Source organism: Kinneretia sp. DJ1R-11 (genome assembly GCF_025717595.1).
Classification (GTDB): domain Bacteria; phylum Pseudomonadota; class Gammaproteobacteria; order Burkholderiales; family Burkholderiaceae_C; genus Paucibacter_A.
This window is the reverse complement of record NZ_JAJIRR010000007.1, coordinates 55,897-171,239: the sequence shown is the minus strand read 5'-3', so window position 1 is coordinate 171,239 and position 115,343 is coordinate 55,897. Positions and strand designations below refer to the sequence as shown.

Here is a 115,343-nt window from a genome sequence, read left to right as displayed (position 1 = left end):
ATGCTGCTGAAGGCGGAATTCCTGGCCATCACCTTGGTGCTGGTCTACATCGGCGCTGTGATGGTGCTGTTCCTGTTCGTGGTGATGATGCTGGACATCAACTCAGACCACGTGCGCGAGGGTTTCTGGAAGCACATGCCCATGGCCGGCCTGGTCGGCGCGCTGATCGCGCTGGAGATGGCGGCCATCTTGATGGGTGGCTTCCGCTTGACCGATGCGCCTGAGTTGTCGCCGGCCGCCATGCAGCTGGGCAATACCAAGCTGCTGGGCATTGCGATCTACACACAGTACCTCTATCCCTTGCAGATTGCGGCTGTCTTGCTGCTGGTGGCCATCATTGCCGCCATCGCGCTGACCCTGCGCCGCCGCAAGGATTCCCGCAGCCAGGATGCTTCCGAGCAGGTCAAGGTCAAGAAGGCCGACCGTCTGCGCATCGTCAAGATGGCGCCCACGGTGGAACTGCCCGCCGCTGCGCCTGCAGACGCCGCCGCTGCCGACACAGGAGCCAAAGCATGATGAGCTTGACCTTGGGCCATTTCCTGACCTTGGGGGCGATCTTGTTCGCCATCTCGGTGGTGGGCATCTTCCTGAATCGCAAAAACCTGATCGTGCTGCTGATGGCGATCGAGCTGATGCTGCTGGCGGTGAATCTGAACTTCGTGGCCTTTTCGCACTATCTGGGCGATATGGCTGGCCAGGTGTTCGTGTTCTTCATCCTGACCGTGGCGGCCGCCGAGTCGGCCATTGGCTTGGCCATTCTGGTCGTGCTGTTCCGCAACCGGGCGTCCATCAATGTCGAAGAGCTCGACGCGCTGAAGGGCTGAAGAACAATGTCTGCACAACTCTCTCAGAACCTCTTGCTGGCGGTGCCGCTGGCACCGCTGGTCGGCGCTGTCGTGGCCGGCCTGTTCGGCAAGCAAGTGGGCCGCAAGGGCGCCCACACGGTCACCATCCTCGGGGTGCTGATCGCTTTCATCCTGTCGGCGATGACGCTGGAGTCCGTCATCAATGACGGTGCGCGTTTCAACCAGACCATTTATGAATGGATGGTGGTCGGCGGCCTGAAGATGGAAGTCGGCTTCCTGGTCGATGGCCTGACCGCCATGATGATGTGCGTGGTGACCTTTGTGTCGCTGATGGTGCACATCTACACCATTGGCTATATGGAAGAAGACCCGGGCTACCAGCGCTTCTTCAGCTACATCTCGCTGTTCACCTTCTCGATGTTGATGCTCGTCATGAGCAACAACATGCTGCAGCTGTTCTTCGGTTGGGAAGCGGTGGGGCTCGTGTCTTACCTGCTAATCGGTTTCTGGTACACCAAGCCGACTGCGATCTTCGCAAACATGAAGGCCTTCCTGGTCAACCGCGTCGGTGACTTCGGTTTCATCCTGGGCATCGGCCTGCTGGTGGCTTACGGTGGTTCCCTGAACTACGCCGAGACCTTCGCCAAGGCCGATCAGTTGGCTCAGATCAAGTTCAATGCGCCGCTCTGGGGCTCTGACTGGATGATGCTCAGCGTGGCTTGCATCTGCTTGTTCATCGGTGCCATGGGCAAGTCGGCCCAGTTCCCGCTGCACGTGTGGCTGCCGGACTCGATGGAAGGCCCGACCCCAATCTCCGCGCTGATCCACGCCGCCACCATGGTGACGGCCGGCATCTTCATGGTCGCCCGCATGAGCCCGCTGTTCGAGCTCTCGGACACCGCGCTGAACTTCATCCTGGTGATCGGTGCCATCACGGCGCTGTTCATGGGCTTCCTGGGCATCATTCAGAACGACATCAAGCGCGTGGTCGCCTACTCGACCCTGTCGCAACTCGGTTACATGACCGTGGCCCTCGGCGCCTCGGCCTACTCGGTGGCGGTGTTCCACCTGATGACCCACGCCTTCTTCAAGGCCTTACTGTTCCTCGGCGCCGGCTCGGTCATCATCGGCATGCACCACGACCAGGACATCCGCAATATGGGCGGCCTGCGCAAGTACATGAAGGTCACCTGGATTACTTCCTTGCTGGGTTCGCTGGCCCTGATCGGTACACCGTTCTTCTCGGGCTTCTACTCCAAGGATTCCATCATCGAAGCGGTGCACGCCAGCCATCTGCCGGCGGCGCAGTGGGCCTACTACGCCGTGATCATCGGTGTGTTTGTCACGGCCTTCTATTCCTTCCGCATGTATTTCCTGGTCTTCCATGGCAAGGAGAACTTCCGTCACAAGCCCTTCCCGGGCGAGCATGATCACCATGACGACCACGGTCACCATGAGCCTCATGTGCCGCATGAGTCGCCCTGGGTCGTGACCCTGCCATTGGCTCTGTTGGCGGTGCCCTCGGTGCTGATCGGTTACTTCACCATCAAGCCGATGTTGCATGGCGATTTCTTCAAAGACGCCATCTTCATCAACCACCAAGCTCACCATGCGATGACGGAACTGGGTCATGAGTTCCACGACGCCGCCGCCATGGCTGTGCATGGCCTGCAGACGCTGCCTTTCTGGCTGGCTCTTGGCGGTGTGGTGACTGCCTATCTGTTCTATATGGTCTGGCCGGCCGTGCCGGCGACCTTGGGCCGCGTGCTGCGCCCGCTGATCGTGGTCATGGAGAACAAGTACTTCATGGACTGGATCAACGAGAACATCCTGGCCAAGGCTGCGCGCGGCCTGGGTCTGGTGTTCTGGAAGGCCGGTGACGGCGCCTTGATTGACGGTGTGCTGATCAACGGTTCGGCGCATGCGGTCGGCGGTATCGCTGGTCTGGTGCGTCGCGTCCAAACCGGTCACTTGTACTGGTATGCGCTGGTGATGATCCTGGGCGTGATCGGTCTGATGACCTGGCAGCTGTGGCCCTATATGTGGCCCCAACTCAAGACCTTGACCGGTCTGTGATTGAGGGCGGAGAACAACAATGTTGCTAAGTCTTGCCATTTTTCTGCCCATCGCCTGCGGCGCCGTGCTGCTTGCCCTGGGCCGTGACGACCAGGCGAAAACCGTGCGCTGGCTGGCCTTGCTGGCCGCGCTGGCCTGCTTTGCCGTGACGCTGCCGCTGATCAGCGGTTTCGACAACAGCACGGCTGCCATGCAGTTCGTCGAGAACCAGCCCTGGATCGAGCGTTTCAACATCCGCTATCACCTGGGACTGGACGGCATCTCCATGTGGTTCGTGCCGCTGACGGCCTTCATCACCGTCATCGTGGTGCTGGCGGCGTGGGAAGTGATCGAAACGCGCGTCAACCAGTACATGGGCGCCTTCCTGATCCTGTCGGGCCTGATGATTGGCGTGTTTTCGTCCCTCGACGGCATGCTGTTCTACGTGTTCTTCGAGGCCACGCTGATCCCGATGTACATCATCATAGGCGTCTGGGGCGGCCCGCGTCGCGTGTACGCGGCCTTCAAGTTCTTCCTCTACACCCTGGCCGGTTCGCTCTTGATGCTGATCGCGCTGCTCTATCTGTACTTCCAGTCCGGTGGCAGCTTCGACATCCTGACCTGGCACAAACTGCCCCTGGCCGGTGGCACGCAAACCTTGCTGTTCTTTGCCTTCCTGGCGGCCTTCTCGGTCAAGGTGCCGATGTGGCCGGTGCACACCTGGCTGCCCGATGCCCACGTGGAAGCGCCTACCGGCGGTTCGGTGGTGCTGGCTGCCATCATGCTGAAGCTGGGTTGCTACGGCTTCCTGCGCTTCTCCTTGCCCATCGTGCCGGATGCCGCCCATCAGTGGTCCTGGTTGATCATCGCCATGTCTCTGATTGGCGTGGTTTACATCGGCTTGGTGGCCCTGGTTCAGCAGGACATGAAGAAGCTGGTGGCCTACTCGTCCATCGCCCACATGGGTTTCGTGACCCTTGGTTTCTTCATCTTCAACGACCTGGGCGTGCAGGGCGGTCTGGTGCAGATGATCTCGCACGGTTTTGTGTCGGGTGCGATGTTCCTGTCCATCGGCGTGCTTTACGACCGTGTCCATTCGCGTGAGATCGCCAGCTACGGCGGCGTGGTCAACACCATGCCCAAGTTCGCGGCTTTCGCCCTGTTCTTCGCCATGGCCAATTGCGGTCTGCCTGCCACTGCAGGTTTCGTGGGTGAGTGGATGGTGATCCTGGGCACCGTGCGCTACGACTTCTGGCTCGGCGCCATTGCCGCCACGGCCCTGATCTTTGGCGCGGCTTACACCTTGTGGATGTACAAGCGCGTCTACTTCGGTGCCGTCACCAACGACGATGTGCGCAATCTCAAGGACATCAACGCCCGTGAGTTCCTGATGCTGGCGGTGCTGGCCATCGCCGTGCTGTGGATGGGCGTGTACCCCAAGCCCTTCACCGATGTGATGCAGGTGTCGGTGGCTGAGTTGCTCAAGCATGTGGCAACGTCCAAGCTGATCCCCGGTTGATTCTTAGGGCCAACAAGACATGAACAATATGAACTGGCTCGCGGTTTATCCCGAAATCATTTTGCTGGCCATGGCCTGCGTGGTGGCTCTGGCGGACCTGTACGTCAAGGACCCGGCGCGTCGCCCGACCTACTGGCTGACACAACTGACCCTGGTCGCTGTGGCCTGCGCGCACTTCAGCGCCTTCAGCGAAGGCCAGACCCTGTACGCCATGCAGGGCATGGTGGTCTCCGACCCCATGGGTCACTTGCTGGGCTTCTTTGCCAGCATCGCCACCATCGTCGTGCTGGTCTATGCACGCCCCTACGCGGCTTCGCGCGAAATGCTCAAGGGTGAGCTCTTCACCCTGAGCCTGTTCTCGCTGCTGGGCGTGTTCGTCATGCTCTCGGCCAACAACTTCCTGGTCATCTACCTGGGCCTCGAGCTGATGAGCTTGTCGCTCTACGCCCTGGTAGCCCTGCGCCGTGATCATGCAGTGTCGACCGAAGCGGCGATGAAGTACTTTGTGCTCGGCGCCTTGGCCAGCGGCTTCCTGCTCTATGGCCTGTCCATGATGTATGGCGCCACCGGCTCGCTGAGCATTCCCCGTGTCTTCGAAGTCATCTCGACCGGCGTGCCCAACAAATCGGTGCTGGTGTTCGGCGTGGTGTTTGTGGTGGCCGGCTTGGCGTTCAAGCTCGGTGCCGCACCCTTCCATATGTGGGTTCCCGATGTTTACCAAGGTTCGCCGACCGCCGTCACCTTGCTGATCGGTGCTGCGCCCAAGCTGGCCGCTTTTGCCATCACCGTGCGTTTGCTGGTGGAAGGCATGATTGGCCTGGCGGTTGACTGGCAGCAGATGCTGATCGTTCTGTCCGTGATGTCCCTGCTGGTGGGCAATCTGGCGGCTATCGCACAGAGCAATCTGAAGCGCATGCTGGCCTACTCGACCATCGCGCAGATGGGCTTCATGCTGCTGGGCCTGGCTTCGGGTGTGGTCAACAACAACACCTTGTCCGCCGCCAATGCCTACAGCTCGGCCATGTTCTATGCCGTGACTTACGTGCTGACCACCTTGGGCAGCTTCGGCATGATCTTGCTGCTGTCGCGTGCCGGGCATGAAGCCGAAGAGATCAAGGATTTGGCTGGCTTGGCCAAGCGCAGCCCCTGGTTCGCGGCCGTGATGGCGATCTTCATGTTCTCGCTGGCAGGCGTGCCGCCCACGGCGGGCTTCTATGCCAAGCTGTCGGTGCTGCAGGCCCTGGTGTCGACCAATGTTCCGTTCTATCTCGGCTTGGCCATTGCTGCGGTCGTGGTGTCCCTGATCGGTGCGTTCTACTACCTGCGTGTGGTCAAGGTCATGTTCTTCGACGAGCCCAGCGACCGCGCCCCCTTGGCTGCACCGGCAGATGTGCGCCTGGTGTTGTCCTTGAACGGCGCCGCTGTGCTGATCTTCGGTCTGCTGCCGGGCGGCTTGATGGCCTGGTGCGCGACGGCCATCGTCAAGACCTTGGCGACCTGATCCGGCGAGCGGTTCGATTCCATGGATCAGAGTGCAGCCGTCTGGCTGGTCTTGCTGGCGGCTGTGCTGGCCGCCAATCTGCCTTACATCAGCAAGCGTATCTTGCTGGTCGGTCCGCGTCGCAACCCCAAGCCGGTGGCCTGGCGCCTGCTGGAATTGGTGCTGATGGCGCTGCTGACTCTCGGGCTCGGCTTTCTGCTCGAATCCCGGCTGGGGCAGCGCCAGCCCCAGGGCTGGGAGTTCTATGCGGCCGGCTTCTGTCTGTTTGTCACCCTAGGCTTCCCCGGCTTTGTCTGGTGCTATCTGCGCCGCCATCGCCATGAGTCCTGAGGCCGGCATCGCGGGCGGCGACGCCCATTTGCGCGAAGACAGCCTGTCTTCCGAGCTCGTCTTCGCCGGCATTTTCCTGCAGATCCAGCGCGACATCGTGCGCCTGCCCGATGGTGGGCAGGCCAGCCGCGAGTACATCCGCCATCCCGGTGCGGTGATGATCGTGCCCCTGCTGGACGATGGGCGCTTGCTGCTCGAGCGCCAATTCCGTTTCCCGATGGGTCGGGTCATGCTCGAGTTCCCGGCCGGCAAGCTCGACGCTGGCGAGGCGCCTTTGCGCTGCGCGCAGCGTGAGTTGCTCGAAGAAACGGGCTATCACGCCAGCGAATGGGCCCATGCCGGGGTCCTGCACAATGCCATCGCCTACTCGGACGAAGGCATCGAGATCTTCTTTGCCCGTGGCCTGCGTGCTGGCACACGCCAGCTCGACGAAGGCGAGTTCATCGAGCTGCTGTCCTTGCCTCTGGACGAGCTCGATGCCATGTGCGGCGACGGTCGAATCACCGATGCCAAGACCTTGATCGGCCTGCTCTGGTTGCAGCGCTGGCGTGCCGGCGATTGGGCCTTGCCATGGCAGGCTGCGGCCGCTTGAAACCGGACCCCGGCGATGGGCGTTGCCCAGCGCGTACCATCGGCCATGCTTGTTCTGAATCTCTCTTGTGCTTGTGACCATGGCTTCGAAGCCTGGTTCGGTTCCGCGTCCGACTTCGAAAGCCAGCAGGCGGGGGGATTGATCGCCTGCCCGGTGTGCGGGAATGCTCAGATTCGGCGTCTGCCCAGTGCACCCCGTCTCAATCTCTCCCATCTGCGCCGCGACAGTGCCACCGGTGCAAGCGCTGCCTCTGCGCCGAACGAGCAAGCGCTGCGCGAGCAGCCCCTGGCCGATCAAGCAGGCCGGGATGTGAGGCACAGCGATGTGGTGGCAAGACCTGACCCCAGCTCCGCTCATCAGGCACTGCAGGCCCAGATGTTCCAAGCGCTGCGCCAGATGGCATCCAAGAGCGAGAACGTCGGCGACCGCTTTGCCGAAGAAGCGCGCCGCATCCACTACGGCGAGACCGAGGCGCGCAGCATTCGCGGCCAGGCCAGCCGCGCGGAGAGCGAGGCTTTGCTGGAGGAGGGCATCTCCGTGCTGCCACTGCCCGACATCCCTGGCTTGAACGACCCGCTCCACTGAGGGCTGGCGACCATTTGTGGCGCACCTTAAGGGTAAGTCCGAAGCATCAAATGGCTCCATGACCTCTGGCCCCAGAGACGCCCCTCACTTAAGCTGCGTGGCCTTTGCCCGCCCGCTTGTCATGCTGTGCCTGGCCCATTTTTCCGCCCCTCCCAACCGGAGCTGATCCGATGACGCGTTCGTCCCGCCTTGCCCCTTCCGTTTCTCTGAGTTTGCTGCTGAGTGCCGCCATGGTCCTCACCGCCTGCGGCAAGCGCGAGGGCGCCGCAGGTGCCGCTGCGCCGGACAAGGCCGCCAGCGCGGCGGTCGCCGCCTTGCTGGTCGCGCCGGAAGACTTGCGCACCATGAGCCTGGCCTCCTATGCTTTCGGCCCCGTCATCACCGGCTCCATCCAACCTGAGAAGCGTGCCGATTTGCGTGCCGAGGTCTCGGCCGTGGTCTTGCAAGTGCTCAAGGAGAACGGCGAGAGCGTGCGCCGTGGTGACCTGTTGGTGCGTCTGGATGACACCTCGATCCGCGACTCCCTGGCCTCGGCGGAAGAGGCGGCGCGCGTGTCGGCGCAGTCCTTTGAACAGGCCGAACGCCAGATGCAACGGCTCAAGACCTTGCAGGCCCAGGGCATGAGCTCGCTGCAGGCGCTGGAGGACTCGGAACTGCGCCGCAACAATGCCCAGAACGACCTGGTCGCGGCCAAGGCCCGCCTGGTTCAGGCCCGCCAGCAGTTGCATCGCACCGAGGTGCGGGCGCCCTTCGACGGCGTCGTCAGCGAGCGCAAGGTCTCGGCCGGTGACACCGCGCAAGTCGGCAAGGAGCTGGTCAAGGTGATGGACCCGCGCAGCATGCGTTTTGAGGGCCTGGTGTCGGCCGACCGTATGCAAGAGCTCAAGCCCGGCCAGACGGTCAACTTCCGTGTCAATGGATTTGCCAACGGCGAGTTCAGCGGCAAGGTGCGTCGCGTCGATGCGGCCGCCAATGCCACCACCCGCCAGCTTGAAGTGCTGGTCGACTTTGCGCCCGGCAAGGCGCCGCAGGTGGCTGGGCTCTATGCCGAGGGCCGGGTTGAGTCCGGCAGCGTCAGCACCCTGATGCTGCCCGAGGCCTCGCTGCAACGCTCGGGTGACGTGGTCCATGCCTGGCGGGTCAAGGGCGGCGTGCTCAAGAAGGTGGCCATCGAGTTGGGCGATCGCGACGCGCGACGCGGCGAGTTCGTGGTCCGCAGCGGCCTCGCCGTTGGCGAGCAGGTCTTGCGCAGCCCCGGCTCCAATCTGGTGGACGGACAGAAGGTGGAGATCGCCGTGGCCGCCGCGCCAGCGGCCTCGGGCATTGCCCAAGCCAGCGCAGGGAAGTAAGTCATGTTTCTTTCCGATTTCAGCATCAAGAAGCCGATCGCCACGATCGTCATCATCATTGCGCTGATGTGCATGGGCCTGCTGGCCCTGAAGAAGCTGCGCGTCAACCAGATCCCCGATGTGCAAGAGCCGGTGCTGGTGGTGTCCATCGCCTACCCGGGCGCCTCGCCGGAGACGGTGGAGCGCGAGGTGGTGAACCGCATCGAGAAGTCGCTGCAAAGCATCTCGGGCGTGCAGCGTGTGCGCGCCACGGCGGCCGAGGGCTTTGCCCAGATCGTGCTGATCTTCAACTTCAACAAAAACATGATCGAGGCCTCGGATGAGGTCCGCAACGCCATCGGCACGGTGCGCTACAAGCTGCCGACCGAGATCCGCGAGCCGGTGCTGGAGCGGGAAGACCCCGCCGCCGAGCCCATCATGCAGCTGGCCCTGTCCAGCAGCAAACACAGCCATGCCGAGATCTCGCGCATTGCCGAGGACCAGCTGGCCGACAAGTTCCGTGCCGTGCCCGGCGTGGCCGTGGTTTTCGTCAACGGCGCGCTCAAGCGCGAGCTCAGCGTGCTGCTCCATGCCGAGAAGCTGCGCGAGAACAATGTCTCCGTGACCGAGGTGGTGGCGGCGCTGCGCAACCAGAACGGCACGGCTCCCGTGGGCAAGGTGCGCGGCACTCTGGAAGACCAGAGCATCCGTCTGCTCGGCCGTCTGGAGTCTCCGGCCGAGTTCCAGCAGATCGTGGTCAAGCGCCGTGGCACTGAGCTCGTGCGTCTGTCCCAAGTCGCCAGCATCGAAGACGGTTATGGCGAACTGACCCGCCAGAGCCTGCGCAATGGCAACCCCAATGTGGGTCTGGCCGTCACGCGCTCGCGCGACGCCTCCACCGTCACCACGGCCAACAAGATCCGCAGCCTGGTCGATGAGATCAACAAAACCTTGCCCGAAGGCGCCAAGCTGGAAGTGACCCAGGACGGCGGCAAGGACGCGCAGAACAGCCTGAACAACGTCATCGAGTCCCTGGTGCTGGGTGCCGGCCTGACCATTTTCGTGGTCTATGTCTTCCTGAACTCCTGGCGCTCGACCCTGATCACGGCGCTGTCCTTGCCGACCTCGGTGATCGCGGCCTTCATCGCCGTCTGGCTGTGCGGCTTCACGCTCAACTTCATGAGCTTGCTGGGCCTGTCGCTGGCCATCGGCGTGCTGATTGACGACGCCATCGTGGTGCGCGAAAACATCGTGCGCCACCTCGAGCGCGGCTCCGACCGGCGCACCGCGGCTCTGCAGGGCACGGCCGAAATCGGTCTTGCCGTGGCCGCCACCACCTTCGCCATCGTCGCGGTCTTCGTGCCCGTGGCCTTCATGCCGGGCGTGTCGGGTGAGTGGTTCCGGCCCTTCGCGCTGACCGTGGTGGCCTCAGTGATGGTGAGCTTGTTCATCTCCTTCACCCTCGATCCGATGTTGTCGGCCTACTGGGGCGACCCACCGAACCATCACCAATTGCCCAAGAACGCGCTCGGCCGCGCCCTGGTGCGATTCAATGAATGGTTTGACCATCAGACCGAACGTTATGGCCATGTGATCGCCTGGGCCTTGCACCACCGCAAATGGATGGCGGCGTTCGCGCTGGCCAGCCTGATCGGTGCCCTGGTCTTGCAAAGCAAGTTCGGCGGTTCCAGCTTCTTGCCCGTCACCGACAACGGCATGGTGGCCGTGGAAGTGCGCACCCCCGCCAGCAGCAGCCTGGAGTATTCCAAGCTCAAGCTGGAAGCGGCGGCCAAGCTGGCGCGCGAGATGCCCGAGACGGTCGCCACCAACAGCAATGTCAACGTCAATGGTGGCCGCATCTATGTGGACATCGGCAAGGCCAAGAACCGCAAGCGCTCGGCCTACGAAGTGGCCAACGATCTGCGCGAGAAACTCAAGCGCTTGGTGGGCGCCGAATATGCGGTGTCGGACAACCTCAATGGTGGTGGCCGCAAGCCGGTGCAGATCCGCTTCACCGGCGTCGATTCCCGCAAGCTGCTGGACATCACCAACGAGTTCATGGCCAAGCTGCGCAATGTCAAGGGCGCGGTCGATGTGGGTCTGTCCGAGCAGGACCCGCAGGACGAGCTGCAGATCGAGCTGAACCGCGGCCTCGCCAACTCCCTGGGCATCTCGGTCAACGACGCGGCGCAGGCCTTGCGCGTGGCCTTTGCCGGTGTGGAAGTCGGCGACTGGGTCGACCCCTCGGGCGAGACGCGTGATGTGGCCGTGCGCCTGCATCCCGATGACCGTGTCGATGCCGGCAATATCGAGCGTCTGCCGATCGCCGTCAGCGGCAGCAACACCATGGTGCCGCTGGAGCAGATCGCCACCGTGACCATGGGCAAGGGCCCGTCCAAGATCAACCATGCCGACGGCAAGCGCACCATCGCCGTGGCCGCCAATGTGCAGGGGCGCTCGCCCGGCGAAGTCACAGCCGACGCACTCAAGCTGGCCAAGTCCATCAATTTCCCGCCCGGCTACAGCCTGGAGCTGGAAGGTGACTCGCGCGAGCAGAACGAGGTCTTCAGCGAGATGGGCATCGCGCTGCTCTCCGGCATCGGCCTGATGTACCTGGTGCTGGTCATGCAGTTCGGTTCCTTCACCGCGCCGCTGCCGGTGATGATGTCGCTGCCCCTGTCCCTGATCGGTGTGGTGCTGGCCCTCTTGATGAGCAAGAGCACGCTCAACCTGATGAGCTTCATCGGCGTCATCATGCTGATGGGCCTGGTGGCCAAGAACGCCATCCTCTTGCTTGATGCGGCGCGCCAGCTGGAGCGTGAAGGCATGGAGCGTGAAGAGGCCTTGATGATGGCCGGCCGCAAGCGACTGCGCCCGATCCTGATGACCACCTTGGCTCTGATCGCCGGCATGCTGCCGGTGGCCATCGGCCTGGGCGAGGGCAGCGAGTTCTACCGCCCCATGGCTGTGGCCATCATCGGCGGCACCATCACCTCGACTTTGCTGACGCTGCTGGTGATCCCGACCTTCTATGACAGCATCGAAATCGCCCGCGACCGCATGATTGCCAAGTTCCGTCGCCGCATGGAGCGCTGGAACGGCCTGTTTGCGTTCGTGATGACCTTTGTCGAGGCCTTGCTGACGCTGACCCTGCTGCGCTTTGTGTTCCGCATGGTGCTCAAGCTCGTCCAACTGGCGACGGGGCGTCGTGGCACGGCCCTACCGCAAGGTGCCGATTGAGTTTGTCCAGCTGACCCCGGTTCAAGCGATGAAAAAAGGCCTCCCTGGTGGAGGCCTTTTCTTTGGGAGGTGGGAAAGCGAAGCCGTGAAGACGGGCTCAGAGCACGCGCCCCGGATTCAACACCCCCTGCGGGTCCAGCGCCTGTTTGATGGCGCGCATCAAGCCGATCGCGACTGGGCTCTTGCGGGCGACCAGTTCCTCGCGCTTGAGCTGCCCAATGCCGTGCTCGGCCGAGATGGAGCCACTGTGGGCCATGACCGCGTCGTAGACGATGGCGTTGATGGCCTTCTCGTGCGCGCGCAGAAACTCGGCGGCGGGCTGGCCCTCGGGCGCTTGCACGTTGTAGTGCAGATTGCCGTCGCCGAGGTGGCCGAAGTCCACCATGCGGATGCCGGGGTAGGCCTGGGCCAGGGCGGCATCGGTGCCCCTGACAAAAGATGGAATGGCCGAGACGGGCAGGGCGATGTCGTGCTTGATGTTCAGTCCTTCCTCGGCTTGGGCCAAGGGGATAGATTCACGCAAGTGCCAGAGTGCCCGTGATTGCGGCAGGCTCTCGGCCACGGCCGCGTCGCTGATCAACCCGCCTTCCAGGGCGGCCTCCAGCAAGCCTTCGAACAGCCCGCGCGCATGGGCCTCGCTCTCACTGTCCGAAATTTCCAGCAGCACCGTCCAGGGGCATGGCGCCAGGGGCTGCTGCAGCTGCGGGAAATGCTGGCGCACCAGGCCCAGCGAGAACTGGTTCATCACTTCAAAGCCGGTCAGGCCCGAGCCCGCGCGGGCCCGCGCCAGGCTCAGCAGTTGCACCGCCTGCGCCAGGCTGTCGCAGGCAGCCAGGGCGGTCATCTGCGCCACCGGCTTGGGGAAGAGCTTGAGCGTGGCCGCCGTGATGATGCCCAGCGTGCCTTCGCTGCCAATGAAGAGATCGCGCAAGTCGTAGCCGGTGTTGTCCTTGCGCAGGCCCGAGAGGCCGTCCCAGATCTCGCCCTGGGCCGTCACCACTTCCAGGCCCAGGCAGAGTTCGCGGGCATTGCCATAACGCAGGACCTGCGTGCCACCGGCATTGCTGGCGAGGTTGCCGCCGATGCTGCAGCTGCCCTCGGCCGCAAGGCTCAAGGGGAAGAGCAGCTCCTCAGCCGCTGCGGCCGCTTGCACGGACTGCAGGACGGCGCCAGCTTCCACGGTCAGGGTGAGGTTGGCAGCGTCGAAGCTGCGCACGCGGTTCATGCGGCTCAGGCTCAGCACAATCTGTTTGCCGCTGGCGTCGGGCGTGGAACCACCGACCAGGCCGGTGTTGCCGCCTTGAGGCACCAGGCTCACGCCATGTGCCGCGCACAGCTTGACCACGCCAGCGACCTGCTCGGTGCTGCTCGGCCGCGCCACGGCCAGGGCGCGGCCGGCATAGCGGCGGCGCCAGTCTTGTTCATAGGCCGACAGATCACCGCCGCGCAAGAGGCCGGCATCACCCAGCAGCAGCTGCAAGGCGATCAACAGCTCGTCGTGAGGCAAGGGCTTGCTCATGGCTAAGCTGACGCTGGTTCAGCTGCGTTCCGCCTTGGCGGCCGCCAGGCGCTGGCGCACTTGCAGGGCGCAGGCCACAAAGATCAGCACGCTGAGCAGCACCTCGGCCGTGGCCAGCCACATGGCCGGGCCGCTCTCGCTGGTGGCGCGCACGGCGCCTTCGGCGAAATACAGCCAGACCAAGAGGCTGAGCCAGCGGAAGGTGTAGAGGCGGTAGCGCCACAAGCCCACCATGGGCAGCAGCAAGGGCAGGGCCTTGATGGCCAGCGTGCCGCGGCCGGTCGGGGCCAGCCACAACTCCCAGCTCAGGCACAGCAGGAAGAGGGCGATCAGGCCGCCCAGGGCGAGATTGCGCGACAGCGCTTCATCCCGGGAGGCTTGGGTGCGGGCGGTAGGCGGCGGTGGCGGGGCTTCGCGAGCCGCAGCTCGGGCGGCTGCCTTGGCGGCTCGTGCGGCCGCTTTCGCGGCTCTTTCGGCACGGCGCTGTTCGGCCGGGCTCAGGGGGGCGGGGTGCGAGGCAAGGGGCGTTGGCGCAGGGTTGGCGCTTGCCTGAGAGGAGGGGGGCAGGGACATGCTGGCATCATAGCCAGCATGCGAAATCCCAGCTCCGACCCCCTGGTCCAGAGGCCGACCCTCGACCAATTCCTGATCTCCCTGCAAAACTGGCCTTGGCGCCTGACCGTGCGCAGCCTGCGCGAGCGTTTTCGCGAGGGCCGCCTCGGCCTGACCGCCGGCAGTCTGACCTTCACCACCCTGATTTCCCTGGTGCCGCTGCTGACGGTGATGCTGGCCCTGTTCACCGCCTTCCCCATGTTCGCTTCCTTCCAGGTGGCGCTGGAAAAGTACTTTCTGAAGAGCTTGATTCCGGACAGCATCGCCCGCCCGGTGCTGGCCGCTCTGACCCAGTTTGCCTCCAAGGCCAGCCGGCTCGGCACTGTCGGCCTGATCGCCTTGGGCCTCTCGGCCCTGGCCCTGATGCTGACCATCGATCGCACCCTGAACCAGATCTGGCGCGTCCAGCGACCGCGGCCGATTGCCCAGCGCGTGCTGGTCTATTGGGCCGCCGTGACCCTGGGCCCGCTGCTGCTCGGCGGCAGCCTGGCCCTGACCAGCTATGCCATCACCACCGGACATGAGCTGGTCAACACCTTGCCGGTGTCCCTGTCCCTGCTCTTCAGCATGGTGCAGTTTCTGTTCCTGTCCTTTGGCGTGGCGGCACTTTTTCATTACGTGCCCAACACCGATGTGCGCTGGCGCCATGCCTTGCTCGGCGGCGTCTTCGTCACCGTCGGCTTCAGTCTGGCCAAGGCCGGCCTGGCCTGGTATCTCAAGCAGGTGCCGACGTTTTCCACCCTCTACGGCGCATTCGCGACGGTGCCGATCTTTCTGGTCTGGCTGTATCTGGGCTGGGTGATCGTGCTGCTGGGGGCCTTGCTGGCTGCCAATGCGCCGAGCCTGGGCAGCGGCATGCTGCGCCGGCCGGAAGCGCCGGGCCTGACGCTGGAGCTGTGCCTGTGTGTGCTCCGTGAGTTGCGCGACAGCCAGGCGCGCGGTGAGGGCGGCCTGACCAGCTTGAGCCTGGCGCGCCGCCTGCGCGTGGACCCGCTGCAGCTGGAGCCTGTGCTCGATCAGTTGCTCGATCTGAACTGGTTGGGGCGCCTCGACGAAGCCGGCGCCCAGCGCCTGGTGCTGCTGTGCCTGCCTGAACAGACGCCGGCGAAGGCCTTGCTGCAAGCCACCCTGGCCGTGCGCAGCGCCGTGCTGGCGCCGCTCTGGTCGGGCAGCGGCTGGGAGCGGGTCAGCCTGGCCGAGCTGCTCGACACCGAGCCACGCTGAGGCGTATCAGGGGTGCAGCACGACGAGCAAGGCCACGGCCGGCTCGGCCTGGGCATCCCCAGCGGCCGCGAGGTGGCGAATGGCATGCGGGCCGTCTACCGCATAACGTGCAGTTTCACCTGCATTCAAAGTCCGGCTGCTGCCGCCGGCCTCCACCCGCAAGCTGCCGCTGAGCAAGCTCAAATGCTCGCGTGAGCCGGGTTCGTGGGCGGCGGATTCCAGCGCTCCTCCGGGCTGCACCGTCAGTTCGTACCACTCGAACTGTCCGGCCAGGTCGATGGGGCCCAGGATGCGCAGCTGGCACAGGCCGTCGGGGCTGCTCATGCTGGGTGTGGCATGGGCGGCCACGGTTTCAATGGCCGGCGCCGCGGCGCGTTCGCCGCCGAGCAGCTCGGACAACTCCACCCGCAGCGCATTGGCCAGGCGCCAGACGACCGCGACCGTGGGGTTGGCCTGGTTGCGCTCGATCTGGGACAGCATGGATTTGCTCACCCCGGCGCGGCGCGACAGTTCATCCAGCGACAAGCCCTGGCTTTGCCTCAAGGCTTGCAGGGTGGCGCCGACCTTGGGCGGCTCCAGATGATCCAAACTCGGCACGGACATGACGCTTGACCCCAAAAAGGAAATCCCAGATACTGCACATAAGTTCGATATATCGAACTGCGTTCAATTTAGCGGATTGTGCACCAAGCCCAGCTCGGCGAGCATCCGCCCGCACCTTCAAGCCACACCCAGGAGACCCTCATGGCCAGCAGCGAAGACTTTTACGCCCACATTCGCAATGAACTTGCGGGCATCCGCGAGGCCGGCCTCTACAAGAACGAGCGTGTCATCACCGGACCGCAGGGCTCACTGGTGCACACCAACGACGGCCGCGAAGTCATCAACCTCTGCGCCAACAACTACCTGGGTCTGTCCTCGCACCCGGCTGTGATCGAAGCCGCGCATGAAGCCCTGCGCAGCCACGGCTACGGCCTGTCTTCTGTGCGCTTCATCTGCGGCACACAAGACCTGCACAAGACCCTGGAACAGCGCCTGGCCAAATTCCTGGGCACCGAGGACACCATCCTCTACGCAGCGGCCTTTGATGCCAACGGCGGCTTGTTCGAGCCCCTGCTGGGCGAGCAGGACGCCATCATCAGCGACGAGCTGAACCACGCCTCCATCATCGACGGCATCCGCCTGTGCAAGGCCAAGCGCTTCCGCTACAAGCACAACGATCTGGTCGATCTGCAAGCTCAGCTGGAAGCGGCCAAGGCCGCCGGCGCCCGCCACACCCTGGTCTTCACCGACGGCGTGTTCTCCATGGACGGCACCATCGCCCAGCTGGACAAGATCCGTGCCCTGTGTGACCAGTACGGCGCGCTGCTGGGCATCGACGAATGCCATGCCAGCGGCTTCCTGGGCCAGACCGGCCGCGGCACGCATGAGTACCGCGGTGTGTTTGGCAAGATCGACATCATCACCGGCACCCTGGGCAAGGCCCTGGGCGGCGCCTCGGGCGGCTTCACCTCGGGCCGCAAGGAAGTGATCGAGCTGCTGCGCCAGCGCTCGCGCCCCTATCTCTTCTCCAACACCGTGGCGCCCAGCATCGTCGGCGCGTCCATCGCCGTGCTGGATCTGCTGGAAGCCTCCACCGCCCTGCGCGACAAGCTGGAGGCCAACACCGCCTACTTCCGCGAGGCCATCCAGGCCGCCGGTTTCGAGATCAAGCCCGGCACCCACCCCATCGTGCCCATCATGGTCTACGACGCGGTCATGGCACAAAAGCTCAGCGCCCGCATCCTCGAGCTGGGTGTCTACGCCGTCGGTTTCTTCTTCCCCGTGGTGCCCAAGGGCCAGGCGCGCATCCGCGTGCAGGTCTCGGCCGGCCATGAGCGTGAGCAACTGGAGCGCGCCGTCGCCGCCTTTGCCCAGGCCGGCCGCGAGCTGGGCCTTATCAAGGCCTGATTTTTCCCTAGGGCCTGTTCACACTACGGATGCCTGATGCGTTGCCTCACAAATCGTCGTGCACTAGGCGTAAGACGAAGCCGGGGTCACGCCCCGGCGAGGCTTTGCAACAACGTGCACGGTGATTTGTGTGGCAACCCTCCGGGAGAGGGGCAGAAAAGGCCCCATTCGTCGTTGAACTCCTCGCCCAGGCGGCCAGCCTGGGCTTCGTCGTCCGCCTAGCCTGGGGCCCTTTCTGCCCCTCTCGCACAGGCATACGTAGTGTGAACAGGCCCTAGCCCCACCGAACTGCATCCAGACCCATGAGCACCACCAAGATCCTCATCATCGGCGCCAACGGCCAGATCGGCACCGAGTTGGCCCAGGCCCTGGCCCTGCGCCACGGCAATGACAACGTCATCACCAGCGACCTGGCACCTGAGGGCCGCGTGCCGGCCCTGACGCACGAGATGCTGGACGCCACCGACGCCGCCGCCATCGCCGCCGTCGTCAAGCGCCACAGCATCACCCAGATCTATCTACTGGCCGCCGCGCTGTCCGCCACCGGCGAGAAGCACCCGATGTGGGCCTGGGACCTGAATATGAAGGGCCTGCTCAATGTGCTGGAGTTGGCTCGCACCCAGAAGCTGGACCGCATTTTTTGGCCCAGCTCGATCGCCGCCTTCGGCCCCAGCACCCCGGCGCTGGACACGCCCCAGACCACGGTCATGGACCCGACCACGGTCTACGGCATCTCCAAGCTGGCCGGCGAGCGCTGGTGCCAGTGGTACTTTGAGAAGCACGGTGTCGACGTGCGCAGCCTGCGCTACCCCGGCCTGATCAGCTACAAGACGCCCCCGGGCGGCGGCACCACCGACTACGCTGTGGACATCTTCCACTCGGCGCTCAAGACCGGCCGCTACACCTGCTTCCTGGAAGAGGGTCAGGCCTTGCCCATGATGTACATGCCCGACGCCTTGCGCGCCACCATCGAGCTGATGGAAGCGCCGGCCGAAGCCATCAAGCAGCGCGGCAGCTACAACCTGGCCGGTGTCAGCTTCACCCCGGCCGAGATCGCCGCCGAGATCGCCCGCCAGGTGCCGGGCTTCCAGATCGACTACGCGCCGGACTTCCGCCAGGCCATCGCTGCCAGCTGGCCGCAGCGCATCGACGACAGTGCCGCCGTGGCGGACTGGGGCTGGAAGCTCGAGTACGACTTGCAGGCCATGGCCACCGACATGCTGACCCAGCTGCGGCCTATCCTGGGCCTCTGATTCCAGCGAATAGGCATGGCTTGATCTGCATCAGCTGAGCCGCAGCGCACGGACAAATGCCGCGCAGCGCTGCTAAGCTGCGCTGATGCTGCTGAACTCCATCCTTCAGGTTTCTGTACATACATCATGTCTTGGCCCGCGGCCTGCGCGGCCCGTCTTGGCCTGGGCCAAGCAGCTGCTGCTGGTCGCCGCAGGCCTGCCGGGTTTCAGCCTTGCCCAAACCCCGTTGGAAGCTGCGGTTTCAAGCGATGTGCGCTACTTGATCGGTGCCGCTTACCGCTACAGCCCCGAGTATTTCGGTGCGCGCCAATACGCCGGTGACATCAAGCCGCTGTGGGCGGTGCGTTGGGGCCGCTGGCGCATTGCCACTTCGGGCTCTTCCGGCCTGATGGGTTTCGGCCGCGAAACTGTCGATGGCGGCGCCGGTGCCAGCCGCGAGCTGTTTCGCAACGAGAACTTCAACCTGGGCTTCGGCTTGCGCGTGGACAGCGGTCGCAACAGCCGCGACAGCGAAAGCACCCAGGGCCTGCCTGATGTCAAGCGGACGCTGCGTGGTCGGCTGTTCGTCGGCTATACCTTGGCCCCGAGTTGGCAGCTGGGTGGCAGCCTGAGCCAGGATCTGGCCGGCCGGGATGGCGGCCTGGTCTGGAACGCCGATCTGCGCAAGCAGCTCTTCCGTTCGGCCGGAGGTGAGTTGAACCTTGGCCTGGGCGTCGCCGGCGGCAATGGCCGCTACATGCAGAGTTATTTCGGCGTGCCCGAAGGTCCGGCGGCAGAGCGCCTGGGGCGCAGCTACGCGCCGGGTTCTGGCCTTCGCGATGCGGGCTTGGGCTTGAGCTACACCCGCTCGGTCAGCAAGCACTGGGTTTGCTTCAGCAGTCTTGGCGTGGGTCGCTTGCTGGGCTCGGCAGCCGACAGCCCACTCAACCAGAAGCCGAGCTCTTACAGCTGGAGCCTGGGCTTGGCATACCGCAATTGAGCGTGAGCTGAGGCACGGCATGGACACACCTCTTGCCACCACCCCGGCCGCTTCGCGCCGCCGAGGCTTGCTTCGCTGGATCGCATGGGGCTTCGGCGGCCTTTTGATCGCTGCTTCCTGGGCCTTGTGGCAAAGCCAGCGCGGCCAGGCCATGAGTGCCGAGCAGTTGCAGCGGCGCGATTTTGTGCAGACCGTGGTGGCCAGTGCCCGAGTGGAAGCGCCGCATCGGGTGGACCTGGCAGCGCAGATCACTGGCACGGTCAGCGAGGTGCCGGTGGCACAAGGGCAGACGGTGGCGCAGGGCCAGTTGCTGGTGGCGCTGGAGGCCAGTGAACTGAGTGCCGCGCAGCGCCAAGCCGAGGCGGCCTTGCAGCAGGCGCAACTGAACTTGCGCCGTCTGGGCGAGGTGCAGCTGCCGGTCAGCGAGCAGCAGCTGCGCCAGGCGCAAGCCACGCTCGATCTGGCGCGTGCCCAGTTGCAGCGCAGTGAACAGCTGCATCAGCAAGGATTCATTGGTGCGGCGGCCCTCGATGAGGCCCGCAAAAGCCTGAGCCTGGCCGAAGCGCAGGCGCGCGCCAACCAGGCCCAGACCCGCAGTCTGCAGCCGGCTGGCAGCGAGCTGGCCCTGGCCCGCGCAGCCCTCAGCCAGGCCGAGGCTGCCGCCGATCTGGCTCGGGCGCGGGCCCGCTACACCCGCATTCAGGCGCCGGTGGCCGGCACTCTGATTGCCCGCAATGTCGAGGTCGGTGATGTGGTGCAGGCCGGGCGTTTGCTGATGACGCTCTCCCCCCAGGGCCGGACCGAGCTGGTGTTGTCCATCGACGAGAAGAACCTGCGTCTGCTGCAGCTGGGCCAGCCAGCACTGGCCTCGGCCGATGCCTACCCCGAGCAGCGCTTCGCTGCGCGCGTGGCCTATATCAACCCGGGCATCAATGCCCAGACCGGCGCGGTCGAGGTGCGCCTGGCAGTCGATGCGCCGCCGGCCTATCTGCGCCAGGACATGACGGTCTCGGCCGACATTGAGGTGGGCCGGCGTCAGCGGGCCTTGCTGCTGGGCTTGGCGCAGCTGCATGAGGCGTCGGGCCAGAAACCCTGGGTCTGGCGCGTCGATGCCCAGCAGGGGCTGCAGCGGCGCGAGATTGAGTTGGGCCTGCGCAGCGGTGGCTGGGTCGAGGTGCTGGGTGGATTGGCTGAAGGCGATGTGGTGCTGCAGGCTGCGGCTGCCGATGCCGCGGGTCTGAAAGCAGGCGACCCTGTGCGGCCAGTTTTCGCCAAGCCGACAGCAGCAGCTCCAGCGTCCTCGCCCGCCAGCCGCTGAAACAGGCGCGGGCCCCTGACCATGCTCAAGTTCTGGCAGCCCTTTGAGTGGATCGTTGCCCTGCGCTTTCTGCGCGAAGGGCGGCTGCAGACCCTGTTCATCATGACCGGCGTGGCAATCGGTGTGGGCGTGATCGTCTTCATGTCGGCCTTGCTGGCCGGTTTGCAGGGCAACTTCATCCGCCGCGTGCTCTCGGCCCAGGCCCACATCCAGCTGCTGCCGCCGCAGCAGCACACGCGCGAGCTGCGCGGCGATCAAGAGCTGGGGCCTGAGGGCCAGCTCGGCGCCGTGGTCGGCGCCATCGTCCAGCCGCCGCTGCAGCGCCTCAAGTCCATCGACCAGTGGCAGGCCGTGGCCCGACAGGTGCAGGCCATGCCGGGCGTGCGGGTGGTCAGCCCCCAGGTCAGCGGCTCGGCCCTGGTGCTGCGCGGCAGTGCCAGCCGTGCGGTGTCCATCACCGGCATCGAGCCGGCGCTGTACTACCGCATCGTCGATCTCAGCGACAAGATCCTGCGCGGCGCGGCCCAGCTGGGCAGCGGTGACATCCTGATCGGCAGCGAGCTGGCCGCCGACCTGGGCCTCGACGTCGGCGACAAGCTGCGCCTGAGCACCAGCAATGCCGCCAATCCTGGCGCCGCACCCAGCCTCAGCACCTTCAAGATCGCCGGCATCTTCGACCTGGGCAACAAGGGCGCCAACCAGCGCAGCATCTTCGTGCCGCTGCGCACGGCGCAAAGCCTGCTGGGCCTGCCCGGCGGTGTCAGCAGCCTGGAGGTGACGGTCGAGGATGTCTATGCTGCCGAACGCATGGCTCAGCGCATCGCCGCGGAAACCGGTGTGCAGGCCGACAGCTGGATCAAGGCCAGCGCCCAGTTCTTTTCGGCCGTCAGCGCCCAGACCACGGCCAACACGGCGATTCGATTTTTTGTCGGCCTCTCGGTGGCCTTCGGCATCGCCAGCGTGCTGGTCGTCGTGGTGGTGCAGAAGTCGCGCGAGATCGGCATCCTGCGTGCCATGGGCATTTCGCGGGGGCAGATTCTGCGCGTCTTCTTGCTGCAAGGCGGGCTGCTGGGTCTGGGCGGCGCGCTGATCGGCTGTGCCATCGGCGCGGCGGCCTTGCTGGCCTGGCAGCGCTTTGCCCGCAATGCCGACGGCACGCCGCTGTTCGCGCTCAGCCTGGACCCGCATCTGTTTGCCCTGGCCTTGCTCTTGGCCAGCATCACCGGCTTGCTTTCTGCGTTTGCGCCGGCCCTGCGTGCGGCACGGCTTGACCCCGTGGTGGCCATCCGTGGCTGAGGGCGCTGATCGCAGCGCGGTGGTCACCATGCGCGGCGTGCGCAAGGTCTTCAATCCCGGCACGCCCTTCGCCAGCGAGGTCTTGCACGGCATTGACCTGGACTTGAGCCGCGGCGAGTTCTGTGCCGTCATGGGCCCGAGCGGCTCGGGCAAGAGCACCTTGCTCAATATCGTCGGCCTGCTGGACCGGCCCAGCAGCGGCGAGCTGAGCATCTGCGGCGAGAACACCGTGGGCTTGGACGACCATGCGCTGACCCGGCTGCGTGGCCACAACATCGGCTTTGTGTTCCAGTACCACCACCTGATCAGCGCCTTCACCGCGCTGGAGAACGTGATGCTGCCCCTGCTCGGTGCCAAGGGTCGGCCCGATGCGGCCATGGCGGCGCGGGCGGCCGAGCTGATCGATCAGGTGGGGCTCACGCCCTGGCGCGACAACCTGGCCAACAAGCTCAGCGGTGGCCAGCAGCAGCGCGTGGCCGTGGCCCGGGCCCTGGCCATGAAGCCGGCCTTGCTGCTGGCCGACGAGCCCACGGGCAACCTTGACACCAAGAGCGCCGATGCGGTGTTCGAGCTGTTACGCCGGGTCAACCGCGAGCAGGGAACGGCCGTGCTTTTTGTGACCCACAACCCCGAGCTCGCTCAACGCTGTGACCGCACCATCCAGGTGGTGGATGGGTTGATCCAGCGCGGCTGAGCAGCGGCTTCAGCGCAGCGCCTGGCGCAGCGCCGCCAGCGTGGCGTCCGGCGCCTCGGCCATCATCGAATGGCCGGCGGACAGTGTGTGCACGGCGGTGGGCACCTGGGCTTTCAGCGCTTCGATCAGGGCTTGCGCCTGCTTGGGCGCCGTCATCTGGTCCTGCTCGCCGAGGATGAAATGCGCCGGGCAGCGCACCCGGGCCGCAGCCTCCAAGCCGCCGGCATAGCTGTCGCAGACCCGGAAGTCGTGCTCGAACAAATTTAGCGCCATCTGCCCGTTCTGGATGCGGGTCTTGAGTGCCAGCTCGGCCCCTTGCAGCCAGCTGCCCGGGCCCGGGTAGCCGGGCTTGCTGGCCCAGCTGGCGAAGGAGAAGGTGTTGACCATGGCAATGGCCTGCTCGGGCGCGGTGCGGGCGGTTTCCAGCAGGGCGGGCGAGACCTTCATCGGGTAGGCCGTGCCCACCAGCACCAGGCGGCTGACCTGCTCGGGCGCGCGCGCAGCGGCCTCCAGCGCGATCAGCGAGCCCATGCTGTGGCCGACCAATGCGGCGGGCTGGCTCAAGCCCGCAGCCTGCATCAAGGCCAGCAACCAATCGGCCATGGCCGGCACATCGGCCAGCGGCGCTTGCGCGCGGTTGCGGCCATGGCCGGGCAGGTCGACGGCCAGCACCGCATGGCCATGGTGGGCGCACCAGCGCGCCAGCAGGGTCCAGACGCTGTGGTCGTTGAGGGCACCGTGGATGAAGACCACGCAGGGCAGGGTGGGGTCAAAGGGCTTGCCGCCGGTGTAGGCGTAGCTGGGCTGTTCGTGGACGTTGAAAAGCATGGTGTGAGTCTCGGTGGCTTCGCTTCAGCGGGCGGCGATCTTGAGCGCGCGCTTCAAGTCGGCGATCAGGTCCTCGGCGTCTTCCAGGCCGATGGACAGGCGGATGGTGCCGGGCGTGATGCCGGCCTGTGCCAGGGCCGCATCGTCCATGCGGAAATGGGTGGTGCTGGCCGGGTGGATCACCAGCGAGCGGCAGTCGCCGACATTGGCCAGGTGGGAGAAGATCTTGAGCGCCTCGATGAAGCGCCGGCCTTGCTCGCGGCTGCCTTGCAGATCGAAGCTGAAGACCGAGCCGCAACCGCGCGGCAGCAGCTGCTGGGCCAGGCCATGGTCGGCGTGGCTGGCCAGGCCGGGGTAGCCGACGCGGCTGACCTGGGGCTGGGTGGCCAGGAACTCGGCCACGCGGCCGGCGTTCTTCACATGGCGCTCCATGCGCAGGGACAGGGTCTCGATGCCTTGCAGGATCAGCCAGGCGGTGTGCGGGCTCATGCAGGCACCGAAGTCGCGCAGGCCCTCGCGGCGCGCGCGCAGCAGGAAGGCGCCGGTGCTGCTCTCCTCGCTGAATACCATGCCGTGGAAGCCGGCATAGGGTTCGCAGAGCTCCGCAAAGCGACTGCCGCCGCTGCGATCAAACGCGGCCTGCCAGTTGAAGCGACCGCTGTCGACCAGCACGCCGCCGACCACGGTGCCATGACCCGACAAAAACTTGGTGGCTGAATGCATGACCAGATCGGCGCCCTGAGCGATGGGCCGCTGCAGATAGGGCGTGCTCAAGGTGGCGTCCACCAGCAGGGGCAGGCCGGCCTCGTGGGCGATGGCCGCGACGGCCGGGATGTCCAGCACGTCCATGCCCGGGTTGCCCAGGGTTTCGCCGAACAGCAGCTTGGTCTCGGGCCGGATGGCCGCGCGCCAGCCGTCCAGATCGCCCGGCTTCACAAAGGTGGTGCTGATGCCGAAGCGAGCCAGGGTGTAGTGCAGCAGATTGTGCGAGCCGCCGTAAAGCGCGCTGGAGGCAACGATGTGCGAGCCGGCCGCCGCGAGGGTGGCGATGGCCAGATGCAGCGCCGCTTGCCCGCTGGCCGTGGCGATGGCACCGACCCCACCTTCCAGCGCGGCCATGCGCTCTTCGAACACGGCCGTGGTCGGGTTGGAGATGCGGCTGTAGACGTGGCCGGCGCGCTCCATATTGAAGAGCGAAGCGGCGTGCTCGCTGTTCTCGAACACAAAGGAGGTACTCAGATGCAAGGGCGTGACGCGCGCGCCGGTGGCGGGATCGGGGGCCGCGCCGGCATGCAAAGCCAGGGTGTCAAAGCCAGGGTCGCTGTAACCGGACATATGGACTTTCGTGATGTTGAATGCGCGGATTGTGTGCTATGTTCCCAAGCATCCTGCGGCGCAAGGTGCCGGGTCTTGCCGGCAGCGCGGCAGTTCGTGCGAAGCAGTGGCAGGCAGTGACAACGAGGAGAAAGCTGATCATGAAAGTCGTCGACATTTTGCGCGTCAAGGGCGGCACGCTGTTCACCGTCACGCCCGACGAATTGTTGGCCGTGGCCGTGACTGCCATGGCCGAACGCGACATCGGCTCCCTGGTGGTGATGGAGCATGGCGACCTGGTCGGCATGCTGACCTTCCGCGAGGTGATCGCCGCCATCGTGCGCAATGGCGGCACGGTCGGCACCTCCCTGGTTCGCAGCGTCATGGACGACCATCCGCTGACCTGCACGCCCGAGACAGAAATCGACGAAGTCCGCCGCATGATGCTGGGCCGCCACGCCCGCTACATGCCGGTGCTCAACGGCCGCACGCTGATGGGCGTGATCTCCTTCTACGACGTGGCCAAGGCCGTGGTCGATGGCCAGGATTTCGAGAACCGCATGCTCAAGGCCTATATCCGTGACTGGCCGCTGGAAGACAACCCGGCCGAGGCAGGGCAGTCGAAGTTCTGATCCGGCCAGAAGCGGCGTCGGCCCGGCCTGCAGATCGGGCTTGAATCGGCGGTGCTGCTTTTCGGCGGGCACGGCGGACGACATGGAGAAGCTGGCGATGAGGCCGGCTTCTCTTTTTTTGAGGCTCGCGAGCCTGATGCTTCGCATACCGCGCACACCACAAATCCAACGCAGGCTCGAGGGTCTGTGTTTGGGCTCTGCCTGGCCGGCCGAACTTATGGCCCACACAACGCAGCCCTCTGGACCTGAGCCTGAGTCAAACAGGACGCTTCCCAAGGCCGAGCCTTGACGATGCAGTTCCGCTGTCGCCGCCAGCTTTGTAGGACCTTCACCAACATCAAGCCGAGTTGCAGCCACGCCTCCTGTGGTCGGCATCTGGAATCAAGTTTCCTCCACCCCTCAAGGACCCAAAATCATGTCGGGCATCCAGTCCCTATTTGCATACAAATCCTGGGCCAATCAGGAACTGTTCAGCGCCTTGGCTGAATTGAACGCTGATGCGCATGGCGAGTTGCTTCATACGGCGATTCGCACCCTCAACCACATCCATGTAGCGGATCGCATTTTTCAAGCCCATCTGCTGGGTACAGCGCATGGTTTCACCGGCACGAACACTGCGACGACGCCGACCTTGGCCGAACTGCATTTCTCAAGTGCAGAAGTTGACGCTTGGTTTGAGGATTATGTTGGGGTTCTTGCTCCAGCTCAGCTCGCCGAGCGGGTCGCGTTTCGTTTCACCGACGGTGATGCGGGACTGATGAGCCGCGAGGAGATCCTGCTTCATGTCATCACCCATGGCGCCTACCATCGGGGCAACGTCGGGCAACTGCTCAAGTCGATTTCTGTGGCTCCGCCACGCGATCTGCTGACCCGGTTCCTCCACATCAGTCAGCCCGAGCGCCGTGGCGGCTGAGTACGCGCTCGCCGGATGAAGCGCAGGCCTTGTTGGCGGAACTTGAAGTCGCGAAGTCTTGGTGTGTAGATCGAAAGCTGCGACCGCGCGAACCTTTCTTTTCAGCGGAGTTAAGGGTCCCTGCTTGCTCAGGAACTGGGTCTATCTGTCAGATGTTCATATGGTCAGGCGCGGGAGGGCTGCGGACACTGCGCTGCCCGGTCGCGCTGACCCCACCCATCTGGAGACTTTCCATGCACGCCAAGACGATCCTGCCCCTGGCCACCTTGCTGGCCTTGAGTGCCCTCAGCAGTTCCTCCCTTGCACAAGACAGCACGGCAAACGTGTTGAACCTCGGCACTGGTGAGCAATTGATCGACGCCCTGCGCCAGCAGCACCGAGGCGCGAGCGGCCCCTTCTTCCGCACCCTGGGTAGCGAATCGCTGGCCGTGCAGATCCAGGACTTTTTCGACAAGAATGGCCTGGTGTCCATCTCCGGCCATGCGCTGGGCAACAGCAATTCGGTGTTCTTCCTCAAGGGCAGCGCCAAGAGCCTGGGCGGTTATCTGGCCCTGCACGACAAGCGCATGGCCTTTGAGTTCAGCACGGGCGCGGTCGATGGCGCCAAAGGTCAGGTGACCGTGCGCGAGGTCCCCTACACCAAAGTCTTCCCGGACTTTGAACAGCAGTTCCAGCGCGACTACGACCGTGCCCAAGGCATCACCGCGCTGGCCGTGGCCGCGCCGGTCTACAGCCCCATGGCCTTGCGCCAGGCGCCGCACATCGGCCCATATGCCAACCAGGACGTCACCAAGTTGGAGAGCAAGCCCGGCAGTCCCTGGGTTTTCTATCTCAACACCACGGCGGTAATGAGTGGCAGCACGCCGCTCAACGGCGTGAGCAAGGAGCAGATGTACCGGGCCTGGCAGTCGGTGGCCGACCAGTACAGCATGCTGAACATGAACGTCACGACCAACCGTGCGGTCTATGACGCGGCGCGCACGGCCAACACCTTGCGCACCGGCATCATCAATTTCGTCAATCAAGACGGCCGCTCCTTCGCGCCCCTGCGCTCCTTCGGCACCACCTCAGCCGGCACGCTCTACCGCAATCCTTCGGCCGGTTTCGACTACGGCTATGGCATCGGCATGACCGGGGCGCATGAGGTGGGCCATCAGATGGGCATGTCGCATGACGGCGGCGGCAGCGGCGGTGAATATTTCGAGGGCATCGCCGCCTACCAGTGGGGGCCCATCATGGGCAACTATTGGATGGGCGGATCCTGGGCCAACCAACTCTTCACTTGGAGCCGCGGCGAGTACAGCACGGCCAACAACCAGGAAGATGATTTCCGCATCATGACGGTCAATGAGTCGGTGCCTTATGTGGCCGACGACAACGCCAGTGGCAAGCCGCTGCAACTGCGCGCCGGTGGCGAGATCAACCCGCTGGACAACTGGGGGCAAATCGAGCGCAACACCGACAGCGACGTCTTCAGCTTCAATGTCGCCACCGCCGGCACTTTGAACTTGCGTGTCGATCCCATCGAGTACCTGCGCATGCTGGATGTCGATGCAGTCATCCTCAACGGCAGCGGCCAGCAGGTGGCGCGCAGCAATCTGTCGGTCAATCGCTCGGCCGAGTTCAAAAACCTGGCTTTGGCGGCGGGCAGCTACCAGATCAAGATTCAAGGCGGCGCTGAGGGCACGCCGCAGAACGGTTTTTCGAACTATTCCTCGGTCGGCTATTACGCGCTCAAGGGCAGCCTGACCGGCGGCGTGCCCGACACCCCGCCCACCCCGCTGAGCAGCGGCGTGCCTTTGGCCAATCAGAGCGCGGCCACAGGCAGCTGGACGTATTACGCCATCACCCTGCCCAGCGCTGCGTCCAAGCTGACCGTCACCCTGCAAGGCGGCAACGGCGATGCCGACCTCTTTGTGCAAAAGACGGCCAAGCCCAGCACCAGCAGCTATGCCTGTAAGAGCGATGGCTCGACCAGCAACGAGAGCTGCGCTATCACTGCGCCTGCGGCGGCCACCTACATCGTCGGTGTGCAGGCCTATGCGGCCTACAGCGGCGTGACGATCACCGCCACGGTCACGCCTTGATGAGCTGGTAGCGCGGCGGCGGCGGGCAGGCCGGGCTTCACTCGGCCTGCCCGTAGAATCCTGCGCTTCAGGCAGCACAGGATTCCCATGTCAGGCAGCACTTTCGGCGAATTGTTCCGGGTCACGAATTTCGGCGAGAGCCATGGCCCGGCCATTGGTTGCGTGATCGACGGCTGCCCCCCCGGCTTGGCCCTGAGCGAGGCCGACATCCAGCCCGAGCTGGACCGTCGCCGCCCCGGCACCAGCCGCCATGTGACTCAGCGAAACGAGCCCGATGCCGTCGAGATCCTCTCCGGCGTCTACGAGGGCTTGACCACCGGCACGCCCATCTGCCTGCTGATCAAGAACACCGACCAGCGCAGCAAGGACTACGGCAACATCCTGGACAGCTTCCGTCCCGGCCATGCCGACTACAGCTACTACCGCAAATACGGCCTGCGCGACCCGCGCGGCGGCGGCCGCTCCTCGGCTCGTTTGACCGCACCCATGGTCGGCGCCGGGGCCGTGGCGCGCAAATGGCTGAAAGAAAAGTTCGGATGCGAGTTCCGCGGCTGCATGACCCAGCTGGGCGAGATCGAGATCCCTTTCGAGGGCTGGCAGCATGTGGGCGACAACCCTTTTTTCGCCGCCAATGTCAGCAAGATCGCCGAGTTGGAGTCGTACATGGATGCGCTGCGCAAATCCGGCGATTCGGTCGGCGCGCGCATTCGCGTCGAGGCCACCGCCGTGCCGGTGGGTCTGGGCGAGCCCCTGTTCGACAAGCTCGACGCCGACATTGCCTACGCTCTGATGGGCATCAACGCGGTCAAGGGTGTGGAGATTGGCGCCGGCTTCGGTGTCGTCGCCCAGCGCGGCAGCGAGCATGGCGATGAGCTGACCCCGCTCGGCTTTGCCAGCAACAACGCCGGAGGCATGTTGGGCGGCATTTCGACCGGTCAGGACATCGTCGCCTCCATCGCCATCAAGCCGACCAGCTCGATTCGCAGCCCCAAGGCTTCGATCAACCGCGCCGGCGAGCCGTCCGTGGTCGAAACCTTTGGCCGCCACGACCCTTGCGTGGGCATCCGCGCCACGCCGATCGCCGAGGCCATGTTGGCCCTGGTGTTGATGGACCATGTGCTGCGCCACCGCGCGCAATGCGGCGATGTGGCGCTGCCGCTGGCACCGATCCCCGGGGCGCGCCCTGAAGCCGCTGCGGGCTCGGACGGATTGCCTGAATGACCGAGCCGCTGAGCGGCTCCGGCAGCTTCGGTCTGCCGCGCGGCGGCGCTTCGGCCCGCACCTTGGCCGCCAGCGCGGCCCTGTCTTGCGCCTACTTCGCCGCCATCGGCGGCTTCAATCCTTACGCCCCGCTCTGGTACAAGGAGCTGGGCCTGCCGGTCTTCGCCATCGGCTTGCTGGTGTCCCTGTCCAGTTGGACGCGCTTGTTCGCGCCCTACGCCTGGGGCGCCCTGGCCGACCGCACCGGCCAGCGCGTGCAGATCATCCGCTGGACGGCCTTGGCCAGCTGCATCGCCGGCGCGGGCTTCTTGCTGCCGCCGAGTTTGGCGACCTTGGTGATCGCCACTTTCCTGATGTTCAGCTTCAATGCGGCCATCGTGCCCTTGACCGAGACCGTGGTGGCCAGCCATCTGAGCACGGCCGACGGCGGCATGGACACGCGTCGTTATGGACGCGTGCGCATGTGGGGCTCGATCGGTTTCTTGGCCACCGTGGTGCTGGCGGGCTGGTGGTATGAGCATTTCGGCATGCGCTGGTTTGCGCTGACCACCTTTGCCTTGCTGGCCGTGGTGGTGCTGATGGCCTGGCGCATGCCGCTGCAGGCTCGGCCCAGCGCTGCGGCGCGCAGCACAGCGTCGGCAGGCGAGGGGACCGACTCGGTGCTTGCCGTGTTTGCCCGTGCCGAGGTGCGCTGGTTCTTTCTGGGGGTCTTCCTGACCGTGTTGGCGCATTCGGCGCTGTACGCTTTTTTCAGCCTTTATCTCGATGCCCTGGGCTATAGCAAGCCGGTGATCGGTGGCCTCTGGGCGATCTCGGTGGTGGTGGAGATCTTCTGGTTCGCCTTCTCGGGCCGCCTCTTGGAGCGGGCCACCTTGCACCACTGGCTGCTGGCGGCGGCTCTGCTGGCGGCGCTGCGCTTCGCAATGACGGCGGCCTTCGGGGCCAGCCTGGGCTTGCTGCTGCTGGCCCAATGTGCTCACGCCGTCACTTTCGCAGCCCAGCACACGGCCTGCATCGCCCTGATCACGCGCTACTTCCCGGGCCGCCTGCGCGGCCGTGGCCAGGCACTGTATTCAGTCCTGGGCTATGGGCTGTCGGGCGTGTTGGGCAGCCTGGGTGGCGCTTGGTTGGTGGCTCGGCACGGCTTCCCGGCCGTGTTCTGGGCGGCGGCGCTGTGCGCGCTGGCCGGTGCCGCTTGCGCCTGGCGCAGCCTGGTCTGCGAGCGCCAAGCCCCGGCGCCCTGAAGCCGGCAGCGGTCCGGTGATCGCAAGCCCGCGCAGATCGTTCCCGGCTTTCCGCGTTTCGTCGCAAGTGGCCAGCCCCAGGCCCCTCGTCTTCCTACACTGCGGCCACTTTGTGGTTTTGACAGATGAATGGGGGACTCCATGCGCAAACAATGGCTGATCGGTGGCATCGCTGCAGTGCTTTTGGCCGGTGGCGCGGGCGTGACGGTGTGGGCGAGCAAAGGCGCTGACGCTGCCAAGAAGCCGGGCGAGGAGGGCCCCGCCAAGCTGACCCTGGAGTTTGTGCCCCGCGAGGTGGTCAAGCCCACCATGACCAGCATGCCGGCTCAGATCGAGTTCTCCGGCCCCCTGGTCGCGCCCAACACGGCCGTGGTTCGGGCCAAGTCCAGCGGCACCTTGCTGAGCCTGGCCGTGGCCGAGGGCAGCCGGGTGCGCGCCGGGCAGGCCCTGGGCCAGGTGGACCTGGAAGAACTGCGTTATCGGATCGCCGAGCGCAGCGCCAGTGTGGAGTCCGCCCGGGCGCAGCTGGACCAGGCCGAGCGCCAGTTCAAGGCCAACCAGGGCCTGGCCGATCAGAAGTTCATTGCCAGCACGGCCCTGGACAGCTCGCGTGCCAGCCTGGAAGCCGCCCGTGGCCAGCTCCATGCGGCCAAGGCGCAGCTCGACACGGCCCAGGTAACCCTTCGCCAGGCGGCCCTGGTGGCGCCGATCAGCGGCGTGGTGTCCAAGCGCCATGCGGTGGCCGGCGAAAAGCTGGCGCCGGAGCAGCAAGTGCTCAGCATCGTGGACCTGAGCCGTTTGGAGCTGGCCGGCCTGGTCGGCACGCATGAGGTCAGCCGGCTCAAGCCGGGCATGGCGGTGCGCGTCAAGGTTGAGGGTCATGACGAGCCGGTGCAGGCCCGGATCAGCCGCATCGCTCCGGCCGCCGAGCCCGGCACACGCTCGATCGGTGTGACCCTGGAGCTTGCCAATCCCAAGGAAGAATTCCGGGCCGGCCAGTACGCGGGTGCCCGCGTCGAGCTGGCCGATGAAGCCCAGCGTTTGACCGTGCCGGAGACGGCGGTGAGCAGCAATGCAGGTCAGGAGCAGGTCTGGCTGATCGAGAACGGTGCGCTGGTGCGCCGCATCGTCACCACCGGCCGACGCGACGCGCGGGAAGGGCGGGTCGAGGTGCTGCAAGGCCTGACGCCGGCCGCCCAGGTGCTGTCGGCCCGCTTCGATAACTTGCGCGAGGGCGCCAAGGCGACCGTGGTGCCGGCCAAAACCAAGGTGGCCTCGGCCGCCGCGAACTGAGGAGCGGCACCATGTGGATGACGCGCGTCTCGATTCAAAACCCGGTCTTCGCCACCATGGTGATGGTGGCCTTGTGTGTGCTGGGCCTGTTCTCCTACGCCAAGCTGGGTGTGGAGAACATGCCCGATATTTCCATCCCGGTCGCCTCGGTCGATGTGCGCTACCCGGGCGCATCGCCGGAGGCCGTGGAACGGGAAATTGCCAAGCCCCTGGAAGAGGCACTGAACACGATTGCTGGCGTCGAGAAAGTGCTCTCGCGCAGCTTCGAAGGCCGTGTTCAAGCCCAGGTCGAGTTCGGTCTGAACACCGATATGGGCCGGGCCATGCAGGAGGTGCGGGACCGCGTCTCCCTGGCTCAGGCCGCCTTCCCCAAGGATGCGAAGACGCCGACCGTGGCGCGCGCCCAGATGGAAGACAACCAGCCCGTGGTGCTGGCCGCGCTGATGAGCAAGACCCGGCCGGCGCGCGAACTGTCGATGATGAGCGAGCTCATCATCGCCAAGCGACTGGGCCGTGTCGACGGCGTGGCCCGTGTGGACGTGGGCGGCATGGTGGCGCGCGAGGTGCGCATCGATCTGGACCCGCTGCGCCTGCGTGCCTACAACGTGACTCCGGCCGAAATCGCCACCGCTCTGCGCGAGGCCAATGTCGACCAGCCGGTGGGCCTGATCTCGGACAAGAGCGCCGATGCCATCCTCCGAGTGGAAGGCCGGGTCAAGGACCCCAAGGCTTTTGCCAAGGTGGTGGTGGCGCGGCGTGGCAATCTGGTGCTGACCCTGGGTGATCTGGGCCAGCTGGTCGAGCGCGAGCGTGAGCCCGACAGCCTGGCCCGCATCAACGGTGCCCAGGCCATCACCTTCAATGTCTTCAAGCAGCAGGACGCCAACATCGTCAACACCGGCGAGGGTGTCAAGGAAGCGATGGCCGAGCTGCGCAAGACCTTGCCCAAGGATGTGGAGCTGAACCTGATCTTTGCCTCCAGCGACAACGTCAAGGACTCGCTCAACGGTCTCAAGCACACCCTGGTCGAAGGCGCGCTGCTGACCGTGGCCATCGTCTTCCTGTTCCTGCACAGCTGGCGCTCGACCATCATCACCGGCCTGACCCTGCCGATCGCGGTGATCTCCAGCTTCATCGCCGTCCATGCCTTCGGCTTCACGCTGAACTTCATGACCATGATGGCGCTCTCCTTGTGCATCGGCCTGCTGATCGACGATGCCATCGTCGTGCGCGAGAACATCGTGCGCCATGTCGGCATGGGCAAGAGCCACCGGCAAGCCGCCTTTGATGGCACCAATGAGATCGGTCTGGCAGTGATGGCCACCACCTTTGCCATCTGCGCGGTGTTCGTGCCGGTGGCTTTCATGGGCGGCATCATCGGCAAGTTCTTCTACCCCTTCGGTATCACGGTGGCGGTGGCGGTGCTGGTGAGTTTGTTCGTCAGCTTCACGCTCGACCCCATGCTGAGCTCGATCTGGAAGGATCCGCCGAGCCACTACGTCAAGAAGATTCCGGTGATCGGCCATTTGATCCGCGCCACCGACCATGGCATGGATGTGCTGCACCGGGTCTACGAGCGTCTGATTCGCTGGGCGTTTTCGAGCCGCCGCTACCGCCTGTTTGCTCTGCCGTTTCCCGTCTGGGGCCGACCTTTCGATGCCAAGGGGCAGCGCGATCGCAGTGCGCCGCGCCGCCTGCGCCTGGCCACCATCACACCGCGCGGACTGGTCATGATGGCCGGCGGCGGCAGCTTCGTGCTGGCCTTGGTGCTCAGTGGCTTTGTCGGCAGCGAGTTCGCGCCCAAGACGGACGACAGCTTCACGCAAATCAATCTGCGCCTGCCCGTAGCCTCCAGCCTGGAACGCAGCAATGCCAAGGTCTTGCAGGTGGAAGAGTTGCTGAGCCGCTACCCGGAGATCAAGACGGTGTCCACCGTGGTCGGCGGTACCGGCGAGGGCATGGCCACCGGCCGCAACCAGGCCTCGCTGAACATCTCGCTGGTGGACCGCAAGGATCGCAAGCGCAGCCAGAAGCAGATCGAAGACGCGATCCGCGCCGAGATTGCCAAGATCCCCGGCGTCGACGCCAGCGTCGGCGGCGACCGCTCGATCTGGATCACCTTGCTGGGCAATGACCCAGAAGCGCTGACCCAGGTGGCCAACGACTTGGTGGCCAAGATCAAGGCGGTCAAGGGCGCGGTCGATGTCGAGACCACGGTCAAGCCGGGCCTTCCGGCCTTTGCGGTCAAGCTCAAGGACTCGGCCGTGCGCGAGCTGGGCCTGACCGCGCCTCAGGTGGCCGCGTCGCTGCGTGCCTACGTCAACGGAGAGGTGGCGACCTACTGGACCACGCCGGACGGCAACCAGGTCGAGGTCTTGCTGCGTCTGCCGGTTGAGCAGCGTCAGCGCGTCGAGCAGATGCTCAAGCTGCCAGTGGCCTTTGCCAAGGACGGCTCGCCGATCTCGCTGGACCAGGTGGCCACCATCGAATCGGTGTTCAACCCTGAGGTGATCCGCCGTCAGAACCTGCAGCGCCGCGAGGCCGTGTTTGCCGGCACCGAAGGCCGCCCCTCGGGCGATGTCAACGCCGATGTCCAGAAGATCATCAAGTCCATGGAGCTGCCACCCGGTGTGCAGTTCAATGTCGATGGTGCCGGTAAGCAGCAGAACGAGGCCTTCAAGGGCTTGCTGGCTGCGATGGGCCTGGCGGTGATCTTCATCTACATCGTGCTGGCCAGCCAGTTCGGCAGCTTTGTGCAACCGATTGCCATCATGGCCTCCCTGCCTCTGTCCTTGATCGGTGTGATGCTGGCCTTGCTGATCACCGGTTCGACGCTCAATGTTTTCTCCATGATCGGTCTGGTCATGCTGATGGGCCTGGTGACCAAGAACGCCATCCTGCTGATCGATTTCGCCAACCATGCCCGCAAGGGCGGAGCCAGCATTCCCGAGGCGCTGTTGGAGGCCGGCCTGGTGCGCATGCGCCCCATCATCATGACCACGGCCGCCATGGTCTTCGGCATGCTGCCCATGGCGATGGCCTTCAACCAGGGCGGTGAGGTGCAAGCGCCCATGGGCCGGGCCATCATCGGCGGCGTCATCACCTCAACCCTGCTGACCTTGGTGGTGGTGCCGGTGCTCTACTCCTACCTGGTGCGTGAGCGCAAGCCCAAGACTCAGCCTGCTGAGGACCATGCGTCCGTGGCCGACTTGGCACTGCAGCCCGGTGGTGACTGAGCTCAGGGCGCAGCTCCCAGGCCTTGAGGTGGCGGCGACCGCCACTTGCAAGGCCAGTGCTTCGGAGGCTTGACGGGACGGTCGGCATTGCGTGAAATGCCGGCCGTTGCTTGCTTGCTTGCACGCTGCGCCTGCTAACCGGCCATCCGACCGGAGGCTGACCAGCCCGCCCGGGGAGGGCCCATGGACCAGAACAGCCAGTGGAACATCAGTCGCCTGAGGCTCTGTCGACGCTTGAGTGTGCTGTTCTGTGCGGCGGCGCTGTCGGCCTGTTCTGGCTCGGGCGGTACAGGCCCGAATCCCGTGCCCGAACCGTTGCCCGTGCCCGTTCCTCCGGTCGAGCCCATCCTCAATGCGACGGGCCCCGGTGAATGGCGTCAGACCAGCCTCTTGCGCAGCATCCCCGTTGGTGAGATTGCCGCGGTGCTCCAGGCGGCCGGGGCGCGTGCCCCGCAGCTGACACCGCGCTACGAGGTCCGAGCCTATCGCCTGGAGTACCTCAGCCGTGACGGCCAAGGCCGCGAGGTGCTGGCCTCCGGCCTGGTGGCGGTACCGAGCAAGCCGGCCGGTGCGCCCAGCCCGGTGCTCAGCTACCAGCACGCCACCTTGATGCATGAGAACGAGGCACCCAGCCACCAGGCGGTGGCCAGCGAAGCCGTTGTGATGATGGCCTCGGCCGGCTATATCGTGGTCGCGGCCGACTACATCGGTTACGGCTTATCCAAGCAGCTGCCTCACCCTTATTTGCAAGCCGCTCCATCGGCGTCGGCCGTCAACGACCTGCTGACGGCGGCGCGCTACTGGCGCTACAGCGCCGGCATTGCGGACAACCGCCAGCTCTTCATGGGCGGCTATTCGCAAGGTGGCTATGTCACCATGGCGGCTCACCGGGCCTTGCAGAACAGCCAGAGCCCCCTTCGTCTGCAGCTGCTGGCCAGTGCGCCGGGAGCCGGGGCCTACAGTGTGTCGGCCACCCTGGACGAGTTGCTGCGCCAGGTCAAGGAGAAGAATCCGCTGCTCGGCACCTTGCTGAACCCTGGCCTGCTTCGGTACCTGAGCGACAGCGTGCGGCAGCGCGTCCGCGATGAGTTGCTCAAGCTGGTGGTGGACGCGGACAGCGACATCCGCTTCGCCCCCCGTTTCATCGACCTCTATCTGGCCGACGACATCGCGAGCCTGAAGGCCGAAAGCGATGTCCATGACTGGGCGCCGCAGAAACCGGTCTACTTGTTTCATGGTCGCGAGGACCGGACCGTGCCCTATCTGAACGCCAGCCTGGCCCTGGACAGCATGGCGCGGCAAGGCGCCGGCCGGCAAGTCAGTCTGAACGCGTGCCCCAGCCAGCCTTCGGGTCATATTGACTGTGTCTTGCCCTACTGGAATTTCATGCTGCAACAGTTTGCGGGTCTGGCTCGCGATCTGTAGACACCGCACGCGTGCTGAACGGGCAAAGCTCGCAGCGGCCAAGCCCATGTGAAAAGACCGGTATTCGGCGCGGCCGAGCGTGAGCCAGCGTGAGCGGCTGCTATTCTTTTCACCGATGGATCGACGTTTTTTCACACGCGCCCTGTTCCCCGCGCTGCTCGCCCTGTGTCTGGCCGGGCCCAGCATGGCGCAGAAGCGCCTGCTCAGCGAAGAGTTTCCGCCCATCAATTTCAGCGAAGGCGGTGAAGCCCGAGGGCTTGCGGTCGATGTGGTGCAAGAGATTCAGCGCCGCTTGCAGCTGGACCTGCCGATCGAGTTCATGCCCTGGGCGCGGGCCTACCGGGAGGTCCAGCTGGGCGGGGAGACCGCCTTGTTCAGCATGGCACGCACGACGGGGCGGGAACGCCTGTTCAAATGGGTGGGTCCGGTGGTGACCTTCTACAGTTCCATCTACGGGCCGGCGCGTGGCGGTGTGCGCCTGCGCAGCATGGAAGACGCCAAGCGTGCCAAGGCCGTGCTGGTGGTGCGTGATTGGTACACCTCGGAAGAGCTCAAGCAGCTAGGCTTCCGGAATCTGGTCAGTGTGGCCGATCCTCCGTCGGCCATTCGCATGCTCCTGGCCGGGCGTGCCGACTACTTTGCCACCGAGCGTTTGTCCATGCCCAAGATCATGGCGCAAGCCGGCGTGCCTGAGGAGTCGCTCGAAATCGTCTACAGCTATGCCAGCTCCGAGGGCTATATCGCCTTTTCGCCGGACACGCCTGATGCGCGGGTCAAGGCCTGGCAGACCCAGCTCGATGCCATGAAACGCGACGGCAGCTTTGCTGCCATCTACAAGCGCTGGTTGCCGCAGGACAGTCCGCCGCTCAAGCGCTGATTTGGTCGCGAGTTTGGCCCTGACCCATGACACTGGTCATGGTGAATATGTGTGCAGTTGTTACAACTATGTCGGGTTTTTTGACAGGGTTACGTTCTGTTGCGTGCAAATTACCGCGATTCAATGACTTGTAAATCTGGCATGAACCCTGCGTCACAAAGCAAGTTCGCCGCTCGGCGAACTTTTGTTTTGGACTCTTGTAGGGACATGAATTGAAGATCAAGACCTTGTTTTCCGCCGCACTGTTGGTTTCCGGCTTGGTAGCCGCCAGTTCTTCGGCACTGGCTGGCGCGGTTCGCAATGCGGACCTGTTCACGGGCAACACCCTGACACGTAACGACGACGGTTCCACCGGCCTCGTCAACATGGGTTTCAATGTCAATTTCTTTGGCAGCCAGTTCTCCCAGCTCTACGTCAACAACAACGGCAATGTGACTTTCGATCAGCCGCTGCCGACCTTCACCCCTTTCGGGCTGCAGGGCGCTAACCGTCAGATCCTCGCGGCCTTCTTCGCCGATGTGGACACACGGAATCTCAACAGCCGCGAAACTCAGTACGGCACCGGCCTGCTGAATGGCCACAAGGTCTTCGGCGTGAACTGGATCGACGTGGGCTACTTCAACCAACAGTCGAACAAGCTGAACAGCTTCCAGCTGATCGTCACCGACCGCTCCGACATCGGCGCCGGCGACTTCGACTTCGAATTCAACTATGACAAGGTGCAATGGGAAACCGGTGACCACCCGACCAGCGGCGGCAGCAATGGCCAAGGCGGCAATTCGGCTCGCGTCGGTTGGTCCAATGGCAACAGCAATTCCTTCGAACTGCCCGGCTCGGCCGTGAACGGCGCGCTGCTGGATGGCGGCAGTCAGTCTTTGGTCGCCGGTTCGCTGAACTCCAATGTCGCCGGTCGCTACAGCTTCAGCGTGCGCAATGGCTCGGTGCAGCCGCCCTCGACCGTGCCTGAACCCAGCTCCATGCTCCTGGTTGGACTGGCTTTGGCGGGCCTGGGCGCGGTCTCACGCCGCCGCCGCAGCGCTTGATGTCTCGTCCGCGCTGAGCAAAAAGGCGACCCTCGGGTCGCCTTTTTTTGTCTTGGAGACTTGAGCCCGGTTCAGCACTCGACGATATTGACCGCCAGCCCGCCCCGTGCAGTTTCCTTGTACTTGGTCATCATGTCAGCGCCGGTGTCGCGCATGGTTTTGATGACCTTGTCCAGGCTGACGAAGTGGGTGCCGTCGCCGCGCAGCGCCATGCGGGCGGCATTGATGGCCTTGACCGAAGCGATCGCATTGCGCTCGATGCAGGGGATCTGCACCAGGCCGCCGACCGGGTCGCAGGTCAGGCCCAGATGGTGCTCCATGCCGATCTCGGCCGCGTTCTCGACCTGCTCGGGCGTGCCGCCCATGACCTGGCAGAGCGCACCCGCGGCCATCGAGCAGGCCACGCCGACCTCGCCCTGACAGCCGACTTCGGCGCCCGAGATCGAGGCGTTTTCCTTGTAGAGGATGCCGATGGCCGCAGCGGTCAGCAGGAAGTCAACCACGCCGTCTTCGTTGGCTCCGTGATAGAAGCGCGTGTAGTAATGCAGGACGGCCGGCACGATGCCGGCAGCGCCATTGGTCGGCGCCGTGACGACGCGGCCGCCGGCGGCGTTTTCTTCATTGACCGCCAAAGCGTAGAGATTGACCCAGTCCATCACCTGCAGCGGGTCGCGCAGGGCGGCTTCCGGGTTGGCGGTCAGGTCGCGGTGCAACTGCGCGGCGCGGCGCTTGACTTTGAAGCCGCCGGGCAGGATGCCCTCGGTGCGGCAGCCGCGGCTCACGCAGTCCTGCATCACTTGCCAGATCTTGAGTAGGCCGGCGCGGGTCTCTTCATCGCTGCGCCAGTGGCGTTCGTTGCGGCGCATGATCTCGGCGATGGAAATGCCATGCTGCTTGCTCAGCACCAGCAAATCGTCACCCGACTTGAAGGGGTAGGGCAGCACGGCCGCGTCGGGAGCGATGACTTTTTGCTTGCTGCCGTCGGCCGCCACCTCGTCGCTGACGACAAAGCCGCCGCCGACCGAGTAGTAGGTGCGCTGCTGGATTTCCACGCCTTCCGCATCGAAGGCTGAGAAACGCATGCCATTGGCATGGAAGGGCAGGCTTTGGCGCTTGAAAAGCACCAGGTCCTTGGCCTCGTTGAACTCGATCTCATGCTCGCCGCCTAAGCGGATGCGGCCGCCACTGCGGATGGCGTCGAGGTAAGCCGGCACCTGCTCGACGTCCACCGTGTCCGGCTCATGGCCGGCCAGGCCCAGCAGCACCGCCTTGTCGCTGCCGTGGCCCTTGCCGGTGGCGCCGAGCGAGCCGTACATCTGCGAGACCACGCGGGTGGTCTTGTCCAGCACACCTTCGTGGCGCAGACGCTGCACAAACATGCGCGCGGCACGCATCGGGCCCACGGTGTGCGAGCTGGACGGGCCGATGCCGATCTTGAAGAGGTCGAAGACTGAAACGGCCATGGGGCCTCCAAGCGTTGGTGTGAGATCCGAGCCTGGCCTGAAGAATCAGGCCAGTCTTGTGAAAAAGCCGGCTGGCGTCGATGGTGGTGGGTCCATCAGACAGCAAGCCGGCTCTGGCAGGGCAATGCCGAGCGTCTTGAAACGCTTACTCGTAATCGCTCATGGGCGGGCAGGAGCAGCTCAGGTTGCGGTCACCGTAGACGTTGTCGACGCGGCCGACCGGCACCCAGTACTTCTGGCGGCGCAGCGAGGCCACCGGGTAGGCCGCTTCTTCGCGGCTGTAGCCATGGGTCCACTCAGCAGCCAGCAGGCTCTCGGCCGTGTGCGGTGCATTGACCAGCGGGTTGTCGGTGGCGGTCCAATTGCCGTCGGCGACCTTGGCGATTTCGGCGCGGATGGCCAACATGGCGTCGCAGAAGCGGTCCAACTCGAACTTGGATTCGCTCTCGGTCGGTTCGACCATCAAGGTGCCGGCCACCGGGAAGGACAGAGTGGGCGCATGGAAGCCGTAGTCGATCAGGCGCTTGGCCACGTCCTCAGCGCCGACGCCGGTGGCGTCCTTCAGCGGGCGGATGTCCAGGATGCACTCGTGGGCCACACCGCCGCCCTTGATGCCATCGATATTGCCGCTGAAGTGGATGTCGTAAGCGTCCGCCAGACGGGCGGCCACATAGTTGGCCGAGAGGATGGCCACTTCGGTCGCAGCCTGCAGGCCGTCGGCAGCCATCATGCGGCAGTACATCCAGCTGATGGGCAGCACGGCGGCATTGCCCAGCGGGGCTGCGGACACGGCGCCGATGGCGGTCTTGCTGTCGTAGCCGGCCGAACGGTGGGTGGGCAGGAAGGGCACCAGATCGGCCACCACGCAGACGGGGCCGACGCCCGGGCCGCCACCGCCGTGCGGGATGCAGAAGGTCTTGTGCAGGTTCAGGTGGGAGACATCGCCGCCGAACTCGCCCGGTGCGGCCACACCGACCAGGGCGTTCATGTTCGCACCGTCCACGTAGACACGGCCACCGTGGCTGCGCACCAGGGCGCAGATTTCCTTGACCTGGGTGTCGAACACACCGTAGGTCGAGGGGTAGGTGATCATGATGGCGGCCAAGTTGGCGCTGTGCTGCTCGCACTTGGCCTTGAGGTCGGCCAGGTCGATATTGCCCTCTTTGTCGCACTTGGTCACCACGACCTGCATGCCCACCATCTGGGCCGAGGCCGGGTTGGTGCCGTGGGCCGATTCAGGGATCAGGCAGATCTTGCGATGGCCTTCATTGCGCGACTCATGCCAGGCCTTGATGGCCAGCAGGCCGGCGTACTCACCTTGCGAGCCGGCATTGGGCTGCAGGCTGATGCCGGCGTAGCCGGTGGCTTGGCACAGCCAGGCGGTCAGCTGCTCGTTCAGCTGGGCATAACCCTGCAGCTGATCGTGCGGTGCAAACGGGTGCACGCCGGCGAACTCGGGCCAGGTGATGGGGATCATCTCGGCCGTGGCGTTGAGCTTCATCGTGCAAGAGCCCAGCGGGATCATGCTGCGGTCCAGCGCCAGGTCCTTGTCCGACAGGCCGCGCAGATAGCGCAGCATCTCGGTTTCTGAGTGATAGCGGTTGAACACCGGGTGGCTCATGAAGCTGCTGCTGCGCTGCAGCTCGGCCGGGATCAGGCTGGCGATGCCCTTGTCGAAACCGCTCAGGTCCGGCACGGCCTTGCCATCGGCAAACACGGCCAGCACGGCAGCCAGGTCGGCGCGGGCGGTGGTCTCGTCGAGCGACAGGCTCAGGGCCTCAGCGCTGGCGCGGCGGAAGTTCATGCCGGCGGCCACGGCGCGGGCCTGGATGGCCTCGGTCTGCGCGCCGGTCTGCACATGCAGGGTGTCGAAAGCGCTGGCGTTGCCGAGGGCAAAGCCCAGGCCCTTGAGGCCTTGGGCCAGCACAGCAGTGAAGGACGCCACACGCTGGGCGATGCGCTTCAGACCTTGCGGGCCGTGGTACACGGCGTACATGCTGGCCACCACGGCCGGCAGCACCTGGGCGGTACAGATATTGGAGGTGGCCTTCTCGCGGCGGATGTGCTGCTCGCGGGTTTGCAGGGCCAGGCGGTAGGCGGGCTTGCCATGCGCGTCGATGGAGACACCGACCAGGCGGCCGGGCAGGCTGCGCTTGTACTCGTCCTTGCAAGCCATGTAGGCGGCGTGCGGGCCGCCGTTGCCCATGGGCATGCCGAAGCGCTGGGTGGTGCCCACGGCGATGTCGGCGCCCAGCTCTGCCGGAGCTTTGATCAGGGTCAGAGCCAGAAGGTCGGCGGCCATGATGACCACGCCATTGCTACGGGCCTTGTATTTGGCGATCCACTCGGCGTAGTCACGCACCTCGCCGTTGACGCCCGGGTATTGCAGCAGGACGGCGAAGCTGTCGTTGTTCAGGGCCTCGTCGCCGCTGCAGATGCGAACCTCAAAGCCGAGCGGCTCGGCGCGGGTGCGCACCACTTCCAGGGTTTGCGGCAGCACGTCGTCGGCCACGAAGAAGGTCTGGCTCTTGCTCTTGCCCACACGAGCGGCCAGGGTCATGGCTTCGGCGGCCGCAGTGGCTTCGTCCAGCATGGAGGCATTGGCGATTGCCATGCCGGTCAGGTCGGTCACCATGGTCTGGAAATTGACCAGGGCCTCCATGCGGCCTTGCGAAATTTCAGCTTGGTAGGGCGTGTAGGCGGTGTACCAGGCGGGGTTTTCAAGGATGTTGCGCAGGATGACGCCAGGGGTCAGCGTGTCGTAGTAGCCCTGGCCGATATAGCTCTTGAGCACCTTGTTCTTGCTGGCCATGGCCTTCAGCTCGGCCAGAGCTTGGGCTTCGCTGGCGGCCGCCGGCAGGTCCATGCCCACCGAGCGCTTGATGCTGGCCGGCACCACGGCTTCGATCAGAGCACGACGCGAGGCCGCACCGATCACCGACAACATGCCGGCTTCATCGCTGGCATCGGGGCCGATGTGGCGAGCGTGGAATTCGGTGGCGTTCTCAAGCACCGACAGGGGCTGCAGGGCGGACATCAACATGGCAAATCCTTGGGGCCCGGCGCCGCTTGTGGCGGCCTCAGGCCGTTTGTGTTCGGGAGAGCCTGCTACAGCAAGACGCAAGGACTGCGCTGTGTGGCAGGGGGTGCCGCGGCCTCACTGACGGAGTCGCCGCGGCCAAGTGCATCAGCTGTTCTTGACCAGCTCGTCGTAGGCGGTGCTGTCCATCAGGCCGTCCAGCTCGGCGGCGTCGCTGAGCTTGACCTTGAAGAACCAGCCGGTCTTCAGCGGGTCGCTGTTGGCGAGCGAGGGGTCGTCGCGCAGGGTTTCGTTGACTTCGGTCACTTCGCCGGACACCGGCATGTAGACATCAGCGGCCGCCTTGACCGACTCGACCACGCCGGCCACTTCCTTGGCGGCGAAGCTGCTGCCCACGGCCGGCAGGTCCACGAACACCACATCGCCCAGTGCGTCCTGTGCGTGCACGGTGATGCCCACGGTGACGATGCCGTCGGCTTCGATCTGGACCCACTCGTGGTCAGGCGTGTACTTGATTGTGCTCATGCGGTGCTCCGTTGCTTTCGGAAGGTGGGGGAAAGGAAATTGAAATGTAGGGTGCCCGGTCGTGGCCGGGCAAGCGCGATATGAGTCGAAGCGACTCTCAAGCGCTCAGCCGCTCAGCCGCGGAAATAGCCGTTGGGTGTGAACGGGGTGCTGGACACCGTCATCGGCGTGCGCTTGTCGCGAACGATGGCAAAGACCTCGGTGCCCAGGGCGGCGAATTCCTTGGCTAGATAGGCAAGGGCCACCGGTTTGCCCACCGTCGGGCCCAGGGTGCCGCTGGTGACCACGCCGATTTCCACGCCCTCGGCGTTGACCAGCTTGGCGCCTTCGCGCACCGGCATACGTTCGCTGCTGACCAGGCCGACGCGCTTGCGGGCGGCGCCGCTGGCGAGCTGTTCGTCCACCACGACAGCGCCGGGGTAGCCGCCGGCACGGGCGCCACCGGCGCGACGCACCTTCTGGATGGCCCAGGTCAACGAAGCTTCCACCGGGGTGGTGCTGGTGTCGATGTCATGACCGTAGAGGCAGAGGCCCGCTTCCAGGCGCAGCGAATCTCGCGCGCCCAGACCGATGGGTTTGACTTCCGGTTGGGCCAGCAGCTTGCGGGCCAGTTCGACCGCTTGGTCTTGATGGACCGAGATTTCGAAGCCGTCTTCGCCGGTATAGCCCGAGCGGGTCAGGAAGGTGGCTATGCCGTCCAGATTGAAGAAGCCGCCGGTCATGAAGGTCAGCTTGGCCACGTCAGCGTTCAGGCGCGAGAGGGCGGTCACGGCCTGCGGGCCTTGAAGGGCCAGCAGGGCTTGTTCGGGCAGGGGCAAGACCTGGCACTTGTCGCCGATCTTGGCTTGCATATGGGCGATGTCTTGCACCTTGCAGCCGGCGTTCACCACCACGAAGAGGTCGTCCGGGCGGCGGGCGATCATCAGGTCGTCCAGGATGCCGCCTTGCTCATTGGTGAACAGGGCATAGCGCTGCTTGAACAGGCCGAGGTCGATGACGTCGACCGGCACGATGGTTTCTAGCGCAGCGGCGGCGCCGTCACCGATCAGGCGGACCTGGCCCATATGGGAGACATCGAACAGACCGGCGGCAGCGCGTGTGTGCTTGTGCTCGGCCATCACGCCGGCCGGGTACTGCACCGGCATGTCATAGCCACCGAAGGGCACCATCTTGGCGCCGAGTTCGATGTGCAGAGCGTGCAGCGGGGTCTTGAGCAGGGGGGCGGAGGTGTCAGCAGCGGACATGGCGGGCAACTTTCGAGGGCAGACATCTGGCCCACACCCTCGAGACCGGCTCAAGGAGTGGGGTGGGTATGCCCTCGCTGTCCGCTTTACCTGAGAGATTGGCCGCCGGCGTATTGCCAACAGCTTGCCCCTTCGGTGGACGGGCTCGAAACCCGTCTCTCTCCAGTGAGGACGCCCGACGTTTTGTGAACGGGCGTTTTATCAGTCCTTTTGCCTGAGCGTTCGCAGCGTGGGATCACCAGTGCCACTGCGCCTTCGGCGGCTTCCGCGAGGAAGCTCTCTCCTGACCGGCGGGATTGTAGCGGCGCTTTTTGGGGCTTCGGCCGAAGTTTTTTGACCGCTGCTGTGGCAAAGACGGCGGCTCTCTGCGGTGCGACTCCGGCTTTTGGGCATGGCAGCCAGGCTTTATGCTGAATTGTTCATAAGTGCAATGGATGGGAGCGTGTCAGCCATGGAGGGTCCCCTGCGATGAAGGCCGTGATTCTTGCCGGAGGCCTGGGCACGCGCCTGGCCGAGGAAACCTCGGTGCGCCCCAAACCCATGGTCGAGATCGGCGGCCGGCCGGTGCTGTGGCACTTGATGAAGCTGTATTCGCAGCACGGCATCAATGACTTCATCATTTGCCTGGGCTACAAGGGCTATGTGATCAAGGAGTACTTCGCCAACTACTTCCTGCACATGTCCGACGTCACCTTCGACCTGGCCGAGAACCGCATGGAGATTCGCGACCGGCATTGCGAGCCTTGGCGCGTGACCCTGGTCGACACCGGCGAACACACCCAGACCGGCGGCCGCCTGAAGCGCGTGCAGCATTATTTGAGCGACGGCGCCGACCAAGGGCCGTTCTGCTTCACCTATGGCGACGGTCTGGCCGATGTTGACCTGACGGCGCTGATCGAGTTCCACAAGGCACAAGGCCGCCAGGCCACCGTGACCGCGGTGCAGCCGCCCGGGCGCTTTGGCGCGCTCGATATCGAGGGCCAGCGTATCAGCAAGTTTTCCGAGAAGCCGCTCGGTGACGGCAGCTGGGTCAGCGGCGGCTTCTTTGTGCTCGAGCGTTCGGTGCTCGAGCTGATCGACCGGGGCGACGCCACCGTCTGGGAGAGCGGCCCGATGGAGACCCTGGCACGCCAGGGCCAGCTGTCCGCCTACACCCACCGGGGCTTCTGGCAACCGATGGACACCTTGCGCGACAAGACCCGGCTGGAGGAACTCTGGCAGGCCAATGCCGCGCCCTGGAAGGTCTGGCCTTGAAGTTTTCGCCGAGCCCGATAGACGGCCTGTGGGAGATCGAGACCCAGCCGCGCGGTGATGCCCGCGGCAGCCTGACGCGCTGGTTTTGCGAGCAGGAGTTCGCGGCTCTGGGCCGGCCGGGCCTGCATTTCAAGCAAAGCAATCTCAGCCGTACGGCCCAGCGTGGCACGGTGCGCGGCCTGCATTTTCAGCATGCGCCGGCGCTGGAGGCCAAGCTGGTGCGCTGCATTGCCGGCCGCGTCTTTGATGTCGTGGTCGATTTGCGTGCGGACTCGCCAAGCTTTCTGCGCTGGCATGGTGTCGTGCTGGACGCTTCCCAGGAGCGGCAAGTCTTCATCCCCGAGGGCTGCGCCCATGGTTTCCAGACGCTCAGCGACGATGTGCAGATGCTGTACCAGCACAGCGCCCCTTACAGCCCCGAGCACGAGGCCGGCCTGCGCCACGACGACCCGGCCCTGGCCATCACCTGGCCCCTGCCCATCACCGAGGTCTCGGCGCGTGACCGTCAACATGCGCTGATCGACCGGGCCCATTTTTCAGGAGTTCGCTTGTGCTGAGCTGTCGCCATTGCCAGTCCGCCCTGCATGAGGTCTTCATCGACCTGGGCAGCGCGCCGCCGTCCAATGCCTTTTTGCGCGCCGAGGACCTGAATCGGCCCGAGCTCTACTTCCCGCTCAAGGTCTTCACCTGCCAGGCCTGTGGTCTGGTGCAAGTGGATGAGTTGCAAGGGCATGAAGCCCTGTTCTCGAGCGACTACGTCTATTTCTCGTCCATTTCCAGTTCCTGGGTTGAGCATGCGCGCCGCCATGTCGAGCGCTGCGTCGACCGCCTCGGCCTGGGGCCTGGCTCCCTGGTGCTGGAGATCGCGTCCAACGACGGCTACCTGCTCCAGCATGTGCAGGCGCGCGGCATTCCCTGCCTGGGCATCGAGCCCACGCACAGCACGGCCCAGGCCGCCAGAGCGCGCGGCATCGAAAGCATCGAGCAATTCTTCGGCCGCGAGTTCGCCCAGCATCTGGCGCTGGAGCGCGGCCATGCCGATTGGATCGTGGGCAACAATGTGCTGGCCCATGTGCCAGACATCAACGATTTCGTCGCCGGTCTGAAGGCCGCGCTGGCCCCGGGTGGCTGCATCACGCTGGAGTTCCCGCATCTGCAGCAGCTGGTCGAGCAGGCGCAGTTCGACACGATTTACCACGAGCATTTTTCCTACCTCGGCTTCGCCACCGTGCGGCGCATCTTGGCGGCCCAGGGCCTGGCCGTCTGGGACGTCGAGCAATTGCCAAGCCATGGCGGTTCGCTGCGCGTCTGGGCCGGCCATGCCGAGAGCAGCCCGGCGGAACTGCCCAGCGTCGCGGCGCTGCTGACCCAAGAGTTGGCGGCTGGCATGGAAGAGCCGGCGCTCTACCGCCGCTTGCAGGCGCGGGCCGACGTCATCAAACACCAGCTGCTGCGCTTTTTGCTGGAGCAGAAAGCTGCCGGCAAGACCGTGCTGGCTTACGGCGCGGCTGCCAAGGGCTGCACCTTGCTGAACTACGCCGGCCTGCGGCCCGATCTGCTGGCGGCTGTGGCCGATGCCTCGCCGCACAAGCAGGGCCTATTCCTGCCCGGCTCGCGCATTCCTGTTGTCAGCCCTGAGGAACTGCTGGCCGCGCGGCCGGATTTCGTCTTGTTGCTGCCCTGGAATCTGCGCACTGAGCTGGAGGCCCAGCTAGCAGCCATCCGCGGCTGGGGTGGCCAGTTTGTGGTCGCAGTGCCGGAACTGCAGGTGTTCTGAATATGAGTGCCGCCACGGAAGATCGCATCCACTACACCTTGCCTTCGGTCACCGAGCTGGAGCTGCGTTATGTGGCCGATGCGGCGGCCCATGGCTGGGGCCCGCGCTGCTATGACTACATCCAGCGCTTCGAGGCCGACTTTGCCCGCCATCTGGGCGTTCGCCATGCCATCGCCACCAGCAGCTGCACGGGGGCTTTGCACATGGGCCTGGCGGCCCTGGGTGTGGGCGCAGGCGACGAGGTCATCCTGGCCGACATCAACTGGATCGCCACCGCCGCACCCATCCACCATCTGGGCGCCACGCCGGTTTTTGTGGATGTGCTTGAGCACAGCTGGTGCCTGGACCCGGCCCGCGTGGCGGCGGCCATCACGCCGCGCACCAAGGCCATCATCGCCACGCATTTGTACGGCAATCTCTGCGAGATGCAGGCCTTGCTGGAGCTGGGCGAGCGCCATGGCATCGCCGTCGTCGAGGATGCGGCCGAGGCCATAGGCAGCGTTCACCACGGGCAACGTGCCGGCGCCATGGGCAGGTTCGGGAGCTTTTCCTTTCATGGCACCAAGACCCTGAGCACCGGCGAAGGCGGCATGTTCGTCTGCAATGACAGCGCCTTGTTCGAGCGTGTGCTGGCCCTGAGCAACCATGGCCGCGTGGCCGGCCAGGCCCGGCAGTTCTGGCCCGAGGCGATCGGCTTCAAGTACAAGATGAGCAATCTGCAGGCGGCCCTGGGCTGCGCGCAGCTGGAGCGCATCGAAGCGCTGGTGGGCGCCAAGCGCCGCATCCTGGCGGCCTACCGCGAGCGCCTGGCCGATTTGCCCCTGCGCTTGAACCCGGAGGACCCGGGCTGCATCAATGGCTGCTGGATGCCCACGGCCATCGTCGACGCCGGCCTGGGCTTCGATCGCGAGGCCTTGCTGGCCGACTTCAAGGCCGACCGCATCGATGGCCGGACCTTCTTCTGGCCGCTCAGCATGTTGCCCATGTTCGAGCCCCGGCCCGTTAACGTCGTCAGCTACGGCCTGCAAGGCCGCGGCATCAATCTGCCGAGTTACCACGATCTGAGCGAGGCGCAGATCGATCGGGTGTGCGCTCATGTGCGGCGTCATGTCCAGGGCTTGCGACATGGCTGAGGACTTGTTGATCTGGGGCGCCACGGGCCAAGCCCGGGTCTTGCACGAATTGATCGGCCAGGGCCAGGCCTGGCGCCTGGTGGCTCTCGGTGACCGCCAGGCCGTGCCCCATCCGCTACCGGCGATGGCCGTTCCTCTGCTGCACGGCGAGCCCGCTTTGCTGTCTTGGCTGGCAGGGCGCTCGAGTTCGCCTGCAGCCGCCGCCGCCATTGGCAGTGACAACCGCGCACGCTTGGCCGTGCTGGCCTGGCTGCAAGGTCTAGGCATGCCCCTGCCCAGCTTGGTTCACCCGCGCGCTTTTGTCGCCGCTGACGCGCATCTGGCCGAAGGCTGCCAGATCCTCGCGCAGGCAGCGGTGTGCAGCCATGCGCGGCTGGGACGCGGCGTGATCGTCAACACCGCCGCCGTGGTCGAACATGATTGCCAATTGGACGAGGGCGTGCACATCGCACCGGGCGCGGTGCTGGCCGGTGAATGTGAGCTCGGCGCTCGTGTCTTCGTCGGCGCTGGCGCCGTGCTGATGCCGCGCTTGCGCATCGGTGCCGATGCGGTGATCGGCGCGGGCGCCGTGGTCTTGCACGATGTGCCGTCCGGTGCCCGGGTGGTGGGCAATCCGGCGCGGCCGTTGCCGTCCTGAGCCCAGGAGAAACAAAACCGGGGATAGACCACAGAGCCACAGAGGCACAGAGCCATCACAGAAAAACTTCAAACGAATACCTCTGTGCCTCTGTGCCTCTGTGGTTGCGTTTGAATTTTCTGTTTCTCCGCGAACGCCGGCTGCTGGCTGAAGCTTGGGATGCCTTCAGGCTGCGAATTTGCGCAGCAGCTCCGACTCCTGAATCACGCAGGCTCCGCTCAGGTGTTGCCGCTCCGCATCGCTCAGCGGCAGGCGGCTGAGCACCAGGCCATGTTCGCCGAGCGGGGGGAGATCGCGGGTGTCGGCAAGAAACTGCACCGGCTGCTCCGAGCGCTGGCGGATGTAGTCGCGCAGGTCTTCGCCGAAGTCGCCGAGGCAGAGGCGCTGCTGCACGCCGCGGCCCAGCTCGGGGTCAGTCAGCCAGAACTGCAGGGCGGCAAAGCCGCGCAAGGTGTCCAGGTCCATGGGCAGCAGCGATTCGGCGCCCAGGGCCTTGAGCCGGTAGGCCAAGTAGTAGGTTTCCACCGCGTCGCGGTCGGCGCCCAGGCGCAGGCGCACCGCCACGGCGATGCGGCGGGCGATCATCTGCTCGATGCGCAGCAGGAACTCGGCGCGCCCGCTCTCGCTCAGCTGGCTGCGGGCTCGGCCCAGGATGTATTCGAGGCCGGCGCGGTAGCGGTCCCAGGCGGTCTCGGCCTCTTCGTTGCCGCCTTGCTCGCGTTGATGGTCGGCGAAGTAGTTGGTGATGGAGACGTAGTAAGGCTCTTTGAGAAAGAGCACGGCCGAACGGTCCACATATTCGGCCGCCTGCACGTAGGCGTAGTAGGCCTGCTGGTGGATGCGCGGCAGCGCTGCTTGCACGAGTTCGCGCCGGCAGATGTTGATGTCGGGAAAGATGCCGTAGCGCAAGAGCGTGTCCAGCAATTCCCGCTGCTGGCCGGCCTCGATGCGCACATCGCGGTCCTGGCGGTAGAACTGGCCCAGGTCCAGGTCTTGCACCAGGTCCAGCAGCTTCCAGGGCGCGTAGACGATGCCGACCTCGGGCTGCGCCTCCATCAGCGCAATCACCTCGGCCACGCGCGTGCCCATCACCGCGTCGTCATCGGCGATATAGACCAGGTAGCGGCCCCGGGCCTGGGCTTGCAGAAACTGGTAGTTGGCGCGGCCGCCGCGGTTCTCGGCCTGGCGGACATAACGGATCGGCAGATCGGCCTGGTAGCGGGCCACGACTTCGGCCGTGTCGTCCGCCGAGGCATTGTCCGAAATGAAGACCTCGCAGGGGTAGGGGAAGTCGGCCAGTTCCAGGCACAAGCTGCCGAGCAGCGAGTCCAGGTAGCGGGCGCGTTGGTAGGTCGGGATGCAGAAGCTGACCAGGGTCGTGTCGGGCATGGGGGAGGGCCTTTGCCTCAGGCGTGAAAGTAGCGCTGCCAGAACGGCGCGGCGCCGGCCTTCAGCGCCTTGAAGATGGGCTTGCGCGGGCCGCCGGGCCCGGCCAGCACATAGCAGTCGCCGGGCGTGTCGCAATCGACCAGCACGACACCGGGGGCAATCACCGTGTTGGCTCGTATGCGGCAATGGCCGATCACCATGGAGCCCGGGAACATCACCGTGTGGCCCTCGAAGTGCGGGCGGTGGCCGTCCAGCTTGTGGCCGATGGTGCAGCCTTGGTGGAAAACCAGATGGCTGCCGAAGCTGGCCTTGGCGAAGACCAGGCCCGGCGTGTGGCCGATCAGAAAGACCTCGGGCAGGGCCACGTCGTAGAACAGCTCCAGGCCGTGCAAGGCCTTGTTGAGCAGAAAGAGGCGGGTGGCGGTGACGCCGTCTTTCAACGTCACGCCGACCTCATTGGACAGGAAGTACAAAAAGCTCGCGTACTGGCCCGACATCACCGGGTCGAAGCCCTGCGGCCAGGCGATCACTTGGCCGACGCAGTGGCGCACCCGGTCCAGAGCCGCGGGCATGGCGGCCTGCACCACGGCGCGGCTGTCCAGGCCGTCGGGGTAGAAGTTCTCGAGCTGGCGGCAGACGAAGGCGGCCAGGCGATCGGGATCTGGGCTCATGCGGCGGCCACCTTCTGCCAGCGCAGCGATTCATCGAGCGCGCCGCTGCTGATGTGCTGTTCCAGCACCTTCAGGCGCATGAAGCTGGAGCTGCGGAAGTCGGCATCGCCGAAGCGCATGGCACGCAGGCCTTCGATCAAGCCGGCGATGGCCGCGTCCAGCGTGATCTGCGGCTGGTGTGCCGGCGCCAGGCGCTGGAAGAGCGAGAAATCCACCCGGTAGCTGCGCCGGTCGGGCGGTGCTTCGGTGTTGATGTGCAGGGCCGTGCCGGGCAGGGCGCGCTGCACGGCGGCGGCCAGATCGCGCACCTGGTAGTTCCAGTCGCTGGCACCGGTGTTGATGGCCAGAAAGGGCTGAGCCTCGTCGACCGGCCGCAGCAGCGCCCATTCGATCGCCCGGGCCATATCGCGCACCTCGATCAGCGGCCGCCAGGGGCTGCCGTCGCTGAGCACGCTGATCTCGCCCCGGCTCACAGCGCAGGCGACGAAGTCATTGAGCACCAGGTCCAGGCGCAGGCGCTCGGACATGCCGCAGGCAGTGGCGAAACGCAGGGCGGTGAAGCTGTCGCCGGGTCGGGCCAGGGCCGCCAGGGCCTGTTCGCTGGCCAGCTTGGAGCGGGCGTAAGCGGTCAGCGGGTTCAGCGCGTCGCCCTCGCGGCGTGGCCCGCCTTCGGCTGCACCGTAGAGGCTGCAGCTGGAGGCGAAGACGAAGCGGCGCACACCAGCAGCGCGCGCGCGGCCGGCCAGGTCGGCCACGGCCCGGTGGTTGATGGCGTCGGTGACCGCTTCGAAGCGCGAACCCATGGGGTCGTTGGACACCGCGGCCAGTGCAACCACGGCGTCGACGCCGCGCAGCAGCGCATCGGGCAGCTCGCGCACATCGCCAAAGTACTGGGCATCGAGCCGGCATTCCGGTAGGGCGGACGTGGCGCTCAGCACATGAGCAAAGAAGCCGCTGTCGTAAGCGATCAGCTCAGCGGCAGGCAGGACCCGACGCAGATGACGGACCAGCACCGGTCCGATATAGCCCATATTGCCGGTGATCAGGATGCGCATGCTGGCGTCGATGCTGTGGATGCGGTCATTGTCGGCCGCGCCGGCGGTGCCCAGGCGCCGTGGACGGCCGGCTTTTCCTGCTAGTTCTGCGGCTATTGCGGCGGCTATTTCAGCAACTGCGGCGCTGCTGCAGGGCCATTCCCAGCAGCGCCAGGCCGGCGGCGGCCACCAGCACCAGGCTGCTGCTCAGCGGCGTGGCGGCGCGGTTGAAGCCCAGCAGGTCGAGTGCGCGGACATCGGGCATCTGGGTGGCCAGGTACAGCCAGCTCAGGAACAGCATCAGAAAACTGCGCCCGCCCTGGGTGGCCTGGCCCAATAGGCTGGCGCAGGTGCTCAAGAGCAGCAGGCCGGCCAGCAGCGCCGCCGTGGCCATGGGGTCCAGCCAGCGCAGCAAGGCCGGCGCGCAGAACAGCAGGCCCAGCAAAAGGCTGGCCAGGCCCTGGCGCCAGTAGCGCAGCCGGGCGCCACCGGGCAGGGCGGCCTGCAGCTCGCTGCAGCCTGACTGCGCGTCGCGCGCGGGCAGGTCGCTGATCAGCACGCCCCAGACCGCACAGCCGGCGATCAGCAGAGCCGGCAGTTGCGCCGTCGGCAGCAGCAGGCCCGCCAGCCAGGCGGCGGGCAGCAGCAGCAAAGCCAGGGGGCTGAGGATCAGGCTCAGCAGTGCATCGGCCAGCACCTGGCCGGCCAGGCCCGGCAGGCTGGCGCTGAGCGGCAGCAGGCGGGCACAGGCCCGAGTCAGCGGCGCGAGCAGACGGGCCAGCAGGCCGGCCCAGAAACCGCGCTGTGCCACGGGCCGGGCGCGCACCAGGTCCGGGTCATAGCGGTGGAACAGCCACAGCGCCGGCAGCAGGGGCAGGGTGGCGACGCCGACGGCGGCCAGGCGCAGAGCCGTCAGCTGGCTCGACCAGTAGTCGGCTGGGAAGCTCAACATCGGCAGGGCCGCATCGAAGGGGCCGCCGCCGACCGAGATGTGCTCGGTGTTCAGCGTGGCGCAGAGCTGAATCAAGCTGCTGGACATGCCCGAGATGTCGAGCGCGAACAGCGGGTTCAGCGTGTGTAGGCCCTGGCCCAGGGTCAAGGGCAGGACGGCGAACTGGGCCATCCAGAAGCCGAAGAACAGCAGGTCGCCGCGCTTGCCCATCAGCGGCGCCCAGGCATCGCAGAGCACGGCCAGACTGGCACTGAAGACCAGCACCGGCAGCAGCAACAGGGTATAGGTTTGCAGATAGACCAAGGGCTGGACGGGGCCTTCGCCGCGGGTCCACTGCAGCACCCAGACGGTCAGCATCATGCCGAGTGTCAGGATCACCAGAAACAGCAGGGCGCCCAGCCAGCGCGCCAGCAGCAGCAGGCTGCTGGACATGGGCGTTGCGCCCAGCACCTGGGCGCAGCCGCTGCGCAAGTCTTCCTGGCAGCGGCCGCGTGAGAGGTAGAAGCCGGCCAGGCCCAGCAGCATGCCGGTCAGCGTCGCGCTGCCGAAGGCCAGGGTGGCGCTGTCGTAAACCATGCGGGCCCGGCCCACCACCATCATGGCCACACCGCTGCGCGGGTCGGCCACCATCAGCCAGGCCAAGCCCACGGCCGCCAGCAGAACCAGCAGGGAACTGATGCGACGGCTGCGCAGGCGCAGCTCGTTCTGCACCATCGCTTGCAGCGCGGCCTTCATGCCGCCAGGCCCAGGGTTGCGGCCGGGCTGTCTTGCTGGGCGTAGCGCAAGGCCATCAGCGCTTCTTCCAGGCTCGGCTCGCTGAGCCGCGCTGCGCTGCAGGGCTGCTGATCGGCGGCCATGCGCAGACGGATCTGCTCGCCCAGGCGCTGGCTCTGCAGCACATGGACCTGGCCACGCAGCGCTTCGTAGTCGGCCGGGGCCAGATCGGCGCTCCAGACGCGCGGCCGGGCGCGCTCCAGCAGCTCAGCCGGCGACTCGAAAGCGATCAAGCGGCCCTGGCGCATGATGGCCAGATGGCCGGCCATGTTCTCCACGTCCGAGACGATGTGGGTGGAGACGATCACCAGCTTGGAAAAACCGATCTCGCTGAGCAGCTGGCGAAAGCGCAGGCGCTCCTCGGGGTCCAGGCCGGCGGTCGGCTCGTCGACGATCAGCACATCGGGGTCGTTCAGCAAGGCTTGGGCGATGCCCAGGCGCTGGCGCATGCCGCCCGAAAAGCTGGCCGCCTGGCGCTTGGCATGCGGGGCCAGATTGACCAGCTCCAGCAGGCGCTGGATGCGAGCCGGGTCGCGCACGCCCTTGAGTGCGGCGAAGTACTGCAAAAACTCGAGCGCGCTGAGCTGCGCATAGACGCCAAAGTCCTGCGGCAGATAGCCCAGGCGGCGGCGCATGAGATCGGGCTTGGCGACGATGTCCTGGCCGTCCAGCAAGATGCGGCCGCTGCTGGGCTTGCTGAGCGTGGCGATCATCTGCATCAGGCTGCTTTTGCCGGCGCCGTTGTGGCCGATCAGGCCCAGCACGCCGGGCTTGAGTTCGAGGCTGAGATCGTCCACGGCTTTCAGGGCGCCATAGCGTTTGACCACGTTTTGAATGCTCAGCATGAATCGGCCTTTTTTGTCTGGGTGTTGGCTGGTGATGACCGCGAGTCTAGGCAGACCGCTGGGCGGACGCCCTCGGGATTCGACAGACCGTCAAAGCGCCGGCATGGGCGGCATGGGCGGAGCGATTCAGAGCTGGTGCAGCTCGGATTTCAGGTACCACTCGCTGATGCGCTCGCCGTTCCAGCGCAGGGTCACATGCTCGCCCTGGCGGGCCGGGGGGCGGGTGGCCTGCGGATTGAAGAGGGCGACGCACTGGCCGCCTGCGTGGCGCACGCTGTCGTAGACCAGGCCGGCGCTGCCGGCGGCGCGCAGGGCGGCGGCGAAGGGGCGCGAGTGGGTATAGGACTGCGGGTCCAGCAGCGCCAGCAGCTCAGGAGTGCGGGCGCCGCGCAGCTCATGAAGATCGGCGGCGATGCTGACCCGGTAGCAGCGCAGGTCCACGTCAATGGCCGGCTCGCTCGTGCGGGCCAGGAACAAGGCGCGGTGGTGGCTGACCTCGGCCACGGCCGTGTCCAGCTCTCGGGCAGCGTAATAGACGCCGTAGCTGCCGTCAGAAAAGCGGCTGCCTTCCGGGTTCAGATGGGTGAAGGCGGCCATGATGGGGCTGCTGCCCGGGCCGCTGAGGCGCTGAGCCTGCGGCACCAAGCTCAGCTCGCCGGCCAGTTCGCGCAGGCGCGGGTTGCCCAGCGATTCGATGGCGAAGACCACCTCCAGATCGGCCGGATCGGCCACCGCATCAAACAGCAGCACGGGCGGATAGCGGCTGGGCAAGAGGCGGCAGGAATCGGGCCAGTGCAGCGGCGTGGTGCTGATGTCGTCCGAGGACAAGGGTACTTTGCTCAAGCCCAGCCGCCTCGTTGGGCGTCCAGGTATTGGCGGACCACGAACAGGTCCGAGACCTGGCCGCCCAGCATGCGGGCGAGGGCGCTGGCGCCACCGAACAGCGGTGCGCTATTGGCCTTCTTGATCCAGGCGTCGGCCCGCTCGGGAATGGGCAGGAGGATCTGCAGACCGGCATAGATGCCGAAGACATGGGACAGGCGCTCGAGCGTGGCCGCGTCCAGGCCGCTCTTGATGCGGCCGGCCTTCCAGTCGTAGAAGGTGGTGCGGCCGCAACCGAGCAGGCGCTGCTGTTCCTCGTTGCTCAGACCCCAGGCTTGGGCGATGCGAAAGAAGGTGCGCAAGGCCGCTCCGGCGGCGGCCGGGGTTTGCAAGCCCGGCTGGGCAGCGGGGGCTTGCGGGTGCAGTTCGGAAGCAAGGGCGGCCATGGCGAACTCCTGAGGACAAACTCAAAGCGGACCTGATGGGACGGCGAGCGGGTCGCGACGGAGAGATCTCAGTTCCGCATCAAACCGCAGCGGCAGTATAAGTCCTTCTATGAACTAAAGTTCAACTTTAGTTCACCGTTGAACTGTCCCGTCCTGCGCCGCGCACCCCCGAGTCACCCGTTCACCCGTTCACCCGTTCACGATTCACGATTCACGATTCACGATTCACGATTCACGCCCCCTCAATCCTCCCCATGCCCATGACCATGGCTGTGTCCGTCCACCGGCATGCTGCGGCCGTCGGCGCCGTCGAAGAAGAAGGGCTTGCGGGCCTTTTGGCGCGGCAGCACCTCGTTCATGCTGCCGACCTCGAAGACCCGGCCGTTCTGCATCACATGGCTGATGCGGTCGCTCTGGCGGATGTCCTTGAGCACATCGCCGTCGATGATGACCAAATCAGCCAGCTTGCCCACCTCCAGCGAGCCCAGGTCCTTGTCCAGGCCCAGGTAATGCGCCGGGTTGGCCGTGGCGGTGCGGATGGCTTCCAGCGAGCTCATGCCGCCCAGGCCGAACATCCACATCTCCCAATGGGCGCCCAGGCCCTCGCGCTGGCCGTGGGCGCCGATATTGGCCTTGACGCCGCCGCGCTGCAGCTCGGTGGCGGTGCGGGCGACGCGGATGACGTTGAAGTCTTCCTCGGGCGCGGTCTCACGGCGAACGCTGCGCGACTCCAACACCGCGCGCGGCACGTACTTGCTCAGCAGCGGGTGTTTCCAGACCTCGGTGCGCGAGTACCAGTAATGCTCGCCGTCCAGGCCGCCGTAGGCGACGTTCAGCGTGGGCGTGTAGCCGACTTGCGTCTGCGTCCAGAGCTGCTTGACGTCGTCGTAGACCTCGGCCACCGGCAGGGCGTGTTCGATGCCGGTGTGGCCGTCGACGATCATGCTCATGTTCAGCTGGAACAGCGAGCCGCCCTCGGGCACCACCATCATGCCGGTCTGGCGTGCGGCCTCGATCACCTGCTGGCGTTGCTCGCGGCGCGGCTGCTGGTAGCTCTTGACGCTGATGGCGCCGGCGGCCTTCTGGCGCTTGAGGTGGCTGAGCGCATCGTCGAGGCTGTTGACCGGGGCATTGATGCTGCCCTTGGCGCCGTAGAGGATGGAACCGGTCGAGTAGATGCGTGGGCCGGTTACCAGGCCGGCACGCTGCATTTCGGCTTGCGTGAAGATGTCGCCGTTGCGGTTGGATGGGTCGTGGATGGTGGTCAGGCCAAAGGCCAGGGAGGCGTAGTTGATCCAGCTTTGCTGCGGGATGATTTCGCTCTCGCCCATGCCACCGTGCCAGTGGGCATCGATCAGGCCGGGGATGATGGTCTTGCCGCGCGCGTCCAGGCGTTTGGCGTCGGCCGGGATCTGCACCTGATCGGCGCGGCCAATGGCGGCAATGCGGTTGCCCTGCACGACGATCACGCCGTCTTCGATCACCTCGTCGCCCTTCATGGTGGCGATGCGGGCGCCGCTGATGGCGATGCGGCCGGAGGGCTTGTCGCTGGCCTGGCTGAAGCCGATCTTGCGGCCGGCCTGCTGCACCGTTTCGGGCTTGAAGGCGCTGGCCACCGGCTTGCCATCGGCATCCACGGCCGCGGGCGGGAAGGCCTCGGCCAGGCGGGCGCTGAAGAGCTCGTCGCCATGGCTGAACCAGAGCTGCTGGCTGTCGCCGCTCCACTGCATGTTCTCGCCGGCGACCACGTCGAACTGGCGCACCGGCAGTGCGTCCATCTTGGGCCCCACGGTGATGGTCTTGCCCGCCTGCGGCAGCGGCGTCACATAAGCATGGCTGCGCTCGACAAAGCCCAGCCACTGACCATCGGGCGAGAGGCTGTATTCGCTGACGTACTCGCTGCGCGCGACCTCGGTTTCGCTGCGGTCCTTGAGCTCGATGCGCCAGAGCGAGCGACGCGAATCGACCTCGTTGCTCATGCTGGAGCGGCTCACATACACCGCGTCGTTGCGGGCGCCGAACTGCGGGCTGTCACCGTCCTTGCTGATGCGCTGCGGCTCGCCACGTCCATCCGCCGAGGCGACGTAGACGCCGTTTTCCAGACCATGCCAGGGCGTGGTCAGGTAGCCGCCTCTGGCCTTGACGTAGGCGATCTGCTTGCCATCGGGTGAGAAGCGCGGCGCGAGGTATTTACCCGGCGCCTTGGTGATCACGGTCTCGCGGCCGCTGGCCAGGTCCAGCTTGCGCACGCTGCCGAGCTTGTCGTCGTTCCAGCTCACATAGACCAGCTCGCGGCCGTCGCGCGAGAAGCTGGGGAAGAACTCAAACGCCTCGCCTTGCTGCTGGGTCAGGCGGCGCGGCGCTGCGTCCGAGCGCAGGTCCTTGAGGTACAGATGGCCCAGGGCCGAGTAGACGACCGACTTGCCATCGGGCGAGGTGTTGACCCAGCGCAGCTGCTTGACGGCGAACTGATCGGGCGCCACCTCCTGCGGCACGCGCAAGGCCTCGCGCACTTCGCGCTGGTCTTTCACATGGAAGGGAATCTCGACGGCCGTGCTCTTGAAGGGGTCGACACGCCAGAGCTTGCCCTGGGCCCAGACAACGATCTGTTTGGCGTCCGGCGTCCAGGCAAAGGCCGGGTAGACGCCGTTGATGGACCAGCTCTCCTGCAGATCACGCTCGAGCTGGCCCCAGGCGGTGAACTCGCGGCCGCTGCTCAGGTCCTTGAGGAAGAGCGTGCTCTGGTTGCGCACGCGGCGCACAAAGGCCAGGTACTTGCCATCGGGCGAGGGGGTGGGGCGGATGGCGCCGCCGGCGCCTTGCACAAAGGCCTCGACCGTGCCGTCGCTGAGGTCCTGGCGGAAGATCTTGAAGATCTCGCCGTTGGAGTTTTTGTTGTACTCGAAGCTGCGGCCCGGCGTGGTGTCTTGCGAGTAGTAGAGGTATTTGCCGTCGGGCGAAAGCGCGGGCTCGCCCAGGTCTTTCTGCCAGTTGGGCTTCTCGTTCAGCTGCACGCCCTTGTTGCCGGCTGCGGCGCCGTCCACATGGAAGAGCCAGATCTCGCCCGAGCCGGCTGAGCGGGTGCCGGTGTAGTGCTTGCGCGCGGCGATGTACTTGCCGTTCGGGTGCCAGACCGGGTTGTTGAGGAGGCGGTAGTCTTCCTTGGTGACAGCGCGGGCGCCGCTGCCGTCGGCATTCATCACCCAGATGTTGTCGCCGCCGCCGGCGTCGCTCTGGAAGGCGATCTGGCGGCCATCGGGCGAGAAGCGCGCTTGCTGCTCCCAGGCGATGGAATGGGTCAAGGGCTTGGCCTCGCCGCCCGCGATGGGCAGCAGGTAGAGGTCTCCGAGCAGGTCGAAGACCAGCTGCTTGCCGTCCGGGCTCACGTCCACGCTCATCCAGGTGCCGCTGCGCGTGTCGATCTGCACCTGGCGGCCGGTGCCGGGTGGCTGGTTGACATTCCAGGTCTTCTTGTCGGCCGCTTTCTCTGCAGCCGGGGCTGTTTGGGCGACGCCGCTGTGCACGGCGCCCAGCAGGGCGGCGGCCAGGGCGCAGGTGCGCAGGGCGGAGGGGCAGGTCTTGCCCGCGGTGGCGGGGCTCAGAAACGAAGGAGTGGCAGTGGGTGTGCTCATGGTGGACTTGGGTGAAGTGCCGGGCGAGGATAGCGACAGCTGCACAGCCCAGCCATGGGCAATTGCCCTCTGCGGCAGCGTTTGCCGCGCCATGTGGGCGCAGGCCGCGCAACCCGGCTTGAAAGCTGAGGGGCGTCATCACGACGGCCTACACTCCGCCCTCGGCCGCTGTTTGCGGCCAACCACTGCCGCGCCTTGCGACAACGGGCCTTGAACAAGGCGCCCGCAGAGCCCCATACCGGCCCTCTTAGCCACCTTGCCATGAGCGACAAGCGTTTCTTCCCTCGCCTGGTGGTGGATCAGGCCGCCGGCAATCGCTGGGATTGGGCCTTGCTGCCCTTGGTGCTGGCCCTGCTGAGCCTGCTGGCCTTGGCTGCCAGCCAGATGGTGCAGCCCTTCCATCTGGGCGAGAGCTTGCCGATCAGCCTGGACCCGGCCGCGCTGCCTTACTACCTGCTGCGTACCACGCTGCGCATGTTTGTGGCCCTGGGCTTTTCGGTGCTGTTTGCCTGCGTGTTTGCGGCCCTGGCAGCCAAGTTCCGCACGGCGGAAAAAATCCTGGTGCCGCTGCTGGACATCCTGCAGTCCATTCCCATCCTGGGCTTTCTGTCCATCACGGTGACCGGCTTCATCGCCCTGTTTCCGGGCAGCCTTCTGGGCGTGGAGTGCGCGGCCATCTTTGCCATCTTCACCTCGCAGGCCTGGAATATGGCCTTCAGCCTTTACCAGTCGCTGCGCACCGTGCCGGCCGAGTTGCAAGAGGCCGCCCGCATCTTCCAGCTCTCGGCCTGGCAACGCTTCTGGCGGCTGGAGCTGCCCTACGCCATGCCCGCGCTGCTGTGGAACATGATGATGAGCATGTCGGGCGGCTGGTTTTTCGTGGTGGCTTCGGAAGCCATCTCGGTGGCGAACCAGGACATCAAGCTTCCCGGCATGGGCTCCTACATCGCCATGGCCATCGATGCCAAGGACCTTGCCGCCATCGGCTGGGCCATCCTGGGCATGTTGATCGGCATCTTGCTCTACGACCAACTCTTCTTCCGGCCTTTGCTGGCCTGGGCCGACAAGTTCCGCTTTGAAGAAGGCAGCCGTGAAACGGCACCCAGCTCCTGGCTGCTGACCTGGCTGCGCCGGACCGAGCTGCTGCGCCGGGTCGGGCGCGTGCCGGGCTTGGCCCTGGGGCGCAGCTTTGCCTGGACCCGCCGCCGTTACGACGGCAGCTCGATCCGCGCCCGCGCGCCGGAGCCCAACCCGCTTTGGACTCGAGTCTTCGACGCCGTGCTGGCCGCGGCCGTGATGCTGGCCCTGTGGCGGCTCATCAGCTTCATCCACAGCGAGGTGGGCTGGCAGGAGGTGGGCCATGTCTTCGTGCTGGGCAGCTACACCTTGCTGCGCGTGCTGCTGCTGATCGCGGTGGCCTCGCTGATCTGGGTGCCGGTGGGCGTGTGGATCGGTCTCAACCCGCGCATTGCCGGGCGGGTGCAGGCGCTGGCGCAGTTTCTGGCGGCCTTCCCGTCCAATCTGGTCTTTCCGGTGGCGGTGATGCTGATCGTGCACTGGCAACTCAACCCCGACATCTGGCTCTCGCCTCTGATCATTCTCGGCACGCAGTGGTACCTGCTTTTCAATGTGGTGGCCGGAGCCTCGACCATCCCGACCGAGCTGCGCGATGCGGCACGCAATCTGGGCCTGCGCGGCTGGATGTTGTGGCGGCGCTTTTTGCTGCCGGCCATCTTCCCCAGCTTCGTGACCGGTGCCATCACCGCCAGCGGTGGCTCCTGGAACGCCAGCATCGTGGCCGAGTACGTCAGCTGGGGCGACACCACCTTGCAGGCCCAGGGCCTGGGCAGCTACATCCAGCACATGACGGCCATCGGCGACTTTCCCCGCATCGCCCTGGGCATCGGCGTGATGTGCGTGTTTGTGATGGCCTTGAACCGCTGGGTCTGGCGCCGGCTCTACCGGATAGCCGAGCAGGGCATGCATGCCTGATCGACCCAGACGAACGATGAACCGATCTCATGAAACTGCGTGAACCAGGTCCTGCCATGAACCCATTGATCGAACTGAAGCAGGTGGCCAAGAGCTTCAAATCGGCCGACGGCAGCGCGCGTGCGGTGCTGGAGCAGGTGGACTTTCGCCTGGACGAGGGCGAGATCGTCGCCTTGCTGGGCCAGTCGGGCTCGGGCAAGTCGACCCTGCTGCGCATCATGGCCGGCCTGATCCCGGCCGATGCCGGCGAGGTGCACTACCGCGGCCTGCCCCTGTTCGGCCCGGCCCATGGCATTGCCATGGTGTTCCAGTCCTTTGCGCTGTTTCCCTGGCTGACGGTACAACAGAATGTCGAGTTAGGCCTGGAGGCGCGCGGTGTCGCGGCGGACGAGCGCGCGCGGCGTGCCGAGGCTGCCATTGCCCTGATCGGCCTGGCTGGTTTCGAGGGTGCCTTGCCGCGCGAGCTCTCGGGCGGCATGCGCCAGCGCGTCGGCCTGGCCCGCGCCCTGGTCACCGAGCCGGCTGTTCTGTTGATGGACGAGGCCTTCTCGGCCCTGGATGTGTTGACCGGTGAGCGCCTGCGCAACGAGATCCTGGCGCTCTGGCAAGGCGGCCAGATGCCCACGCAAGCCATGCTGGTGGTCTCGCACAATATCGAAGAGGCGGTGATGATGGCCGACCGGGTGCTGATTTTTTCCAGCAATCCAGGCCGCGTCCGTGCCGAGCTGCCGATCAGCCTGCCGCGACCACGCCACCCCGACAGCCCCGAGGTGCGACTGCTGATCGACGAGGTCTATGGCCTGATGACCGCCGGCGCCAAACCCAGCGGCAGCGCCGAGCCTTTGCGCCCGCATCTGTCCGACCGCCTGCCGGCCGCCGATGTCGGCCATATGGAAAGCCTGCTCGAGCTGCTGGCCGACGAGCGCTTCTCCGGCCGCGCCGATCTGCCGCAGCTGGCCGAGGAGAGCGAGCTGGTCGACGAAGCCTTGCTGCCGCTGGCCGACGCCCTGAACCGCCTGGGCCTGGCGCAGCTGGAGCGCGGCGACCTTTTGATCACGCCCCTGGGCCAGCACTATGTCGATGGCGACCATGAGTTCCGGCGCGAGATCTTCGGCCAGCAGCTGCTGGCCCATGTGCCCATTGCCGCCTTCATCCGCCACAGCCTGGAGCAGGAGCCCCAGGGGCAGCTGCGCCAGGAGCCTTTCCTGAAGCTGCTGCGCGAAAGCATGGAGGCCCACGAGGCCGAGCGCGTGCTCAAGGTGGCTGTGGAATGGGCGCGTTACGGCGAGGTGTTCGAGTACAACTTCCACACCGGCATGATCCACCTGCCGGAGTCGGGCGAGGCTTGAGGCGGCAAGGGCTGGCAATAGCCCTTTGATCCCGGCGCGATCTTGAGCTGCGCCGTCGTTTGCTTCGTGGGCTTGCAGACAGACGAATGACTGAGTCGGCTTCATTCTGGCGCTGCGGCCAAGCGGGTCGCTCAAGCTGGAGCATGTTCATGCGCAAGATGCGGAAGATTCCAACCGGCTGGGGCAGGCTCTTGCGCCTGCTGCCGACAGGGGCGCTGGTGCTGAGCCTGGCGGCCTGTGCCGGCATGTCGCAGCGCGAGCGTGATATGGCCGTAGGCGCGGGTGTGGGCGCCGTGGGCGGGGCGGTGCTGACGGGCGGGAGCACCGTGGGCACGGTCGGTGGCGCGGCCGTCGGTGCCATCGTCGGCAGCGAGATCGATCGCAACAAAAAGCGTGAACGCAAGCAACCACCACCGGTCCAGGATGTCGAGTGAGTACGCCATGAAAACCATGTCAACTGGCTCTCGGTATCTGGCAGCCTGCGGCCTTGCACTCGGACTAGGCGCCTGCTTCGCGGCACCACTGCTTGTTGATCAACAGGCCCAGCGGCAGCAAGAGCAGCGCGCCGCCTGTCTCGACGGCAGCAGCGGCCAAGAGCCACGCAGCTGTTTGAAAGAAATGGTGGCCGCCCGAGCGGCGGCGCGCAAGGGCGAGTTGGACAACGGCGAGTCCCCCGCGGCCTTGCGGGCCAACGCCTTGAAGCGCTGCCAACTCCTCGGCGTCGAGGACAAGCCGGCCTGCGAAGCACTGGCGCGCCATGAAGGCGAGGCCTCTGGCTCGGTGCGTGGTGGCGGTCAGTTGCGCCAGATCACCGTACGCCAGACCGCGCCACCCAGCCCGGCGGCCGCCTCGTCGGCGAAGGCACCTTGAGTCGCAGGCCCCAAGCGCGGTTCACTTCGCCCGAGTCGCCTCGACCATTCGCTTCATCGCCTCGGCCGCGCTCATCTTGTCGCTGTTCCAGTACTGGCTCACCGCATCCTTGAGCGCCCACTCGATGGCCGAGGGCGCCGCCATGCCGTTGGCGATCGAGGGCAGCAAGGAGGCCGATTTGGCGGCGGCGTTGAAGTCCAGGGCCGAGGCCTTGGCGCAGTCGTCGAAGCGATCCATCTTCATCCCCAGGCGCACCGGGATGCTGCCCTTGCTGAGGTTGAAGGCCTCCTGAAACTCGGGCGACATGACGGCGCTGGCCAGGTCTTTCTGCGCCGCGCTGTTGGCGGGGTTCTTGAGCTTGAACATGGCAAAGGAATCGACCACGTAGATGAAGCTCTTGGCCGTGCCCGGCGCCGGCGTGCAGATGAAGCCCTTGCCGGGCTGGCTGCCGGCGGCCAGGAACTCGCCCTTGGCCCAGTCGCCCATCAGCTGCATCGCTGCCTCGCCCTTGATGACCATGGCGGTGGCCAGGTTCCAGTCGCGCCCGGGGGCGTTGCGGTCGGTGTAAGGCTTGATGCGCTTGTAGGTTGTCAGCACCTTCTCCATGGTCGGGCCGTTCAACTCGGCCGCCTCGCGCAGCACAAAGGCCTTGCGGTAGAAATCGGCGCCGCCGACGCCGATGGCCACGGTCTCCAGCAGGGTCAGGTCTTGCCAGCTCTGGCCGCCATGGGCCAGGGCGATCACACCGGCCTTTTTCAGAGTCTCGGCCGCGGCGAAGAACTCGTCCCAGCTGTTGGGCACTTTGGCGCCGGTGCGGGCAAACACGGCCGGGTTGACCCAGAGCCAGTTGACCCGGTGCACATTGACCGGCACGGCGATGTAATCGCCGCGGTACTTCATCTGATCGCTGACCACCTGGGGCAGCAACTCATCCCAGTGTTCGGCCCGGGCCACTTCGTTGATGCTGGTCAGCACGCCCTCGCGCGCCCAGGCTTGCAGCGAAGGCCCTTTGATTTGGGCCGCGGCCGGCGCATTGCCTGAGACCACGCGCGAGCGCAGCACGGTGATGGCGGAATCGCCGCCGCTGCCGGCCACGGCGAAATCCTTCCAGCTGTGGCCCTTGGCCTGCATGCTGGCCTTGAGCGCCAGAGCGGCGCGCGCTTCGCCGCCACTGGTCCACCAGTGCAGCACTTCGATATCGCCGGCCTGCGCCTGGCGAAGCAAGCCCGGCTGCAGCAGCGTGCTCAGCAGCAGGGCCGCCGCCGTCAGCCTGCTGGTGCTGTTGCGGCGGCGACTCGGCCCCAGGGCGGGATTCGGTTTCATTGGCAGGTCCCCATCTGGGGCCAAGTGCCGCGACATGAGAAGACGCAGCGGCCCTGGCCTCCATTAATTATTAACATGAAATTAACAGTTTGCCTGCTGAATGCACCGGCGGTGAGCGGGCTATCCCTGAATTGCCGCCGGCAGGCAGACCCGCGCGAGGCAGCCCAAGGGGGGCTGGGCCTGCACCGGCCGCAAGGACACGCGGCCGGCATGGCGCTCGACGATTTCGCGCACGATGGCCAGGCCCAGGCCGCAGCCGGTGCCGTCGTGCGTGGCGCGCACAAAGCGTTCGAACACATGCTCGCATTCGTTCTCGGGCAGACCCGGGCCGTTGTCCTCGACCTCCAGAAGCACCTGGCCGTCGCTCAAGCTGACGCGCACCGTGACGCTGGCGCCGCGGCCGGCGTAGCGGATGGCGTTGTCGATCAGATTGACCAGGGCCTCGCGCAGCAAGGACTCGAAGCCGCGCACCGGGCAGGGGCTGCTCGGCTCGCCGGATTCGAAGCCGAGGTCGATGCCTGCCGCCAGTGCACGAGGCACCATCTCGGTTGTCACTTCGCGCGCCAGCTGGCGCAGGTCCAGGGTGCTGCGCGCCTGCTGGCTGGCCGATTCGGGCTCTGCCCGCGCCAGGCTCAGCAACTGATTGACCAGATGGGCGCTGCGCGTGGCGCTGCTGTGCACCAGTTGCAGCCGGGCCTTCAGGGCCGGGTCCTGGGCGTCCAGCAAGGCCAGCTCGGTCTGGCTCTTGAGCCCGGCCAGGGGCGTGCGCAGTTGGTGGGCGGCGTCGCTGATGAAGCGCTTTTGCGCCACCACATTGTGGTTGACCTCGACCAGCAGGCTGTTCATGGCCAGGGCCAAGGAGCGCACCTCGGGCGGCGCGTCGTTGATCTTGATGGGCGTCAGGTCATTGGCGGCGCGGCCTTCGACCTGGCTCTGCAAGACCGCCAGAGGTCGCAGCCCGGTGCGCACGCCGGCCCAGACGATCATGGTCATCAAGGCCATCAGGGCGGACAGGGGCAAGACGGTGTCGAGCAGGATCTGCCGCGCCAAGGCTTCGCGGTTGGTGCTGGAGCGGGCCACCTGGACCAGCATGCTTTGGCCTGGCGAATCGGGCGTGCCATAACGCAGCAGCAGGGCGGCGACGCGCAGGCGCTGCGGTTCTTCGGTCTTGGCGGGGCCGCTGGCCGGGCTGTCGGCCGCGCTGCCGGGGCCGCCTTCATCGTTGGCCGCCAGCTTGCCGTTGTAAAAGAAGGGCTCGCCATAGACCGGCTTGGCGCCGCGCGGCAGCGGCGGCAAATTGCGGTTGCCGAGGATGAACTGGCCCGGCGGCATGCTGACGGTGTAGAGCACTCGGTCGCTGGGGTCGGCCTCCAGAATGTCTTGCGCGGCACGCGGGAAGTCGATGAACAGGCCGTTGTCCAGGGGTTTGACCTGGCGCGCCAGGGTGCGCGAGGTCTGCGAGAGGCTGGCGTCGATGGTGGTGTTGGCGTAGTGCTCGGCCAGCTTGTAGGTGAACAGCGCGGCTGCCAGCCACAGCACCACCTGGGGCATCAAGAGCCAGACGAAGAGCTGGCGGTGCAGGGAGCGCGCGCTGGTGCTCATGGCGCGGCGGGCGCTCCGCCGGCACTGCTGTCGGCCTCCAGCAGATAGCCCAGGCCGCGCACGGTGCGAATCTGCAGTCCCGAGCCTTCCAGCTTGCGGCGCAGGCGGTGGATGTAGACCTCGACCGAATTGCCGCCGCCGTTCTCGCCGCGGTCCTGCGCCCAAGCGGCCACGATCTGCTCCTTGGTGACCACGCGGTCGCGCTCTTGCAGCAGCAGGTCCAGCAGCAGCCACTCACGCGGGCTCAGCTCCAGCGTCTCGCCTTGCACGCTGGCGCGGCGGGCGGCGCGGTCGAAATTCAGCTGCGCCAGGTCCTGGCCTGCCGCCAGCGGCCGGCCGCGGCGCAGCAGGGCGTGCAGACGCGCTTGCAGCTCCGGGAAGTCAAAGGGTTTGGTCAGGTAATCGTCGGCGCCGGCGTTCAGGCCCGAGACCCGGTCGTCGAGGCTGTCCAGCGCCGTCAGCACCAGCACCGGCAGGCCGCGCCGCGCAGCGCGCAGGCGCTTGAGCACGGTCAGGCCGTCCACCATGGGCAGGCCCAGGTCGAGGATGGCGATGTCGTAGCTGTTCTTGAGCAGGAGGTACTCGGCCACCGCGCCATTGGGCGCGTGTTCCACCTCGAAGCCGCTGCGCCGCAATTGCACGGTCAGGGCATCGGCCAGGATGGCATCGTCTTCGGCAAGCAAGAGGTTCATGGCGGCGGGCAGCTGGAGGGTGGTGATTTCATCAATTCAAGGGTTAATACCGAATTAATGAAACATTAACATCGTTAAGAATCCGTTTCAGTTTCAGCGATTCATAACAGGTCAGTGTAATGTCCGATCGCTGTTGCCTCAGCCCTGCCCAAGGTCAGTCACAGGAGACAAACCGACATGAACCATCCCAAGCAATACAGCAGCGTGTGCCGGCGCACCTCGGCTTTGCAGATCAGCCCGGTCGCCGCCGCTTGCGTGACCTTGCTGATCGCAGCGCAATCCGCGCAGGCGCAGGTGGCCACAGCGCCCGCAGCGACGAAAGCTGAAAGCAATCAGCAACTGGAGACCGTGGTCGTCAGCGGCATCCGCCGCGGCATCGAGGCTTCGGTCGCATCCAAGCGCAATGCCGACTCCATCGTCGAGGTGATCTCGGCCGAGGACATCGGCAAGCTGCCCGACGTCAGCATCGCGGAGTCGCTCTCGCGCCTGCCTGGCTTGACGGCGCAGCGCGTCGACGGCCGCGCCCAAGGCATCCAGGTGCGGGGCTTGGCGGGCAATTACGCCGGCACCTTGCTCAATGGCCGCGAAATGGTCAGCACCAGCGACAACCGCGGTGTGGAGTTCGACCAGTTTCCGTCCGAGCTGCTCAGCGCCGTCAAGGTCTACAAGACACCGGACGCCAGCCTGGTCGGCCAGGGCCTGGCCGGCACCATCGACATGCAGACCGTGCGCCCGCTCAATTTCGGCGGCCGCCAGCTGGTCATGAACGCCCGCGCTGAACGCAACTCCAACGGCCAGGTCACGCCCGGCCCCGGTGCCAGCGGCAACCGCCTGAGCGCGTCCTATATCGACCAATTTGCCGACCGCACCCTCGGTCTGGCCATTGGCTTCGCCCACCTCGATTCGCCGGGGCAAGAGACCCATTACAAATCCTGGTGGTGGGCCGACACCGGCCCCTGGGGTGACCAGGTGCCTGGCGTGCCCAAGGGCGTGGCAACCTTGAACGGTTTCGAAGACACCGTCACCGCGTCCAAGCAAGTGCGGGACGGCTTGATGGCGGCACTCGAATACAAGCCCAACGACAAATTCCACAGCGTGCTGGACCTGTACTACAGCAAGTTCAAGCAGGAGCGCAATTACCGCGGCCTGATGTCGAATCTCGGTGCCACCTGGAATGCGGCCACCGAGCCGCAGTACTCGAACGTCAAGGTGGGCGAGATCAACGGCGATCAGTTCGTGACCAGCGCCACGGTGGGCAATCTGAAGCCGGTTCATCTGAGCCAGCACAACACCCGCGACGACGACATCGCCGCCGTCGGCTGGAACAACAAATGGAAGCTGGGCGAGAACTGGGTGGCCGTGGCCGACCTCAGCTACTCGCGCGCCAAACGGCAAGAGCAGTTCATGGAGCTGAGCGCCGGTGCGCCCGGCACCACCTCGCTGGGCATCGATGTGCAGACCGGCAGCGGCATCTCGCAGGTCAGCACCCAGTTCAACTACGCCGACGCCAGCAAGCTGCTGCTCAGCGACCCGGGCGGCTGGGGCCGTGACGGCCGCAGCAACTACCCGATGTCGAACGACGAGATCAAGGCCTTGCGCCTGTCGGCCAAACGCGATTTGACCGGCTTCTTCAGCAGCGTGGAGTTGGGGCTGAACCTCAACGAGCGCAGCAAAGACGTCGACATGATGGAGTACCAGCTCAATCTGAAGAACGGTCGCGCGCCGATCGCGGTGCCCGCCAGTTTCTTGCTGGGCAACAGCTCGCTGGCCTTCGGCGGCATTCCGGCCATCGTGTCCTATGACGTGATGGGCGTGAAGGACGCGCTCTACACCCAGACCGAAATCGGTGCGGACCAGACTTTTGCGCGCCACTACGGCGTGTCCGAGAAGGTCAACACAGCCTATGTGCAGGGCAATATCGACACCAGCTTGTTCGGCCAGCCCTTGCGCGGCAATCTGGGTCTGCAGTATGTGCGCACCAGCCAGGAATCGAACGGCTTTGTCTGGGACGGCTCCAAGGCTGTGCCCATCACCGGCGGCACCAGCTATGGCCGCATGCTGCCCAGTTTGAATCTGGTGTCGGAGCTGCCCGCCAACACCATCGTCCGCTTCGGCCTGGCGCGTTCCAACGCCCGCCCGCGCATGAATGACATGCGTGCCGGCTTCACAGGTGTCGGCGTCGATGCGACCACCAAGACCTGGAACGGCAGCGGCGGCAACCCGACGCTCAAGCCCTGGTTGGCGGACTCGGTGGACTTGTCCTTCGAGAAGTACATCGGCAAGCGCAGCTACCTGTCCTACGCGATCTTCCACAAGCATCTGCTGAACTTCATCGGCTCGGGCACGGTGCAGTACGACTTCACCGGCTTCCCCAACACCGGCAAGCCGCCCGTCGTGCCGATCAGCAATATCGGCAACCTGACCACCTTGCAAAACGGCAACGGCGGCATGGTGGCGGGCTTTGAAGTGGCCGCTTCGCTGGAAGCGGCGATGCTGACGCCGATCTTGGACGGCTTTGGCGTGGTGGCCAGCTATTCGAAGACGCGCAGCAACCTCAATGACGATGGCTTCAAGAACGGCATCGACGGCCTCTCCGGCGTGGTGCGCAGCCTGACCGGCTACTACGAGAAGCACGGCTTCTCGGCCCGCATCAGCCAGCGCTACCGCTCGGACTACAGCGCCAAGACCCGCGGCATCTTCTACTCCGAGGCGATCAGCAATATCAACTCGGAGACGGTGACCGATATGCAGATCGGCTATAGCTTTGAGACCGGCAGCCTCAAGGGCCTGGGTTTGCTGCTGCAGGTCAACAACCTGACCGACGAGCCCTATCGCACCAGCGTCAGCGTCGGCAATGCCAAGAACCCGGACAACCTGATGCCCGAGCGCTACACGACCTACGGCCGCCAAGTCTTGCTGGGCGCGAGCTACAAGTTCTGACGCCAACCGGCAGGTGTACGGCCCGCCAGCGCCACCCCGGCGCTGGCGCTTTCTGATGGCTGCACGCTGGACAGAGAACTGGGATCCCCATGTCACTGAATTTCGCTCGCAAACATGTCGCCGCAGTCCAGGGCTTCATTCCCGCCTGGTGCTTGCTGGCCGTTCTGGCCTTGTCGGCCTGTGGTGGCTCGTCTTCGGGCGGCACACCGCCGGCCCCGGTCCCGACGCCGCCGCCGGCGGAAGAGGGGCTGACCCTGCTGCGCAGCCAAGGCGCGCAATGGGTCAAGGCCAGCGGCACGCCGGTCGCACTCAAGGGCAGCAATCTGGGCAACTGGCTGGTCCAGGAGTTCTGGATGATGGACCAGGGCGCCACCGGCGTGGTGGACCAATGCACGCTGGAGGCCAAGCTCAGCGAGCGCTTCGGCCATGCCGAGAAAGAGCGCCTGATCGCCCTTTACCGCGACAACTGGATGAAGGAGCGCGACTGGGATCAGCTCAAGGCCTTCGGCTTCAACATCGTGCGCCTGCCGATTCTCTGGAGCGTGATCGAGGATGAAAAAAAGCCCAAGACCCTGCGCGCCGATGCCTGGAAATACCTGGACTGGTCGATTGCCGAGGCCAAGAAGCGCGGCGTCTACGTGATCCTCGATCTGCACGGTGCCGTCGGTGGCCAGACCCCCAATGACCACACCGGCTGCTCGGGCCAGAACAAGTACTGGAGCAGCAGCGAATACCAGGACCGAACCCGCTGGCTCTGGGAACAAATCGCCACCCGCTACAAGGACGAGCCGGTGGTGGCCGCCTACGACCCGCTCAACGAGCCCTGGGGCTCGACGCCGGAAGACATGGCCACACGTGTCACCGAGCTCTACCAGACCATCCGCAAGATCGACAGCAAGCACATCGTCATGCTGCCCAGTCACTACGGCAATATCGAGGTCTACGGCGACCCGGCGGCCAAGGGCATGAGCAATGTGGCTTTCGAGCTGCACCCCTATCCCGGCCTCTTCGGAGACAGGCCGAACGATAGCGCCTACGACATCCACCGCGATTGGCTGCGCTGCGGCCCGCAAGGGCAGGGCGGCATCTGTGAGTGGAGCAAGAAGACCACGGCGCTCAAGACGCCTTTGTTGATGGGTGAGTTCCAGCCCTGGCAGGGCGCCGGCCTGGAGCTGGGCGGCAAGCTGGGTCGTGCCACGTATGACAGCTACGCCGCCAAAGGCTTTGCCTCGACCAGTTGGTCCTACAAGATCGTCAGCGCGCAGGGCGGCCATGGCCGCGGCACCTGGGGCTTGGTGACCAACGCCGTGGACAGCAGCAAGGACGGCGGCCTGGGCCTGCTGGCCAAGGCCAGCAGCTGGGACTGCGCCGGTTGGAACAGCAGCCTGGCCACGGCCTGCGCGCGCAGCCCGGGCACGATCAAGATCGGCGGCAGCGGCGCCAAGACCTACTACCTGGTGGTCAAGACCGGCGCCACCGGCAATGGCCGGCCCGATGTCAGCTATGACAAGCTCAGCCTGGTGAACGAAGCCAGCAAGGCCGAGATGCTGAGCAACGGTGAGTTCGGCAGCAGCAATGGCTGGACCCCACTGAACATCAGCGGCAGCCTGGGCCTGGACTTCAACGCCCGCAACAGCAGCCAAATACCGACGGGCGGCGAGGGCGCGGTGCTGCGCGTCACCCGGCCTGCCGGCGTGAGCGGGGACATCAATGGTGCGGTCTACCAGGCGGTGACCCTGCAAGGCGGCCAGAGCTACCGTTTCAACGGTGTGTTCAAGGACAACGGCAGCGTGGAAAGCTGGGCCGAGGTCTATCTGCTGGCCCAGCCGCCGGTCGACGGCAAGGATGTGCTCGAGCCCAGCGGCAAGCTGGACTTCAACACGGCATCCTTGGCCGAGATCGAAGCCCTGTTCAAGAGCTTTGGCACGCAGGCTTTGGAGCCTCATCCGGGCTTGCTGCAGCAGTTGAACGGCACGGGCACCACGCTCTACACCTTGCCCGCACGTCCGACCGGGCTCAAGCTCAGCACCAGCAGTGCCGGCGTCAGCCTGAGCTGGGCGGCCAATGCCGAAGCGGACCTCAGCGGCTACAAGGTGTACCGCAGCACCCAGCCCGGCGACAGCGCCAAGGCGGTGCTGCTGGCCGAGGGCTTGAAAACCCCGGCCTATGTCGACAGCACAGCCCAGCCCGGTCAGCGCTACTTCTACACCGTGGCCGCGACCGACCCAGAGGACGAAAGCTACCGCAGCGATGAGCTCGGCAGCAACAGCGAGGCGGTCGTCTTGCCGGCCCGCATCGAGGCCGAGGCCTACACCGCCATGTCCGGCATCCAGCTGGAGGACTGCAGCGATGTGGGCGGCGGCAAGAATGTCGGCCACTTCGAACCCGATCGCTTCATCGAGTTCAAGGTCTCGGTGGCCAGCGCGGCCAACTTTGTCATCGACTACCGCCTGGCCTCGGCCAACGGCAGCACCGGCTTTGAAGTCTGGCTGGGCGAGAGCAAGCTGGACAGTCTGGCTGTGCCCAACACCGGTGGTTGGCAGACCTGGAAGACCTACAGCAGTCCGGTGATCCGGATCCCGGCCGGCACGCACAGCCTGCGCATCAAGTCGGTCGGCAAGGAATGGAACATCAACTACATCGAGGTGAAGGCCGCGAACTGAGGGTAAGGCGCCATAGGGAACAGCCGGGGTCTGCCCGGATACTCCAGACGAGCACCTGAACGCGACTTTTGAGGGAAAGAACCATGCATCCAGCCCCAGCCCCTGTCCGTCGGCATGTGCCAAGCCTCCTGGCTTGCGCGGCCGCCTTGTTCTGCGCCACCGGCCCGGCCGAGGCTGCGCCGCGCCTGCTGAAAGACTGGCCCGCCGTGAAAAGCGCGGTCGTCGCCGACCCGGCCATGGAGGCGCGCATCCGGTCCATCGTCGCTGGCATGAGCTTGGCGGAGAAGGTCGGGCAGATGACGCAGCCCGAGATCAAGTACATCACGCCCGAGGAGGCGGGCCGTTATCACATCGGCTCGGTGCTCAATGGTGGCGGTGCCTGGCCGGGCAACAAGCGCGAGGCGACGGTGGGCGAATGGGTGGCGCTGTCCCAGGCTTACCACGAGGCCTTGATGGGCAGCGGCGCGCGCACGCCCATTCCCATCATCTGGGGCACGGATGCCGTGCACGGCCATGGCAATGTGCGCGGCGCCACCTTGTTCCCGCACAACATCGGCCTGGGCGCCGCCGGTGACGCGGCCTTGGTGGAAGAGATCGGCGCGGCCACGGCGCGCGCGGTGCGCGCCACCGGCATCCAGTGGGTGTTCGCACCGACTTTGGCCGTCGCACAGGATGCGCGCTGGGGCCGTACCTATGAGAGTTTCTCCGCCGACCCCATGGTGGTGGCGCGCCTGGGTGCCGCATCGGTGCGCGGTCTGCAAGGCCGGCTCGGCGACAGCAGCCGGGTGGTGGCCACGGCCAAGCACTTCATCGGCGACGGCAGCACCGAGTTCGGCCGCGACCAGGGCCACAGCCTGGTCAGCCGTTCGCAGATGATCAATGTGCACGGGCAGGGCTACTACGCCACCTTGGCGACCGGTGTGCAGACGGTCATGGCCTCCTTCCACAGCTGGACCGATGTGGCTGCCAAGCCGGGTGCCCAGGACTACGGCAAGATGCACGGCAGCCATGAGCTGCTGACCGTGGCCTTGAAGCAGAAGATGGGTTTTGACGGCCTGGTCGTGTCCGACTGGAACGGCATCAGCCAGGTGCCCGGTTGCCGAGACAGCAGCTGCCCGCAGGCCATCAAGGCCGGCATCGACATGGTGATGGTGCCCGAGGACTGGCGTGCCTTCATCCAGAACACCATAGCCCAGGTCGAGCGCGGTGAGATCCCGATGTCGCGCATCGACGATGCGGTGACGCGCATTCTGCGCGTCAAGCTGCGCGCCGGCCTGTTCGAGACCTCGCCGCGCCAAAGCGTGGTGGCCGGTAGACCTGAGGCCTTGCTGGCCCGCGATCTGGCTCGTCGTGCCGTGCGCCAGACCCTGGTGCTGCTGAAGAACGAGCGTGGCGCGCTGCCGCTGGCCCAGGGCAAGCGCATCCTGGTGGTCGGCAAGAGCGCCGACAGCCTGGCCAACCAGGCCGGCGGCTGGAGCATGACCTGGCAGGGCACGGACACGCAGAACGCTGACTTCCCGGCTTCTCAGTCCATCTTGTCGGGCATTCGTGAGCTTGCCGGTGCGGCGCATGTGAGCTTCAGCGCCGATGGCGCCGGTGTGGACCCGCGCCAGTTCGATGCCGTCATTGCCGTCATCGGCGAGACGCCCTACGCCGAAGGGGTGGGCGACATCTCGCCCTCCAGCACCCTGCAGCACAGCCGGCGCTACCCGGAAGATCTGGCCGTGCTGCGCGCCGTCAGCGGCCGCGGTGTGCCGGTGATCAGCGTCTTCCTGAGTGGCCGCACGGTCTACGCGAATGACTTGCTCAACCTGTCCGATGCCTTCGTCGCCGCCTGGTTGCCGGGCAGCGAAGGTGCGGGCGTGGCCGATCTCTTGTTCAAGAACGCGGCCGGTCAGCCGGCGCAGGACTTCCGCGCCAAGCTGCCCTTTGCCTGGCCCTCGGCGCCTTGCGTCAGCGCCAAGAGCCCACCCTTGTTCAAGCCGGGCTATGGCCTCAGCTATGCCAAGCCGGGTGCCGTGCGGCAGCTGCCGGTCAGCGAACGCAGCGGCGGCTGCGATGTCTCCAAAGAGCTGTTGATCTTCCGCCAGACGGGGCAGGGCCCGTACCAGATGCATGTCGGCAGCCCCAGCGGCGCCTGGCCCAACCGCGGCCTCGGTTCCGACCTCAATGCCGTGCTGGAGGCCCCGGCCGATCGGCCCGCCGTCCGTGTCTCGACCAGCCAGATCAACACCCAGCAAGACGCCAAGCGCCTGGTCTGGATGGGGCCGGCCACCTTCCACATCGGCTCCAACCAGCAGGCGGACTTGACCGTCTATCCCGCACCCGCCCTGGTGTTTGACCTGCTGCCCGAGCAGGCGCCGCAAGGACCGGTGCGCCTGCGCATGGAATGCGGCCCGGGCTGCGGCGGCACGCTGGACTTGCAGCGTGTGCTCAGCGCTTTGCCTAACGGTCAGCGCCACAGCCTGAAGATCCCGCTCGCCTGCTTCGCCGCCCAAGGTGCGGATCTGAGCCGCATCGGCTCGCCCTTCAGCCTGACGGCCGATGCACCGTTCGCCGCCGCCTTCGCCAACATCCGCGTCCGGGCCGGCGCCGCCCAAGAGCCCGATGCGCTGAACTGCGCCCAATTTTCTCCCGTCCCCTGAACATGACTTCCAAGAACGACAACTCCTCCAGCGGCACTGTCTTGCGCCGCGATTTCCCGCCTGACTTCCGCTGGGGCTGCTCCACCTCGTCCTACCAGATCGAGGGCGCGGTGCATGAAGACGGCCGCGGCGAATCCATCTGGGACCGCTTCTGCAGCGAAGCCGGCCGCATCCGCGACGGCAGCAGTGGCGCCGTGGCCTGCGACCACTACCACCGCTGGCCCGAAGATCTCGACATGGCGAAGCAACTGGGCGTCAATGCCTACCGCTTCTCCATCGCCTGGCCGCGCCTGCTGCCGCAAGGTCGGGGTGCCGTCAATGAAAAGGGTTTGGATTTCTATTCCCGCCTGGTCGACGGCATGCTGGAGCGCGGCCTGCAGCCCTGGGCCACGCTCTACCACTGGGATCTGCCTCAGGCCTTGCAAGAGCAGGGCGGCTGGGCCAACCGGGCCACGGTGGATGCCTTCCTCGAGTACACGGAGCTGGTCGCGCGCCGCCTGGGTGACCGGGTCAAGCACTGGATCACCCACAACGAGCCCTATTGCACCGCCTTCCTCGGCAACTTCGAGGGCAACCATGCGCCGGGGCTGAAGGACCACAAGACCGCCTTGCTGGTCTGCCACCACCTGCTGCTCTCGCACGGCCGCGCTGTGCCCCTGATCAAGCGCCTGGTGCCCGATGCGAACGTGGGCATCACCCTGAGCCTGCACCCGATCTCGCCGGCCAGCGACAGTGCCGAGGATGCCGCCGCCGCGATCCGCCACGACGGCCTGCGCAACCGCTGGTTCCTGGACCCCCTGCACGGCCGCGGCTACCCCGAGGATGTGCTGGCCTTGCTGGGTTCTGATGCGCCGCAGCTGCTCAGCCATGACCTGCGCGAGATTGCCACGCCCACCGATTTCCTGGGCGTCAATTACTACTTCCCTGAGCGGATAGCAAACGCCCCGGGCGTGGCGCCCATCGCCACCCGCGTGGTCGAGACGCCTGATGTGGAGCGCACGGCGTTTGGCTGGGAGGTGGACCCGGAAGGCATGGTCACCCTGCTGACCCGCATCCAGCGCGACTACGCGCCGTCCTGCGTCTACCTGACCGAGAACGGTTCGACCTTCGAGGACGAGATGCTGCCCGATGGCCGTGTCGAGGATGTGCAGCGCCGCAGCTATCTGCAGCGCCATCTGGCCGCCGCCGAGCGCGCCATGGCGGCCGGCGTGCCCTTGAAAGGCTATTTCGCCTGGAGCTTGCTCGACAACTTTGAATGGGCCGAGGGCTATCTGCGCCGCTTCGGTTTGAGCTACGTCGACTTTGAAACCCAGCAACGTACCCTGAAGGCCAGCGGCCAGTGGTATGCCCAGTTCCTGCAGCCTGGAGAGGCGGACCGATGAAACACGCGAACCATGTCTGGGGCAAGCTGGCCCTCTTGCTCGCCGCAACTGGCGCTGCCTCAGCGGCCCAGGCGCAGACCAAGCCGGCTGCCACTCCCGCTGCAGCACCGCTGAAGGCTGAAGTCATCCACTGGTGGACCTCGGGCGGCGAGTCGGCCGCCGTCAAGGCCCTGGCCGACGCCTATAGCGCCGCCGGTGGCGCCTGGAAGGACACGGCCGTGGCCTTGGGCGAGCAGGCACGCTCGGTGGCGATCAACCGCATCATCGGCGGCAACCCGCCGACCGCCGCCCAGTTCAACACCTCCAAGCAATTCCTCGATGTGGTGGACCAGGGCTTGCTGAACAATATCGACGAGGCCGCCGCCGCCGGCAAATGGGAGCAGGTCCTGCCCGAGACGGTGCTCAAGGTCATCAAGGTCAAGGGCCATTTCTATGCCGCGCCGGTCAACATCCACATGCCGGCCTGGATCTGGACCTCCAAGGCCGCCTTCAAGAAGGCTGGCATCGCGGCTGAGCCCAAGACCATGGACGAGCTCTTTGCCGCGCTCGACAAGCTCAAGGCCGCGGGCCTGATCGGCCTGGCCCATGGCGGCCAGCCTTGGCAAGACAACACGGTGTTCGCCGCCGTGCTCAGCAACGTCGGCGGCCGCGAGCTCTACCTCAAGGTGATGCGCGACCGCGACCCCAAGGCCATCATGTCACCCGAGTTCAAGAACGTGCTGCTGAGCTTCAAACGCTTGCAGAGCTATGTGGACAAGGGCTCTCCGGGCCGGAACTGGAACGATGCCACCGCCTTGCTGATCAATGGCAAGGCCGGTGTGCAGTTCATGGGCGATTGGGCCAAGGGCGAGTTCGCCCTGGCCAAGCAGGAAGCCGGGCGCGACTACGGCTGCATCGCCGGCTTCGGCCCCAACTCGCCCTACATCATCCAGGGTGATGTCTTGGTCTTCCCCAAGACCAACCAGCCCGAGGCCATCAAGGCGCAGAAGCTGCTGGCCACCGTGGCCACCTCACCGGCCACGCAGATTGCCTTCAGCATCAAGAAGGGCTCCATCCCGGCGCGCAGCGATGTCGATGCCAGCCAGCTCGATGTCTGCGGCCAGCAGGGCGTGGCCATCATGAAGGACAAGTCGCGGCACCTGGGCAATGGCGAGGTCTACCTGACGCCGGATCAAAACGGCGCCATGCAGGACATCGTTACTGCTTACTGGAACCGCAACATCCCGGTCGAGAAAGTGCAGAAAGACCTGATCTCTGCGCTCAACAGCAACTGATGGCCAGCCACTGATGTCGAGCAAACCACGGCTTTCAATCTTCCGCAGGCTCACACCCTGGGCGGCCTTGCTGCCCATGGCGCTGACGGTGCTGCTGGGCTACCTCGGTGCCGTGCTGTGGAGCCTGCGCGTTTCGCTCAGCAGCTCTCGCACCTTCCCCAAGGACGACTTCGTCGGCCTGGCCCAGTACGAGCGCCTGTTCGGTAACGAGCGCTGGCTGCTCTCGCTCGAGAACCTGGCCGTTTACGGTCTGCTCTTCATCGGGGCTTGCATGGTGATCGGCTTCTTGCTGGCCGTGTTCATCGACCAGAAGGTGCGCGGCGAAGGGCTCTTGCGCACCATCTTTCTTTATCCCTACGCCATGTCCTTCGTGGCCACCGGTCTGGTCTGGCAATGGGTGCTGAACCCGAGCGACGGCATCCAGCAGGCCGTCCGGCAGATGGGCTTCGAGAACTTCACATTCGACTGGATCATCGACCAGGACAAGGTCATCTACACCGTGGTGATTGCCTCGGTCTGGCAAGCCTCGGGCCTGGTGATGGCGCTGCTGCTGGCCGGCCTGCGCGGCATCGATGAGGACATCTGGAAGGCCGCCCGCATCGACGGCATCAAGCCCTGGCGTGTCTACCTGTCCATCGTCCTGCCCATGCTCGGCGCTTCGTTCGCCACCGTTTTCGTGCTGCTTTTCACTGCGGCGGTCAAGGTGTTCGATGCCGTGGCGGCCATGACCCAGGGCGGGCCCGGCACGGCCAGCGATGTGCCGGCCAAATTCATCATGGACCACCTCTTCGGCCGCGCCAATGTGGCCCTGGCTTCGGCCGGCGCCATCGTGCTGCTGCTGACCGTGCTGGCCCTGGTGGCCCCGTTTTTCTACGCCCGGAGCCGCAAGGCGATGAGCAAGCCGATTAAGGGGAGGGGCGCATGAGCCACGCAGCCATTGCAATGAAAGCCCAAGCGGCCCGTCGCGCCCAGGCGCGGGGGCGCTTCAATCCGGCCCGCTGGGGTATCTATGCCTTCTTGTTGACCGCGGCCCTGTTCTTCCTGGCCCCGCTCTACATCATGCTGGTCACCTCCTTCAAGACCATGGAGGAGATCCGCCTGGGCCAGCTTTTCGCCCTGCCCATGGCGGCCACGCTGGAGCCCTGGCGTGCGGCCTGGAGCGAGGTCTGCACGGGGGTGTCCTGCGAGGGCATCAGCGCCGGTTTCTGGAACTCGGTCGCCATCGTCGTGCCCAGCACCATCCTGCCGGTCTTGATCGGCGCCTTGAACGGCTACGCGCTGAGTTTCTGGCGGCCACGCGGCGCCAATGTGCTGTTCGGCATCCTGATGCTGGGCGCCTTCATTCCCGTGCAGGTGATGATTTACCCGCTGGTCAAGGTGATGGCGGCCGTGGGCCTCTACAGCTCGCTGCCCGGCATCGTGGCCGTGCACCTGATCTTCAGCATGCCGGTGATGACCTTGCTGTTCCGTAACTACTACAGCGCCATTCCGCAGGAGTTGTTCAAGGCGGCGCGCATCGACGGAGGCGGCTTCTGGCGCATCTTTGTCCAGCTGATGCTGCCCATGTCCACGCCCATCATCGTGGTCGCGGCCATCATGCAGGTGACCGGGGTCTGGAACGACTACATCCTCGGCCTGGTCTTCGCCGGCCGCGAGCATCTGCCGATGACGGTGCAGCTGAACAACGTCATCAACACCACCACGGGTGAGCGGCTTTACAACGTGAACATGGCAGCCACCATCCTCACCTCCATGGTGCCGCTGCTGGTCTATTTCGTCTCCGGACGCTGGTTTGTGCGCGGCATTGCGGCCGGCGCGGTCAAAGGTTGATTGAGAGAACAATGATGACAACGACGAGCCCACAGCCCAAGAGTGGTGTCAGCATCCGCGAGCTGTGCATTCGCTTCGACGGCAACGAGGTCATCAAGGGCCTGAATCTGGAAATTCATGAGGGCGAGTTCCTGGTCTTGCTCGGCCCCTCGGGTTGCGGCAAGTCCACCTTGCTGCACAGCATTGCCGGGCTGACGGAGTTCGAGAGCATCGCCGAAGGCACCGTGGAAATTGGCGGTCAGGACATGACCTTCGCCGACCCCAGCGAGCGCGGCATCGGCATGGTGTTCCAGTCCTATGCCCTCTACCCGACCATGACGGTGGAGAAGAATATGTCCTTCGGCCTGCGCGTCGGCGGCTGCCCCAAGGACGAGGTGCAGCGCCGCGTGCAGCGGGTGGCGGCGATGTTGCAGCTGGAGGCCTTGCTGCAGCGCAAGCCAGCGCAGCTGTCGGGCGGCCAGCGCCAGCGCGTGGCCATCGGCCGTGCCCTGGTGCGCGAGGCCGCGGTGTTGCTGTTCGACGAGCCCTTGTCCAATTTGGATGCCAAGCTGCGCGGCGAACTGCGCCGCGAGTTGAAGCTGCTGCACAAGACGCTCGGCTCGACCATGATCTACGTCACCCATGACCAGGTCGAGGCCATGACCCTGGCCAGCCGCATTGTGGTGATGCGCGCTGGGGTGATCCAGCAGATCGGCGCGCCGACCGAGGTCTATGAGCGCCCCGCCAATTTGTTTGTCGCCGGCTTTCTGGGCGCACCGGGCATGAATTTCGTGGCCGGCAAGCTGTTGCGCCATGCCAGCGGCGGTCTGTCCCTGGCCGGTGGCTTGAACGTCGACTTGACGAACTATCCCTTTCAGCAGCCCCCGCAGCATCAGCAGGAGGTGCTGCTGGGCATACGGCCCGAGCATGTGCGCCTTGATCCAGGTGGCGCATGGCTGGGCTCGGTGCATCTGATCGAGCCCATGGGCAACCACCAGGTGGTCTGGCTCAAGTCGGGCAGCCAACTGCTGGCGGCCATCGTCGAAGACCATGTGCAGCTGCAGCCCGATCAGGAGCTGGGCTTCGACCTGGACCTGGCACGCGCTTCCCTGTTCGATCAGCGCAGCGAACAGCGGCTCTGAGGCGTCGCGTTCTCCAGCCCCTTTTTTTTACACTTCTCATGCCAGGTCTGGCGGAGCTGTTCCCATGAGCGTACACACCTTGCGCCGCATCGTCATTGCGGGCGGCGGCACGGCGGGTTGGATGAGCGCTGCGGCGCTGTCCACGCTGCTGCCGGCGGACTGCCAGATTCATCTGGTCGAATCGGAGGAGATTGGCAGCATCGGCGTCGGCGAAGCCACCATCCCGAACATCAAGAATTTCAATGCCGCCCTGGGCATCGATGAGAACGAGTTCATCCGCGCCACGCAAGGCACCTTCAAGCTCGGCATCGAATTCGTCAACTGGGGGGCTTTGGGCGAGCGCTACATCCATGGCTTCGGCAGCTTCGGCCAGGACTTCGGTCGGGTCGGCTTCTACCAGCAATGGCTGCGCCTGCGCCGCGAAGGCCTGGTGAGCGAGTTGGGCGACTACTCGATCAACACCGCAGCACCCCGCCAGGCCAAGTTCATGCGCGCCCGGCCCGAGATGGCCGGCTCGCCCTTGGCAGACATTGCCAGCGCCTATCAGTTTGACGCCGCGCTCTATGCCCGCTTCCTGCGTCGCCTGGCCGAGCAGCGCGGCGTGATCCGAACCGAGGGGAGGGTGGTCGAGGTGCAGCGGGACGGCTCGCAGGGCCATCTCAGCGCCTTGCTGCTGGACAGCGGCGAACGGATCGAAGGCGACTTCTTCCTCGACTGCACCGGCATGCGGGCCCTGCTGATGGCCCAGACCTTGAAGGTCGGCTATGAGGACTGGTCGCATTGGCTGCCTTGTGACCGGGCGGTCGCCGTGCCCAGTGAATCGGCCGGGCCGCTGCTGCCCATGACCCGGGCCACGGCGCACGATGCCGGCTGGCAGTGGCGCATTCCGCTGCAGCATCGCGTTGGCAACGGCCATGTTTACGCCAGCACCTTCACCACCGACGCGCAAGCGCAGGACCTGCTGCTGCAGCATCTCGACGGCAAACCCCTGGCCGAGCCTAGGCTGATCCATTTCCAGCCGGGCCGGCGTGAGCAGGCCTGGCACCTGAACTGCGTGGCGATTGGCCTGTCCGGCGGCTTTCTGGAACCCCTGGAGTCGACCAGCATCCACCTGATCCAGACGGCGCTGGCGCGACTGATCAGCCTGTTTCCGCACCGTGGTTTCGATGCGGCCGACCGGGCCGAGTACAACCGCCAGACCCAGTTCGAATACGAGCGCATCCGCGACTTCATCATCCTGCACTACAAGGCCACGGCGCGGGACGATTCTCCGTTTTGGGACCACTGCCGCCAGATGGCGGTGCCGGCCACGCTGCAGCACAAGATGGACCTCTACCGCAGCAACGGCCGCATCGTCCGCGAGGGCGATGAGCTGTTTGCCGAACTCAGCTGGTTGCAGGTCATGAACGGCCAAGGCCTACGGCCGCAGGGCTACCACCCGCTGGCCGAGCAAACGCCCAAGGCCGAAGCCCTGGAGCTGATGGCGCATGTGAAGCAGGTGATCGCCCGCTGCGTGCAGGCCATGCCCACCCAGGCCGCCTATATCGCCGAACATTGTCAGGCCGCCAGGCCAGGGAGCAGCGTATGAGATGGATGTTGGCAGTTCTTGCCATGGTGGGCCTGCTGGCCTGCAATATGAGTGCAGCGGCCGGGCCCGGCCCCAGCTTCCACATCGCCAGCTACAACCTGCGCCTGAATCTGGCCTCTGATGGCCCTAACGCCTGGCCCAAGCGTGCCGAAGCCGTCAAGGCCTTGATCCGCTACCATGAGTTCGATGTCTTCGGCACCCAGGAAGGCCTGCCCGAACAGATCGACGAGCTGGCCCGCATGGACGAGTTTGCCCATGTCGGCGTGGGCCGCGACGACGGCAAGCGGGCCGGCGAGCACTCGGCCATCTTCTTTCGCAAAGCCCGCTTCGAGGTGCTGAGTCAGGGCGACTTCTGGCTCAGCCAGACACCTGAGGTGCCGTCCAAGGGCTGGGACGCACGCTGCTGCAATCGCCTGGCCAGCTGGGTGCAGCTGTGCGACCGTGAAAGTCAGCGCCGCTTTTTTGTCTTCTCGGTGCACTTCGACCACGAGGGCGAGCTGGCGCGCAAAGAGTCGGCCCAGCTGCTGCTGCGCAAGGTCAAGGAGATCGCGGGCACGGCGCCGGTGTTCTGCCTCGGCGACTTCAACTCCACGCCCGAGACCGAGCAGATCCAGCGCATGCAGGCCGCGCTGCGCGACGCCTACCTCGTCAGCCAGAGCCCGCCCTACGGCCCGGTGGGCACCTTCAATGCTTTCAAGATCGATGCCGAGATGAAGGCGCGCATCGACTACGTCTTCGTCAGCGCCGGCATCTCGGTGCTCAAGTACGGCGTGCTCAGCGATTCGCTGTCCGGCCGCTTCCCTTCCGATCACCACCCGCTGCTGCTGCGCGTGCGGCTGGATTGAACCTCCACCTTTTCTGTCGGATTGCTTTTCATGACCTTCAACATTCTTCGCCATCGACTCGCCCCTTGCGCGCTTTTGTGGGCGGCATGGGCCAGCATCGGAGCGGTCCATGCGGCCGACACCGCATCGTCCTGGCAAACGCGTGCCGACCGCACCCGTCTGCTGGCTCGTGAGCCCGACAGCCACTTCAAAGCGGGGCAAAAGGCCTTGCCCCTGCACATCGAAGTCGATGCCGGCCAGCGCTTCCAGACCATGGAGGGCTTTGGCGCCGCCATCAGCGATGCCTCGGCCTGGCTGATCCAGCAGCGCATGAGCGAGCCACAGCGCCGCGCTTTGTTGGCCGAGCTGTTTGGCCGGGGCCAGGGCGGTATCGGCTTCGACCTCAGCCGGCTGACCATAGGCGGCTCGGACTTTTCACGCAGCCACTACAGTTATCTCGACCTGCCTCCCGGCCAGACCGATATGAGCTTGGCGGGCTTCTCCATCGAGCCCAATCGCGCCGATGTGCTGCCGGTGGTCAAGGCAGCGCTGGCCGTCAACCCGCAGTTGCAGTTGATGGCCTCGCCCTGGAGCGCCCCGGGCTGGATGAAACAGACCGACAGCCTGATCAAGGGCCGCCTGAAACCCGAAATGTACGGCGTGTTCTCCGAATACCTGGTCCGTTATGTCGACGCTTTCGCGGCCGAAGGCGTGCCCATCTTCGCGCTGACGGTCCAGAACGAGCCACACCACGAGCCGGACGACTACCCCGGCATGCGCGTGGACCCGGCCGAGCGTGCAGCCTTGGTCGGCCAGCATCTGGGCCCCTTGCTGGCTCAGCGTGGCATGAAGACCCAGCTGATCGAATGGGACCACAACTGGGATGAAGTCAAATCGCCGCTGGCCGTGCTGGCCGATCCTGTGGCGCGGCGCTATGTGTCGGGCGTGGGCTGGCATTGCTATGCCGGCGATGTGCAGGCCCAGACCGTGGTCCATGAGGCCCACCCCGACAAAGACACCTGGTTCACCGAATGCTCGGGCGGGGAGTGGGCGCCCGAGTGGCACAAGACCCTGCCCTGGATGATGAAGAATCTGGTCATCGGCAGCACCCGCGGCTGGGCCAAGGGCGTGCTGATGTGGAACCTGGCCCTCGATGAAAACTACGGGCCCCATCTGGGCGGTTGCAAGGACTGCCGTGGCGTGGTCACCATCAATTCCAAGACCGGCGCCGTCACCCGAAATATCGAGTATTACGCCTTGGGCCATGCCAGCAAGTTCGTGCGTCGCGGCGCCCAGCGCATTGCTTCGCCGGCCCAGGTTGGCGGTATGGACACGGTGGCGTTTCGCAATGCCGATGATGGCTCGATCGCCCTGATCGTCAGCAATGGCGAGGCACACAACCGCCGCTTCACGGTCGGCAGCGGCGCCCGCCGATTTGCCTACACCTTGCCCAAGCACAGCGTGGTCACCTTCACCTGGGCGGGCCAGCCATGAGGGGGTGCTGGCGCGGACTGCTCTTGGCCTTCCTGGCCAGCTTGCCCCTCGCAGCACACGCCGAAGTCCGCCTGCATGGCGTGTTCGGCGAACATATGGTCTTGCAACGCGAGGCGCCCATCCCCGTCTGGGGTTGGGCCGAGCCGGGCGAAACCGTGCAGCTGCAGTTTCATGGTCAAAGCCAGACCGTGCAGGCCGACGCTGAGGGACGGTGGCGCGTGCGCCTCAAGGCCGAGGCGGCCGGCGGGCCGCACACCCTGAGGGTCAGCGGCAGCCGCAGCGCCAAGGCCTTGGTGCTGGGCGATGTGCTGGTGGGCGAGGTCTGGCTGTGCTCGGGCCAGTCGAATATGGAATGGGCCTTGCGTGATTCGCTGGACGGCCCGGCCGAGGCCGCCGCCGCGCGCGACGATGGCATACGCCACATCAAAGTCGCTCACCGCGCCGCCCTGCAGCCGCAGGACGACATCGCCCCCGCGGCCTGGCAGCCCGCCACTGCCGCCCATGCGGCCGAGTTCAGCGCCGTGGCTTACCACTTTGCCAAGCGCCTGCGCCGTGAACTGGGCGTGCCGGTAGGGCTGCTTAATGTATCTTGGGGCGGCACTCAGATCGAAGCCTGGATGAGCCCTGCGGCCTTGAAGACCTTGGCCGATATCGCGCCGCTATTGGAAGCGCCTCTGCCCACTTCAGAGCGTGACTTCGTGGCCCAGCAGGAGGCCCGCATGCTGAGCCGGGTGAAGGCCTGGCAGGGCACAGGCCCGGCCGGTGCCGTGGAGGCCGAAAGCTGGGCCAATCCTGACTTGGACGACAGTGCCTGGTCGAGTCTGCAAGCCCCCGGCATCTGGGAAACCCAGGGTCTGGAGAACCTGGACGGTAAGCTTTGGTATCGCAAGACCTTGCACCTGACCCCGGCCCAGGCTGCGGCGCCCGAGGCTGTGCTGCATCTGGCCCAGGTGGACGACTGCGACGAGACCTTTGTCAACGGCCAGCCTGTGGGCGGCCAGTGTGGCTGGGATCGGCCGCGCCGCTACCGTTTACCTTCAGGCCTCCTGCGCGCAGGCGCCAATGTGATCGCCGTGCGCGTTACGGACGAGGGCATGGGCGGCGGCATCCACGGCACGCCCGAGCAGCTGCACCTGCATTTGGGAATGCAAGAGGGTGCGCAAGAGGGTGCGCAAGAGGGTGCGCAAGACCTGACCCTGGCCGGCTCCTGGCAGGCACGTGTCGAATCTCTGCTCGAAAAAACCGAGCCCGGCCCGAACGAGCTGCCATCGCTTTTGTTCAATGGCATGCTGCACCCGGTGCAGGGCTTTGGCCTGCGCGGCATGCTCTGGTACCAGGGTGAAAGCAATGTGGCCCGCGCGGCGCAGTACGAGCGCTTGCTTCCCGCCTTCATCAGCGATCTGCGTGCCCGCTGGGGCCAGGGCGAATTCCCCTTCCATCTGGTCCAGATCGCGGCGGAGAGCCCGGCGGCGCTCAACACCCTGGGCGGCAGCGCCTGGGCCGAGTTGCGTGAGGCCCAGAGCCAGGCCCTGCGTCTGCCCCACACCGGCCTGGTGGTGACCAGCGATGTCGCCGATGACGGCAATCTGCACCCGCGCAACAAGCAGGTGGTCGGTGAACGCCTGGCAGGCCTGGCCTTGCAGCAGGGCGGCAAAAAGAAAACAGCCTGGCAAGCGCAAGGCCCGGTCTACCTCAGCATGAAGCGGCGCGGCCGCGAGTTGGCGTTGCGCTTTGATCATGCGGGGACGGGCTTGCTGAGCACGGGCGCCACGCTGCAGGGCTTCACCATTGCCGATGCCTCGGGCCGGTTTCAGCCCGCCCAGGCCAGAATCGTCGGAAAAACGGTGCGCGTGCACAGCGAGGTCCTTGAACACCCGGTGGCCGTTCGTTTTGGCTGGGTGGACAACCCGCAGCACAACAACTTGTTCAACCGTGCGGGTCTGCCGGCGATGCCCTTCCGCACCGACCGCTGGCCGCGTCTGACGGAGCAGGCTCGCTATGCCTTTTGATTCGATATTCTCGGCACCCCGCGCCATGTTTTGCGCCCTGGCGTTCAGCTCCTGGTTCTTTGCTTTGCCGCTTGGGCTCGGCGTGCTGGCGCCAGCCGAGGCGGCCCAGGCCGTCGCGACCCCAGCCAAGGCGGCGATGCAGCCGGTGCCGATTCCACTGAGCGCTCTGGTGCCCCAACCCCAAGCGCTGACGCTTCAGGTGGAGCAAGCGCCTTTCGTCCTGAATGCCCAGGTCTTGGTGCAAAGCTCCGAAGTCTTCAGTGCTCCTGCCCGCAGCTTGGCTCAAGGCCTGGGTTTGCCGCGGTTGCCAGCCGAGGCCGCGCTGGCAACGGGCGCAAGACGCATCCGCTTCGAACAGCAGAGCCTGGACAGCAAAGTCAGCGGTGCTTACCGCCTGAAAATTGGCGGCGATGAAATCCTCATCCAGGCCGCTGAAGCCAGCGGCGCGTTCTACGCCACGCAGACCCTGCTGCAGCTCTTGCCTCAAGAGGCCAAGCGGACGCTCAGCGAAGGCCGTTTCGAGCTGCCGGCCGCAGACATCAGCGACGCCCCGCGCTTTGAGTGGCGCGGCATCATGCTGGACGTGGCGCGTCACTTCCATGATGTGAAGCGCGTCAAAGGCGTCATTGATCAAATGGCCCTCTACAAGCTCAACCGCCTGCATCTGCACCTCAGTGACGACCAGGGCTGGCGTTTGGCCATCAAGGCCTTGCCCAAGCTGAGCACAGTGGGCGGGCGCGGCGATCATTCGCGCCCCGATGCGCCGGCGCAGTTCTACAGCGCTGACGACATCCGCAGCATCGTCAGCTACGCCGCCGAGCGCTATATCGAGGTGGTTCCCGAGATCGACATGCCCGGCCACAGCGGCGCGGCGGCGCGTGCCTACCCGGAGTATTTCGACGGCCTCGTGACCTTCAATCCCGCCAAGCCGGAGACCTACCGTTTCATCGACACCGTGCTGGGCGAGCTGGCCGCGCTCTTCCCGGGGCGCTACATCCACTTTGGCGGCGATGAAGTCTGGGTGGAGAAGACCCGTTGGGCGCAGATGCCCGAGGTCCTGGCCATGGCGCAAGACCTGACCCCTGCGGGCCAAGCGCCGCAGATGAAGTTTGTCGAGGCTGAGTTCGCGCGCCGCATGGTGCAGCTGATCCAGAAGCACCAGCGGGTGCCGATCGCTTGGGATGAGGTGATCGCCGCCGGCTTGCGCGAGGGCATGGTCGTGCAGTGGTGGCGCATGGACCACCCGGAAGCGGTGCTGACCGCACTGAATCAAGGCCAGTCGGTGATTCTGTCGCCTTCGGACCGCATGTATCTGGACTACGCCGCCGGCCTGGGTGAACCGGGCGCACCCTGGGAAGGCAATACCGGCGGGCCGGTGTCGGTCGAGAAGATCGTGGCCTGGGAGCCCATGCCTGAAGGCCTGGGCGAGGCCCAGCGGCAGCGGGTCCTGGGCATCGAGGCTCCGCTGTGGACCGAGAACGTGCGCAGCGAAGCGTATCTGCAGTTCATGCTTTACCCGCGTCTGGCGGCCGTGGCCGAGGTGGCCTGGCGCCAGCAGGCCAGGTCGGAGCCCAAAGCCTTTGTGAAACGTCTGGCGCCGCATATTGCGCGCTGGAAGACCCAGGGCCTCAATGTGCGGGGCGGCCTGGCAGACGCCCACCAGTACCGCCTGCACTGAGCGGCTGTGAGCCGCCGTGCATCAGCCGCGGGGCATCAATCGGTGGTGGATGCGCCGGCTCAAGTGCCAGACGCCGGCCAGCACCAGCGGGATCAGCAGGCCGGTCGTGATGTCGAGGTTGAGCGGCAGGCCGGCCGACTTGAGTGCCTTGGCGGCGTAGCCGAGCAGGCTGATCACGTAATAGGAAATCGCGGCGATGGACAGGCCCTCGACCGTGGTTTGCAGCTTGAGTTGCAGGTCCTGGCCGCGCGTCAGCTGCAGCAGCAGATGCTGCTGCTGGCCTTCCGCCGTGATGTTGACTCGGGTGCGCAGCAAGGCGCTGCAGCGCTCGATGCGCTGCGCCAAGGCATTGAGGCGCTGGGCACTTGAGTCCACGGTGGCCACGGCCGGTGAGAAGCGGCGCTGCAGAAAGCCCCCGAGCGTCTGGGTGCCGGGTAGATTGCGTTCACCGAGTTCGCGCAGGCGCTGGCTGACCAGGCCGTCATAGGCCTTGGTGGCGGCAAAGCGGTAACCATGTGCGGCGGTTGCATGCTCGACCCGCGCGGCCAGTGCGATCAGGGCATCGAGTTGCTCGGCCTCCGCGCCGCGCTCGCCGTTCTGCAGGTCGGCCGTCAGGGCGGCCAGTGCCTGCTCGCAATCGGACAGCAGCGGTGCCAAGGCCTTGGCCACGGGCAGGCCCAGCAAGGCCATCATGCGGTAGGTCTCCAATTCCAGCAGGCGCTGGGCCAGGCGGCCGGCGCGCATCTCGCTGCCGGCGCGGTCACTGAGCACCAGCAGGCGCGAAAAACCGCAAGGCCGCAGGTGAAAGTCGGTGACGGCCAGGGAATGGCCGCTGCCCAAGAGCGAGGCCACCAGGGGCTGCAGCCCGAACCAGGTCTGAGCGGCTTTCAGCGCCTCGGCGGGGCCGCCGGCCGAGTCCATTTCGCACGCCACCAGGGCCAGTTGCAGGGCGACGATGGTGCGGCCGGGGATGCCTTGCAGCCACTGTGAGGGCAAGGCCAGCTCGCGCAGCAGATCGGGCTCGGCCGCACCCAGGCCGGCATCGGCCGGCAGGGCTTGCAGCAGGGAATAGCGCGTGAACTCGTTGTGGCGCTCCCATTTGAGGGTCGGGCCGCCCGGCTGGGGCCGCAGGCGCAGGCGCAGGAAGTTGGCGTTCAGCGCGCTCGGGCTCAAGCCTTGCTGACCCGGAAGCTGGCACAGATGGGCCCATTCCTGCTCCCGGCTGACGCCCTGGTTCAGCACCGCCACATAGACCACCAAGGCCGGCAGGCGGATGCGTGCCGGGGGGCGAGCGTGCAACTCTTCATGCAGGGCCTGGCGTTCGCTCGCGTCGGCCGGCAGCCAGGCCGGCGCTACGCTCATTGCTCCCTCCCGGAGAGATGGGCAAAGCGATGCACGGTGCAGCTGCGGTAGACCTCGCCGGGGCGCAGCACGGTGCTGGGCCAGTCGGGGTGCGCGGGCGAGTCGGGGCTGTGCTGGGTCTCCAGGCACAGGCCGTCGCCGCGCTGGTAGTGCTGGCCGCCGCTGCCCAGCAGGCTGCCGTCGAGGAAGTTGCCCGAGTAGAACTGCAGCGCTGGTTCGCTGCTCCGTATCTCCATCACCCGGCCCGAGACCGGCTCGCTCAGCCGCGCCACAGGGCGCAGGCCCTCCGCATCCAGCGGCCCATCGAGCAGCCAGTTGTGGTCATAGCCATGGCTGCGCAGCAGCTGGGGGTGGGGCTCGCCCATGCGCTCGGCAACCGTGCGGGCCTGCCGGAAATCGAAGGGCGTGCCCTGCACCGGCGCAATCGCCAGCGGAATCCGTCGCGCGTCGGCCTCGGTGTAGTGGCTGGCATGGATCTGCAGCTGGTGCTGCAAGGCCGTGCCGCTGCCGGCCAGGTTGAAGTAGTCGTGGTGGCTGAGGTTGAGCACAGTGGCCCGTTCGCAGCGGGCTTCGTAGTCGATGCGCCAGCTCATGTCATCGCCCAGTCTGTAGCGCACCTGGACCTGCAAGCGGCCGGGGAAGCCTTGGTCGCCGTCCGCGCTGTCCAGGCGCAGCAGCAGATCCTGGCCCTCGATCTCGGCCTCCCAAAGCTGGCGGCCGAAGCCTTGTGCGCCACCGTGCAGGCAGTGGGGGCCGTCGTTGGCATCGAGCGCGTAGCTCCGGCCGTCCAGTTCCAGTCGAGCGCCGGCGATGCGGTTGGCATAGCGCCCGACGATGATGCCGAAATGCGGGTTGCGCTCCACATAATCGTGCAGCGCACTGAAACCGAGCACCACATTGGCGCTGCGGCCTTGTGAATCGGGAATCTCCAGCGCGGTGACGATGCCGCCGTAGTTGATGGCGCTCAGGCGCAGGCCGGCGCCATTGTCCAGCGTGTACTGATGGACGGTTCGGCCGTCGGGCAGGTGGCCGTAGTCGTGGCAGCTGATGGCGGGTCGGGGCATGACAGGGTTCCGGGCAAGTTGCGGCGCGAGCCCAGACAGGCCTGCGGCGGCGCAGGAGCCAACGGAGTTCGGCGCGCGCCGCTGCCGCAATTTAGCAGCTTGCATGCCAGGCACTGGCTGTGGGAGATGGCGGGTCCGTGTGGCGATCAGGGTGTGCGGTATCAGGTGATCGGCAGGGCCTCGGCTTCTTCCCTCATCGCCCGATGTCACTCGCTTTGCCCGTCGAGGTGCGAACCACCAAGCGGGGCGGCTTGGTGACACGTATGGGCGTGGCATCTCCGGGTTGTGCGCTGATTTCCGATAGCAGCATTTGAACCGCGAGCGCGGCAGCTTCTTCGGTGGGTACGGCGACGGTGGTCAGTGCTGGTCGCATTTGATGGGCCAGTTGAATGTCGGTCACTCCGACGACGGAAAGGTCTCTGGGAACCTCCAGCCCCAAGTCTGCTGCCGCCTGCAGAACGCCTAAAGCAGGCAAGTCATTCGTCGCGAAGACGGCCGTGATGTCCGCGTGGGTGGCCAGCAAGCTGTGGGCCGCATTTCTGCCATCGTCAATCGTGTCGTGCCCATAGCGGACGTGGTCTGGGGGCAAGTCCATGCCGGCTCGTTGGGCCGTATCCAGAAAGCCCTGGAGCCGCCACCGGTGGTTGCCACTGGGCTCGCTCCCGACCACGGCGCCCAAGCAACGATGTCCCAGCCGCAAGAGATGTTCGGCGGCCAAGACGCCGGCCTGATAGAGATCCACGGCAACGCAGGGCAGCGGAGGTGGCTCCTGCGGCCGCTCCCACATGCACAGCACCACCGGTACACCGCGTTGGCGCAGATCCTGGAGTGCGTCGAGTTGCACGAAGTCGGCGTTCATCACGATCACGCCCTGGGCCAGCGCGCCGCCGACAGCGTCGAGATAGGCGCGCTCCTGGGCTGGGTCGTCGTTGGTGTTGCACACGAGCAGGAAATAGCCCAGCTTGCGGGCCGCGCGCTCCACCTGAAGTGCGAACTCCGGATAGAAGGGGTTGGCAATGCTGCTGACCACCAGGGCGATGGTGGATGGCTTGCCCTCGACGAGGGCGCGGGCCATCAGATTGGGGCGGTAACCCAGACTTTCGACGGCGGCCAGCACGCGGCGGCGGGTTTCCTCGCCCACCTTGCCGCGGCCGCGCAGCACATTGGAAACGGTCGCAGCAGTGACTCCGGCGACTTGTGCAACCTGAACGAGGGTGGTCATCCCTCCATCGTACCTGTAGCCGTCATGTGAATTGCCTCCGCGCCTGCTCCTGCTTCGCACAGATAGACCAAAGCCGGCAGACCTTCGGGTGAGCGGTAGCCGGCTTCCAGCGCGGCCTTGGCTGCGGGGACCAGCGCCTGAGGCAAGAGCGCGATCACACAACCTCCGAATCCGCCGCCAGTCATGCGCGCGCCGCCAGCATTGCCGACTACGTTTTGCAGCAGGCTGGCCAATTGATCGATGGCCGGTGTGGTGATTTCGAAGTCATCGCGCATGGATGCGTGCGATGCCGCCATCAACTCGCCCAAGCCTTGCATATCGCCGCTACGCAAGGCTTGCGTGGCGCTCAGCACGCGGCTGTTCTCGGTGATGATGTGGCGAGCCCGGCGCATCACTGGGTCTGACATGGGCGTGGCCGCCAGCATCTCCAGCGTGGCGTCCCGAAGCGCCGGCACACCCATGGCGCGGGCCGCTGTTTCACATTGCTCTCTTCGCTCGTTGTAGGCGCTGTCGACCAGGCCGCGGCGCACCCGTGAGTGAGCGATCAAGAGGGTGGTGCCCTTGGGTAAAGATACGGGCTCGGTGTCGAGGGACCGGCAGTCGATTAACAAGGCGTGGCCGGGCTTGCCCTCGGCGCTGGTCAGCTGATCCATGATGCCGCACTGGCAGCCGACGAAGCGGTTTTCGGCCTGCTGTGCGAGGCGGGCCAGCTGCTTGCCGTTGAGGGTGTCATCGCCGGACAGAGCTTGGGCCGCACGCAGCAGCGCCATGGCCAGCGATGCGGAGGAGCTCAGCCCGGCGCCCATGGGTACGTCGCCGGCGATGACCAAGTTCATGCCTTGGGGCAGAGGCGCCAGCGGCACGAGCTGCGCCAGCGTGCCGCGCACATGGTCACGCCAGCCGCTCTCAGGATGATGAACTGCTTGCTCAGAGAGTTCGAAGTGGTCCTCGGCCTTGCCCTCGTCCAGCGCGATGGCCAGCACCTGGCCATCACTGCGTGGGCCGGCGGCAACCCAGGTGTCGCGGTCGATGGCTGCCGGCAGCACAAAACCATCGTTGTAGTCCGTGTGTTCACCGATCAGATTGACACGGCCGGGCGCGCGGGCGAGCACGGTGGGCTTGGCGCCGTGGCGCTCGATGTAGGCCTGGACGGCAGCCTGGGCAGTCGGGGGGAGTTGCTTGGTCATGGCCGGGCCTCAGCGCTGGCGGTAATGGGTGGGTGCTTGTTCGCGCAGGCGGGTCGCCGCTTGCTCGGGGCTCAGGTCGCGCTGGGATTCCGCCAGGAGTTCGAAGCCCACCATGAACTTGCGTACTGTCGCGCTGCGCAGCAGGGGAGGGTAGAAATGGGCATGCAGCTGCCAGTGCGGCGCCGGCGTGGCCTCCGGCCCGGTGGGCGCGCCATGCCATCCCATGGAGTAGGGGAAACTGCACTGGAAGAGGTTGTCATAGCGAATGGTCAGTTGGCGCACGATGTCGGCCAAGCTGGCCTGTTGCTGCTCGCTCAGTTGATGCAGGTTTTGCACCGCGAAGCGCGGCAGCAGCAGGGTCTCGAATGGCCACTCGGCCCAGTAGGGCACGATGACCAACCAGTCCTCGTTCTGGACCACCACGCGCTCTCCGTCGGCAGCTTCAGCGCGGACGAGCGACAGCAACATGGGTTCGCCGTGGCTGAGTAGCCAATCGCGCTGTTGCTGGTCCTCTCGTTGCGGCAGGTCGGGCACGAAGTCGCTGGCCCAGACCTGGCCATGGGGGTGCGGGTTGGAGCAACCCATCATGGCGCCCTTGTTCTCGAACACCTGCACCCATGTCCAACGGTGAGCCAGCTCTTCGCTCTGAGCGCACCAGGTGGCGACGACCCCGCGCAGCGCCGCATCATCGAGCTCGGGCAGGCTGCGGCTGTGGTCCGGCGAAAAGCAGATCACGCGGCTGGTGCCGCGGGCCGGCTGGGCCTGGAACAGCGCGCCGCCTAGACCTGTGCTGCTTTCTTGGGGCTCAGGGACATCGGCCAACAGCGCGGCGAAGTCGTTCTCGAACACAAAGGTGCCGGTGTAGTTCGGGTTTTTTTCTCCGTTGATGCGGGTGTTGCCGGCGCAGAGATAGCAGCTGGGGTCGTGGGCCGGGCGCAGCGCTTCGTCTGGGCTTTCGGTCTGACCCTGCCAAGGGCGCAGGCTGCGTTGCGGTGAGACGAGAACCCAGCGGCCGGCCAAAGGGTTGAAGCGGCGGTGGGAGTGGAGGTTGCGATCGAAAGTCATGGTGTCGTCAGGATTCACGTCGTTTGGTTTTCAGACGGGTCGGTAGCCTTGGGGGTAGCGCGACTGCCAGCGCCAGGTGTCATCGCACATCTGTTGCAGGCTCAATTGAGCCTGCCAGCCCAGCTTGTCGCGTGCGCGTCTGGCGTCTGCCCACATCTGTGCGACGTCGCCGGGGCGGCGCTCCACCACGCGTGTGGGCAGCTCACGCCCGCAGGCCCGCTCGAACGCTGCCTTCAGCTCCAGCACGCTGTGGCCGCGCCCCGTGCCCAGGTTCAGCACATGCAAGCCCGCTTCTCGCCGCAAGAGCTCCAGGGCCGCCACATGGCCATCGGCCAAATCGAGCACATGCAGATAGTCGCGCACGCCCGTGCCGTCGACGGTGGGGTAATCGCTGCCGAAGACGCGCAGCTCAGGCTGGCGGCCCACAGCGACCTGTGCAATGAAGGGCATCAAGTTGTTGGGTGTGCCTTGCGGATCTTCGCCGAGTTCCCCGCTGGGATGGGCGCCCACCGGATTGAAGTAACGCAGCGCCGCGACGGACCAGCTGGGGTCCGATGCGGCCAGGTCGGCCAAGATCTGCTCGACCTGCCATTTGCTGCGGCCGTAGGGGCTGGTGGGGACTCCGGTCATGTCCTCGGTCAGCGGCATGACGCGCGCGTCTCCGTAGACCGTGGCAGAGGAGCTGAACACGATGTGACGCACGCCGTGCTGCCGCATGGCTTGCAGCAGTTGCACGCTGCCGGCCACATTGACTTCGGCGTAGTCCAGCGGTTTGAGCACCGACTCACCTACGGCCTTGAGGCCGGCAAAGTGGATCACCGCATCGATGCGCTGCTCGGCAAACACGCGGTCCAGCGCGGCACGGTCTCGTACATCGGCACGGTATAGCTGCGGTGCGTAACCCGTCAGCCGTTCGATGCGCTGGAGCACCTCGGGGTGGCTGTTGCTGAAGTTGTCCAGAATCAGCGGCGTCCAGCCGGCTTCGATCAGGCGTACCACCGTGATGCTGCCGATGTAGCCGGCGCCGCCGGTGACCAGAACGCGCCGCGCGGCGCTGGGGAAGAGTTGGCTAGACATTGCGGGCTCAGTCCTTGGGGTTGAGAAGCCAGGCGGCCACGCCACCGGCCGGCAGCAGTCGCTCGCCCAGCAGCAGCTTGTGGCCTTCTGGCACCGGTACCGCGGCCGGGGCAGGGCCGTGGTTGATGGCGAACTGCCAGCGGCCGCGCCGCCGCAGGCGCAGCCCTTCAGGGAGGGCCTGTGGTGCCACGGTCAGGCCGGCCTGCCGAGCAGCCTCGGCCAGCCAGTCGATCAGCAGGGCCTCGTTGACCAGGCCGGCGTGGCTGTGCCAACGGCCGTGGCTCAGCCAGGCCGGCCAGCCGTCTTCATAGCGTGCATGAACGGCGACGCCGGCCTGCGGCTCGACCAAGTCGCGCCATTGCTCGCCCTGGCCGCCGTCGACGGCATAGTGGCGCCCGGGCCGCATGGACTCGACCGCCCGCACCTGCATGGGCAGCCACGGCCCCAGGGGGCCTGGCGGTAGCGGCTGGGTGATGCTGAGCTCGGCCGTCTTGCTGCCGCAACGTGGCCCCGCGACGACCACCGCGGCCAGGCTTGCCAACTGCTGCTGCAGCGCTTCGGGCACGTGCAGCAGGCTCGGCAGCAGCACCAGGGCGTAGTCACTGAGATCTTGTTGCGGCCCGACGATGTCGACGTCCAATCCGAGGCGGCGCGCGGCGCTGTAGTAGCGCAGCAGCACCCCGAAGCCGGCCATATCGGCCCCTTGCGGCTGGATCTGTGCCATCCACAGCGAAGGGTAATCCAGCACCAGCGCCACGCGGGCTGCTTGGGTGTGCAGCGCCTCTTCGCCTTCTTCTCTGAGCAGAAGATCGATCTCTGACTTGACTTGAGCGGCTTCCGCGGCGCCGACGTCCGGCATGCCATCGGGCCGGTTCAGTCCGGAGTGCATCTGCTCCTGGCCGAAGGGCAGCTGGCGCCAGCGGAAATAGGACACCAGCTCGGCACCATGGGCGAAAGCCTCCCAGGTCCAGGCGCGCACCATGCCCGGAAGCGGCAGGGCGTTCCAGTCGGCCCAGTTGACCGGGCCGGCCTGCTGCTCCATCACCCAAAGCCGGCCGTGGCCGACGCCGCGGTAGAGGTCGTGCTGGAAGGCGCTGATGTCGGGATGCCCGCTTCGAGCCCACTGCAGCCGCGCTGACTCGGGCAGGAAGCGGGCGGCCGTGTCTAAAAAGCCCAAGGGATAGTTATCCCACGCCGCGATGCTCAGGTCCTGAGCCACGGCGTGGTGATCGAAGTCACCGAACAAGCCCATGAAGTTGTGCAGCACCGGCCGGCCCGGCGCATGCTCGCGCAGGATCTCGACCTGCAGGCGGTTGAAGCGCAGCACTTCGTCCGAGGCGAAGCGGCGGAAGTCGAGCGCGTGCGCCGGCAGCGGGCTGGTGGGTTGACCCACCGGGAATCCGATCTGTTCGAAGCCGCTGTACTGCAAGCCCCAGAAGGCCGTCCCCCAGGCCGCGTTCAGTGTGTTGATGTCGCCTTGGTAGCGTGCAGTCAGCCACTTCCTGAAGCTGCTCAGCGCCGCAGGACTGTAGGAGAGGGTGGTGTCATGGCAGCCGTACTCGTTGTCGGTTTGCCAGGCGATGACGTCGGGGTGGCGACCATAACGCTGCGCCATGGCGGTGACGATGCGGCGCGACGCCTCATGCATCGCCGGGCTGGAGAAGCAGTAATGGCGGCGCGCGCCGAAGGGCTTGACACGACCCTGAGCATCCATCGGCAGGATGTCGGGGTGGGCTTCGATCAGCCACTGGGGCGGCGCGGCGGTCGGCGTGCCCAGCACGACTTGCAGGCCTTCGGCGGCCAGCACATCAATGGCCTCGTCCAGCCAGGACCAGTCAAAGTGACCGGGCGCGGTCTCCATGCGGGACCAGGCGAATTCGGCGATGCGCACTGTGCTGAGCCCCAGCGCTCGAATGGCTTTGGCGTCGGCGGGCCAGCGCTCGCGCGGCCATTGCTCCGGGTAGTAGCAAACACCGAGTTGGAGTGCATGCCTGGATTTGGAAGGTTTCACGTGCTGGTCTGGGTTAATCGATTAATCTTATTGGATCAACTGGGCGCATTGCTGTCAATCGGGGCTGTTGCTTGCTGGGGTGGGTGAGGTTTTCGCTGCACCTACAATGCACAGGCGCGCCATCTCTGGGCGAATGTGACTCAATCCTCCCAGTAAGTTCACCGTTTTGGTGCCGATTCCGGGCTTACCCGTATTGCTGCTTTGGTGCATCTTCGGTCTACTTTGTTGAATTAAACGATTAACCCGCTTTGCGGCTACCGCTTGTGAGTGAGACAACTTCCCTGGTGCATGTGAATGTGCCGCCTGCGGCCCCCGTGCCTGAGACCGGCTTCCTGAATCTGGGGCATTACCCGCATCCGCAGCGCGAGCTCACGGTGAACAGCCGCTACCTGCAGCTGGACGGCAAACCTTGGATGCCGGTGATGGGCGAATTCCATTACAGCCGGACGCCCGCATCCGAATGGGCTGCGGAGTTGGCCAAGCTGCGCGCGGGCGGCGTGAATGTGGTGGCCAGCTACGTCATCTGGAATCACCATGAGCCGCGCCGCGGCGTGTGGCGCTGGGACGGTCAGCGTGATCTGGCGCGATTTGTTGCGCTGGCGGCCGAGGCGGGCCTCTTGGTCTATCTGCGACCCGGGCCCTGGGTGCATGCCGAGGTGCGTCTCGGCGGCTTCCCGGATTGGCTGCCGGACACAGGCCCCTTGCGTTGCAACGACGCGGTCTACCTGGGGCATGTGCAGCGTCTTTTCGATCAGATCGCTGCGCAGATCAAAGGTCAGCTGTGGTGCGACGGCGGGCCGGTAATCGGCCTGCAACTTGAAAACGAGTATGGCGCGACCGGCCCAGGTTGCGGCGCTGAACACATCAGCGAGTTGAAGCGCCTGGCGCTGCAGGCGGGCATGACGGTACCGGTCTATACGGTCACCGGCTGGCCCACGCTGGACATCCCGCCGCGCGAAGTGCTGCCGGTGTCGGGTGCCTATGCCGATGGCTTCTGGCAAGGTTCGCGCGATGCGCTGCCGCCCTCGGGCGTGTTCCTCTTCAACACGCGCCGTGTGATCGGCGAGATGGGCAATGTCGATGGAACGCCCGCGGCCGGTTTGATCGACACCACCCACTATCCCTTCTGCCTGGCCGAGGCCGGGGGCGGCATGCATCAGAGCTACCACCGCCGACCGGTGGTCACGACAGAGGATGTTTATGCGACGGCCCTGGTGCAAATAGGCTCGGGCGCGAATCTCTATGGCTACTACATGTACCACGGGGGCACCAATCCGGTCTGCGAGACCGGGCCACTGAACGAGACCCAGGCCACAGGCTATCCGAACGATGTGCCGCAGTGGGGCTATGACTTCCATGCGCCTCTGGGGCAGTACGGCCAGGTGCGCCCGTCCTGGGGTCGGCTGCGCTGTCTGCATCAATTCATGCAGGCCTTTGGCAGCGAGCTGGCACCGCTGGAAGCAGTGCTGCCGGCGCAGGGGCCCCTGGACCCTGCGGACCGAGAACTGCCGCGCGTCGCCGTGCGCGCAGCCGGCCGAAGTGCCGATGAACTGCAAGGTTTCGTCTTCTTCAACCACCATGTGCGCCACCACCCGCTGCCGGTCTTGACGGGCCAACGGGTCCAGCTGCAAGGCGAGGCTGGCGATGCCCTGCAGCTGCCGCTCCGCCACGGCCTGGATCTAAAACCTGGCATGGCTTTCATCTGGCCTGTGGGCCAGCGCTTTGGCGCGGCTCGGCTGCGCCAGGCGACCGTGCAGCCACTGACGCGCTGGACCGAAGCCGACGGCAGCCTGGTGTGGGTGGGCTTTCGGATCGATGGCGTGGCGCCCGAGCTGGTCTTCGATTCCGCGGGTCTGACCGCCGTCGAACTCGTCGGCGGGAAGGTCGAACGGCTGGCCGACGGCGCCTGGTTCGTGAAGCCCAAGGACGACGCCGAAGGCCCCGAGCTGATCACGCTGCGCGACGCGGATGGCCGGCAACACCGGCTGTTGCTCTTGTCTCAAGCCGCTGCGGCCCAGGCCGTGCGCGTGAACCTGGGCGGCCGAGAACGCCTGCTGTGGGCCAGTCATGCAGCAAGCTGGGCGGAGCCCGAGGGCCGCGTCACGCTGCATCGTCTTGCCCATGAAGCCGCTTGGCTGCGGGTGTTCCCTGGCGAGGGGCTGGGCGGGGAGCGCCTCACCTTGGCCGTCGAGTGGGCCAGCTGGCAGTGGCCGGCCGATGCAGCTGCGCAATGGGAGCTTCGGCCCGAGTTGCTGACGCCTGCAGGCGCGCCGCCTGCGCTGCGCTGGGGCCCTCACATCAGCTGGCGCGAAGGGCCAACGCCCCTGGTGCCCTGCGAAGCTGCACAGGCCGCGGCGGCTCGTTGGGCTTTGCACTTGCCCGAGCTGGGCGCGCAAGAGGTGTCGCGCGTCTGGTTGACCCTGGATCTGGTGGGCGACGTCGCCCGCCTCTGGGCCGACGGCGAAGTGGTCGATGATCGCTTCTGCGATGGCAGCCTGTGGCAGATCGGCGTGGACCGCTGGCGCAGCGAAGCGGGCTGGGCGAGCTTGGAACTGAGCGTGCTGCCCCTGCCCGAAGCTCCCGACGAGCTGCCGGTGTTCATGGAGGCGAGCGCGCGGGCCGCGGGACATGGCGCCCAGCTGCGTCGGGCCACGGTGAGCTTGGAGCGGCGCGAGACTGTGGCTGTGATGGCCACCCGGAGTTGATGATCATGGCAGCAGTGCAATTGGACCGGGTTGGGAAAACCTATGTGGAAGGTGGCGTGCCGTCCGTGCACGAGGTCTCCCTCGACATCAAGGAGGGCGAGTTCTGCGTGTTCGTCGGCCCCTCGGGTTGTGGCAAGTCAACGCTGCTGCGCATGATTGCGGGGCTGGAGACCATCAGCAGTGGCGAGCTGCGCATCGGCGGGCGCCGTGTCAACGAGCTGGCCCCTGGCGAGCGCGATGTGGCGATGGTGTTTCAGAGCTATGCCTTGTACCCCCACCTCGACGTCGCCGAGAACCTCGGCTTTGGTCTGCGCCTGGCGCGCACGCCCAAGGCCGATGCCCAGCGGCGCATTCTTGAAGTGGCCCAGATGCTGCAAATTGAGCATCAGCTCCACCGCAAGCCGCGCGAGCTTTCGGGCGGGCAGCGGCAGCGCGTTGCCATCGGCCGCGCGCTGGTGCGCCGCCCGGGCGTGTTTCTGTTTGACGAGCCCCTGTCCAATCTGGATGCAGCTTTGCGTCAACAGACGCGTCTTGAAATTGCCCGCCTGCACCGCAGCCAGGGCAGCGCCAGCTCGATCTACGTGACCCATGACCAGGTGGAGGCGATGACCTTGGCCGACCGCATGGTGCTGCTGCAGCCACCGCTGCCTGGTGCCACCGAGGCGCGGGCCAGCGTGGCGCAAAGCGGCGCGCCCCTGGAGCTCTACCACCGGCCGCGCAATCTCTTTGTGGCGGGGTTCTTGGGTTCGCCGCGCATGAATCTGCTGCCGGCCCAGGTGCGTGAGCGCAGCGCGCAAGGCGTGCGCTTGGCACTGCAGGATGGCACTTTGTTGCAACTGCCCGTGGCAGCGCATGGCCTGAGCGAGGGCGAAGCGGTGACCCTGGGCGTGCGCTCCGAGCACTTGCGCCCGGCCGACAGTGCCGACCCGCGTCTCAGTGGTCGCCTGCTGACCGAGGTTCAGTGGCTGGAGCATCTGGGTGACCAGAGCCTGGCCTATCTGAACGGGCCCGGGGGTTCGCTGGTGATGCGCTTGCCCGAAGAGGCGGCGCCCCCTTTGATTGGCTCGGCCTTGCCGGTGGCGGCCTTGCTGTCGCAGGTGCATGTGTTCGATGCGAGGGGCGAGGCCGTGCCTCCGCTCCAGGGTGAGGTCGTCGCATGTTGAACCCTGTTTCCAGGCGGCAGTTGCTTGCCGGCGCAGGCGCTGCTGCATTGACGAGGCCGGCCCACGCCAGCCTGCTGGCCAGCCATGAACCGCTGCGGGTGTGGATCAATGGTGACAAGGGCTATGAGGGCATTGCACAGATCGGCGAGCAGTTCACCCGCGATACCGGCGTCGCCCTGCGCGTCGAGCATCCGGAGAACGGGGTCTCGAAATTTGAGCAGGCGGCGGCCGCAGGCAAGGGACCGGATGTCTGGATTTGGCCGCATGACCGGGCCGGGGGCTGGGCCGCGTCCGGCCTGATCCGCCCGCTTGCGCCTTCGCGCCGGCTGCGTGAAGGCATCGCGCCCTTGGCGTGGTCGCCCTGGCAGATGGGCGGGCGCACCTGGGGCTATCCGATTGCGTTGGAGTCCGTCGCCTTGATCTGCAATCTCGACCTGGTGCCGCGGCCACCGCGAAGCTGGGACGACGTCTTCGACTTGGACCGCAAGCTGCGCCCTCAGGGCCGCCGCGCCATCATGTGGCCTTACAACGAGTTCTACTACACCTACGCCCTGATGTCGGCCGGTGGCGGCTATGCCTTCGCGCGCCGGGCAGACGGCAGCTGGGATGCCCAAACCAATGGCATTGATTCGCCTGGCACCCGCCAAGGCATGGCCTTGCTGAAGCGGCTGGTGGACGAAGGCCTGGTGCCGCGTACCGCCACCTATGCCGAGAGCGAAGCGGCCGTCAACGAAGGCCGTGTGGCCATGACCATCAACGGCCCCTGGGGCTGGAACAACCTGAAGAAAAGCGGCTTGCGCGTGGCGGCGGCGCCGCTGCCTTCTTTGCAGGGCCGGCCCGGTCGGCCGATGGTGGGCGTGCTGGGTGCCATGGTCTGCGCGGCCAGCCGCCAGCCCTTGCTGGCGACCGAGTTCATTGAGCGTTATTTGCTCAGCCTCCCCGGCCTGCGCGCGATGCAGGCGCATGTGCCGCTGGGCGTGCCTGCCAATCTGGAGCTCTTGGCAGAGCTGCGCCAAGCCGATCCCTTGGTGGCCGGTACCGATGCGGCTGCCCAACTGGGCGAGCCCATGCCCAACAATCCCGAGATGGCTCGGTTCTGGACGGCCATGAACGCCGCCGTCCAAGGCATCACTCAGGGGCGGGAAGGTGTGAATGAGGGCCTCGCCCGTGCAGCCCGCCGAGTGGCCGGTCAGGCCGGTGCGGCAGCTTCTGTGAAGGGAGTGGCCTGATGCGTGGCTTGAGCTGGGCCCTGCATGGGCTGAATCTGGCGGCGGTGCTGGGCCTGCTGGCCTTGTGCCAGCAGTTGCTGCGCGGCCGCGAAGTGTTGGCGGCGATGACCGTGCTTGGCGTGGCATGCCTTTTGCTGCTGCTGCAGTTTTCGCGGCGCCTGCAGGCGTGGCGTTATGTCATGCCGGGGCTGCTGGCGGTGCTGGTCTTCATTGTCCTGCCCATGGCCTTCACCCTGGGCATCGGCTTCACCAACTACAGCTCGGCCCATTTGCTGTCCTTCGATCGAGCCACCTCGGTGCTGCTGCAACGCAGCGACAGCGAAGGCCTGGGCATGGACTTGGCGGTCTACCGGCTGGGCGCCGATGGCGCCGACGCGCGCTATCAGGTGCAACTGCTCGCGGATGACGGGCAGGCCTGGCACAGCGTGGCCTTCGCGCTGCCTCTTGCCGGCGAGGGGGTGGGTTTGCAGGCGGGCGAAACCCCGCCTGCCGGTGAGTTGCTGAACTCGCGCAGCCTGGTGGGCCTGCTTCCGCAGCTGCAGGCCTTGGTGTTTCGAAGCCCGGAAGGGCGAAGCTGGCGCATGTCCAGCCTGCACCGGGTCAGCGATCAGAAGCCGCGCTACCAGGCCTTGGATGCCGATCGGCTGCAGGACTTGCGCGATGGCAGCCTGGTCTTGGCCGACCACGAGGCCGGCGTTTGGCGCGACGCACGCGGCCAAGCGCTGGAGCCGGGCTTCAGAACCGGCGTGGGCTGGGCCAACTACCAGCGCATCTTCGGCGACCGCAGTTTTCTGGAGCCCTTCGGCCGCGTCTTTGCCTGGACGGTCAGCTTTGCCACGCTGAACACGCTGCTGACCTTTGGCCTGGGCCTGTTCTTCGCCGTGGCCCTGAGTTGGCCGGCGCTCAAGGGCCGCTCGGCGTACCGGATCGCCTTGTTCTTGCCCTATGCCGTGCCGGCCTTCATCTCGATCCCGATCTTCCGTGGCCTGTTCAACGAGAACCTGGGTGAGATCAACCTGGTGCTCGACTTTTTCTTCGGCGTGCGGCCCGGCTGGTTCAGCGATGCAACCCTGGCTCGTGCCATGGTCCTGACGGTCAACACCTGGCTGGGCTACCCCTACATGATGATCCTGGCCATGGGCCTCTTGAAGGCGATCCCGGAAGACCTCTACGAGGCCTCGGCCTTGGCAGGCGCCGGGCCTCTGACGAACTTGTTTCGCATTACTTTGCCCTTGCTGGCCAAGCCGATGGCGCCGCTTCTGGTGGCCTCCTTCGCGGCCAACTTCAACAACCTGACCTTGATCGCCTTGCTGACCGAGGGCGCGCCGGACTACCTCGACACCGAGGTGCCTGTGGGTGCCACCGATCTGCTGGCGTCCTACACCTACCGCATTGCCTTCAATGATGGTGGGCAGAACTACGCGCTCGCCTGCGCGATTTCCTCGATCGTGTTCTTGATCGTGGCCTTGCTGGCGTACATCAACTTGCGCTTCTTCGGCGGCGCGAAAGCGGCTCGGCACTGAGTCGGGCCCAGGGAGCAATTCATGGCCATGGTGATGAACTCTTCGCAGCGCTGGCGTGTGCTGGCTCTGCATGCCTTTCTGATTGCCTTTGTGGCGCTGAGCCTGCTGCCGCTGCTGATGATCGTGTCGATTTCGCTGCGACCCGGCAACTTCGCCGGCGGCAGCCTGATCCCCAAAGAAATCAGCTTCGAGCATTGGCGCCTGGCGCTGGGTCTCGCCGTGACCGATGCGCAGGGCAATCTGGTGCCGCCACCGTTCCCGGTGCTGCAATGGATCCTCAACTCCACCAAGGTGGCCTTGATCAGCGCGACGGTGTGTCTGCTGCTCTCCATCACCAGCGCCTATGCCTTCGCGCGGCTGCGTTTTGCGGGCCGGCAGAGCACGCTGACCGCGATGCTGCTGCTGCAGATGTTTCCCTCGGTGCTTGCCTTGGTGGCGATCTACGCCATCTTTGATCGGCTCGGCGACTGGATTCCGTGGCTCGGCTTGAACAGCCACTGGAGCCTGGCCTTGGCCTACACCGGCGCAGTGGCTCAGCACATCTGGTTGGTGAAGGGCTATTTCGAGAGCATTCCGCCCGATCTGGAGGAGGCCGCCGCCGTCGACGGTGCGAGCCGCTGGCAGGCTTTTGTGATGGTGCTCCTGCCTCTGGCCAAACCGGTGCTGGCGGTGGTCTTTGTGCTGGCCTTTCTCGGCGCCATGATCGAGTATCCGGTAGCCTCGGTGCTGCTCCATGATGAGCAACAACTGACCCTCGCCGTGGGCTCGCGCCTGTTCTTGTTCAATCAACGCTATCTCTGGGGTGACTTTGCGGCGACCGCCTTGCTCGCTGGCTTGCCCCTGACCCTGATGTTCCTGCTGATGCAGCGTTGGCTGGTGGCCGGGCTGACCGCGGGTGGCGTGAAATCATGATGGACCGCTGGAGCTTGACGGACTCGGACGGCTTGCAGATTCAAGTCTTGCGCTACGGCGCGAGCTGGGTGAGCTGCCGCGTGCCGCTGGCGAATGAAGCGCCGCGCGAGGTGCTGCTCGGTTTTGATGATCTGGCGTCCCAGCGCCGCAACCGCGGCTATGTCGGCGCGACCGTCGGTCGCTGGGCCAATCGCATTGCGGGATTGGAGCTGCGGCGTGGCGGGCAGGCCTGGCCCTTGGCCAGTGAGCCAGGCTTGAATCATCAGTTGCACGGTGGCCCGGGCGGATTCCATCAGCGCGACTGGACCTTGCTGGAGCACAGCGAGCAGCAGCTGCGACTGGGTCTGCACTCGCCCGATGGCGACCAAGGCTTCCCCGGTGCGCTGGATGTGGAGGTGCGCTACTCACTGCCGGGCCACGGCGCGGTGCAGATTGATTTCCATGCCCGTTTGCATGGCGCACAGGCCTGCCCGGTGGGCTTGACCAACCATGCCTACTTTCAGCTGGATGGGCGGGGACGGGGCGAGCAAACCGCAGGCGAGGGTGGCTTGCGCTGGCAGGACGTTCGCACTCAAACCTTGCAGCTGGGCGCGTCCCAGGCGCTGCCCTTGGATGGCTCTGGTCTGCCTGCTGGTGCTCCAGCGCCTGTGAGTGGTGGCGCCTTGGACTATCGCACTGCGCGGCTGATCGGGCAGCCGCTCGATCAAGCCTTTGTGCTGGACAGCGGCGACATGCCTGCGGCCAGGCTTCAGTCGGTCGATGGCCGCGTCGCCTTGGATCTCTACACCAGCCTGCCCGCCCTGCAGGTCTACACCGGGCACTATCTGGCACCGTGCACCCAGGGCTGCCATCCCCAATGGCCCGATTTCAGCGCCGTGGCGCTGGAGCCCCAGTACCTGCCTGACAGCCCCCATCACCCCGAATGGCCGCAGCCCGATTGCTGGCTGGAGCCGGGGCAGGTGTGGGCACATCGCAATCGCTATCAGTTCCACGGCCGCTGAACAGCTTGCCGGGGCCGGTCCTTCGGCAAGCAGGCGTTGCGGCAACAAAAAGGGCGTCCCTCGGGACGCCCGTTTTTTCATGCGCGGGGATCGCTGATCCCCGCCAAACGCCGACTCAGGCACTCACAGCTCGGCACGCACGCTGATCGCGAAGCGACGATCGTCCGAGTAGCTGCCGCGCGGCAGGCTGTAGTCGCTGAACTCGCTGCGGCGTACGGTGCGGGTCAGGTTGTTGGCCTCCAGCGCGAGCTTCAGTTTGGGCGTCAAGGCATAGCTGACATAGGCGTCCAGCATGCCGTAACCCTTCATCTGGACGGGGGTCATGACCGTCACGCCGTCGTTGCTCGGGAAGCTCAGGCGCGGGCCCACGCCGTAGTCGCTGCGCCAGTTGTAGGCCAGGCGTGCGGAAAAGTCGCCCAGGTCATACATGCCCACCAGGTTGGCGCTGCGCTTGGACAGGCCTTCCAGCGGCGCGCTGCGGCCGTTGATGGGGCTGGGCGCGGCGCTGTTCACCAGGGTGAGGTTGGCCTGCAGGCCGAGGCCGCGCAGCAGGCCCGGCAGCTTGTTGAAGAAGCCCTGGTAGCCAAGCTCCAGGCCGCGGATGCGGCCGTCTTGACCGTTGCTGGGCGTGGTCAGCGTGTAGCCGGTCCCGCCGATGGTGACTTGGCTGCTGGTCGTCTGGATGAAGCCCGAAACCTCCTTGTAGAAGGCCGCGCCGTACACATGGTCGCTCTTGGAGATGTAGTACTCCAGGGTGGCGTCCAGCTGGTTGGCGCGCAGCTTTTCAAGGGCCGGGTTGCCTTGGAAGCCCGTGCGGTCGTTGACGTTGAGGCTCAGGCTGGGGGTGAGCTGGTCGAAGTTGGGGCGGGTGACCACGCGCGACATGGCCAAGCGCGCTTGCAAGTCGGGGCGCAGCTCCAGCCGCAGGTTCAGCGACGGCAGCCAGTCGGTGTCGCTTTGGTCCAGCGTGTTGCGAGCGCCGCCCGTGCCGATGAAGCTGCGGTCCGTTTCGGTGTGCACGGCGCGCAAGCCCACATTGCCGGTGAGCGGAAGGCCGGCCAGCGTGGTGTCCAGATCGCTGCTCACATAGACCGCGCTGCTGCGTTCACGGAAGGCGAAAGTCTGGGCGGGGTCGAAGCCGGGAATGGCCAGTTTGAAAGTGCCACGAACGGCTTGCGCATCGCGCAGCCAGCGGGTGTCGGTCACAGTCATCCATTGGCGCGCGATGTTGCCGCTGCCAGCGTCCTTGAGCAGGTTGTCGTAGGGCAACAGGCCGATGCTGGGGATGTCGGACGTCTTGAACATCCAGATGTCGTCGATGGTGTTGATCTCCGCGCTCTCGGCGCGGCGGCTGTTCACCCGGAAGCCCGCATGCAGCTTGGTGAAAATGCCGCTGTCCACTGGCTTGTCGGCATCCACGCGCCATGCCGTTTCGCGGCCTGTGTTCTGGATGCGGAAGTAGAGCGCCTTGTCGGTCCAGTAGTGACCGGCGTCATCCAGCTTGGCGCTGGGCGACCATGCGGAGGGCAGCTTGCTGCTCAGGTCGAAGTTGTAGCTGATGGGATCGTCGCCAAACGTGCCCAGCCGCACCTCTTGGTAGAAGCGCTCGAACTGGCTGCGGGAGTGGCTCAGGTCGCTGCGCAGGCTGAGGTCCCCCAGCTTCCATTTGCCGGCCAGGGCCAGTTGGTTGATGCGCGTGTCCTCGTCGGCCACCGAGCCCGAAGTGCTCATGCTGGCGCCCCAGAAGCTGCCCGAGACGAAGCGGCCTTGCTCATCGGTGCCGAGCTTGCCATTGGGCCAGAGCTGACCCTGATTGGCCGTGCCACTGAAATTGGCCCAGAACGGCGAGGCGTAATGACCAAAGACGTCGGTCTTGCTCTTCAGGCGGCTGTGGTTGAAATCCAGCGTGTACTCGCTCAAGGCATCCGGCCGCCATTGCAGCGATGCGCTGGCTGCTTTGCGGTCGCGCTCGCCGAATTCATAGGCCAACCATTGGCCCAAGGGAGCCACCACGCCCGAGCCGTCCGCCACAGCGGCCGGGTTGTCCAGTTCCTGCGTGTCAGAGCGGTAGTTCCGCTTCTGGGTGGACAGGCTGAGCAGAGCGCCGAACTCGCCACCGCTGATGCGCCAGCGGTTGGACATCAACAAGGAGCCCTCGCCATTGTTCTTGTCCGCCAACTGGGCCTGCGTGGCCTTGACCGAGCCGGCCAGCTTGAATCCAGCGAAGTCGAAGGGGCGGCGGGTGCGCAGGTCGATCACACCGCCGATGCCGCCTTCGATCAGCTCGGACGTGGGAGTCTTGTAGATGTCGGCGCCGGCCAAGAGTTCGGAAGGCACGTCTTGGAAGGACAGGCCTCGCTCCTTGCCGGCACTGAAGATGACGCGGCCGTTCAACAGGGTCTGCGTTTGCTGCAAGCCGCGCACTTGCACGCGGTCCCCTTCACCGCGATTGCGGGAGATCTGCACGCCGGTGATTCGCTGAAGCGCCTCGGCCACGTTGGCATCGGGCAGTTTGCCGATGTCGTCCGCCACGATGGAATCCACCACCTGTTCGGCGTTGCGCTTGATGTCCTGGGCTTTCATCAGGCTGGAGCGCTGTCCTTGGACGACGACGGTGTCGAGCTTGTCCGTCTCGGTCGCAGCGGCGGGCTGTGCGGCAGTAGAGAGCGGTGCCAGCAGCGCGGCGCAGGCCAGGGCCACCGGTGCGAGGGTGTTAGGGGCGCCTTGCGGTCGAGCGCGTGAGGGGGCTTGGGTCATGGAAGTTATGTCTCCAGCGATGGTTGTTTTTGGATAGCGGTGGGCAGTCAGCGGCAAGGTGCGGCCGACTTGAACGCCTTCAGGGCCGGCAGTGCGCGGCCTTTGGCATCGAAGAGGGTCTGGTTGGCCCAGGCATTGCCCTCACCGGTGCGCCAGCCGGCGCCCGGGGCGGCTTGCCAGGCGGGCTCCCAGTAGAAAACGCCCAGGCCTTGAGGCACCGCTGCGACCGCTTGGACCACGTCGCGCAGCAGCGCGGCCTGGCCTTCGGGTGTCGCTGGGTAGCCCGAGCGTTTGGCGCCTTCGGCGTTGAAGACCGCCGGGCCGCCATCTGGGTTGTCCAGTTGGTAGCCGTAGGCGGTTTCGACCACCACCAGGGGTTTGCGGTAGCGTTCGGACAGCATGCGCAGATTGGCGCGCAGGCCGTCGATGGAATCATGGTGGTAGGGGTACCAGCTGAGGCCGATCAGGTCGTAGTCGAGCTTGGCCGCCTCGAACTGGTCGTAGACGCGCCGGAAGGTGGCCTCGCTCTTGCCATCGCCTTGGTGCGCCAGGTGCAGCATCAGGGGCAGGCGACTGCCGCGCAGCGCATCGGTTTCGCGCACGCCTCGGATGCCGGCGCGCAGCAACTCGATGAAGGCCTGGTCGCCGCCGATGGCTTCGTCCGGCGTCTCGCGCCAGGTCTTGCCGTCCGGCCACAACATGCCGCCATTGATCTCATTGCCGACCTGGATCATGTCCGGGTCGGTGCCCTGGCGGTGCAAGGCGGTCAGCACATCCACGGTGTAGCGCTGCACAGCGTCCTGAAGTGCCTTGCCTCGCAACTTGGCCCAGGCGGCGGGCTTCTCCTGCTTGCCCGGATCGGTCCAGAAATCGCTGTAGTGGATGTCCAGCAGCCATTTCATGCCCTGCGCGCGTAGGCGCTTGGCCAGAGCGAGTGTCAGCTCCAGGCTGTTGTTGCCACCGCCGACGGGTTCCCCGTGGCGCGAGATGATGCGCTCGCCGTCGATCACGTCGCGAGAGTTGATGGGCGTGTGCCAGAGCCGCAGCCGCGCCCACGTCACCCCGGAGGCGCGAAGGATCTGCAGCGCGGAGCCGGCTCGGCCATCTGCCGTGCTGAAGCGTGCACCGCCGCGCTCCACCGCGTCCAGGGTTGAGACGTCAGCGCCGAGAATGAACTGGTCGGCATAGCGGGTGCTAGTTGCCGCCGTACAGTCGGGCGGGTTTGCCAGCACCGGGAAGGCGCTGGCCGCAGTGCAAGCCAACAAGAGCTGCCTTCGGCTCAGCCCATGACTCGGTCGTGAATGTGTAGCGTTCAAGCTTGTCTCTCGCTTGCAAGCCCGTGGCTTGTCTGGTTTTGTGGTGTTTCGCCGGTCAACTGACTATTTCAGTTGAAGGGTTAAACGCTTAACCTTTGTTTGAACGCAATTTAGCCGATCTGGAACGCCGGCGGCATCAGTGTTTTTGCGGATACCGCTGGAGATTCCCGTCCTGGGATTCAAGCACGGGTGAGGGACGGAGCAGGACTGCTCGTCAGCAAGGCCTGGCTCGTGGCAGTGCCGGGCCATCCAAGGCGCCCATGCGCTCGGACCGAAACAACAAGGCCCGGGCGCTTGAATTCATGGATCCAGAAGTCGGTCTGCCTGCGCCAGGCGGCAGGCGCCTGGCGCAGGCGAGGCCCTCTGTCACAGGCCGGCGGGTGTTGCAGAGGTTCAGCCTCAAATGATGGGAGCCCCAGCCGCGCTCAGGCTCGAGTTGCAGGACGCAGTTGAAGCCGTCGTCGAACTCGTGCTTCGCTACGGCGCCGCACGGGGCGGAATGAAGTTGACAAAGCAAAGGGTGGAGTCCACCTGCGCGCCACCAAGCGTGCCCGTGCCGCTCACACCGCCCTCGCTCGCTTCACTCGTGGGCCAGCTGAATGACCAGCTTGCCAAAGTTCCGGCCTTCGAGCAGGCCGATGAAGGCCTCGCTTGCGTTTTCCAAGCCGAAGATGATGTCCTCCCGGACCTTGATCCGCTCCTGTTGCACCCATTCGCCCATCGCGCCGGCGAACTCGCTCCAGCGCGATCCGTAGTCGTCAAAGACGATGAAGCCCTGCATCTTGATGCGCTTGCGCAGCAGCGTGCCGACCAGCAGACCCAGACGGTCCGGGCCGGGCGGCAGCGCGGTGGCGTTGTAGGCAGAGACCAGCCCGCAGACGGGGACGCGGGCCTTGTTGTTGAGCAGCGGCAGCACCGCATCGAAGACGGCGCCGCCCACGTTCTCGAAGTACACATCGATGCCCTGAGCGCAAGCCGCAGCCAGGTGACGGGGCAGGTCGTCCGCACGGTGGTCGACGCAGAAGTCGAAACCCAGCTGGTTGATGACATAGCGGCATTTGTCCTCGCCGCCCGCGATGCCCACGACATGGCAGCCTTTGAGTTTCGCGATCTGGCCCACGACCGAGCCGACCGGGCCGCTGGCGGCCGCCACGACGACGGTCTCGCCTGCCACCGGGCGCCCGATGTCCAACAAGCCCATGTAGGCGGTGAAACCCGGCATGCCCAGCACGCCCAGAGCGCGCGAGGGATGACGTTCCTCCAAAGAGATGGGGCTGAGGCCTGTGCCGTCGGACAGCGCATAGTCCTGCCAGCCCGCGTAGCCCAGCACCAACTCCCCCACCTTGTAGTCGCCATGTTTTGAAGCCTCGACGCGCGACACCGTGCCGCCGACCATCACCTCGCCGAGGGCCACCGGCTCGGCGTAGGACGGGCCATCGCTCATGCGCCCGCGCATATAAGGGTCGAGCGAGAGGTAGAGCGTGCGCAACAAGACCTGGCCCGCCTCAGGCTTCGGGACGGGCACGGTTTCGAGGCGAAAGTCTGCGGCCGTTGGCGCGCCCCGCGGCCTCGCATTCAGGACGATGCGCCGGTTGATGCTGGGGCTCTGTGTCATGGTGAATCCCTGGGGTGGTGGATCAACCCTGCTTCAGCGCGGCCAGCACATCGGCCGGGCGCATCGGCAGGTGGCGCAGGCGAACGCCGACGGCGGCGAAGAGCGCATTGCCGATGGCGGGCCCCACGACCGTGGTGGCGGGTTCGCCGAGGCCGGTGGGTGGCAGAGTGCTGGCGATGAACTCGATGTCCATGGGCGGCACGTCGCGCATGCGCAGCGGTGTGTAGGTGTTGAGGTTGGTGTCGCGCACCTGGCCCTTGACGAACTCGGTGCCTTCGAACAAAGCCATGCTCAAGCCCCAGAGCGAGGCGCCCTCGACCTGCGCGAGCGCGCCATCGGGGTGAACGATGGTGCCGGCATCAACCACCACCGTGAGCTTCTCGACCTTCACGACCCCGCTGCTGCGCTCCACCCGCACGCGCGCCACGCAGGCGCACCAGGTGGGCATGTCACGTTCCTGGCCGAAGGAGGTGGCCAGGCCCAAGCCGGTGCCTGCTGGCATCTTGCTGCCCCAGCCGGCCTTGTCTGCCGCGCGTTGCAAAACCTGCGCCTGGCGAACCGCACCGCCGATGCCGTTCTTGCCATTGCCCGCCAGCAGGCGCAGGCGGAAGGCGAGCGGGTCCATGCCGGCTGCGCGGGCCGCTTCGTCCATGAAGGACTCCAGCGCCCAGTTGGTCCAGCCTGGCCCCACCGAGCGCAGCCAGCCGGGGCGAAACGTGTTGTTGGCCAGGTCGTTCGAGATGGCGCGCACGCGTTGTGCGCCGACCGTGTACCAATGGTCGGCACCTGAGATCGCGAACGGGTCGTAGGGCGCGCCGTTCTTACCCTTGGGCATGAAGGCCGGAACCATCACTTGCGTGGGCCAGCCGGCGCTGGCGTGGTGCTGCATGCCGGTGACCTGACCGTCGGCGCCAAAGGCCATGCGCAGGCGCTGCACCGAGGGTGAGCGCGGCGAGTCGAAGCGCACGTCGTCGGCGCGCGTCCACACCAGCTTCACCGGCCGGCCCAGGGCCTGAGCGGCCAGTGCGGCGGGTACCGCGTAGTCGCCGTTCAGGCGCCGGCCGAAGCCTCCGCCGATCAGGTAGCTGCGCATCAGCACCTGCGCTTCGGGCACGCCCAGCGCCTGGGCCAGGGTCGGCAGGATCAGCGACTGCCACTGGTTGCCGGTGTGGATCTCCCAGCGCCCGTCCTTCAGAAAGGCCAGCGCATTCAGCGGTTCGAGCTGGAAATGCAGCACGGTGGCCGTGGTGTAGTCGCGCTCCAAAGTCGACTTTGCAGTGTTGAAGGCGGCATCGACCCCGGCGTCCTCGACCACCAGCGAGCCGCCTGTCGCGTCCGAGACCAGCTTCAGCCCGCGCGCCTGAAGGTCGGCCTCCGACACCGCGGCCGCAGGGCTGCTCGTCCACGTCACCTGCACCCGATCGGCCGCGCGGCTGGCCGCGAAAAACGAATCGGCGCAGACCACCACCCAGCCCGGTACGGTGCCCGAGGGGTCCTCCAGCACCAGGCTCTTCAGGTAGCCGGGGATGCTGCGCGCCGCACTGTCGTCGATGGCGCTCACCCGGCAGCCCGTGCGCGTGGGCGGCAGCTTGGGCCGGGCGTAGACCATGCCGGGCACTTGCGCGTCCAGGCCGTAGCGTGCCGCGCCGGTGGTCTTGCCGGGGATGTCGATGGCTGCAGTGGGCCAGCCGATCAGGCGGCGCTCGGCGGCTGCCTTGATGGGCATGGCCTTGAGTTCATCGGCCGTGTAGCTGCGGGCGAGTTGGCCGCGCCGCACGATGTCGGCATAACTGATGGACTGACCGGCGCCGCTGACCCTGCTATTGCGTGCCGTGCAGCTGGCCTCGCCCACGCGCAGCAGATTCGCGCCTTCGGCGATCAAGGCCATGCGCCCCGCGGCACCGGCCTGGCTGAGGTAGGGAAAGCTTTGCCAGACCGACCAGCTGCCGCCGGTCACCATGGTGCCCCATTTGGGGTCGGTGTCCACATAGCGCAGCCGCACCGAATCCCAGTCGAGCTCCAGCTCATCAGCGACGATGCGCGCCAGCGCCGTGCCCACATGCTGGCCCATCTCGGCGCGGATGATGTTGACGGTGACGATGCCGTCCCGGTCCATCTCGTACCAGATCGTCGGTTCGAAGGGCAGGGCGCTGTTCTCAGCGGCGCCGGCCTTGTCGGCTGCCCGAGCCTGCTGCGGCAGCGCGAAGGCCATGGCAAAGCCGCTGCGGGTCGCGCTGATCAGGAAGACGCGCCGCCTTGGGTCCGGCACCTGGTCGGCGATGTCAGCCATGGGACGCCGCCCCCTG

Annotated in this window: 87 protein-coding genes and 2 riboswitches (2 of these 89 only partly in view); of the genes, 55 read left to right on the top strand and 32 right to left on the bottom strand. The window is 65.8% G+C overall.

The genetic code is table 11. The annotated features are described in order from the left end of the window. The 10 genes from LNV23_RS13635 to LNV23_RS13590 form a co-directional block, all read left to right on the top strand. Positions 1 to 516, top strand: partial view of an NADH-quinone oxidoreductase subunit J gene (locus LNV23_RS13635; RefSeq protein ID WP_263517308.1) — the 3' portion only. 138 nt of this gene lie to the left of the window's left edge; only the last 516 of its 654 coding nucleotides appear in the window; its start codon lies off the left edge, out of view; the stop codon is at positions 514 to 516. After that, entirely contained in the window at positions 516 to 824 is a 309-nt protein-coding gene (gene nuoK / locus LNV23_RS13630; RefSeq protein WP_102770459.1) for an NADH-quinone oxidoreductase subunit NuoK, read from the top strand. Before LNV23_RS13635 ends, nuoK begins: the two co-directional genes overlap by 1 nt. 6 nt (positions 825 to 830) lie before the next feature. Continuing rightward, a complete protein-coding gene (gene nuoL / locus LNV23_RS13625) occupies positions 831 to 2,882 on the top strand; it encodes an NADH-quinone oxidoreductase subunit L (protein ID WP_263563470.1) in 2,052 nt (683 codons plus the stop codon). A 19-nt stretch (positions 2,883 to 2,901) separates the two neighbouring features. Then, the gene (locus LNV23_RS13620) at positions 2,902 to 4,380 is read left to right on the top strand and encodes an NADH-quinone oxidoreductase subunit M (protein WP_263563469.1); all 1,479 of its coding nucleotides are present in this window, start codon (positions 2,902 to 2,904) and stop codon (positions 4,378 to 4,380) included. Positions 4,381 to 4,399: 19 nt separating this feature from the next. After that, the gene (nuoN, locus tag LNV23_RS13615) at positions 4,400 to 5,881 is read left to right on the top strand and encodes an NADH-quinone oxidoreductase subunit NuoN (protein WP_263563468.1); all 1,482 of its coding nucleotides are present in this window, start codon (positions 4,400 to 4,402) and stop codon (positions 5,879 to 5,881) included. A gap of 21 nt (positions 5,882 to 5,902) precedes the next feature. Beyond that, positions 5,903 to 6,211, top strand: coding sequence for a DUF2818 family protein (locus tag LNV23_RS13610; protein WP_263563467.1), 309 nt, complete (start codon positions 5,903 to 5,905; stop codon positions 6,209 to 6,211). Next, complete coding sequence (locus tag LNV23_RS13605) at positions 6,171 to 6,803, top strand: NUDIX domain-containing protein (protein ID WP_411910579.1); 633 nt, start codon at positions 6,171 to 6,173, stop codon at positions 6,801 to 6,803. The genes LNV23_RS13610 and LNV23_RS13605 overlap by 41 nt, the downstream gene beginning before the upstream one ends. Positions 6,804 to 6,848: 45 nt before the next feature. Beyond that, entirely contained in the window at positions 6,849 to 7,388 is a 540-nt protein-coding gene (locus tag LNV23_RS13600; RefSeq protein WP_263563465.1) for a DUF1178 family protein, read from the top strand. Positions 7,389 to 7,558: 170 nt separating this feature from the next. Then, on the top strand, positions 7,559 to 8,737 hold the full coding sequence (locus LNV23_RS13595; protein WP_263563464.1) for an efflux RND transporter periplasmic adaptor subunit: 1,179 nt from the start codon (positions 7,559 to 7,561) through the stop codon (positions 8,735 to 8,737). Between the two features lie 3 nt (positions 8,738 to 8,740). Continuing rightward, entirely contained in the window at positions 8,741 to 11,956 is a 3,216-nt protein-coding gene (locus tag LNV23_RS13590) for an efflux RND transporter permease subunit (RefSeq protein ID WP_263563463.1), read from the top strand. Positions 11,957 to 12,053: 97 nt separating this feature from the next. Here the strand turns inward: LNV23_RS13590 and LNV23_RS13585 are convergent, their stop codons facing one another. Together LNV23_RS13585 and LNV23_RS23980 are read right to left on the bottom strand one after the other, a co-directional pair. Further along, entirely contained in the window at positions 12,054 to 13,475 is a 1,422-nt protein-coding gene (locus LNV23_RS13585; RefSeq protein ID WP_263563462.1) for an FAD-binding oxidoreductase, read from the bottom strand. A gap of 18 nt (positions 13,476 to 13,493) precedes the next feature. Beyond that, the gene (locus LNV23_RS23980) at positions 13,494 to 14,048 is read right to left on the bottom strand and encodes a DUF2069 domain-containing protein (protein WP_318023235.1); all 555 of its coding nucleotides are present in this window, start codon (positions 14,046 to 14,048) and stop codon (positions 13,494 to 13,496) included. A gap of 18 nt (positions 14,049 to 14,066) precedes the next feature. Between LNV23_RS23980 and LNV23_RS13575 the strand changes: the two genes are divergently transcribed. Further along, the gene (locus LNV23_RS13575) at positions 14,067 to 15,311 is read left to right on the top strand and encodes a YihY family inner membrane protein (RefSeq protein WP_263563461.1); all 1,245 of its coding nucleotides are present in this window, start codon (positions 14,067 to 14,069) and stop codon (positions 15,309 to 15,311) included. A gap of 6 nt (positions 15,312 to 15,317) precedes the next feature. Here LNV23_RS13575 and LNV23_RS13570 read toward each other — a convergent pair whose 3' ends face one another. Beyond that, positions 15,318 to 15,914, bottom strand: a complete 597-nt coding sequence (locus tag LNV23_RS13570) for a helix-turn-helix domain-containing protein (protein ID WP_263563460.1) — start codon at positions 15,912 to 15,914, stop codon at positions 15,318 to 15,320. A gap of 141 nt (positions 15,915 to 16,055) precedes the next feature. On the opposite strand from LNV23_RS13570, the gene kbl reads away from it, so the two are divergent. The 6 genes from kbl to LNV23_RS13540 all read left to right on the top strand — a co-directional run bounded on the left by kbl (position 16,056) and on the right by LNV23_RS13540 (position 22,801). Continuing rightward, positions 16,056 to 17,261, top strand: a complete 1,206-nt coding sequence (kbl, locus tag LNV23_RS13565) for a glycine C-acetyltransferase (RefSeq protein WP_263563459.1) — start codon at positions 16,056 to 16,058, stop codon at positions 17,259 to 17,261. Positions 17,262 to 17,563: 302 nt separating this feature from the next. Continuing rightward, positions 17,564 to 18,514 (top strand): NAD-dependent epimerase/dehydratase family protein, encoded by a 951-nt coding sequence (locus LNV23_RS13560; protein ID WP_263563458.1) that lies wholly within the window; start codon positions 17,564 to 17,566, stop codon positions 18,512 to 18,514. A gap of 157 nt (positions 18,515 to 18,671) precedes the next feature. Continuing rightward, entirely contained in the window at positions 18,672 to 19,493 is an 822-nt protein-coding gene (locus tag LNV23_RS13555; protein ID WP_263563457.1) for a MipA/OmpV family protein, read from the top strand. A gap of 19 nt (positions 19,494 to 19,512) precedes the next feature. Further along, the gene (locus tag LNV23_RS13550; RefSeq protein WP_263563456.1) at positions 19,513 to 20,811 is read left to right on the top strand and encodes an efflux RND transporter periplasmic adaptor subunit; all 1,299 of its coding nucleotides are present in this window, start codon (positions 19,513 to 19,515) and stop codon (positions 20,809 to 20,811) included. 21 nt (positions 20,812 to 20,832) lie between these two features. Then, positions 20,833 to 22,107, top strand: a complete 1,275-nt coding sequence (locus LNV23_RS13545) for an ABC transporter permease (RefSeq protein WP_263563455.1) — start codon at positions 20,833 to 20,835, stop codon at positions 22,105 to 22,107. 28 nt (positions 22,108 to 22,135) lie between these two features. After that, on the top strand, positions 22,136 to 22,801 hold the full coding sequence (locus tag LNV23_RS13540) for an ABC transporter ATP-binding protein (RefSeq protein ID WP_263563545.1): 666 nt from the start codon (positions 22,136 to 22,138) through the stop codon (positions 22,799 to 22,801). A 9-nt stretch (positions 22,802 to 22,810) separates the two neighbouring features. Here the strand turns inward: LNV23_RS13540 and LNV23_RS13535 are convergent, their stop codons facing one another. Both LNV23_RS13535 and LNV23_RS13530 read right to left on the bottom strand, forming a co-directional pair. Beyond that, positions 22,811 to 23,629 carry an alpha/beta fold hydrolase gene (locus LNV23_RS13535; protein WP_263563454.1) on the bottom strand — a complete coding sequence of 273 codons (819 nt, stop codon included), beginning with the start codon at positions 23,627 to 23,629 and terminating at the stop codon, positions 22,811 to 22,813. A gap of 24 nt (positions 23,630 to 23,653) precedes the next feature. Continuing rightward, positions 23,654 to 24,964 (bottom strand): O-acetylhomoserine aminocarboxypropyltransferase, encoded by a 1,311-nt coding sequence (locus LNV23_RS13530; protein ID WP_263563453.1) that lies wholly within the window; start codon positions 24,962 to 24,964, stop codon positions 23,654 to 23,656. A gap of 140 nt (positions 24,965 to 25,104) precedes the next feature. Here LNV23_RS13530 and LNV23_RS13525 point away from each other — a divergent pair, with 140 nt between their 5' ends. From LNV23_RS13525 to LNV23_RS13480, 10 genes are all read left to right on the top strand, one after another. Further along, positions 25,105 to 25,575 (top strand): CBS domain-containing protein, encoded by a 471-nt coding sequence (locus LNV23_RS13525; RefSeq protein WP_263563452.1) that lies wholly within the window; start codon positions 25,105 to 25,107, stop codon positions 25,573 to 25,575. A 415-nt stretch (positions 25,576 to 25,990) separates the two neighbouring features. Next, positions 25,991 to 26,488 carry a DinB family protein gene (locus tag LNV23_RS13520; RefSeq protein WP_263563451.1) on the top strand — a complete coding sequence of 166 codons (498 nt, stop codon included), beginning with the start codon at positions 25,991 to 25,993 and terminating at the stop codon, positions 26,486 to 26,488. 233 nt (positions 26,489 to 26,721) lie between these two features. Beyond that, positions 26,722 to 28,575 (top strand): pre-peptidase C-terminal domain-containing protein, encoded by a 1,854-nt coding sequence (locus LNV23_RS13515; RefSeq protein ID WP_263563450.1) that lies wholly within the window; start codon positions 26,722 to 26,724, stop codon positions 28,573 to 28,575. Positions 28,576 to 28,662: 87 nt separating this feature from the next. Next, positions 28,663 to 29,796: a chorismate synthase gene (gene aroC / locus LNV23_RS13510; RefSeq protein WP_263563449.1), complete on the top strand. Its 1,134-nt coding sequence runs from the start codon at positions 28,663 to 28,665 to the stop codon at positions 29,794 to 29,796. Continuing rightward, positions 29,793 to 31,040, top strand: a complete 1,248-nt coding sequence (locus LNV23_RS13505) for an MFS transporter (RefSeq protein ID WP_263563448.1) — start codon at positions 29,793 to 29,795, stop codon at positions 31,038 to 31,040. Before aroC ends, LNV23_RS13505 begins: the two co-directional genes overlap by 4 nt. A 141-nt stretch (positions 31,041 to 31,181) precedes the next feature. Further along, complete coding sequence (locus tag LNV23_RS13500; RefSeq protein WP_263517282.1) at positions 31,182 to 32,333, top strand: efflux RND transporter periplasmic adaptor subunit; 1,152 nt, start codon at positions 31,182 to 31,184, stop codon at positions 32,331 to 32,333. 11 nt (positions 32,334 to 32,344) lie between these two features. Next, positions 32,345 to 35,569, top strand: coding sequence for an efflux RND transporter permease subunit (locus tag LNV23_RS13495; RefSeq protein WP_263563447.1), 3,225 nt, complete (start codon positions 32,345 to 32,347; stop codon positions 35,567 to 35,569). 183 nt (positions 35,570 to 35,752) lie between these two features. Further along, positions 35,753 to 36,994 (top strand): prolyl oligopeptidase family serine peptidase, encoded by a 1,242-nt coding sequence (locus LNV23_RS13490; RefSeq protein ID WP_263563446.1) that lies wholly within the window; start codon positions 35,753 to 35,755, stop codon positions 36,992 to 36,994. Between the two features lie 115 nt (positions 36,995 to 37,109). Further along, the gene (locus tag LNV23_RS13485) at positions 37,110 to 37,871 is read left to right on the top strand and encodes a substrate-binding periplasmic protein (RefSeq protein WP_263563445.1); all 762 of its coding nucleotides are present in this window, start codon (positions 37,110 to 37,112) and stop codon (positions 37,869 to 37,871) included. Between the two features lie 212 nt (positions 37,872 to 38,083). Then, on the top strand, positions 38,084 to 38,914 hold the full coding sequence (locus tag LNV23_RS13480; RefSeq protein WP_263563444.1) for a nidogen-like domain-containing protein: 831 nt from the start codon (positions 38,084 to 38,086) through the stop codon (positions 38,912 to 38,914). A 71-nt stretch (positions 38,915 to 38,985) separates the two neighbouring features. On the opposite strand, the gene LNV23_RS13475 is transcribed toward LNV23_RS13480, so the two are convergent. From LNV23_RS13475 to gcvT, 4 genes are all read right to left on the bottom strand, one after another. Next, entirely contained in the window at positions 38,986 to 40,377 is a 1,392-nt protein-coding gene (locus LNV23_RS13475; RefSeq protein WP_263563443.1) for an L-serine ammonia-lyase, read from the bottom strand. A gap of 145 nt (positions 40,378 to 40,522) precedes the next feature. After that, positions 40,523 to 43,420, bottom strand: a complete 2,898-nt coding sequence (gene gcvP, locus LNV23_RS13470; RefSeq protein ID WP_263563442.1) for an aminomethyl-transferring glycine dehydrogenase — start codon at positions 43,418 to 43,420, stop codon at positions 40,523 to 40,525. Positions 43,421 to 43,564: 144 nt separating this feature from the next. Further along, positions 43,565 to 43,942, bottom strand: coding sequence for a glycine cleavage system protein GcvH (gene gcvH / locus LNV23_RS13465; protein ID WP_263563441.1), 378 nt, complete (start codon positions 43,940 to 43,942; stop codon positions 43,565 to 43,567). Positions 43,943 to 44,055: 113 nt separating this feature from the next. Then, on the bottom strand, positions 44,056 to 45,186 hold the full coding sequence (gene gcvT / locus LNV23_RS13460; protein ID WP_263563440.1) for a glycine cleavage system aminomethyltransferase GcvT: 1,131 nt from the start codon (positions 45,184 to 45,186) through the stop codon (positions 44,056 to 44,058). Positions 45,187 to 45,253: 67 nt separating this feature from the next. Further along, positions 45,254 to 45,362, bottom strand: a riboswitch (glycine riboswitch). Positions 45,363 to 45,378: 16 nt separating this feature from the next. Further along, positions 45,379 to 45,482: riboswitch (glycine riboswitch) on the bottom strand. Between the two features lie 172 nt (positions 45,483 to 45,654). Here gcvT and rfbF point away from each other — a divergent pair. The 5 genes from rfbF to LNV23_RS13435 are packed head-to-tail and all read left to right on the top strand — an operon-like array spanning position 45,655 to position 49,987. Continuing rightward, positions 45,655 to 46,440 (top strand): glucose-1-phosphate cytidylyltransferase, encoded by a 786-nt coding sequence (gene rfbF, locus LNV23_RS13455; protein ID WP_263517273.1) that lies wholly within the window; start codon positions 45,655 to 45,657, stop codon positions 46,438 to 46,440. Next, complete coding sequence (locus LNV23_RS13450) at positions 46,437 to 46,997, top strand: dTDP-4-dehydrorhamnose 3,5-epimerase family protein (RefSeq protein WP_263563439.1); 561 nt, start codon at positions 46,437 to 46,439, stop codon at positions 46,995 to 46,997. Before rfbF ends, LNV23_RS13450 begins: the two co-directional genes overlap by 4 nt. Beyond that, positions 46,991 to 48,217 carry a methyltransferase domain-containing protein gene (locus LNV23_RS13445; RefSeq protein WP_318023233.1) on the top strand — a complete coding sequence of 409 codons (1,227 nt, stop codon included), beginning with the start codon at positions 46,991 to 46,993 and terminating at the stop codon, positions 48,215 to 48,217. The genes LNV23_RS13450 and LNV23_RS13445 overlap by 7 nt, the downstream gene beginning before the upstream one ends. A gap of 2 nt (positions 48,218 to 48,219) precedes the next feature. Beyond that, positions 48,220 to 49,350 carry a DegT/DnrJ/EryC1/StrS family aminotransferase gene (locus LNV23_RS13440; RefSeq protein ID WP_263563438.1) on the top strand — a complete coding sequence of 377 codons (1,131 nt, stop codon included), beginning with the start codon at positions 48,220 to 48,222 and terminating at the stop codon, positions 49,348 to 49,350. Next, a complete protein-coding gene (locus LNV23_RS13435) occupies positions 49,343 to 49,987 on the top strand; it encodes an acetyltransferase (RefSeq protein WP_263563437.1) in 645 nt (214 codons plus the stop codon). The genes LNV23_RS13440 and LNV23_RS13435 overlap by 8 nt, the downstream gene beginning before the upstream one ends. Positions 49,988 to 50,152: 165 nt before the next feature. Here LNV23_RS13435 and LNV23_RS13430 read toward each other — a convergent pair whose 3' ends face one another. The 8 genes from LNV23_RS13430 to LNV23_RS13395 form a co-directional block, all read right to left on the bottom strand. Then, positions 50,153 to 51,376 (bottom strand): glycosyltransferase family 2 protein, encoded by a 1,224-nt coding sequence (locus LNV23_RS13430; RefSeq protein ID WP_263563436.1) that lies wholly within the window; start codon positions 51,374 to 51,376, stop codon positions 50,153 to 50,155. A 17-nt stretch (positions 51,377 to 51,393) separates the two neighbouring features. Then, the gene (locus LNV23_RS13425; RefSeq protein WP_263563435.1) at positions 51,394 to 52,047 is read right to left on the bottom strand and encodes an LbetaH domain-containing protein; all 654 of its coding nucleotides are present in this window, start codon (positions 52,045 to 52,047) and stop codon (positions 51,394 to 51,396) included. Beyond that, on the bottom strand, positions 52,044 to 53,102 hold the full coding sequence (locus LNV23_RS13420) for an NAD-dependent epimerase/dehydratase family protein (protein WP_263563434.1): 1,059 nt from the start codon (positions 53,100 to 53,102) through the stop codon (positions 52,044 to 52,046). Before LNV23_RS13420 ends, LNV23_RS13425 begins: the two co-directional genes overlap by 4 nt. A 109-nt stretch (positions 53,103 to 53,211) precedes the next feature. Next, positions 53,212 to 54,768, bottom strand: a complete 1,557-nt coding sequence (locus tag LNV23_RS13415) for a hypothetical protein (protein ID WP_263563433.1) — start codon at positions 54,766 to 54,768, stop codon at positions 53,212 to 53,214. Beyond that, a complete protein-coding gene (locus LNV23_RS13410; RefSeq protein ID WP_263517265.1) occupies positions 54,765 to 55,652 on the bottom strand; it encodes an ABC transporter ATP-binding protein in 888 nt (295 codons plus the stop codon). Before LNV23_RS13410 ends, LNV23_RS13415 begins: the two co-directional genes overlap by 4 nt. A gap of 126 nt (positions 55,653 to 55,778) precedes the next feature. Then, positions 55,779 to 56,495: an RES family NAD+ phosphorylase gene (locus LNV23_RS13405; RefSeq protein ID WP_263563432.1), complete on the bottom strand. Its 717-nt coding sequence runs from the start codon at positions 56,493 to 56,495 to the stop codon at positions 55,779 to 55,781. After that, the gene (locus LNV23_RS13400; RefSeq protein WP_263563431.1) at positions 56,492 to 56,920 is read right to left on the bottom strand and encodes an antitoxin Xre-like helix-turn-helix domain-containing protein; all 429 of its coding nucleotides are present in this window, start codon (positions 56,918 to 56,920) and stop codon (positions 56,492 to 56,494) included. The genes LNV23_RS13405 and LNV23_RS13400 overlap by 4 nt, the downstream gene beginning before the upstream one ends. Positions 56,921 to 57,162: 242 nt before the next feature. Further along, positions 57,163 to 60,552 carry an amidohydrolase family protein gene (locus tag LNV23_RS13395; protein ID WP_263563430.1) on the bottom strand — a complete coding sequence of 1,130 codons (3,390 nt, stop codon included), beginning with the start codon at positions 60,550 to 60,552 and terminating at the stop codon, positions 57,163 to 57,165. A gap of 261 nt (positions 60,553 to 60,813) precedes the next feature. Here LNV23_RS13395 and LNV23_RS13390 point away from each other — a divergent pair, with 261 nt between their 5' ends. From LNV23_RS13390 to LNV23_RS13375, 4 genes are all read left to right on the top strand, one after another. After that, positions 60,814 to 62,544, top strand: a complete 1,731-nt coding sequence (locus LNV23_RS13390) for an ABC transporter permease (protein ID WP_263563429.1) — start codon at positions 60,814 to 60,816, stop codon at positions 62,542 to 62,544. Between the two features lie 56 nt (positions 62,545 to 62,600). After that, complete coding sequence (locus LNV23_RS13385) at positions 62,601 to 63,893, top strand: ABC transporter ATP-binding protein (protein ID WP_263563428.1); 1,293 nt, start codon at positions 62,601 to 62,603, stop codon at positions 63,891 to 63,893. A 149-nt stretch (positions 63,894 to 64,042) separates the two neighbouring features. Further along, on the top strand, positions 64,043 to 64,327 hold the full coding sequence (locus LNV23_RS13380) for a YMGG-like glycine zipper-containing protein (RefSeq protein WP_263563427.1): 285 nt from the start codon (positions 64,043 to 64,045) through the stop codon (positions 64,325 to 64,327). A 7-nt stretch (positions 64,328 to 64,334) separates the two neighbouring features. Next, complete coding sequence (locus tag LNV23_RS13375) at positions 64,335 to 64,763, top strand: hypothetical protein (RefSeq protein ID WP_263563426.1); 429 nt, start codon at positions 64,335 to 64,337, stop codon at positions 64,761 to 64,763. A 21-nt stretch (positions 64,764 to 64,784) separates the two neighbouring features. Here the strand turns inward: LNV23_RS13375 and LNV23_RS13370 are convergent, their stop codons facing one another. From LNV23_RS13370 to LNV23_RS13360, 3 genes are all read right to left on the bottom strand, one after another. Further along, positions 64,785 to 66,086 carry an ABC transporter substrate-binding protein gene (locus LNV23_RS13370; protein ID WP_263563425.1) on the bottom strand — a complete coding sequence of 434 codons (1,302 nt, stop codon included), beginning with the start codon at positions 66,084 to 66,086 and terminating at the stop codon, positions 64,785 to 64,787. A gap of 120 nt (positions 66,087 to 66,206) precedes the next feature. Then, positions 66,207 to 67,688, bottom strand: coding sequence for a sensor histidine kinase (locus LNV23_RS13365; RefSeq protein WP_263563424.1), 1,482 nt, complete (start codon positions 67,686 to 67,688; stop codon positions 66,207 to 66,209). Continuing rightward, on the bottom strand, positions 67,685 to 68,380 hold the full coding sequence (locus tag LNV23_RS13360) for a response regulator transcription factor (protein ID WP_263563423.1): 696 nt from the start codon (positions 68,378 to 68,380) through the stop codon (positions 67,685 to 67,687). The genes LNV23_RS13365 and LNV23_RS13360 overlap by 4 nt, the downstream gene beginning before the upstream one ends. Positions 68,381 to 68,557: 177 nt before the next feature. On the opposite strand from LNV23_RS13360, the gene LNV23_RS13355 reads away from it, so the two are divergent. The 13 genes from LNV23_RS13355 (at position 68,558) to LNV23_RS13295 (ending at position 89,828) form a co-directional block, all read left to right on the top strand. Beyond that, the gene (locus LNV23_RS13355; protein ID WP_263563422.1) at positions 68,558 to 71,320 is read left to right on the top strand and encodes a TonB-dependent receptor; all 2,763 of its coding nucleotides are present in this window, start codon (positions 68,558 to 68,560) and stop codon (positions 71,318 to 71,320) included. A gap of 89 nt (positions 71,321 to 71,409) precedes the next feature. Next, on the top strand, positions 71,410 to 73,983 hold the full coding sequence (locus LNV23_RS13350; protein WP_263563421.1) for a cellulase family glycosylhydrolase: 2,574 nt from the start codon (positions 71,410 to 71,412) through the stop codon (positions 73,981 to 73,983). 83 nt (positions 73,984 to 74,066) lie between these two features. Beyond that, entirely contained in the window at positions 74,067 to 76,628 is a 2,562-nt protein-coding gene (locus LNV23_RS13345) for a glycoside hydrolase family 3 protein (protein WP_263563420.1), read from the top strand. A 2-nt stretch (positions 76,629 to 76,630) separates the two neighbouring features. Then, positions 76,631 to 78,010 carry a GH1 family beta-glucosidase gene (locus LNV23_RS13340; RefSeq protein ID WP_263563419.1) on the top strand — a complete coding sequence of 460 codons (1,380 nt, stop codon included), beginning with the start codon at positions 76,631 to 76,633 and terminating at the stop codon, positions 78,008 to 78,010. Beyond that, positions 78,007 to 79,284, top strand: a complete 1,278-nt coding sequence (locus LNV23_RS13335) for an ABC transporter substrate-binding protein (RefSeq protein ID WP_263563418.1) — start codon at positions 78,007 to 78,009, stop codon at positions 79,282 to 79,284. Before LNV23_RS13340 ends, LNV23_RS13335 begins: the two co-directional genes overlap by 4 nt. Positions 79,285 to 79,297: 13 nt before the next feature. Next, positions 79,298 to 80,209, top strand: a complete 912-nt coding sequence (locus LNV23_RS13330; RefSeq protein WP_263563417.1) for a carbohydrate ABC transporter permease — start codon at positions 79,298 to 79,300, stop codon at positions 80,207 to 80,209. Continuing rightward, positions 80,206 to 81,114 carry a carbohydrate ABC transporter permease gene (locus tag LNV23_RS13325; protein ID WP_411910578.1) on the top strand — a complete coding sequence of 303 codons (909 nt, stop codon included), beginning with the start codon at positions 80,206 to 80,208 and terminating at the stop codon, positions 81,112 to 81,114. The genes LNV23_RS13330 and LNV23_RS13325 overlap by 4 nt, the downstream gene beginning before the upstream one ends. Before the next feature lie 11 nt (positions 81,115 to 81,125). Continuing rightward, positions 81,126 to 82,235 carry an ABC transporter ATP-binding protein gene (locus LNV23_RS13320; protein WP_263563416.1) on the top strand — a complete coding sequence of 370 codons (1,110 nt, stop codon included), beginning with the start codon at positions 81,126 to 81,128 and terminating at the stop codon, positions 82,233 to 82,235. A 64-nt stretch (positions 82,236 to 82,299) separates the two neighbouring features. Continuing rightward, positions 82,300 to 83,823: a tryptophan halogenase family protein gene (locus LNV23_RS13315; protein ID WP_263563415.1), complete on the top strand. Its 1,524-nt coding sequence runs from the start codon at positions 82,300 to 82,302 to the stop codon at positions 83,821 to 83,823. Positions 83,824 to 83,828: 5 nt separating this feature from the next. Then, complete coding sequence (locus tag LNV23_RS13310; protein ID WP_263563414.1) at positions 83,829 to 84,668, top strand: endonuclease/exonuclease/phosphatase family protein; 840 nt, start codon at positions 83,829 to 83,831, stop codon at positions 84,666 to 84,668. A 30-nt stretch (positions 84,669 to 84,698) separates the two neighbouring features. After that, the gene (locus tag LNV23_RS13305) at positions 84,699 to 86,141 is read left to right on the top strand and encodes a glycoside hydrolase family 30 protein (protein ID WP_263563413.1); all 1,443 of its coding nucleotides are present in this window, start codon (positions 84,699 to 84,701) and stop codon (positions 86,139 to 86,141) included. Further along, positions 86,138 to 88,150, top strand: coding sequence for a sialate O-acetylesterase (locus LNV23_RS13300; protein ID WP_263563412.1), 2,013 nt, complete (start codon positions 86,138 to 86,140; stop codon positions 88,148 to 88,150). Before LNV23_RS13305 ends, LNV23_RS13300 begins: the two co-directional genes overlap by 4 nt. 25 nt (positions 88,151 to 88,175) lie before the next feature. Continuing rightward, positions 88,176 to 89,828 (top strand): beta-N-acetylhexosaminidase, encoded by a 1,653-nt coding sequence (locus LNV23_RS13295; RefSeq protein ID WP_263563411.1) that lies wholly within the window; start codon positions 88,176 to 88,178, stop codon positions 89,826 to 89,828. Positions 89,829 to 89,849: 21 nt separating this feature from the next. Here the strand turns inward: LNV23_RS13295 and LNV23_RS13290 are convergent, their stop codons facing one another. From LNV23_RS13290 to LNV23_RS13260, 7 genes are all read right to left on the bottom strand, one after another. After that, entirely contained in the window at positions 89,850 to 91,190 is a 1,341-nt protein-coding gene (locus tag LNV23_RS13290) for a DUF3422 family protein (RefSeq protein WP_263563410.1), read from the bottom strand. Then, positions 91,187 to 92,254, bottom strand: coding sequence for an aldose epimerase family protein (locus LNV23_RS13285; RefSeq protein WP_263563409.1), 1,068 nt, complete (start codon positions 92,252 to 92,254; stop codon positions 91,187 to 91,189). Before LNV23_RS13285 ends, LNV23_RS13290 begins: the two co-directional genes overlap by 4 nt. Before the next feature lie 193 nt (positions 92,255 to 92,447). Further along, positions 92,448 to 93,476, bottom strand: coding sequence for a LacI family DNA-binding transcriptional regulator (locus LNV23_RS13280; RefSeq protein WP_263517242.1), 1,029 nt, complete (start codon positions 93,474 to 93,476; stop codon positions 92,448 to 92,450). Then, positions 93,473 to 94,663, bottom strand: a complete 1,191-nt coding sequence (galK, locus tag LNV23_RS13275; protein ID WP_263563408.1) for a galactokinase — start codon at positions 94,661 to 94,663, stop codon at positions 93,473 to 93,475. The genes LNV23_RS13280 and galK overlap by 4 nt, the downstream gene beginning before the upstream one ends. Positions 94,664 to 94,672: 9 nt before the next feature. Then, a complete protein-coding gene (locus tag LNV23_RS13270) occupies positions 94,673 to 95,728 on the bottom strand; it encodes a UDP-glucose--hexose-1-phosphate uridylyltransferase (RefSeq protein WP_263563407.1) in 1,056 nt (351 codons plus the stop codon). 30 nt (positions 95,729 to 95,758) lie between these two features. After that, positions 95,759 to 96,805 (bottom strand): UDP-glucose 4-epimerase GalE, encoded by a 1,047-nt coding sequence (gene galE, locus LNV23_RS13265; protein ID WP_263517239.1) that lies wholly within the window; start codon positions 96,803 to 96,805, stop codon positions 95,759 to 95,761. A 7-nt stretch (positions 96,806 to 96,812) separates the two neighbouring features. Next, a complete protein-coding gene (locus LNV23_RS13260; protein ID WP_263563406.1) occupies positions 96,813 to 98,816 on the bottom strand; it encodes a beta-galactosidase in 2,004 nt (667 codons plus the stop codon). A gap of 263 nt (positions 98,817 to 99,079) precedes the next feature. Here LNV23_RS13260 and LNV23_RS13255 point away from each other — a divergent pair, with 263 nt between their 5' ends. From LNV23_RS13255 to LNV23_RS13230, 6 genes are read left to right on the top strand one after another with little or no spacing between them, the layout of a single operon-like run. Then, complete coding sequence (locus LNV23_RS13255) at positions 99,080 to 101,521, top strand: beta-galactosidase (RefSeq protein WP_263563405.1); 2,442 nt, start codon at positions 99,080 to 99,082, stop codon at positions 101,519 to 101,521. Positions 101,522 to 101,526: 5 nt separating this feature from the next. Continuing rightward, positions 101,527 to 102,684 (top strand): ABC transporter ATP-binding protein, encoded by a 1,158-nt coding sequence (locus LNV23_RS13250; RefSeq protein WP_263563404.1) that lies wholly within the window; start codon positions 101,527 to 101,529, stop codon positions 102,682 to 102,684. Next, positions 102,678 to 103,913 carry a maltose/maltodextrin ABC transporter substrate-binding protein MalE gene (gene malE, locus LNV23_RS13245; protein ID WP_263563403.1) on the top strand — a complete coding sequence of 412 codons (1,236 nt, stop codon included), beginning with the start codon at positions 102,678 to 102,680 and terminating at the stop codon, positions 103,911 to 103,913. The genes LNV23_RS13250 and malE overlap by 7 nt, the downstream gene beginning before the upstream one ends. Then, positions 103,913 to 105,436, top strand: a complete 1,524-nt coding sequence (malF, locus tag LNV23_RS13240; RefSeq protein ID WP_263563402.1) for a maltose ABC transporter permease MalF — start codon at positions 103,913 to 103,915, stop codon at positions 105,434 to 105,436. Before malE ends, malF begins: the two co-directional genes overlap by 1 nt. A gap of 27 nt (positions 105,437 to 105,463) precedes the next feature. Next, a complete protein-coding gene (gene malG, locus LNV23_RS13235) occupies positions 105,464 to 106,348 on the top strand; it encodes a maltose ABC transporter permease MalG (protein WP_263517233.1) in 885 nt (294 codons plus the stop codon). Next, positions 106,345 to 107,349 (top strand): galactose-1-epimerase, encoded by a 1,005-nt coding sequence (locus LNV23_RS13230; RefSeq protein WP_263563401.1) that lies wholly within the window; start codon positions 106,345 to 106,347, stop codon positions 107,347 to 107,349. The genes malG and LNV23_RS13230 overlap by 4 nt, the downstream gene beginning before the upstream one ends. A gap of 123 nt (positions 107,350 to 107,472) precedes the next feature. On the opposite strand, the gene LNV23_RS13225 is transcribed toward LNV23_RS13230, so the two are convergent. The 5 genes from LNV23_RS13225 to LNV23_RS13205 all read right to left on the bottom strand — a co-directional run. Then, complete coding sequence (locus LNV23_RS13225) at positions 107,473 to 110,106, bottom strand: TonB-dependent receptor (protein WP_263563400.1); 2,634 nt, start codon at positions 110,104 to 110,106, stop codon at positions 107,473 to 107,475. A gap of 47 nt (positions 110,107 to 110,153) precedes the next feature. Beyond that, positions 110,154 to 111,371, bottom strand: coding sequence for a glycoside hydrolase family 53 protein (locus LNV23_RS13220; protein ID WP_263563399.1), 1,218 nt, complete (start codon positions 111,369 to 111,371; stop codon positions 110,154 to 110,156). Between the two features lie 631 nt (positions 111,372 to 112,002). Further along, positions 112,003 to 113,037: an NADPH-dependent curcumin/dihydrocurcumin reductase gene (curA, locus tag LNV23_RS13215; protein WP_263563398.1), complete on the bottom strand. Its 1,035-nt coding sequence runs from the start codon at positions 113,035 to 113,037 to the stop codon at positions 112,003 to 112,005. A gap of 22 nt (positions 113,038 to 113,059) precedes the next feature. After that, the gene (locus LNV23_RS13210; protein WP_263563397.1) at positions 113,060 to 115,327 is read right to left on the bottom strand and encodes a xanthine dehydrogenase family protein molybdopterin-binding subunit; all 2,268 of its coding nucleotides are present in this window, start codon (positions 115,325 to 115,327) and stop codon (positions 113,060 to 113,062) included. Further along, positions 115,320 to 115,343, bottom strand: partial view of a (2Fe-2S)-binding protein gene (locus LNV23_RS13205; protein WP_263563396.1) — the final stretch only. Its footprint extends 477 nt past the window's final position; the window shows 24 of its 501 coding nt (coding positions 478-501); its start codon lies off the right edge, out of view; it ends in the stop codon at positions 115,320 to 115,322. The genes LNV23_RS13210 and LNV23_RS13205 overlap by 8 nt, the downstream gene beginning before the upstream one ends.

Coding starts and splice junctions, on each gene's coding strand:
- galE (WP_263517239.1), bottom strand. CDS start 96,805: ATGTCTAGCCAACTCTTCCCCAGCGCCGCGCGGCGCGTTCTGGTCACC.
- LNV23_RS13520 (WP_263563451.1), top strand. CDS start 25,991: ATGTCGGGCATCCAGTCCCTATTTGCATACAAATCCTGGGCCAATCAG.
- LNV23_RS13325 (WP_411910578.1), top strand. CDS start 80,206: ATGAGCCACGCAGCCATTGCAATGAAAGCCCAAGCGGCCCGTCGCGCC.
- LNV23_RS13365 (WP_263563424.1), bottom strand. CDS start 67,688: ATGAGCACCAGCGCGCGCTCCCTGCACCGCCAGCTCTTCGTCTGGCTC.
- LNV23_RS13375 (WP_263563426.1), top strand. CDS start 64,335: ATGAAAACCATGTCAACTGGCTCTCGGTATCTGGCAGCCTGCGGCCTT.
- LNV23_RS13395 (WP_263563430.1), bottom strand. CDS start 60,552: ATGAGCACACCCACTGCCACTCCTTCGTTTCTGAGCCCCGCCACCGCG.
- LNV23_RS13495 (WP_263563447.1), top strand. CDS start 32,345: ATGTGGATGACGCGCGTCTCGATTCAAAACCCGGTCTTCGCCACCATG.
- LNV23_RS13485 (WP_263563445.1), top strand. CDS start 37,110: ATGGATCGACGTTTTTTCACACGCGCCCTGTTCCCCGCGCTGCTCGCC.
- nuoK (WP_102770459.1), top strand. CDS start 516: ATGAGCTTGACCTTGGGCCATTTCCTGACCTTGGGGGCGATCTTGTTC.
- LNV23_RS13590 (WP_263563463.1), top strand. CDS start 8,741: ATGTTTCTTTCCGATTTCAGCATCAAGAAGCCGATCGCCACGATCGTC.
- LNV23_RS13440 (WP_263563438.1), top strand. CDS start 48,220: ATGAGTGCCGCCACGGAAGATCGCATCCACTACACCTTGCCTTCGGTC.
- LNV23_RS13295 (WP_263563411.1), top strand. CDS start 88,176: ATGTTTTGCGCCCTGGCGTTCAGCTCCTGGTTCTTTGCTTTGCCGCTT.
- LNV23_RS13610 (WP_263563467.1), top strand. CDS start 5,903: ATGGATCAGAGTGCAGCCGTCTGGCTGGTCTTGCTGGCGGCTGTGCTG.
- LNV23_RS13600 (WP_263563465.1), top strand. CDS start 6,849: ATGCTTGTTCTGAATCTCTCTTGTGCTTGTGACCATGGCTTCGAAGCC.
- nuoN (WP_263563468.1), top strand. CDS start 4,400: ATGAACAATATGAACTGGCTCGCGGTTTATCCCGAAATCATTTTGCTG.
- kbl (WP_263563459.1), top strand. CDS start 16,056: ATGGCCAGCAGCGAAGACTTTTACGCCCACATTCGCAATGAACTTGCG.
- LNV23_RS13475 (WP_263563443.1), bottom strand. CDS start 40,377: ATGGCCGTTTCAGTCTTCGACCTCTTCAAGATCGGCATCGGCCCGTCC.
- LNV23_RS13350 (WP_263563421.1), top strand. CDS start 71,410: ATGTCACTGAATTTCGCTCGCAAACATGTCGCCGCAGTCCAGGGCTTC.
- LNV23_RS13415 (WP_263563433.1), bottom strand. CDS start 54,768: ATGAAGGCCGCGCTGCAAGCGATGGTGCAGAACGAGCTGCGCCTGCGC.
- LNV23_RS13560 (WP_263563458.1), top strand. CDS start 17,564: ATGAGCACCACCAAGATCCTCATCATCGGCGCCAACGGCCAGATCGGC.
- LNV23_RS13530 (WP_263563453.1), bottom strand. CDS start 24,964: ATGTCCGGTTACAGCGACCCTGGCTTTGACACCCTGGCTTTGCATGCC.
- LNV23_RS13390 (WP_263563429.1), top strand. CDS start 60,814: ATGAGCGACAAGCGTTTCTTCCCTCGCCTGGTGGTGGATCAGGCCGCC.
- LNV23_RS13330 (WP_263563417.1), top strand. CDS start 79,298: ATGTCGAGCAAACCACGGCTTTCAATCTTCCGCAGGCTCACACCCTGG.
- rfbF (WP_263517273.1), top strand. CDS start 45,655: ATGAAGGCCGTGATTCTTGCCGGAGGCCTGGGCACGCGCCTGGCCGAG.
- LNV23_RS13310 (WP_263563414.1), top strand. CDS start 83,829: ATGTTGGCAGTTCTTGCCATGGTGGGCCTGCTGGCCTGCAATATGAGT.
- LNV23_RS13570 (WP_263563460.1), bottom strand. CDS start 15,914: ATGTCCGTGCCGAGTTTGGATCATCTGGAGCCGCCCAAGGTCGGCGCC.
- gcvH (WP_263563441.1), bottom strand. CDS start 43,942: ATGAGCACAATCAAGTACACGCCTGACCACGAGTGGGTCCAGATCGAA.
- LNV23_RS13230 (WP_263563401.1), top strand. CDS start 106,345: ATGATGGACCGCTGGAGCTTGACGGACTCGGACGGCTTGCAGATTCAA.
- galK (WP_263563408.1), bottom strand. CDS start 94,663: ATGACCAAGCAACTCCCCCCGACTGCCCAGGCTGCCGTCCAGGCCTAC.
- LNV23_RS13335 (WP_263563418.1), top strand. CDS start 78,007: ATGAAACACGCGAACCATGTCTGGGGCAAGCTGGCCCTCTTGCTCGCC.
- LNV23_RS13545 (WP_263563455.1), top strand. CDS start 20,833: ATGCTCAAGTTCTGGCAGCCCTTTGAGTGGATCGTTGCCCTGCGCTTT.
- LNV23_RS13320 (WP_263563416.1), top strand. CDS start 81,126: ATGATGACAACGACGAGCCCACAGCCCAAGAGTGGTGTCAGCATCCGC.
- nuoL (WP_263563470.1), top strand. CDS start 831: ATGTCTGCACAACTCTCTCAGAACCTCTTGCTGGCGGTGCCGCTGGCA.
- LNV23_RS13410 (WP_263517265.1), bottom strand. CDS start 55,652: ATGCTGAGCATTCAAAACGTGGTCAAACGCTATGGCGCCCTGAAAGCC.
- aroC (WP_263563449.1), top strand. CDS start 28,663: ATGTCAGGCAGCACTTTCGGCGAATTGTTCCGGGTCACGAATTTCGGC.
- LNV23_RS13270 (WP_263563407.1), bottom strand. CDS start 95,728: ATGACTTTCGATCGCAACCTCCACTCCCACCGCCGCTTCAACCCTTTG.
- LNV23_RS13595 (WP_263563464.1), top strand. CDS start 7,559: ATGACGCGTTCGTCCCGCCTTGCCCCTTCCGTTTCTCTGAGTTTGCTG.
- malF (WP_263563402.1), top strand. CDS start 103,913: ATGCGTGGCTTGAGCTGGGCCCTGCATGGGCTGAATCTGGCGGCGGTG.
- LNV23_RS13315 (WP_263563415.1), top strand. CDS start 82,300: ATGAGCGTACACACCTTGCGCCGCATCGTCATTGCGGGCGGCGGCACG.
- LNV23_RS13380 (WP_263563427.1), top strand. CDS start 64,043: ATGCGCAAGATGCGGAAGATTCCAACCGGCTGGGGCAGGCTCTTGCGC.
- LNV23_RS13280 (WP_263517242.1), bottom strand. CDS start 93,476: ATGACCACCCTCGTTCAGGTTGCACAAGTCGCCGGAGTCACTGCTGCG.
- LNV23_RS13585 (WP_263563462.1), bottom strand. CDS start 13,475: ATGAGCAAGCCCTTGCCTCACGACGAGCTGTTGATCGCCTTGCAGCTG.
- LNV23_RS13535 (WP_263563454.1), bottom strand. CDS start 23,629: ATGCTTTTCAACGTCCACGAACAGCCCAGCTACGCCTACACCGGCGGC.
- LNV23_RS13500 (WP_263517282.1), top strand. CDS start 31,182: ATGCGCAAACAATGGCTGATCGGTGGCATCGCTGCAGTGCTTTTGGCC.
- LNV23_RS13515 (WP_263563450.1), top strand. CDS start 26,722: ATGCACGCCAAGACGATCCTGCCCCTGGCCACCTTGCTGGCCTTGAGT.
- malE (WP_263563403.1), top strand. CDS start 102,678: ATGTTGAACCCTGTTTCCAGGCGGCAGTTGCTTGCCGGCGCAGGCGCT.
- LNV23_RS13305 (WP_263563413.1), top strand. CDS start 84,699: ATGACCTTCAACATTCTTCGCCATCGACTCGCCCCTTGCGCGCTTTTG.
- LNV23_RS13385 (WP_263563428.1), top strand. CDS start 62,601: ATGAACCCATTGATCGAACTGAAGCAGGTGGCCAAGAGCTTCAAATCG.
- LNV23_RS13355 (WP_263563422.1), top strand. CDS start 68,558: ATGAACCATCCCAAGCAATACAGCAGCGTGTGCCGGCGCACCTCGGCT.
- LNV23_RS13490 (WP_263563446.1), top strand. CDS start 35,753: ATGGACCAGAACAGCCAGTGGAACATCAGTCGCCTGAGGCTCTGTCGA.
- gcvP (WP_263563442.1), bottom strand. CDS start 43,420: ATGTTGATGTCCGCCCTGCAGCCCCTGTCGGTGCTTGAGAACGCCACC.
- LNV23_RS13340 (WP_263563419.1), top strand. CDS start 76,631: ATGACTTCCAAGAACGACAACTCCTCCAGCGGCACTGTCTTGCGCCGC.
- LNV23_RS13285 (WP_263563409.1), bottom strand. CDS start 92,254: ATGCCCCGACCCGCCATCAGCTGCCACGACTACGGCCACCTGCCCGAC.
- LNV23_RS13360 (WP_263563423.1), bottom strand. CDS start 68,380: ATGAACCTCTTGCTTGCCGAAGACGATGCCATCCTGGCCGATGCCCTG.
- LNV23_RS13300 (WP_263563412.1), top strand. CDS start 86,138: ATGAGGGGGTGCTGGCGCGGACTGCTCTTGGCCTTCCTGGCCAGCTTG.
- LNV23_RS13550 (WP_263563456.1), top strand. CDS start 19,513: ATGGACACACCTCTTGCCACCACCCCGGCCGCTTCGCGCCGCCGAGGC.
- LNV23_RS13370 (WP_263563425.1), bottom strand. CDS start 66,086: ATGAAACCGAATCCCGCCCTGGGGCCGAGTCGCCGCCGCAACAGCACC.
- LNV23_RS23980 (WP_318023235.1), bottom strand. CDS start 14,048: ATGTCCCTGCCCCCCTCCTCTCAGGCAAGCGCCAACCCTGCGCCAACG.
- LNV23_RS13400 (WP_263563431.1), bottom strand. CDS start 56,920: ATGGCCGCCCTTGCTTCCGAACTGCACCCGCAAGCCCCCGCTGCCCAG.
- LNV23_RS13345 (WP_263563420.1), top strand. CDS start 74,067: ATGCATCCAGCCCCAGCCCCTGTCCGTCGGCATGTGCCAAGCCTCCTG.
- LNV23_RS13250 (WP_263563404.1), top strand. CDS start 101,527: ATGGCAGCAGTGCAATTGGACCGGGTTGGGAAAACCTATGTGGAAGGT.
- gcvT (WP_263563440.1), bottom strand. CDS start 45,186: ATGTCCGCTGCTGACACCTCCGCCCCCCTGCTCAAGACCCCGCTGCAC.
- LNV23_RS13210 (WP_263563397.1), bottom strand. CDS start 115,327: ATGGCTGACATCGCCGACCAGGTGCCGGACCCAAGGCGGCGCGTCTTC.
- LNV23_RS13575 (WP_263563461.1), top strand. CDS start 14,067: ATGCGAAATCCCAGCTCCGACCCCCTGGTCCAGAGGCCGACCCTCGAC.
- LNV23_RS13525 (WP_263563452.1), top strand. CDS start 25,105: ATGAAAGTCGTCGACATTTTGCGCGTCAAGGGCGGCACGCTGTTCACC.
- LNV23_RS13425 (WP_263563435.1), bottom strand. CDS start 52,047: ATGAGCCCAGATCCCGATCGCCTGGCCGCCTTCGTCTGCCGCCAGCTC.
- curA (WP_263563398.1), bottom strand. CDS start 113,037: ATGACACAGAGCCCCAGCATCAACCGGCGCATCGTCCTGAATGCGAGG.
- malG (WP_263517233.1), top strand. CDS start 105,464: ATGGTGATGAACTCTTCGCAGCGCTGGCGTGTGCTGGCTCTGCATGCC.
- LNV23_RS13540 (WP_263563545.1), top strand. CDS start 22,136: ATGCGCGGCGTGCGCAAGGTCTTCAATCCCGGCACGCCCTTCGCCAGC.
- LNV23_RS13225 (WP_263563400.1), bottom strand. CDS start 110,106: ATGACCCAAGCCCCCTCACGCGCTCGACCGCAAGGCGCCCCTAACACC.
- LNV23_RS13505 (WP_263563448.1), top strand. CDS start 29,793: ATGACCGAGCCGCTGAGCGGCTCCGGCAGCTTCGGTCTGCCGCGCGGC.
- LNV23_RS13430 (WP_263563436.1), bottom strand. CDS start 51,376: ATGCCCGACACGACCCTGGTCAGCTTCTGCATCCCGACCTACCAACGC.
- LNV23_RS13420 (WP_263563434.1), bottom strand. CDS start 53,102: ATGCGCATCCTGATCACCGGCAATATGGGCTATATCGGACCGGTGCTG.
- LNV23_RS13290 (WP_263563410.1), bottom strand. CDS start 91,190: ATGAGCGTAGCGCCGGCCTGGCTGCCGGCCGACGCGAGCGAACGCCAG.
- LNV23_RS13435 (WP_263563437.1), top strand. CDS start 49,343: ATGGCTGAGGACTTGTTGATCTGGGGCGCCACGGGCCAAGCCCGGGTC.
- LNV23_RS13620 (WP_263563469.1), top strand. CDS start 2,902: ATGTTGCTAAGTCTTGCCATTTTTCTGCCCATCGCCTGCGGCGCCGTG.